The sequence below is a fragment of the Mesonia sp. K7 genome (assembly GCF_003233725.1).
In the GTDB taxonomy this organism is placed as follows: Bacteria; Bacteroidota; Bacteroidia; order Flavobacteriales; family Flavobacteriaceae; genus Mesonia.
In genome coordinates this window covers 1-115343 of sequence record NZ_QKQV01000001.1, presented here as the reverse complement: position 1 = coordinate 115343, position 115343 = coordinate 1, and the positions used below count along the sequence as shown (strand labels likewise).

The 115343-nt window shown below is 36.4% G+C and carries 107 protein-coding genes (1 of these 107 running past the window's edge); 48 read left to right on the top strand and 59 right to left on the bottom strand.

From position 1 onward, the window contains the following. Positions 1-193, bottom strand: partial view of a methylmalonyl Co-A mutase-associated GTPase MeaB gene (meaB, locus tag DNG35_RS00535; RefSeq protein ID WP_111125793.1) — the beginning only. The gene continues 893 nt to the left of window position 1, outside the view; the window shows 193 of its 1086 coding nt (coding positions 1-193); it begins with the start codon at positions 191-193; its stop codon lies beyond the left edge, outside the window. A gap of 88 nt (positions 194-281) precedes the next feature. Here meaB and DNG35_RS00530 point away from each other — a divergent pair, with 88 nt between their 5' ends. Next, positions 282-707 carry an Ohr family peroxiredoxin gene (locus DNG35_RS00530; RefSeq protein WP_111125792.1) on the top strand — a complete coding sequence of 142 codons (426 nt, stop codon included), beginning with the start codon at positions 282-284 and terminating at the stop codon, positions 705-707. Positions 708-883: 176 nt separating this feature from the next. Here the strand turns inward: DNG35_RS00530 and DNG35_RS00525 are convergent, their stop codons facing one another. Continuing rightward, positions 884-1447 carry a DUF2911 domain-containing protein gene (locus DNG35_RS00525; protein WP_111125791.1) on the bottom strand — a complete coding sequence of 188 codons (564 nt, stop codon included), beginning with the start codon at positions 1445-1447 and terminating at the stop codon, positions 884-886. Positions 1448-1534: 87 nt separating this feature from the next. On the opposite strand from DNG35_RS00525, the gene DNG35_RS00520 reads away from it, so the two are divergent. From DNG35_RS00520 to DNG35_RS00510, 3 genes are read left to right on the top strand one after another with little or no spacing between them, the layout of a single operon-like run. Beyond that, complete coding sequence (locus DNG35_RS00520) at positions 1535-2080, top strand: RNA polymerase sigma factor (protein ID WP_233494424.1); 546 nt, start codon at positions 1535-1537, stop codon at positions 2078-2080. Continuing rightward, complete coding sequence (locus DNG35_RS00515; protein WP_111125790.1) at positions 2064-2660, top strand: hypothetical protein; 597 nt, start codon at positions 2064-2066, stop codon at positions 2658-2660. Before DNG35_RS00520 ends, DNG35_RS00515 begins: the two co-directional genes overlap by 17 nt. Positions 2661-2671: 11 nt before the next feature. Then, on the top strand, positions 2672-4102 hold the full coding sequence (locus DNG35_RS00510) for a hypothetical protein (RefSeq protein ID WP_111125789.1): 1431 nt from the start codon (positions 2672-2674) through the stop codon (positions 4100-4102). A gap of 78 nt (positions 4103-4180) precedes the next feature. On the opposite strand, the gene DNG35_RS00505 is transcribed toward DNG35_RS00510, so the two are convergent. The 15 genes from DNG35_RS00505 to DNG35_RS00435 form a co-directional block, all read right to left on the bottom strand. Beyond that, entirely contained in the window at positions 4181-4660 is a 480-nt protein-coding gene (locus DNG35_RS00505; RefSeq protein WP_111125788.1) for a DUF4199 domain-containing protein, read from the bottom strand. Between the two features lie 84 nt (positions 4661-4744). Next, positions 4745-4942 carry a gliding motility protein GldL gene (locus tag DNG35_RS00500; RefSeq protein WP_111125787.1) on the bottom strand — a complete coding sequence of 66 codons (198 nt, stop codon included), beginning with the start codon at positions 4940-4942 and terminating at the stop codon, positions 4745-4747. Positions 4943-5025: 83 nt separating this feature from the next. Further along, the gene (gene secA / locus DNG35_RS00495; protein ID WP_111125786.1) at positions 5026-8385 is read right to left on the bottom strand and encodes a preprotein translocase subunit SecA; all 3360 of its coding nucleotides are present in this window, start codon (positions 8383-8385) and stop codon (positions 5026-5028) included. A gap of 76 nt (positions 8386-8461) precedes the next feature. Then, the gene (locus DNG35_RS00490) at positions 8462-8683 is read right to left on the bottom strand and encodes a DUF2795 domain-containing protein (protein ID WP_006989959.1); all 222 of its coding nucleotides are present in this window, start codon (positions 8681-8683) and stop codon (positions 8462-8464) included. A gap of 124 nt (positions 8684-8807) precedes the next feature. After that, the gene (locus tag DNG35_RS00485; RefSeq protein ID WP_111125785.1) at positions 8808-9392 is read right to left on the bottom strand and encodes a cob(I)yrinic acid a,c-diamide adenosyltransferase; all 585 of its coding nucleotides are present in this window, start codon (positions 9390-9392) and stop codon (positions 8808-8810) included. A gap of 44 nt (positions 9393-9436) precedes the next feature. Then, on the bottom strand, positions 9437-9616 hold the full coding sequence (locus tag DNG35_RS00480; protein WP_111125784.1) for a hypothetical protein: 180 nt from the start codon (positions 9614-9616) through the stop codon (positions 9437-9439). Beyond that, the gene (locus DNG35_RS00475) at positions 9609-10307 is read right to left on the bottom strand and encodes an ABC transporter ATP-binding protein (RefSeq protein ID WP_111125783.1); all 699 of its coding nucleotides are present in this window, start codon (positions 10305-10307) and stop codon (positions 9609-9611) included. The genes DNG35_RS00480 and DNG35_RS00475 overlap by 8 nt, the downstream gene beginning before the upstream one ends. Before the next feature lie 42 nt (positions 10308-10349). After that, complete coding sequence (locus DNG35_RS00470; protein WP_111125782.1) at positions 10350-11051, bottom strand: hypothetical protein; 702 nt, start codon at positions 11049-11051, stop codon at positions 10350-10352. After that, positions 11048-11539 carry a hypothetical protein gene (locus DNG35_RS00465; protein ID WP_146228812.1) on the bottom strand — a complete coding sequence of 164 codons (492 nt, stop codon included), beginning with the start codon at positions 11537-11539 and terminating at the stop codon, positions 11048-11050. Before DNG35_RS00465 ends, DNG35_RS00470 begins: the two co-directional genes overlap by 4 nt. Before the next feature lie 23 nt (positions 11540-11562). Further along, positions 11563-13419, bottom strand: a complete 1857-nt coding sequence (locus tag DNG35_RS00460) for an ABC-F family ATP-binding cassette domain-containing protein (protein WP_111125780.1) — start codon at positions 13417-13419, stop codon at positions 11563-11565. Between the two features lie 55 nt (positions 13420-13474). Next, positions 13475-13912 carry a DUF4870 domain-containing protein gene (locus DNG35_RS00455; RefSeq protein WP_111125779.1) on the bottom strand — a complete coding sequence of 146 codons (438 nt, stop codon included), beginning with the start codon at positions 13910-13912 and terminating at the stop codon, positions 13475-13477. Beyond that, the gene (locus tag DNG35_RS00450; protein ID WP_158524860.1) at positions 13909-14280 is read right to left on the bottom strand and encodes a DUF2752 domain-containing protein; all 372 of its coding nucleotides are present in this window, start codon (positions 14278-14280) and stop codon (positions 13909-13911) included. The genes DNG35_RS00455 and DNG35_RS00450 overlap by 4 nt, the downstream gene beginning before the upstream one ends. Positions 14281-14320: 40 nt before the next feature. Then, positions 14321-14659: a TM2 domain-containing protein gene (locus DNG35_RS00445; RefSeq protein WP_111125777.1), complete on the bottom strand. Its 339-nt coding sequence runs from the start codon at positions 14657-14659 to the stop codon at positions 14321-14323. A 14-nt stretch (positions 14660-14673) separates the two neighbouring features. Next, positions 14674-16269, bottom strand: a complete 1596-nt coding sequence (gene lnt, locus DNG35_RS00440) for an apolipoprotein N-acyltransferase (protein ID WP_111125776.1) — start codon at positions 16267-16269, stop codon at positions 14674-14676. A gap of 277 nt (positions 16270-16546) precedes the next feature. After that, entirely contained in the window at positions 16547-17608 is a 1062-nt protein-coding gene (locus DNG35_RS00435; RefSeq protein WP_111125970.1) for a PorV/PorQ family protein, read from the bottom strand. 496 nt (positions 17609-18104) lie between these two features. Between DNG35_RS00435 and DNG35_RS00430 the strand changes: the two genes are divergently transcribed. Beyond that, on the top strand, positions 18105-18860 hold the full coding sequence (locus DNG35_RS00430; RefSeq protein WP_369907994.1) for a phosphatidylcholine/phosphatidylserine synthase: 756 nt from the start codon (positions 18105-18107) through the stop codon (positions 18858-18860). Between the two features lie 234 nt (positions 18861-19094). Here DNG35_RS00430 and lptB read toward each other — a convergent pair whose 3' ends face one another. The 3 genes from lptB to DNG35_RS00415 all read right to left on the bottom strand — a co-directional run bounded on the left by lptB (position 19095) and on the right by DNG35_RS00415 (position 21718). After that, positions 19095-19835: an LPS export ABC transporter ATP-binding protein gene (gene lptB, locus DNG35_RS00425; RefSeq protein ID WP_111125775.1), complete on the bottom strand. Its 741-nt coding sequence runs from the start codon at positions 19833-19835 to the stop codon at positions 19095-19097. Between the two features lie 86 nt (positions 19836-19921). Continuing rightward, a complete protein-coding gene (gene tatC / locus DNG35_RS00420; RefSeq protein WP_111125774.1) occupies positions 19922-20755 on the bottom strand; it encodes a twin-arginine translocase subunit TatC in 834 nt (277 codons plus the stop codon). Next, positions 20756-21718, bottom strand: a complete 963-nt coding sequence (locus tag DNG35_RS00415) for an SIS domain-containing protein (protein WP_111125773.1) — start codon at positions 21716-21718, stop codon at positions 20756-20758. 81 nt (positions 21719-21799) lie between these two features. Here DNG35_RS00415 and recQ point away from each other — a divergent pair, with 81 nt between their 5' ends. From recQ to DNG35_RS00395, 4 genes are all read left to right on the top strand, one after another. Continuing rightward, on the top strand, positions 21800-24004 hold the full coding sequence (gene recQ / locus DNG35_RS00410) for a DNA helicase RecQ (RefSeq protein WP_111125772.1): 2205 nt from the start codon (positions 21800-21802) through the stop codon (positions 24002-24004). A gap of 12 nt (positions 24005-24016) precedes the next feature. Then, on the top strand, positions 24017-24553 hold the full coding sequence (locus tag DNG35_RS00405) for a hypothetical protein (RefSeq protein WP_146228810.1): 537 nt from the start codon (positions 24017-24019) through the stop codon (positions 24551-24553). A 3-nt stretch (positions 24554-24556) separates the two neighbouring features. Further along, positions 24557-25186, top strand: coding sequence for a trans-aconitate 2-methyltransferase (locus DNG35_RS00400; protein ID WP_111125770.1), 630 nt, complete (start codon positions 24557-24559; stop codon positions 25184-25186). Positions 25187-25257: 71 nt separating this feature from the next. Further along, complete coding sequence (locus tag DNG35_RS00395; RefSeq protein WP_111125769.1) at positions 25258-26187, top strand: peptidylprolyl isomerase; 930 nt, start codon at positions 25258-25260, stop codon at positions 26185-26187. Between the two features lie 197 nt (positions 26188-26384). Here DNG35_RS00395 and DNG35_RS00390 read toward each other — a convergent pair whose 3' ends face one another. Next, positions 26385-26939, bottom strand: a complete 555-nt coding sequence (locus DNG35_RS00390) for a thioredoxin family protein (RefSeq protein WP_111125768.1) — start codon at positions 26937-26939, stop codon at positions 26385-26387. Between the two features lie 51 nt (positions 26940-26990). On the opposite strand from DNG35_RS00390, the gene DNG35_RS00385 reads away from it, so the two are divergent. After that, on the top strand, positions 26991-27326 hold the full coding sequence (locus DNG35_RS00385) for a tRNA-binding protein (RefSeq protein ID WP_111125767.1): 336 nt from the start codon (positions 26991-26993) through the stop codon (positions 27324-27326). Between the two features lie 50 nt (positions 27327-27376). On the opposite strand, the gene DNG35_RS00380 is transcribed toward DNG35_RS00385, so the two are convergent. Beyond that, entirely contained in the window at positions 27377-27736 is a 360-nt protein-coding gene (locus tag DNG35_RS00380) for a PUR family DNA/RNA-binding protein (RefSeq protein WP_111125968.1), read from the bottom strand. 71 nt (positions 27737-27807) lie between these two features. After that, positions 27808-29565, bottom strand: a complete 1758-nt coding sequence (locus DNG35_RS00375; RefSeq protein ID WP_111125766.1) for an ABC transporter ATP-binding protein — start codon at positions 29563-29565, stop codon at positions 27808-27810. Between the two features lie 123 nt (positions 29566-29688). On the opposite strand from DNG35_RS00375, the gene DNG35_RS00370 reads away from it, so the two are divergent. From DNG35_RS00370 to yajC, 4 genes are all read left to right on the top strand, one after another. Next, a complete protein-coding gene (locus DNG35_RS00370; protein WP_111125765.1) occupies positions 29689-30792 on the top strand; it encodes a Glu/Leu/Phe/Val dehydrogenase in 1104 nt (367 codons plus the stop codon). 98 nt (positions 30793-30890) lie between these two features. Then, positions 30891-31829: a transcription antitermination factor NusB gene (gene nusB / locus DNG35_RS00365; protein WP_111125764.1), complete on the top strand. Its 939-nt coding sequence runs from the start codon at positions 30891-30893 to the stop codon at positions 31827-31829. Positions 31830-31889: 60 nt separating this feature from the next. After that, complete coding sequence (locus tag DNG35_RS00360) at positions 31890-32411, top strand: DUF1573 domain-containing protein (protein ID WP_111125763.1); 522 nt, start codon at positions 31890-31892, stop codon at positions 32409-32411. 12 nt (positions 32412-32423) lie between these two features. Next, a complete protein-coding gene (gene yajC, locus DNG35_RS00355; protein ID WP_111125762.1) occupies positions 32424-32708 on the top strand; it encodes a preprotein translocase subunit YajC in 285 nt (94 codons plus the stop codon). Between the two features lie 134 nt (positions 32709-32842). On the opposite strand, the gene DNG35_RS00350 is transcribed toward yajC, so the two are convergent. Next, complete coding sequence (locus DNG35_RS00350; RefSeq protein WP_111125761.1) at positions 32843-33439, bottom strand: YdeI family protein; 597 nt, start codon at positions 33437-33439, stop codon at positions 32843-32845. Between the two features lie 4 nt (positions 33440-33443). Next, a complete protein-coding gene (pepT, locus tag DNG35_RS00345; RefSeq protein ID WP_111125967.1) occupies positions 33444-34679 on the bottom strand; it encodes a peptidase T in 1236 nt (411 codons plus the stop codon). Between the two features lie 108 nt (positions 34680-34787). On the opposite strand from pepT, the gene DNG35_RS00340 reads away from it, so the two are divergent. From DNG35_RS00340 to DNG35_RS00305, 8 genes are all read left to right on the top strand, one after another. Further along, a complete protein-coding gene (locus tag DNG35_RS00340) occupies positions 34788-35807 on the top strand; it encodes a quinone-dependent dihydroorotate dehydrogenase (protein ID WP_111125760.1) in 1020 nt (339 codons plus the stop codon). Further along, positions 35808-36425 carry a LysE family translocator gene (locus DNG35_RS00335; RefSeq protein WP_111125759.1) on the top strand — a complete coding sequence of 206 codons (618 nt, stop codon included), beginning with the start codon at positions 35808-35810 and terminating at the stop codon, positions 36423-36425. It abuts the gene before it with no gap. 4 nt (positions 36426-36429) lie between these two features. Further along, the gene (locus DNG35_RS00330; protein WP_146228809.1) at positions 36430-37188 is read left to right on the top strand and encodes a hypothetical protein; all 759 of its coding nucleotides are present in this window, start codon (positions 36430-36432) and stop codon (positions 37186-37188) included. Between the two features lie 54 nt (positions 37189-37242). Next, complete coding sequence (locus DNG35_RS00325; protein ID WP_111125757.1) at positions 37243-38106, top strand: hydroxymethylglutaryl-CoA lyase; 864 nt, start codon at positions 37243-37245, stop codon at positions 38104-38106. A gap of 158 nt (positions 38107-38264) precedes the next feature. After that, positions 38265-39494 (top strand): DUF4856 domain-containing protein, encoded by a 1230-nt coding sequence (locus DNG35_RS00320; RefSeq protein WP_111125756.1) that lies wholly within the window; start codon positions 38265-38267, stop codon positions 39492-39494. A gap of 20 nt (positions 39495-39514) precedes the next feature. Next, positions 39515-40624: an imelysin family protein gene (locus DNG35_RS00315; protein ID WP_111125755.1), complete on the top strand. Its 1110-nt coding sequence runs from the start codon at positions 39515-39517 to the stop codon at positions 40622-40624. A gap of 10 nt (positions 40625-40634) precedes the next feature. Continuing rightward, positions 40635-41999, top strand: a complete 1365-nt coding sequence (locus DNG35_RS00310; protein WP_111125754.1) for an HTTM domain-containing protein — start codon at positions 40635-40637, stop codon at positions 41997-41999. Next, on the top strand, positions 41980-44457 hold the full coding sequence (locus DNG35_RS00305; protein ID WP_111125966.1) for a TonB-dependent receptor domain-containing protein: 2478 nt from the start codon (positions 41980-41982) through the stop codon (positions 44455-44457). Before DNG35_RS00310 ends, DNG35_RS00305 begins: the two co-directional genes overlap by 20 nt. A gap of 54 nt (positions 44458-44511) precedes the next feature. Here the strand turns inward: DNG35_RS00305 and DNG35_RS00300 are convergent, their stop codons facing one another. From DNG35_RS00300 to DNG35_RS00285, 4 genes are all read right to left on the bottom strand, one after another. Continuing rightward, positions 44512-44754 (bottom strand): hypothetical protein, encoded by a 243-nt coding sequence (locus tag DNG35_RS00300; protein ID WP_111125753.1) that lies wholly within the window; start codon positions 44752-44754, stop codon positions 44512-44514. Positions 44755-44903: 149 nt separating this feature from the next. Continuing rightward, positions 44904-46145: a T9SS type A sorting domain-containing protein gene (locus tag DNG35_RS00295; RefSeq protein WP_111125752.1), complete on the bottom strand. Its 1242-nt coding sequence runs from the start codon at positions 46143-46145 to the stop codon at positions 44904-44906. 31 nt (positions 46146-46176) lie between these two features. Further along, the gene (locus DNG35_RS00290) at positions 46177-47586 is read right to left on the bottom strand and encodes an HmuY family protein (RefSeq protein ID WP_111125751.1); all 1410 of its coding nucleotides are present in this window, start codon (positions 47584-47586) and stop codon (positions 46177-46179) included. Between the two features lie 3 nt (positions 47587-47589). Next, entirely contained in the window at positions 47590-49734 is a 2145-nt protein-coding gene (locus tag DNG35_RS00285) for a TonB-dependent siderophore receptor (protein WP_111125750.1), read from the bottom strand. Between the two features lie 124 nt (positions 49735-49858). Between DNG35_RS00285 and DNG35_RS00280 the strand changes: the two genes are divergently transcribed. Genes DNG35_RS00280 through guaB form a run of 4 tightly spaced genes read left to right on the top strand, consistent with a single transcriptional unit; the run spans position 49859 to position 53301 of the window. Further along, positions 49859-50752 (top strand): DUF6607 family protein, encoded by an 894-nt coding sequence (locus DNG35_RS00280; RefSeq protein ID WP_111125749.1) that lies wholly within the window; start codon positions 49859-49861, stop codon positions 50750-50752. Between the two features lie 4 nt (positions 50753-50756). After that, complete coding sequence (locus DNG35_RS00275; RefSeq protein WP_111125748.1) at positions 50757-51278, top strand: FMN-binding protein; 522 nt, start codon at positions 50757-50759, stop codon at positions 51276-51278. Further along, positions 51278-51772, top strand: coding sequence for a hypothetical protein (locus tag DNG35_RS00270; RefSeq protein WP_111125747.1), 495 nt, complete (start codon positions 51278-51280; stop codon positions 51770-51772). The genes DNG35_RS00275 and DNG35_RS00270 overlap by 1 nt, the downstream gene beginning before the upstream one ends. A 56-nt stretch (positions 51773-51828) precedes the next feature. Continuing rightward, positions 51829-53301 (top strand): IMP dehydrogenase, encoded by a 1473-nt coding sequence (gene guaB, locus DNG35_RS00265; protein WP_111125746.1) that lies wholly within the window; start codon positions 51829-51831, stop codon positions 53299-53301. Between the two features lie 52 nt (positions 53302-53353). On the opposite strand, the gene DNG35_RS00260 is transcribed toward guaB, so the two are convergent. After that, positions 53354-54748, bottom strand: coding sequence for a S41 family peptidase (locus tag DNG35_RS00260; RefSeq protein WP_233494423.1), 1395 nt, complete (start codon positions 54746-54748; stop codon positions 53354-53356). A 106-nt stretch (positions 54749-54854) separates the two neighbouring features. Between DNG35_RS00260 and DNG35_RS00255 the strand changes: the two genes are divergently transcribed. Genes DNG35_RS00255 through DNG35_RS00235 form a run of 5 tightly spaced genes read left to right on the top strand, consistent with a single transcriptional unit; the run spans position 54855 to position 57638 of the window. Further along, positions 54855-55367: an RNA polymerase sigma factor gene (locus DNG35_RS00255; RefSeq protein ID WP_111125744.1), complete on the top strand. Its 513-nt coding sequence runs from the start codon at positions 54855-54857 to the stop codon at positions 55365-55367. Then, positions 55354-55785, top strand: coding sequence for a hypothetical protein (locus DNG35_RS00250; RefSeq protein ID WP_111125743.1), 432 nt, complete (start codon positions 55354-55356; stop codon positions 55783-55785). The genes DNG35_RS00255 and DNG35_RS00250 overlap by 14 nt, the downstream gene beginning before the upstream one ends. Before the next feature lie 6 nt (positions 55786-55791). Then, positions 55792-56298, top strand: a complete 507-nt coding sequence (locus DNG35_RS00245; protein WP_111125742.1) for a DUF4252 domain-containing protein — start codon at positions 55792-55794, stop codon at positions 56296-56298. A 1-nt stretch (position 56299) separates the two neighbouring features. Next, positions 56300-56884 (top strand): DUF4252 domain-containing protein, encoded by a 585-nt coding sequence (locus DNG35_RS00240; RefSeq protein WP_111125741.1) that lies wholly within the window; start codon positions 56300-56302, stop codon positions 56882-56884. A 25-nt stretch (positions 56885-56909) separates the two neighbouring features. Then, entirely contained in the window at positions 56910-57638 is a 729-nt protein-coding gene (locus tag DNG35_RS00235; protein WP_111125740.1) for a head GIN domain-containing protein, read from the top strand. Between the two features lie 53 nt (positions 57639-57691). Here the strand turns inward: DNG35_RS00235 and lon are convergent, their stop codons facing one another. Beyond that, complete coding sequence (gene lon, locus DNG35_RS00230; protein ID WP_111125739.1) at positions 57692-60142, bottom strand: endopeptidase La; 2451 nt, start codon at positions 60140-60142, stop codon at positions 57692-57694. 297 nt (positions 60143-60439) lie between these two features. Between lon and DNG35_RS00225 the strand changes: the two genes are divergently transcribed. From DNG35_RS00225 to DNG35_RS00205, 5 genes are all read left to right on the top strand, one after another. Then, positions 60440-60880 (top strand): response regulator transcription factor, encoded by a 441-nt coding sequence (locus DNG35_RS00225; protein WP_233494422.1) that lies wholly within the window; start codon positions 60440-60442, stop codon positions 60878-60880. A 4-nt stretch (positions 60881-60884) separates the two neighbouring features. After that, complete coding sequence (locus tag DNG35_RS00220) at positions 60885-61991, top strand: HEAT repeat domain-containing protein (RefSeq protein WP_111125738.1); 1107 nt, start codon at positions 60885-60887, stop codon at positions 61989-61991. Then, complete coding sequence (locus tag DNG35_RS00215) at positions 61988-63436, top strand: glycosyltransferase (protein WP_111125737.1); 1449 nt, start codon at positions 61988-61990, stop codon at positions 63434-63436. The genes DNG35_RS00220 and DNG35_RS00215 overlap by 4 nt, the downstream gene beginning before the upstream one ends. A gap of 78 nt (positions 63437-63514) precedes the next feature. Further along, the gene (locus DNG35_RS00210; RefSeq protein WP_111125736.1) at positions 63515-64765 is read left to right on the top strand and encodes a YaiO family outer membrane beta-barrel protein; all 1251 of its coding nucleotides are present in this window, start codon (positions 63515-63517) and stop codon (positions 64763-64765) included. Between the two features lie 243 nt (positions 64766-65008). Then, on the top strand, positions 65009-65503 hold the full coding sequence (locus DNG35_RS00205; RefSeq protein WP_111125735.1) for a hypothetical protein: 495 nt from the start codon (positions 65009-65011) through the stop codon (positions 65501-65503). 24 nt (positions 65504-65527) lie between these two features. Here DNG35_RS00205 and DNG35_RS00200 read toward each other — a convergent pair whose 3' ends face one another. The 13 genes from DNG35_RS00200 to DNG35_RS00140 form a co-directional block, all read right to left on the bottom strand. Next, positions 65528-67486 (bottom strand): DUF349 domain-containing protein, encoded by a 1959-nt coding sequence (locus DNG35_RS00200; RefSeq protein ID WP_111125734.1) that lies wholly within the window; start codon positions 67484-67486, stop codon positions 65528-65530. A gap of 94 nt (positions 67487-67580) precedes the next feature. Next, on the bottom strand, positions 67581-68309 hold the full coding sequence (locus DNG35_RS00195; protein ID WP_111125733.1) for a shikimate dehydrogenase: 729 nt from the start codon (positions 68307-68309) through the stop codon (positions 67581-67583). After that, positions 68306-69337, bottom strand: coding sequence for a DUF368 domain-containing protein (locus tag DNG35_RS00190; RefSeq protein ID WP_111125732.1), 1032 nt, complete (start codon positions 69335-69337; stop codon positions 68306-68308). The genes DNG35_RS00195 and DNG35_RS00190 overlap by 4 nt, the downstream gene beginning before the upstream one ends. Continuing rightward, positions 69324-70256, bottom strand: a complete 933-nt coding sequence (locus DNG35_RS00185; protein ID WP_111125731.1) for a DUF368 domain-containing protein — start codon at positions 70254-70256, stop codon at positions 69324-69326. Before DNG35_RS00185 ends, DNG35_RS00190 begins: the two co-directional genes overlap by 14 nt. Before the next feature lie 83 nt (positions 70257-70339). Beyond that, the gene (locus DNG35_RS00180; RefSeq protein ID WP_111125730.1) at positions 70340-71734 is read right to left on the bottom strand and encodes a tetratricopeptide repeat protein; all 1395 of its coding nucleotides are present in this window, start codon (positions 71732-71734) and stop codon (positions 70340-70342) included. A gap of 86 nt (positions 71735-71820) precedes the next feature. Continuing rightward, positions 71821-73011 (bottom strand): aspartate aminotransferase family protein, encoded by a 1191-nt coding sequence (locus DNG35_RS00175; protein WP_111125729.1) that lies wholly within the window; start codon positions 73009-73011, stop codon positions 71821-71823. After that, on the bottom strand, positions 73004-74725 hold the full coding sequence (locus DNG35_RS00170; RefSeq protein ID WP_369907990.1) for an OstA-like protein: 1722 nt from the start codon (positions 74723-74725) through the stop codon (positions 73004-73006). The genes DNG35_RS00175 and DNG35_RS00170 overlap by 8 nt, the downstream gene beginning before the upstream one ends. A gap of 85 nt (positions 74726-74810) precedes the next feature. After that, a complete protein-coding gene (locus tag DNG35_RS00165) occupies positions 74811-76082 on the bottom strand; it encodes an adenylosuccinate synthase (protein WP_111125728.1) in 1272 nt (423 codons plus the stop codon). A gap of 15 nt (positions 76083-76097) precedes the next feature. Then, positions 76098-76550 (bottom strand): Fur family transcriptional regulator, encoded by a 453-nt coding sequence (locus DNG35_RS00160; RefSeq protein WP_111125727.1) that lies wholly within the window; start codon positions 76548-76550, stop codon positions 76098-76100. Between the two features lie 21 nt (positions 76551-76571). Beyond that, on the bottom strand, positions 76572-78782 hold the full coding sequence (locus tag DNG35_RS00155; protein WP_369907988.1) for a bifunctional (p)ppGpp synthetase/guanosine-3',5'-bis(diphosphate) 3'-pyrophosphohydrolase: 2211 nt from the start codon (positions 78780-78782) through the stop codon (positions 76572-76574). Positions 78783-78806: 24 nt separating this feature from the next. Beyond that, positions 78807-80039 (bottom strand): M48 family metallopeptidase, encoded by a 1233-nt coding sequence (locus DNG35_RS00150; RefSeq protein WP_111125726.1) that lies wholly within the window; start codon positions 80037-80039, stop codon positions 78807-78809. 64 nt (positions 80040-80103) lie between these two features. Next, complete coding sequence (locus DNG35_RS00145; protein WP_111125725.1) at positions 80104-80895, bottom strand: RNA methyltransferase; 792 nt, start codon at positions 80893-80895, stop codon at positions 80104-80106. Then, positions 80895-81950: a DUF3810 domain-containing protein gene (locus DNG35_RS00140; protein WP_111125724.1), complete on the bottom strand. Its 1056-nt coding sequence runs from the start codon at positions 81948-81950 to the stop codon at positions 80895-80897. The genes DNG35_RS00145 and DNG35_RS00140 overlap by 1 nt, the downstream gene beginning before the upstream one ends. A gap of 90 nt (positions 81951-82040) precedes the next feature. Between DNG35_RS00140 and DNG35_RS00135 the strand changes: the two genes are divergently transcribed. Further along, positions 82041-83498 carry an aminoacyl-histidine dipeptidase gene (locus DNG35_RS00135; protein ID WP_111125723.1) on the top strand — a complete coding sequence of 486 codons (1458 nt, stop codon included), beginning with the start codon at positions 82041-82043 and terminating at the stop codon, positions 83496-83498. Positions 83499-83575: 77 nt separating this feature from the next. On the opposite strand, the gene DNG35_RS00130 is transcribed toward DNG35_RS00135, so the two are convergent. Then, entirely contained in the window at positions 83576-84529 is a 954-nt protein-coding gene (locus DNG35_RS00130) for an aldo/keto reductase (protein WP_111125722.1), read from the bottom strand. 71 nt (positions 84530-84600) lie between these two features. Continuing rightward, entirely contained in the window at positions 84601-85506 is a 906-nt protein-coding gene (gene xerD / locus DNG35_RS00125) for a site-specific tyrosine recombinase XerD (RefSeq protein ID WP_111125721.1), read from the bottom strand. 110 nt (positions 85507-85616) lie between these two features. On the opposite strand from xerD, the gene DNG35_RS00120 reads away from it, so the two are divergent. The 5 genes from DNG35_RS00120 (at position 85617) to DNG35_RS00100 (ending at position 89419) form a co-directional block, all read left to right on the top strand. After that, on the top strand, positions 85617-86222 hold the full coding sequence (locus tag DNG35_RS00120; protein ID WP_111125962.1) for a porin family protein: 606 nt from the start codon (positions 85617-85619) through the stop codon (positions 86220-86222). Positions 86223-86384: 162 nt separating this feature from the next. After that, a complete protein-coding gene (locus DNG35_RS00115; RefSeq protein ID WP_111125720.1) occupies positions 86385-86918 on the top strand; it encodes a porin family protein in 534 nt (177 codons plus the stop codon). 166 nt (positions 86919-87084) lie between these two features. Next, positions 87085-87702 (top strand): outer membrane beta-barrel protein, encoded by a 618-nt coding sequence (locus tag DNG35_RS00110; RefSeq protein ID WP_111125719.1) that lies wholly within the window; start codon positions 87085-87087, stop codon positions 87700-87702. Positions 87703-87774: 72 nt separating this feature from the next. After that, the gene (aroQ, locus tag DNG35_RS00105; protein ID WP_111125718.1) at positions 87775-88185 is read left to right on the top strand and encodes a type II 3-dehydroquinate dehydratase; all 411 of its coding nucleotides are present in this window, start codon (positions 87775-87777) and stop codon (positions 88183-88185) included. An 82-nt stretch (positions 88186-88267) separates the two neighbouring features. Further along, positions 88268-89419, top strand: coding sequence for a carboxypeptidase-like regulatory domain-containing protein (locus DNG35_RS00100; protein WP_111125717.1), 1152 nt, complete (start codon positions 88268-88270; stop codon positions 89417-89419). 84 nt (positions 89420-89503) lie between these two features. On the opposite strand, the gene lpdA is transcribed toward DNG35_RS00100, so the two are convergent. Then, the gene (gene lpdA, locus DNG35_RS00095) at positions 89504-90892 is read right to left on the bottom strand and encodes a dihydrolipoyl dehydrogenase (RefSeq protein WP_111125716.1); all 1389 of its coding nucleotides are present in this window, start codon (positions 90890-90892) and stop codon (positions 89504-89506) included. Between the two features lie 123 nt (positions 90893-91015). Beyond that, entirely contained in the window at positions 91016-91546 is a 531-nt protein-coding gene (locus DNG35_RS00090; protein WP_111125715.1) for a collagen-like protein, read from the bottom strand. Between the two features lie 145 nt (positions 91547-91691). Between DNG35_RS00090 and DNG35_RS00085 the strand changes: the two genes are divergently transcribed. Next, positions 91692-92522 (top strand): M48 family metallopeptidase, encoded by an 831-nt coding sequence (locus DNG35_RS00085; RefSeq protein WP_111125961.1) that lies wholly within the window; start codon positions 91692-91694, stop codon positions 92520-92522. A gap of 49 nt (positions 92523-92571) precedes the next feature. Here DNG35_RS00085 and DNG35_RS00080 read toward each other — a convergent pair whose 3' ends face one another. Next, positions 92572-92799 (bottom strand): DUF2007 domain-containing protein, encoded by a 228-nt coding sequence (locus tag DNG35_RS00080; protein ID WP_146228808.1) that lies wholly within the window; start codon positions 92797-92799, stop codon positions 92572-92574. Between the two features lie 19 nt (positions 92800-92818). Further along, entirely contained in the window at positions 92819-94024 is a 1206-nt protein-coding gene (gene lysA, locus DNG35_RS00075; RefSeq protein ID WP_111125713.1) for a diaminopimelate decarboxylase, read from the bottom strand. A gap of 164 nt (positions 94025-94188) precedes the next feature. Here lysA and DNG35_RS00070 point away from each other — a divergent pair, with 164 nt between their 5' ends. Further along, complete coding sequence (locus DNG35_RS00070) at positions 94189-94743, top strand: fasciclin domain-containing protein (RefSeq protein WP_111125960.1); 555 nt, start codon at positions 94189-94191, stop codon at positions 94741-94743. Between the two features lie 52 nt (positions 94744-94795). Here the strand turns inward: DNG35_RS00070 and pheT are convergent, their stop codons facing one another. The 3 genes from pheT to DNG35_RS00055 all read right to left on the bottom strand — a co-directional run bounded on the left by pheT (position 94796) and on the right by DNG35_RS00055 (position 99898). Then, positions 94796-97216, bottom strand: a complete 2421-nt coding sequence (gene pheT, locus DNG35_RS00065) for a phenylalanine--tRNA ligase subunit beta (protein WP_111125712.1) — start codon at positions 97214-97216, stop codon at positions 94796-94798. 82 nt (positions 97217-97298) lie between these two features. After that, a complete protein-coding gene (gene recG, locus DNG35_RS00060) occupies positions 97299-99404 on the bottom strand; it encodes an ATP-dependent DNA helicase RecG (RefSeq protein WP_111125711.1) in 2106 nt (701 codons plus the stop codon). 62 nt (positions 99405-99466) lie between these two features. Beyond that, positions 99467-99898, bottom strand: a complete 432-nt coding sequence (locus tag DNG35_RS00055) for a hypothetical protein (RefSeq protein WP_111125710.1) — start codon at positions 99896-99898, stop codon at positions 99467-99469. Positions 99899-100010: 112 nt separating this feature from the next. Between DNG35_RS00055 and DNG35_RS00050 the strand changes: the two genes are divergently transcribed. Further along, complete coding sequence (locus DNG35_RS00050) at positions 100011-102080, top strand: M1 family metallopeptidase (RefSeq protein WP_111125959.1); 2070 nt, start codon at positions 100011-100013, stop codon at positions 102078-102080. Between the two features lie 205 nt (positions 102081-102285). Here DNG35_RS00050 and DNG35_RS00045 read toward each other — a convergent pair whose 3' ends face one another. Next, a complete protein-coding gene (locus DNG35_RS00045; RefSeq protein WP_111125709.1) occupies positions 102286-102807 on the bottom strand; it encodes a hypothetical protein in 522 nt (173 codons plus the stop codon). Between the two features lie 21 nt (positions 102808-102828). Further along, positions 102829-104433, bottom strand: coding sequence for an FMN-binding glutamate synthase family protein (locus tag DNG35_RS00040; protein ID WP_111125958.1), 1605 nt, complete (start codon positions 104431-104433; stop codon positions 102829-102831). Between the two features lie 138 nt (positions 104434-104571). Here DNG35_RS00040 and DNG35_RS00035 point away from each other — a divergent pair, with 138 nt between their 5' ends. Beyond that, positions 104572-106896, top strand: coding sequence for an ATP-dependent helicase (locus DNG35_RS00035; protein WP_111125957.1), 2325 nt, complete (start codon positions 104572-104574; stop codon positions 106894-106896). Between the two features lie 78 nt (positions 106897-106974). Here the strand turns inward: DNG35_RS00035 and DNG35_RS00030 are convergent, their stop codons facing one another. Then, a complete protein-coding gene (locus DNG35_RS00030) occupies positions 106975-107331 on the bottom strand; it encodes a hypothetical protein (protein WP_111125708.1) in 357 nt (118 codons plus the stop codon). A gap of 140 nt (positions 107332-107471) precedes the next feature. Here DNG35_RS00030 and DNG35_RS00025 point away from each other — a divergent pair, with 140 nt between their 5' ends. Next, positions 107472-107798 carry a single-stranded DNA-binding protein gene (locus DNG35_RS00025; protein WP_111125707.1) on the top strand — a complete coding sequence of 109 codons (327 nt, stop codon included), beginning with the start codon at positions 107472-107474 and terminating at the stop codon, positions 107796-107798. Between the two features lie 220 nt (positions 107799-108018). Here DNG35_RS00025 and yidC read toward each other — a convergent pair whose 3' ends face one another. The 3 genes from yidC to DNG35_RS00010 all read right to left on the bottom strand — a co-directional run bounded on the left by yidC (position 108019) and on the right by DNG35_RS00010 (position 111904). Then, complete coding sequence (gene yidC, locus DNG35_RS00020; protein ID WP_111125706.1) at positions 108019-109863, bottom strand: membrane protein insertase YidC; 1845 nt, start codon at positions 109861-109863, stop codon at positions 108019-108021. A 79-nt stretch (positions 109864-109942) separates the two neighbouring features. Continuing rightward, positions 109943-111562: a CTP synthase gene (locus DNG35_RS00015; RefSeq protein WP_111125705.1), complete on the bottom strand. Its 1620-nt coding sequence runs from the start codon at positions 111560-111562 to the stop codon at positions 109943-109945. A 111-nt stretch (positions 111563-111673) separates the two neighbouring features. Beyond that, on the bottom strand, positions 111674-111904 hold the full coding sequence (locus DNG35_RS00010; protein WP_111125704.1) for a DUF3820 family protein: 231 nt from the start codon (positions 111902-111904) through the stop codon (positions 111674-111676). A 143-nt stretch (positions 111905-112047) separates the two neighbouring features. On the opposite strand from DNG35_RS00010, the gene DNG35_RS00005 reads away from it, so the two are divergent. Further along, positions 112048-115343, top strand: a 3296-nt coding sequence (locus DNG35_RS00005; protein ID WP_146228807.1) for a PKD domain-containing protein, incomplete at its 3' end; no start/stop codon positions are given.

Genomic DNA, 115343 nt, shown 5'->3' with positions numbered 1-115343 from the left:
CTACCAAAGTAATCGCACGACTCAACGCGGTGTGGTTTCCTTTTAAAATTTCATCGATAAGCGACTGGGTATCAATTTTTTTTCGGCGTAAAGCCTTAATTTTATCCGCGGCATTCTTCCCAATGTTAGCAGAAGAGTTGGGATTATTGGTTTCGCTTAAAGCGGATTTTTTATCGTGATCTTTTGATTTCAATAGAAAACATTTAGCACAAATTTAAGAATTCATTTTTGAAAAGCATTCATTAACTTTCTATCTTCAAAAAAATATTAAACTTATAACCATGAAAAAATTATATACAGCAAAGGCAACTGCCACTGGTGGAAGAGAAGGAAGTGTAAGCACCGAAGATGGTGTGATCGATTTTAACTTGAGTGTCCCAAAAGGTATGGGCGGAAAAGGAGGCGATGGTGCCAACCCTGAGCAATTTTTTGCCTCAGCTTATGCTGCTTGTTTTGGCGGTGCGTTGCAAGCCATTGCCGGAAAGAAAAAGCAAGATTTAGGTGATTTTTCGGTGAGTGCTTCGATCTCATTTTGCGAAGACCCTGAAGGTGGCTTTATGCTTCATGCAGTCATCGATAGTTATTTACCGACCTTAAATGTAGAGCAAGGAGAGGATTTAATCAATCAGGCTCACGAAATCTGTCCGTTTTCTAAAGCGACAAGAGATAATATTGATGTGACGCTTAACTTGATGTTGGACGAATAGAAGATTTTCCATATATAAAAGCTTTCTAAAAAGTAAATAATAATACGTCATTCTGAACCTGCCTGTCGTCAGACAGGTTTATTTCAGAATCTTATCATATTTTACATGTAAGTTGAGAACCTGAAACTCCCGAAGTTTCGGGACAGGTTGACGAAAAGACTTTTTAGAAAGCTTTTTTAATTAGCGGTTTTGATGGGAATCGCAATGAGGGTTTTGTCCCAAGACAAAAACATGTGATGTAAATCATTTTTGTTATCGAAGTGAATGGTAAATTGCTCGGTCACACTTAAGGAATTCATGACGGGTAGCTCAAGCACGAGGGCGTCAAACGCTTCGTCACGTGCTGCTTTTTGCGTGTTGAGGTCGATACCCCAAGCATACATTTTTTTATTGAAAATGACTTTCCAAGATTTTTCATTGGGGATCGTCCACAGCGTATACTTTCCTGCTTCGAGTAAAGAACCATCAATCAGCACATCTTGATTAACCTCAAAAGTAGTGGCCTCGTTAGCTCCTGTACGCCAAACTTCCCCGAAAGGGACAAGTTCGCCAAAAATCACCCTATCTTTTTTATAAGGTCGGTTATAAAAGACATTTATCTTTAGACTCTCATGACGATAAGTGATAAATTCTTCTGGACTGTACGATTTGGTATTGTTTTTTAAAATAAAAAATACCAAAATACTGCCTAAAATAAGCACTATTAAAGCTGTAATCGCATATCTGGGTTTTCTACTCATAAAACTTTGGTTAAATTTAAAAATAAATTTGCAACATCACGAATATTGTTTCGTCTTTATTATAAAACCACAACTAACCATAACAAATTGTTACAAACCAAACTCATAGAAGCTTGTCGTAACAACGACAGAAAAGCTCAAATGCAGCTCTACAACAAGTATTGTGATGCCATGTATTTTATTGCTTTGAGGTTTCTAAAAAATGAGCACGATGCAGAAGAAGCGATGCAAGAGAGTTTTATCCAAGCGTTTTTAAAGCTGCACCAGTTTACGGGAGAAGTAACTTTTGGAGCGTGGTTAAAGCGAATCGTAATCAATAAAAGTATAGATATGCTCAAGGCGAAAAAACTCGATTTTATTGCGATAAACGAACAGACTTTGGGTAAAGTAGAAGACGATAATAATTGGGAAGTAGAAGATGAAGTGACGGTTGAGGTCATCAAAAAAGAAATAGAAAGTTTACCGGAAAAATACAAATACCCGATGATGTTGTTTTTGATAGAAGGTTATGATCACGAAGAGATCTCAGAAATTTTAGGCATTACCTCAATTTCGTCACGAACGCTAGTACATCGCGGGAAAAAGAAATTACAACAGAAATTAAAACATTTATACCATGGCACAGGATCTTAGAGAATTACTGAAGCATGACAGAAAGAACACAGTTCAGGGTAAAAAAATGTTACCCAATCACCAAGAACGATTTTTAGCTCGTTTAGAAAAAGAATTGCCACCACAGAAAAAAGAAAGCAACCACTTTTATTGGATGAAAATTGCCGCTATTCTTATAGTCGTAGCTGTTTCTGCGGTGTTTATAAAAAACCAGTTTTTTAATTCCACTTCAAGTGAAATACCCATGATGGTAAACGAGCATAATACGCTGTCAACCACACCCGTTTTATTGAGCGATGTTTCACCAGAATTTAAAAAAGTAGAAGATTTTTATTTGGCAAACATCAACACCGAATTGGCAAAACTCACCATAACCGACGAAAATAAAGAGCTTATCGATTCTTTTATGATGCAGTTGGAAGAATTGGACCAAGAATATATTCGCCTGAATAAAGAACTCAAAGAAACGAGTGTTAACGAAGAATCTATCAATCTTTTGATTAATAATTTACAACTGCGGTTAGACTTGTTATCGAAACTTAAATCGAAACTTTACGAAATCAAAAACATCGACAATTCAACTTTAGGAACAACAATTTAATAGCCATAACGATGAACACAATAATCCAAAAAACAGCTTTTCTTACCGCTTTTACGCTGGTCACTACGCTTAGCTTTGCGCAGCAAAAAATAGAAAAGTTATCTGAATCTTTTAAGGTAGATGACCATGCTACTTTAGAATTTGATGCCAAAAATACCGTCATTTATATCGAAACCTGGAACAAAGATGCCATCGATATTTCGGCAACGCTAGAAAGCGAAAAGCTTTCTAAAGAAGAATTAGAAGCTTACGCGGAAAATTGGAACATTGAAGCTTTTGGTAACTCCCAAGGTGTCAGTATTTCTTCGCAAGTTCACCACCAAAACGCCAATGATTTTGTGCAAGTGATGCGAAGCGACGACTTTATCGAACCGATGGTTTCTGCTTTTGTGATGCCTGTGATAGAAAATCCGAGTCCGGCAAATCTTAGTTTTTACCACAACATGAGTGATTTAAAATTCGATTATCAAGCATATGAACAAAGAGGAGAAGCTTATGTAAAGGAGTACCAAAAAATGGTAGAAGAGCGCATGGAGAAAGATATGCTCAAGTTTAAAGAGCAATTTGGAGGCGATTTTGAAAAGCGTATGAACGAATTCGCTCAACGCAACGAAGAAGTTGTAAAAAACTGGGAAGAAAGCTTTAAACAGCGTATGGAACAAATGGAGCAAAATTTAAAAATGAGTTTTAGTCAAAACCCAAGTGTAGTGGTCGTCAACGGTCAGCCAAATGTAAATCACGAAGTAATTACGACCCCGAACGGAACCATGACCACTTATTCTTATAGTTACCAATCTTCTTCGCCAATTTCTGTAAAAAGAAAGCTAAAAACAGCTGAAGAAGTGGTGAGAAAGGTAAGTGTAAAGATTCCGAAAGATGCCAAAGTAGTTCTAAATACCAGATATGGAGCGCTTCACCTTCAAGATGAAATCAAAAATATAGATGTCATTGCCAATCATACACCTGTAAAAATAGCAAAAGTTTCTGGTGGAAACAACAGTGTAAATATTGCGTATGCACCTTTGACCATCGAAAATTGGGAAGACGGTAATGTCGTGATGAAATATGTCAAAGAAGGTAAAATCAATAACGCACAACGTATCAGGATCAACGCAAGGTCAAGTAATGTGACGCTCGGTAAAATTGAAGAGTCCGGCGAGATTATAGGTTCGTTTGGCAAATTGCAAGTAAATAGTTTAGGGAATAACTTTAATCAATTAGACATCAACCTGCACAACAGCGACTTGTTGATACAACTGCCACAAAATGCGTTTAACTTTTCGTATAACGGTTCGCTAAGCCAAATAAAAATGCCAGAAAACATCATCGCCAAAAAAATGGGTAACCGTAACAGTGAGTTGATCAACGGTTATTTTAAGTCACGCGATTCTGAAAGTACGATTTTGATTACGGCTAAATATAGTGATGTTACCATCAAATAGAGAATCTCTAAAAGTTTGTGTATTAGTTTAGAAATTTGGTTTTTGCTGAGATTCTTTTGGAAAAGTAGCTTGAAAAAGCTACTTTTTCTTATTTCTAACAAACAGGGCTACAATGGCCGAAGTGGTTATTCCCATCGCCAATGAACTAAAAACGGCTTGAATAATATAGGATTTTAAATTGAAATACATTTGAGCTGACTCTTTGCTCATCCCGCTTTCTATCGCATATGCAGTTGCATTGGCAAAATAATTGGGTGTGATGTAAGTAGAAGTAATGTATTGAGCCAAAGGCGCTAAAATCGCAATAATGATCGCCACCACACTTCCCGATAAAAAAGCTTGTTGCCAGGTGATGTTTCCGTTGTAGTCTTTGTATTTTTTTTCGCGTAAAGCAAAGTAAAACAAAATCACATAAGGTATAATAATAAGCATGGTGTACATCGCATGTTGGCTAATGAGTTCGTCGTGTAATCCCACACTTTTTTCCATCCACATCCATAAAAGTGTGAATAAGGTAAAGATAACAGCCCATTTGACTTCTGTACGAAAATTTTTCATCGGTTTTGGTTTTATGGTAGTGTAAAAATAAAAAATCCCAACGATAAATGTTGAGATTTATAGAATTTCGCTTAAAGCGGAAAATTAGTGATTTAAAAAACTTTTAGAATTTTTATTGATTGCTATTTTCCAAATGGCAACTAATCCAGCAATTACTTGCATACCCATTCCTAAAGTTAAAAGTATGTTGGCACTTGGCCAATGCATAATTTTAAACAGCGATCCAATGATGGCGCCAATAACACCCAATATAAAAATGATAAGAATATACTTGTTTTTCATAACTTGTTAAGTTTAATAGAAATAAATATACAAAAAAAATCCCAACAACATAGCTGGGATTTTCTTTTTCACTTCAAGTGGAATTATGAATGTTCTAAAATCCATTCGCCTTTATCTATCAGCGGGATGGCTTGTTTGTATTTCATCTCTTTGGTTTCGCCCGTTGCAATATTGCGAAGCTTCACCTTGTCGTTTCTACCTATTTTGGGTTGCTCACGTACAATGGTTTCGGTCACTTGTTGTTGCTGCGGACTCGCTCCAGCGCCAGCAGCCCTGTTTTGTGCTGCTCTCTCATCCATATTAGGGATTTCTTCTTTGCTGGTTTCCAAATTTTCTTTTGGGCGTTGTTCTCTCGCTTCTCTAATTTGGGTGTGTTGCTCTGGGATTTCTCCTTTAAATAAGAACGAAATCACATCTTTATTCACCTGGTCGAGCATGGCTTTAAACAGTTCAAAAGCTTCGAACTTATAAATCAATAACGGATCTTTTTGTTCGTGAACCGCCAATTGTACACTTTGTTTTAATTCGTCCATTTTTCGAAGGTGCGTTTTCCAAGCATCATCAATGATGGCAAGCGTAATGTTCTTCTCAAAATCGTTGACCAGTTGCTTTCCTTCGGTTTCGTAGGCTTTTTTCAAATTGGTAGCCACTTGCAAGGTTTTTTGACCGTCGGTAAAAGGAACACCAATGCGCTCAAAACGGTCGCCTTGTTGCTCATATACTTGCTGAATAACCGGGAAAACCTGCTCGGCGTTACGCTTCATCTTTTCTTGGTAATGTTCGTAAGCTTTTTTATACAGCTTTCCTGCTATTTCTTGTGGTCTTAGTTTGTCAAACTCTGCTTGGGTAATCGGAGAATCCATCGAGAAATAACGAATCAACTCAAACTCGAAGTTTTTAAAGTCGTTAGCGTTTTTGTTGGTTTCAGCAATGTTTTCTGCAATATCAAAAAGCATATTGGCAATATCTACTTGCAAACGTTCGCCAAACAAGGCATGGTACCTACGTTTGTAGATCACTTCACGTTGTGCGTTCATCACATCGTCATATTCGAGTAATCGCTTACGTACCCCAAAGTTGTTTTCCTCTACTTTTTTCTGTGCTCTTTCGATCGATTTCGAAATCATACTGTGCTGAATCACTTCACCTTCGTCCAGTCCCATTCTGTCCATTAACTTGGCAATGCGTTCACTACCAAAAAGGCGCATCAGATTGTCTTCCAATGAAACATAAAATTGTGAACTTCCGACATCACCTTGACGACCCGAACGACCTCTTAACTGTCGGTCTACACGACGCGAATCGTGTCTTTCGGTACCGATAATAGCCAAACCGCCTGCTTTCTTCACTTCGTCACTCAACTTGATATCCGTACCACGACCTGCCATATTGGTAGCAATGGTCACAATACCCGATTTACCAGCTTCTTCTACAATTTCTGCTTCTTTCTTGTGGAGCTTTGCGTTCAGTACGTTGTGCGGTACATTTCTCATTTTCAGCATACGGCTCAACAATTCCGAAATTTCCACGGAAGTGGTACCAATCAATACCGGTCTTCCTGCCTTTGAAAGCTTGGTCACTTCATCAATCACCGCGTTGTATTTTTCTCGCTTGGTTTTGTATACCAAATCTTGTCTGTCGTCACGGGCAATGGGTTTGTTGGTTGGGATTTCTACCACATCTAGTTCGTAGATTTCCCAAAACTCACCTGCTTCGGTTACAGCGGTACCTGTCATGCCTGACAGTTTGTTGTACATTCTAAAATAGTTCTGTAAGGTAATGGTCGCAAAAGTCTGGGTAGCGTCTTCAATCTTTACATTTTCTTTTGCTTCGATGGCTTGGTGAAGCCCATCGCTGTATCGACGACCGTCCATGATACGACCGGTTTGCTCATCGACAATTTTTACCTTGTTTTCCATGACCACATATTCGGTGTTTTTCTCGAATAGGGTATAGGCTTTTAGCAATTGTCTTAGGGTGTGAATTCGCTCACTTTTAACGCTAAATTCTCTAAAAAGGTCTTCTTTTTTCTCGGCTTCTTCTTCTTTTGAAAGTCCTAAGCTTTCGATTTTAGAAATCTCGATACCAATTTCTGGCATCACAAAGAAGTTAGGGTCGTCTTTACCCGAAAGGTACTCGACACCTTTATCGGTTAAATCGATTTGGTTACTCTTTTCTTCAATCACAAAATACAGTTCTTCATCTACCTTTGGCATTTCGCGATTGTTGTCCTGCATGTAGTGGTTTTCGGTTTTTTGCAATAATTGTTTGTTACCTTCTTCACTTAAAAACTTGATCAAAGCTTTGTTTTTGGGTAAACCACGATGAACTCGCAAGAGCAAGAAACCACCATCTTTGGTGTTTCCTTCGCGGATCAATTTTTTTGCTTCAGCAAGCACACCTACCAAATATTTGTTCTGGATATCTACCAATTTGGCGACTTGGGGTTTGAGTTCATCAAATTCGTGGATATCTCCTTTAGGTACAGGTCCTGAAATGATCAACGGTGTTCTGGCGTCATCTATCAATACCGAATCGACCTCATCGATGATTGCATAATTATGCTTGCGTTGTACCAAATCGTTAGGGGAGTGGCTCATGTTGTCCCGTAGGTAATCAAAACCAAATTCGTTGTTGGTTCCGTAGGTGATGTCCGCTTTATAGGCGTTTCTACGCGACTCTGAGTTAGGTCTGTGGTTGTCGATACAATCGACACTCATCCCGTGAAATTGAAAAATAGGAGCCATCCACGTGCTGTCACGTTTGGCGAGGTAATCGTTTACGGTCACCAAATGGACACCACGACCGGTTAAAGCATTGAGATACACCGGAAGCGTAGCCACTAAGGTTTTACCTTCCCCTGTTTGCATTTCGGCAATTTTACCTTGGTGCATTGCCACACCACCAATAAGCTGTACGTCGTAGTGAATCATATCCCACTGAACTTCCTTTCCAGCGGCATTCCAACGGTTGCTCCAAATGGCTTTGTTATCTTGTAGGGTGACGTAATCTTTACTCCCAGAAAGTTCTCTGTCATATTCCGAAGCTTCTACTTCGATTGCTGAATTGTGAAAAAAGCGTTTAGCCGTTTCTTTAACCGTCGCAAAGGCTTCCGGTAAAATTTCGTTAAGTACTTTTTCTGATTCTTCGTAAGCTTTTTCTTCTAACTTATCGATTTGGTTGTACAAGTCTTCCTTTTCGTTGACGTCTTCTGTGGTTTCAACCTTTTGGTTTAAAGCGGCAATTTCATCATTTACAGCTTGTGTTGCTGCCTTGATTTTAGTTTTAAACTCGATGGTTTTTTGACGAAGTTGGTCGTGTGAAAGTTTTTCGAATTCGGCTTCTAAAGCCTTGATTTTATTTACGATGGGCTGGATGTCTTTGACATCCTTTTTAGATTTATCACCCACAAATACTTTTAAGACAGAGTCTAAAAAACTCATAATTTGCTGTTTTTATAGTTAAAAAACAAAAAAAGCCTCATAATAGAGGCTTTTTATCGTTTTATTTATTTCATATTTAGTATTCATCCTCGTTCCAAAGGTAATCTTCGTCTGTAGGATAGTCTGGCCAGATTTCTTCGATAGAATCATAAGAATCTCCTTCGTCTTCTATCGATTGTAGGTTTTCTACAACTTCTAGCGGAGCACCTGTTCTAATTGCATAGTCAATTAACTCATCTTTTGTAGCCGGCCAAGGAGCATCACTTAAATACGATGCTAATTCTAATGTCCAATACATCTGTTATTAGGTTTAATTTTCTGCAAAAATAATTTTTTAATTGAAAAAGCCAAGAAAAAAAATTATTATTTCCACATTATTTATAAGAACTTGTTTTTTAATCGTTTAAGCCTAAGAATTTTTCTCAGGAATCCATTTGATTTCTTTCAGGAATCCATTTGATTTCTTCGGCTTGCAACTCATAAGTCAACTTTCGTGCCAGTACAAATAAATAGTCAGAAAGTCTATTGAGGTACTTTAAAATGTAAGGCTCAACAGGTTCATTTTCTTGTAAAGCGGTGGCAAGACGCTCGGCACGACGGCAAACGCATCTCGCTATATGACAATATGACACTGTGGTATGACCGCCCGGTAAAATAAAATGTGTCATTTCGGGAAGTTTGGTGTTCATTAGGTCCATTTCTTTTTCTAGGAAGTCAATTTCGTTTTCACGCACTTTTACAATGTCAAGTCGTTCCTTACCATTTTTTAAGGTGGCCTTTTCGGGGTCGGTGGCCAGTTCTGCCCCTAGCGTAAACAGTTGGTGTTGAATTTTAGCTAAACTATCTTGATGTTCCTGTTCTATTTTTTGATCTTTTATGAGGCCGATGTAGCTGTTGAGTTCATCCACCGTACCGTAACTTTCGATACGGATATGATGTTTGGGGACACGGGTACCGCCAAACAGTGCGGTGGTGCCTTTATCTCCGGTTTTGGTGTAGATTTTCATTTTTTAAAAATTTCCTTAAAAATAAAAGTTTCTACTGAAACAATTTAGTCTTTATCGTCTTTTTCCCGACGTTTTTCTTCGATACGTTTTTTAAAGCTTTTGGTACTGCGGTCGGAGAGTTTACCTTTGTTGCGTTTATTGTTTGCCACCACGGCTAAAAAAAGAATCGCAAGTCCAACAAAGACGAGGATAAGTTGGGTAAGCGGCGAGAGGTTATCAAACATGGGCCAATTCTTTGCGGGTGTCACTTTCGATGATGCCGTCGCGGAGTCGAATCACACGATGGGCGTGTTCGGCAATGTCTTCTTCGTGGGTGACCAAAATGACCGTGTTGCCATCGGCGTGAATCTGATCAAACAGGGTCATAATTTCCACGGAAGTTTTAGAGTCTAAGTTTCCCGTTGGCTCATCGGCCAAAATAATAGAGGGGTTGTTGACCAAAGCTCTGCCTACAGCCACACGCTGGCGCTGCCCGCCCGAAAGTTGGTTGGGCTTGTGGTCCATACGATCACCTAAACCTACGTTTCTTAAGACTTCTTCGGCTCTTTCTTTACGTTCTTGCTTCGATTTTCCAGCATAAATCATCGGTAAGGCCACGTTGTCTAAAGCAGTAGTTCTTGGGAGTAAATTGAAGGTCTGAAAGACAAAACCAATTTCTTTATTTCTAATTTCGGCAAGTTCGTCGTCGCTGAGTTGTGAGACATCTTTTCCGTTGAGAATATAAGTGCCTGAAGTGGGCGTATCCAGACAACCCAAAAGATTCATTAAGGTCGATTTTCCGGAACCTGAAGGTCCCATAAATGCCACATATTCGCCTTTTTCGATGACCAAATCGATACCTTTGAGTACTTTAACGACTTCTTGTCCGAGTTGAAAATCTCTCTTGATGTTTTTGATATCGATAACATTGTTCATAAGGCAAAGGATTTCTGATAAGACGAAAATCGCACAGTTTTGTTACAAATGCAACCGAATCCTAAAATTTTCTTTGGCTTGTTCTTCCCTAAAAAAGACAAAACCAAAGTAAAAGCTGTCGATAGTTACTTTTACTTTCGGATGATTTTTGATATACGACCACAGCTCCTGCATTTCGGCTGACAAATACAAATTATCGAAGATGACCAAGCTATCGTTGTGCAAGTGCGGTAAAATTTGTTCGAAATGGTTTTTACTGCGTTCGAATTGGTTTTCGGTGTGAATAAAGACTAAATCGTATTTTTCTTCGCTATTTCCGAGTTGTTTTTCTAAGGTTTGAATGGGATGCCACTCAATTTTTTGTTCCGCTTTGAGCTTTTCTTTTATGAATTCTGAGTATGTATTTACTTCCGTAAAAACTTGTAAGCGTTCGATTCCGCTTTGAGCAAAACTCTGGCTTTCCATTCCCAAGCTGTTCCCAATTTCCAGCGCATATTTGATATGGAAATAATGAGCAACTCGATTTAAAAAATAGGCTTGTGGAAGTGAAATAAGTGATTTTTTGGTTTGATGGTCGATGTTTTTAGAAGTGCTAAGATCCTGGTGAAACTGCTGGATTGGAGCTTGGTTTTCAACAGGGTTTTTATCGTAAAAACATTGGGTCACCAATTGGTACACAAAAGGCGAATGCACCCCGTGTTGGTTTTTACTTTTCCACCAAAATTTCGGATAAGCGAATTTCATTGCAAATTTTCTATGATAGGTTTTATTTCTTCTATTAAATGCTCCAATTGATTTATTGGCATTTTAACAACTGATTCAATTTGTGCTTCTTCTCCTTCAAAAATTAGAACTCCAGTGTTATCCTCTTGATATCCAACTTGTTCAATAGATAAAACCAAACCATTTAAGTTTATACTTTTTTTTCCGTCTTTAAACCAACCATAATTTGCTTCATACTCTATCCTTGACTTCAATAGTTTGATGGTTTCTTCACCATAGGTATTCCACAAAGAAGTTCTCAGCAAATAAAAACCGATAAGCCCAAATAAAAAAAGAAAAATAAAACTTCCCATATGAAAGCCTTTTCCCATCGCAATTCTTGTAATTATTCCAACTAGTGGTAAAGTAAACGAGAAAAACGAGAGTGAAAACATGACTCCTCTAACAAGTAATGGAGATTTCTTAACTTTTAATCTTATGGTTTTTTTGTCAATGACATACTGTTTCATCCTTTTGCTTAGCTCATAACCAATTACTCTTCTAACATCGCCGAAAGCTCAAACCAACGTTCGGTTTTTTGCTCGATTTGATCGATGATTTGTTGTAAAGCTAAGGATTTTTCTTGTATTTGTTCTTCGGTGAGTTCTTGTAAAAACTCTTTTTCAAGGTTGGTTTTGTCCCGTTCTAACTGTGCAATATCACGTTCCAATCGTTTGTATTCTTTCTGTTCGTTGTAACTCAGTTTGTTTTGCTGGTTATCGTTTTTCCAGTTTTTAGGGCTTTCTTCTTTGGTCTTTTCCACTGGCGGCTGACTGTCTTCGTATATCCTGTAATCGTTATAATTTCCAGGAAAATCCTGTACTTTGCCTTTGCCTTTAAAGACCAATAAGTGATCGACAATCTTATCCATAAAATAACGGTCGTGCGAAACTACAATCAAGCATCCAGGATAATCCAATAAGAAATTTTCCAAGACATTGAGCGTGACAATATCGAGATCGTTGGTAGGCTCATCGAGAATTAAGAAGTTCGGGTTTTGAATGAGTACCGTACAGAGATACAAGCGTTTTTTTTCGCCACCACTTAGTTTTTCGACAAAATCGTATTGCTTTTTTCGGTCGAATAAAAAGCGCTCTAAGAGTTGTTGTGCTGAGATCTGCCTCCCTTTTTTTAAAGGAATGTAATCGCCAAACTCCCGAATCACATCAATGACTTTTTGCCCTTCTTTTGGGGTAATACCCTTTTGCGTGTAGTAACCAAATTTGATGGTTTCTCCAATAATGATTTTCCCGGCATCTGGTTGTTGTTTTCCTGTGATGATATTCAGAAAGGTAGATTTTCCGGTGCCGTTTTTGCCAATAATACCCACACGTTCCCCTGGCTGAAAGTTATAACTGAACTGATTTAGCAAGACTTTCTCGCCATAGCTTTTAGAAACTTTATGAATTTCGACAATTTTATTGCCTAGACGTTCCATATTAATTTCCAGTTGCACTTCGTGTTCTTTTCGACGTTGGTGGGCTTTTGCTTTGATTTCAAAAAAATCGTCGATACGTGATTTCGATTTGGTCGTTCGCGCTTTGGGTTGGCGTCGTATCCAGTCCAATTCCTTTTTATACAACTGTTTTGCCTTGTCGGTATTGGTGTTTTCGAGTTCGACCCGTGCTTCTTTTTTGTCGAGGTAGTAACTGTAATTTCCTTTGTAGGTATAGAGTTGCTGGTTCTCGAGCTCCAAAATTTCGTTGCAAACCCTTTCGAGGAAATAACGATCGTGGGTCACCATAAACAAGGTGAGGTTGGATTTGTTCAGGAACTCTTCCAGCCACTCGATCATTTCGAGGTCGAGATGGTTGGTAGGTTCGTCGAGAATCAACAAATCGGGTTCGTCGAGCAACAGAATGGCCAACGCCAAACGTTTTTTTTGTCCGCCCGAAAGCATGCTTATTTTTTGGTCGATATCATCGAGTTTTAGTTTCGATAAAATCTGTTTGTATTGCGTCTCAAAATCCCAAGCTTGTGCCGCCTCCATCTGATCAAAAGCTTTTTGGTAGCTTTCGGTATCGTCCATGTTTTTAAGCGCTTTTTCGTACTGGGCAATAATTCTTAATTTGTCATTATTGGTATTCAGAATAGCTTCTTCAATGGTAAAATTGGGATTGAGTTTGGGTTCTTGCGATAGGAACGAAACTTTAATGCCTTTTCGGTAATTCACTTCGCCGCTGTCGGGCAATTCACTTTTGGAAAGGATATTGAGCAAGGAGGTTTTGCCTGTTCCGTTTTTGGCCAGTAAAGCGATTTTTTGTCCTTGGTTGATGCCAAAAGAAATGTTAGGGAAAAGTATATTTTCTCCGTAGGCTTTGGCTATATTTTCTACAGATACGTAGTTCATTTTTTAATTAAGTCTTTGTTTTCTTTATGTAATAAATAGAGTTCTAGAAATATATTTATGTGTTTGATTTACACATGCGATCAACAACATTTCCATAAATAATCCATTTGATATGTTTCCCTTTTCTCGTCTGAATAGCTGTATATATGGTAGCGATAAATTCTATTAAATTAAAAAAGATTACAATTCCCATATAAATAAGGTAGGCATTATTTATCTCTAAGTCTATATAAACAACACGAATTGTCCACCAAAACGCAATGCTATTTATAGGTAATAAAGAAATTTGAGATAAAAGAGCTTGCGTACAATGCCAACGTATAAAATAAGTCTTGTTTTTATTGGCGAGATAGAAAATAAATGTGGCAAGCAAGTTTATAATAGGTAATGGCAAACCAACCATAATTCCTATTAAAGACATAATATAGCTATTTGAAGCTGTTTCTGCTTCATATTCTTTTTGAAAAAAAGGACTACTTGCTAAAGGGGTCATAAATTTTTAGCGATATTCCATATCCAATTAGTAATAATTAATAAAATTAAAATTATTGCGATAGGAGTTTTTTTAATGTTTTTTTCTAATCTTAAAAATACCAAATATAATGTATGTTTTTTCTGTAAAACATCAAATAACAGCCATAAAGGTATAATAATTAAAACTGCAAAACCAAGAAAACCTAAAGGATTAATATATAAAGCTTCCAAAAAATTTCCTTTTAAAATTTCAAGAATTGATCTTGTAGAACCGCAAGAAGGACAAGGTATGTCTGTTATATTTTTGAACAAACAGACGGAGTTTGTTTTTAAATTTTCAGCGATAAAAAATTGTGAAATTAGCCAAGTATAGCCTAATAAACTCATCACTATTAAAAGTATGTAGAGCCTATTTCTTGTCATAAATTTAGTATATGACCTGCTGTAATTTTGCCATGTTTTTTTCTTTTGTAGCTCCCATAATTAAGAATAAATCTACAATAGCCCATATTCCAAAACCTCCACAAGTTAAGAGTTTTCCAATACCTAAACCTGTATCACCAATCATAAAACGATCTATTCCTAATGTGCCAACAAGCAACGATACAATAAGTAATGTTGTTGGATCTTGAAACTGCAAGGTTTGAATCATACCCCATTTAGAATTGTCTAATTTTAGTAATTGTTCTCTTATTTGTGGCAGATGATGACTTTCAAAATATTTACTGTTACTTATAATAAACAAATCTGTTTTTTGTGAATCCATTAAAATAGTTTAATTTAAAGTTGATTTCTTCTTCGAGTTAAGGAAAATAAAAAGGTAAATAAAGCCAAAAAAATTGAAATTCTAGCTATATAATCACCATATTTTGTATAAAAAGTCACTTCTTCAAATAAGGGTACATTTGCAGCAATACTGCCTTGTTTTTCGTAACCTAATGCTTCGATAATTTCACCATTGTTTAAAATCACTGCCGAAATTCCCGTATTAGCACTTCTAACGATGGTTCTATTGTTTTCGATGGCTCGGAGTCTCGCGTAACTCAAGTGTTGTTGGTGCCCTTGTGTATTGTCCCACCAAGCATCATTGGTGATAATAGTCAATAAGTTGGCTTGGTTGTCTCTGCTGTAACCTGTGACAAATTCCCCGAAAACAGATTCGTAACAAATAATCGGGCCTACTTTGGCATCGTTTTCCATTTCAAAAACAGCACGATTTTCTTGGGTAGTTTTCATGGCTACCGTTCCGCCAAGGTCAACCATAACATTACCAAAAATAGGTTCTAAAACTCCCTTGTAAGGAAAACTTTCGACACCAGCAACTAATTTTGATTTATGGTAAAATACATAGTTTTTTTTATTGGAAACCATAAAAGCCGAATTAAAGTCATTATACCATAAACCTTCTCTAAAAAAGTTGGTTTGTGGTGTCAGTTTGGTTTCATCGGTGATTTTTTCATGCATCGAAATTCCACCAAGGAAATGCAACTTTGGATGTTTGAATACTAAACTTTCAATTTTGTTTTTAGCGGTAGAGAAATCCCAGTTTTTAAGCTCGGTACCATCGGCAAATACCGTTTCTGGTGCTACGACCAAATCGGTAGAATCAGTGATTTTTTCTTGTGTAAGCTTTAACAGTAAATCGCCCACTCTGGTATCGGTTGTATGGTATTTTTCGGTATACGGATTGATATTGGGTTGTAAAATAACTACGTTGAGGTTTTTCTCAGAAGAGGTTTCTTTATTGAAATAGAGTAAATAGGATATTCCAATCGGAACTCCGATGAGTAAAACGAGTTTTACCGCTAAGCTTTTTAAGATGGCACTTTCCCTATATTTTTGATAGAGTAAAACACTTCTAAAAATAAAGATGTTGGTTGTCCATACCCAAAGTGTCCCGCCAAAAGTTCCCGTAAAGCTATACCATTGAATCCATGGGTAATATTCAGAAAAGACATTGCCCAAATTTAGCCACGGCCAAGTGAGTTGCCACGAAAGGTGTAGTTTTTCGAAGCAAATCCATAAGGAAACAAGAAACACACTACTCACCGTAAAATTGGCTTTTTTGGCTATCCAATGATAAAAAAGCAACACCAAACTCATCATGGTGGTGTTGAGTAATACAGCGACTACCATTCCGAACGCAGTGGAGTAGTACAGCCAAAAGGTCGTGATAATGTTAAAAATAAAAAACGCTATAAAACTGTAACCAAAGAACCTTCCGCCAGTTCTTTTTTTATTTCCATTGATGAATTGTTGGCTAAGAAACAAGAGCGGTACAAAGCCAACAAAAATGAGCAACGGAAAACCATACGTTGGCCACGAAAGTGCCAACAGCAATCCAGAAAAAAGAGCAAGTCCTATTTTTTTAAGCATTTTCTACTAAAAGTTGTAAAAATAAGATAAATAAAAATGAATATCAGTTATCAAGCATAAAATTGCTCGTCGTTGTAGATTGGGGATTTAATGTCTCATCATACGTAGCTGTGCAAGTGAAATGAGGAGGATGTCTAAAAAGTATTGAAAAACGTCATTCTGAATTTATTTCAGAATCTCACCATTTTGATTTACAAATCAGAATGAGAGCCTGAATCAAGTTCAAGTTGACGGAAATAGACTTTTTAGATGACTTTGATAAAAATAAATAAAATGCCTATCTAAACAGACTCCAGTCTATTTTTAGGGAGAAAACATTGGAATACAACGCAGCGCTTTGGTCACCAATATCGGTAAAGGCATAGTCGATATGAATGCCTTTGTATTTAAACCCTACACCAAAGCCTGGTTGGAAACCAAGCGATTCGGTACCGTCTAATTGACGAGTGTTCTGGAAATTTCCCATTCCGCCGCGAAGGTAAATCATATCGATATAGCCTACTTCAAAGCCAACAGCTGGGGTGATACTCACCGCAGAAGTGGAGATGATGTCATTGGTTTGAGTAAAGCGGGTAAACAAATCGACTTCGGTTTTTATTTTCCAATCGTAATGGATTTCAAACATCTTGGCGAAACCGAGTTGCAGTTTAGGGAGTGTAATCTCAGTCGTTTCGGGCAATTCTTGGTTTTGCCCTTCTACAGCGCCTTGCACTTTGGCATATTCTTCTTCGTTGATCGCCCAAGCGTTGTAAGTGGTTGTAATATCACGAGCCATGGCTCCGAACTTCCAATTGTTTTCGGTCTGAAACTGCACACCGAGATCAAAACCAAATCCCCATGAATTGGCAAATTCACCGATCACCCGACGAATCACTTTGGCATTGGCTCCGTAGGAAAATCCCTGTAAAGGCATTTTCCGGGCATACGAAAAGGTAAAAGCATAATCTGCGGCAGAAAACAAACTAATACGGTTGTAATCGATGTTTCCCTGTTCGTCGATAAGCTGAGTCGTATTCAAAATATCGTCGACCCCAAATCGAATCATATGCAAAGCGACCGTACTTCTGTCGTCCAGTGGCATCGCTCCGCCAATGTAATCATAATTGGCAATATTGGCAAAGTAATTTGCGTGCATCAGGGCGATTTCGTTGTCTTCGAGGTTTACCAAACCAGCAGGATTCCAATAAGCCGCATTGACATCATCGGTGGTTGCCACAACGGCATTTGCCATACCAAAAGCAGCGGCATCGACACCAATGTTTAGAAATTCGTTGGAATATTTTCTTACACTCTGGCTATGGGCTAAAGCAGTGATGAAGAAAAAAAGTAGAAATCGAATGTTCACGAGGGTTTAAAATTTTTGCAAATATCTTATTTATAATTTAACCTATTGTGCATTTTGCGTAATTATGTTTGTGAAAACCGTCAGTTCGAGTTTTTCCTGAAAGAAAAGTATCGAGAACAAGGTTTTTACCTCATAAATTCTCATTCTCGATTTTTTTTTTTCTAAAACAAGTTTCAGAAAAACACTCGAATTGACGAATTTATTTCAACATTCACACAGATGATATTAATATTAAAACTTTATTTGTGCTTACTTATTGTACAGAGGTGTGTTATTAGAGAATAATTTTGAAACCCTTGAATAATCTTATATAAAACTCAAGTGTTCGATCATAGCCCCCAAACTATGAGCGACTTTTTCGTTATCATAAATTTTAATTCCTCACAACCAGTAGGTTGCTGTGGATAAAAATTTATTTTGGCCTTAAATTCATCACATATTTTGGGTTATTCAAGGGCTTCTTGTATTTTTATTAAAATTTTTCAAATTGATGATCAAAAAACACATTCCCAACCTGATTACCTTACTCAACTTACTTTGCGGAAGCATAGCTGTCGTGCTGACATTTCAAAACGAATTGGTCATGGCTACTGCTTTTGTTTTTCTAGGCATTTTTCTCGACTTTTTTGACGGTATTGCGGCTCGGGTGTTAGACGCTCGAAGCGAATTGGGTTTACAGCTCGACTCCTTGGCAGATTTGGTGACTTCGGGATTGGTGCCGAGTTTGGTTGTTTTTCAATTGATTAACCATACTTTTTTTGAAAACAATGCCAATGACCATACTGAATGGAATCAACATTTTTTAGATTTCAACTTTGATTTTTCACCTTATGCTCTTTTTGCCTTTCTCATTGTGATGGGCTCGGCTTATCGCTTGGCAAATTTTAATGTTGATGATCGGCAAACCACCAGCTTTCGCGGAATTCCCACACCTGCAAACGCTATGATGATTATGAGTTTACCACTGATTTTAGAGTTTCAATCGACGGCTGCGGTACGGGATTTTATCTTGAATCCTACTTTTTTGATTGTACTGAGTATTTTTAGCTGTTGGTTGCTCAATTCGGGGATTCCTATTTTTGCATTTAAGTTTAAAAACCTGAATTGGAAAGAAAACTGGTTCCGGTTTGTGTTTGTAATCATAGCGGCTTTAGCGCTTATCTTTTTAAAGTTTATCGCATTACCGTTTATTATTTTGGCTTATGTGTGTTTTTCGTTGTTGATGCGAAAGGAATTAATTGAGTAACTACTGAGATAAACTTTTTCTGTTCATTTTTCCATTGATTAGGAAAAGAATAAAAAATATTGTCTTTTTTTGTCACTCTGAACTTGTTTCAGGGTCTCATCATAAAATATTGATTTATAAATAAAATGAGATACTGAAACAAGTTCAGTATGACGAGCAATTTTATGATTGATAGCTGATTTATAAATGTTTAGACATATAAAATGATGATACAAGAAGAAAAATTAGATGATTTTAATCAAACAACTTCTTCTTACGTAATTCAAAGTTTTGTCCGAGGTAAACTTTACGTACCATTTGGTCTTCGGCGAGTTCTTCGGGAATACCGTGTTTTAGGATACTTCCTTCAAACATCAGGTATGTTCTATCGGTAATGGCAAGGGTTTCCTGTACGTTGTGATCGGTAATCAAAATCCCGATGTTTTTGTTTTTTAGTTGCGCGACAATCCGTTGAATGTCTTCTACCGCAACAGGGTCGACACCTGCAAAAGGTTCGTCCAACAAGATAAATTTAGGGTCGGTTGCCAAGGCACGCGCAATTTCCGTACGACGACGTTCACCCCCCGAAAGTAAATCGCCACGACTTTTACGGATATGCCCCAAACTGAATTCCTCGATGAGGCTTTCCATACGATGTTCCCGTTCTTTTTTGGATAGATCGGTGAGTTCGAGCACGCTCATGATATTGTCTTCGATGCTTAGTTTTCTAAATACCGACGCTTCTTGGGCGAGGTAACCAATACCATTTTGTGCCCGTTTGTACATCGGAAATTTGGTAATATCGGTTTTATCGAGGTAAATATGACCGCTATTGGGTTTAATCAAACCTACAATCATATAAAACGAAGTGGTTTTTCCGGCACCATTGGGTCCGAGCAGTCCAACAATTTCACCTTGCTCTACTTGTACCGAAACACCTTTAACAACTTTTCTCCCTTTATAAGATTTGACTAGTTCGTCTGCTCGTAAGATCATTTTTTATAGTTTCTTTTTGAAAAATTCGCTTCCGCGGAAGCAAAACAAATCTACCAATAAAAATGCCAAGACCCACAAATTGATTTTTATTTTGTGGTCACGGTTTGGGTTTGTTTTTCTTTTTTCAATACAAATTTAGACAAGTAAATGCTTATTTCGTATAAAATCATCACCGGAATCGCTACAATCACCTGACTCGCAATATCTGGAGGTGTAATAATAGCCGAAACAATAAGAATACCCACAATGGCAAATTTTCGGTATTTTCTTAAAATGTCTGGAGTGACCAATCCCATTTTGGTAAGCAGGAAAATAAGAATAGGTAATTCAAAAACCACTCCACAAGCCAAGGCAGAAGCTCTAATCAGCCCAAAATAACTGCTCAAATCGATATCGTTAAATACTTCTTCGCTTACTTGATAGGTTCCCAAAAAGTTGATGGAAAGTGGAGAAATCACATAATACCCAAACAAAACGCCTACAAAAAATAGGATAGAAGCTGCAAAAATAAATCCGCGGGAAGCTTTTCGTTCATTCGGGTTTAAAGCTGGAGAGATAAATCGCCAGAACTCATACAGTACATAAGGGAAAGCGATGATAAACCCTGCGGTGATCGCTGTCCAAATATGTGCACTGAACTGCCCCGCCATTTGTCTACTTTGTATTCTAAAAGGGATTTCAGTAAAACAAAAACTCTCATCGAGGTTAAGCGATGTTGCTGCCTCACAAAGTATTTGATATGTGATAAAACTCGGATCTTTGGGCGCAAATAAAATTCCGAAAATAAAATCTTTGGCAATAAAAGCGATAGTTGCGGCGACAAGTATAGCTCCTGTGGAGCGAATAAGGTGCCACCTGAGTTCTTCCAGATGGTCTAAAAACGACATATCGTCGGCAGACTTTTTTACTTTTTTTGCCATTTATATAATTCCTTCTTTGATGAGGTTGTGTATATGTACGATGCCAGCGTAAGTTGAGTTTTCTACAGCTATCAATTGTGAAATGCCATGCTTTTCCAATATTTCCTTGGCATCGACCGCCATGGCCGTATTGTCGATGGTTTTAGGATTGCTGCCCATCACATCTTTCGCTTTTAGCGAAGTAAAATCTTTGTTCTTGGCAATCATTCTTCGGATATCACCATCGGTAATGATTCCCACCACATGGTTGTTTTCAATGACTGCCGTGGTTCCCAACATTTTCTCTGAAATTTCTACAATTACATCGGTCATGGAAGTTTCAGGAGTTACTTGAGGTTTCATATTTTGAGCAGTGATATCACTAATTCTCAAATATAGTTTTTTACCTAAAGTTCCACCAGGATGGTATTTGGCAAAATCTTGACTGGAGAAACCTCTTAATTTTAACAAAGCCACTGCCAGGGAATCGCCCATCACCAATTGCGCTGTCGTGCTGGTGGTGGGCGCCAAATTGTTCGGGCAAGCTTCTTCTTCGATGTAGGCATTCAAGACAAAGTCGGCTTGTTGCCCAAGAAAAGAATCGGTGTTCCCAGTAATGGCAATTATCTTATTGTCAAAATTTTTGATAAGCGGAACCAAAACTTTTATCTCAGGCGTGTTTCCGCTTTTAGAAATGCAAATGACGACATCGTCTTTTAGAATATTTCCCAAATCTCCGTGAATCGCATCTGCCGCGTGCATAAAAATAGCAGGAGTTCCCGTACTGTTTAAGGTCGCCACAATTTTTTGGGCAATAATGGCACTTTTTCCAATACCTGTAATAATTACCCTACCTTTGGAGTTATATATGTATTGTACAGCTTCAGCAAAATCTTGATTAATAAGAGAAATTAAATGCTCGATAGCTTGTGCTTCATTACGAATAGTGCTTTTAGCTATTTGGAGAATTTCTGATGCTTGCATTAAAATTTTAATTTGAGTTTGTCATAACTAAAGAAAACTGTATCTTTAGTTGTGCAAAGGTATGTAAAAATGAAACATTAAATGAGTAGTAACTTGAAAGAAATCGATTTACACCAAGAATTAAAAAAATATTTCGGATTCAGTAAGTTTAAAGGCTTGCAAGAGCGTGTGATCCAGAGTATTATCAGTAACCAACACACGTTTGTGATTATGCCAACAGGTGGCGGAAAGTCACTCTGTTACCAACTTCCAGCCTTGATCAAAGAAGGTACGGCAATTGTGGTTTCGCCACTTATTGCTTTGATGAAAAACCAGGTGGACGCTATCCGCGGAATCTCTTCCGATAAGGGTGTTGCACACGTACTCAATTCTTCGCTCAACAAAACCGAAGTTAAACAAGTGAAGTCTGATATTTCCAACGGAATTACCAAGTTACTTTATGTTGCACCAGAATCCTTGACCAAAGAAGATTATATCGATTTCCTGAAAAACGAAAACATCTCTTTTCTTGCGGTAGATGAAGCGCACTGTATTAGTGAATGGGGTCACGACTTTAGGCCCGAATACAGAAATTTACGTCAGATCATCAAAAAGATAGGAGACGACATCCCGATTATTGCCCTTACGGCAACGGCCACACCCAAAGTGCAAGAAGATATCCTTAAAAACTTAGGCATCACACAGGCCAATACCTTTAAAGCGTCTTTTAACCGCCCCAACTTATTTTACGAAGTACGTCCAAAAACGGCCAATGTCGATGTCGATATCATCAAGTTTGTACGTCAAAACCAAGGCAAGAGTGGTATTATTTATTGTTTGAGCCGTAAGAAAGTAGAAGAGTTGTCACAAACCCTGCAAGTGAATGGGATCAATGCGATTCCTTACCACGCAGGTTTAGATTCCAAGACTAGAGCCAAACACCAGGACATGTTTTTGATGGAAGACGCCGATGTAGTAGTGGCCACGATTGCCTTCGGGATGGGAATCGATAAGCCCGACGTACGCTTTGTGATTCATCACGATATTCCCAAAAGCATTGAGAGCTATTACCAAGAGACTGGTCGTGCTGGCCGCGATGGAGGCGAAGGTCATTGTTTGGCGTTTTATGCCTATAAAGACATCGAGAAGCTCGAGAAATTTATGAGCGGTAAACCTATTGCCGAGCAAGAGATTGGCCAGGCTTTGTTGCAAGAAGTAGTCGCTTACGCGGAAACTTCGATGTCACGACGTAAATTTATCTTACATTATTTCGGAGAAGAGTTTGATACTGAAACCGGTGAAGGTGGCGATATGGATGACAATGTTCGAAATCCGAAAAAGCAAATAGAAGCGACCGAAGAAGCCGTTTTGGTCATCAAAGCGGTAAAAGAAACCAACCAATTATTCAAATCCAAGGACATTGTAAATACCTTATTAGGAAAAGTAAATGCCTTGGTGAAATCGCACAAAGCGGATACGTTACCAATTTTCGGACAAGGGAAACACCATGATAAAAACTATTGGATGGCATTGTTACGCCAACTTATTGTAGCAGGTTACCTTAAAAAGGACATCGAGACTTACGGGGTTGTAAAAGTAACTCAAGCAGGTAAAGACTTTTTGAGCTCGCCAAGCGAGTTTAAAATGACCGAAGATCACGTTTACGACGACGAAAAAGACAATAGTATTGTCGGTATAGCCAAATCTGGAGCCGCAGCAGACGAAGTCTTGATGAAAATGCTGAAAGATTTGCGTAAGCAAGTGGCCAAAAAGAAAGATGTGCCGCCGTATATTGTTTTTCAAGACCCGTCTTTAGAAGATATGGCCACCAAATATCCGATTAGCATGACTGAGTTAGGCAATATTCATGGCGTTGGAGATGGAAAAGCCAAAAAATATGGAAAACCATTTATTGAATTGATTGAACGTTATGTAGAAGAAAACGATATTGTTCGTCCAGAAGATATGGTGGTAAAATCTACAGGTGCCAATAGCGGTATCAAGTTATACATCATCCAGAATGTGGACCGAAAGCTACCCTTGCCGGATATTGCTTCCTCAAAGGGAATGGATATGCAGGATTTTATCAAAGAAGTCGAAGCCATTGTTTATAGCGGAACTAAGCTTGATATTTCGTATTGGATTGATGAAATTCTTGACGAAGACCAACAAGAAGAACTGCACGAATATTTCCTAGATTCCGAAACCGATAATATCGATGCAGCCATGGATGAATTTGACGGCGATTACGAAGACGAAGAACTTCGTTTGTATCGTATCAAGTTTATCAGCGAGGTGGCGAATTAAAAACTTTTGATGTTGAAACTAACGGAAAAGGAAGTATCAGAAAGATTAATTCAAAACTCTAGGCTTGATGATTTTTTAGATAAATCTTCTAGAGAATTATCAAAAAGTCTAAAGTTTTTAATATCTCGCGAGGATGTATTTGTTGCAATATTTTTATTGTATAAAGAAAAAGAAAAGCTAGAAGTTCCATCAGAGTTATGGGTTACAAAGTTAGATTTTAATGAGGTCCGCAATGGTTTAGAGAATTTTGATTTTAAAATAATTCATAATAGAATACTTACTAATACTATAATTGACAAAGATTTTCTTGTGAATTATAAAGTACGAATTAAGAAGAAAGGTTTGATATGGCTCATTCATAAATACGACCCAGATCCATTTCCTTCTAAACCTCATGCGCATTTGATTGATGATAATATTAAATTAGATCTTTCCAATGGAAAATTATACAAAAAGGGAAAAGTTATAGATACGCTCAATAAGAAACACTTGTTAGAAATTAGAAAAGAAGCTAATAAAAACTTTATACTTCCAAAGCTAAGTATATAATTAATGGACAAATACCAAGAAACTTTTCTGACATGGGATCAGGTCGCTCTGGCTTACCAAGAAAAGTTTATGGACTTGTCCTTATACAACCATACCTACGATGCGTTTATCCGTTTTCTTCCACAAAAAGCTAGTGTTCTCGATGTTGGTTGTGGTCCGGGAAATATTACCAGGTACCTCTTAGAAAAGAATCCAAATCATCAACTTTTAGGTATCGATGTTTCTCCCAAAATGGTTGCATTAGCGGCAAAAAACAATCCTACTGCTGATTTTGAGGTGATGGATTGTCGTGATATCAGTCTTTTGTCGCAAAAGTTTGAAGGTATCATAGCGGGTTTTTGTATTCCGTATTTATCAAAAACAGATTGCCAACATTTTTTTAAAGCTTGTGCAGATTTACTTCAACCAAAAGGCGTTTTCTACCTCAGTTTTGTACCCGGAAATCCTAAAAATTCTGGTTTTATTTCGAACAAGCAAGGGAGTCGTGTGTATTTTAATTACCATACCTTAGCTTTTATAAAAGAGGAAATGGAAAATAGAGGCTTGGAAATTAAAAAAAGTGATTATATCAACTACGATAAGGGAAATCAAACCTCCGAAACCCATGTGGTTTTGATGGCTCAGAAAATCTAGTTTTTTCTAAAAATTGAATTTTCGAAAGCTCTAAAAATTATCTACCTTTGCCGTTCAATAAAAATCAAGAAATGGAAAACGGATTATACGCAAGAATCAACACTACCAAAGGTGACATTTTAATCAAACTTACCCACGATAAAACACCAGGAACGGTAGGGAATTTTGTCGGTCTTGCCGAAGGAAAAATAAAAAACGATGCTAAAAAGGAAGGTGAACCTTATTATAACGGATTGAAATTTCACCGGGTTATTGAGAATTTTATGATTCAAGGAGGTGACCCCAACGGAACTGGTGCTGGTGGACCAGGTTATAAATTTGACGATGAATTTCACCAAGATTTAAAGCATAACAAACCAGGCATTTTGTCGATGGCCAATGCAGGTCCGGGAACCAATGGAAGTCAATTTTTTATCACGCATGAGCCAACTCCTTGGTTAGACAATAAGCATACGGTGTTTGGTGAAGTAGTCGAAGGTCAAGATGTGGTAGATGCCATTGAGCAAGGTGACGAAATGAAAAGGGTAACCATCGAAAGAACAGGAGAAGCTGCAAAAGCCTTTGATGCAGTAGAGGCTTTTAAAAGTTTTAACCAAGATAAAACCAAACGCCAAGAGGAGGAAAAAAAGAAACAAGAAGAAATTCTAAAAGAAGCTACCAAAGGAATGCAAAAAACCGATAGTGGCTTGTATTATAAAATCACTCAAGAAGGTAATGGCCCAAAACCTAAAAAAGGGAATACGGTATCGGTACATTACAAAGGGATGTTGTTAGACGGAACTGTTTTTGATTCTTCTTATAAAAGAAACCAACCCTTACAATTCCCAGTAGGTGTAGGGCAAGTAATTGCAGGATGGGACGAAGGCATTATGCTTTTAAGCCAAGGCGATAAAGCAAAATTTGTGATTCCTTCGCACTTGGCTTATGGAGAAGCTGGTGCAGGTGGTGTCATTCCTCCAAACGCTAGTTTGATTTTTGAAGTAGAGTTGATAAAAGCTTAAAGCAAATTTCGCACTTGCCTGCCGATGGCAAGGCTTAATGCGGAATCTCACTGACGTCAATACGAGGAATTCAACTTGTTGAATGACGAAGTATTCTCGGTATAGAGACTGCTTCTTCCGATTACTCGGAAGAAGCAGTGACGGTGAGCATTTAAAAATATAATGAGTAAGATTCCTGCCTACGCAGGAATTTTTTTTTATTCCTTCCATTTGATGCTACAACCCATACTTGGTTTCTGGATTTTAGGCAAAGGCTTGCTGTAATACAAGGCATCAAGCACTTCGCGAACACTTCTTCCGTTAACGGCAACACCATTTTGTGGGCGGGAATCGTCTAATTGTCCGTGGTAAACCAATTTGTCATCAGGGTCATAAATGTATAAATCTGGGGTGCAAGCGGCGTTGTAGGCTTTGGCAATTTCTTGGGTTTCGTCATAGAGGTAAGGAAAAGACATATTGCGTTTTCTGGCAAATTGCCACATTTCGTACGGACCGTCTTGTGGGTATTTTTCTATATCGTTGCTCGAGATAGCCACAAACCCAAAACCTAACACCCGGTAATCGTTAGCCACTCTTACCAATTCGTCGATCACGTGAATCACAAACGGGCAATGGTTGCAGATAAACATCACCATGGTTCCTCGTTCGCCTTTGATGTTGTTGTAAGTTAGCGTGTCTTTGGTCACGGTATCTACCAAGGTAAAATCGGGTGCTTTACTGCCTAGCTCAATTTGATGTGATTCTTGTTTCATGTTTTTTTCAACGAATTTTATTTCCTAAATTGCTTACCAAACAAATATAAGATGAACGATCTCAGTTGGCAAGATTTTTTAAAAGTAGATATGCGTGTAGGAACGATTGTGGAGGTAAATGATTTTCCGGAAGCGAGGAAACCTGCGTATCAACTCAAAATAGATTTCGGAGCAGCAATAGGGATGCGTAAAACTTCAGCGCAAGTGACGCATCGCTATCAAAAAGAAGATTTGTTGGGGAAACAAGTGGTTGCGGTAGTGAATTTTCCGAAAAAGCAGATTGCCACTTTTATGAGTGAATGCTTGTTGTTGGGGGCTGTCAATGGGGAAGATATTATTATCATTCAGCCTGAGGCTAAAATTGAAAATGGTTTACGGATAGGATAAAAAAAATCGCTTTGAGAAAAGCGATTTTTAATTTTTTTTATATCAAGATGTTATATATCATCAAAACTCACATCGGTAAACGAATCGGTTTCTGATGAGGTTTCATACTCTTTTTTGTAGTCTTTTTGGTGACGTTCACTAATGACTTCTTCGCCTTTTTCGTTGACGATGTAATCGGTCATTTCTTTTAAAATCTCCTGAAAACCATCAAAATCCTCTTTGTATAAATAGATTTTGTGTTTTTTGTAGTGAAAAGAACCATCATCGTTGGTAAACTTCTTACTTTCGGTAATGGTTAAGTAATAATCGTCTGCTTTGGTAGATCTAACATCAAAGAAATAGGTTCTTCTTCCTGCTCTTAATACTTTAGAAAATATTTCTTCTTTCTGCATCGTTCCGTTATCGCTCATGATAATATTATTAAAATTAAAATTTGTTCCTGTCAAAAGTCATAAAAAAATTAACAAATACAAAAAATAAATCAATTTTCTTTTTCACTAAGTTGTTTTAGATAGAGTTCTTGATAGTAGCCTTTTTGCTTAATGAGTTGCTGGTGTGTGCCTTGCTGTATGATTTTTCCGTTATCGAGCACCAAGATTTTATCGGCATTTTTTACCGACGAAACCCGATGTCCGACAATAATCGTGGTTTTGTGTTGTGTAATTTTTTTGAGGTTATTTAAAATTTCTTCTTCGGTTTCGGTATCTACTGCAGAGAGACTATCGTCGAGCAACAAAATCTCAGGATTTTTAATCATCGCTCTAGCGATGGAAACGCGCTGTTTTTGTCCGCCAGAAAGCGTGATGCCTCGTTCGCCTAAAATGGTATCATAACCTTTACTGAAACCTTCAATATTTCTATGGACTACCGCATTTTTTGCCGCAGCTATTACTTCTTCGTCGGTAGCTTCCTGCGACCCAAATTTGATGTTGTTTTTGATGCTGTCGCTAAATAAAAACGCATCTTGTGGTACGTAGCCAATCGCATCCCTTAGATTTTCGAGGTGATGCTTTTTGATAGGAATATCATTAATGAGAATCTCCCCATGATCGATATCGTACAAACGGCTGATGAGTTCTAGAATGGTCGATTTTCCTGAGCCTGTTTTTCCGAGAATAGCTAAGGTTTCTCCGTTATTGATGCGAAAAGAAACTCCTTTTAACGCTTCAATTCCAGTATCATCATACGTAAACGAAACATTTTTAAACTCGATTTCTCCGTTTACCCTTGTCGGTACTTCCACCTTATTTTGTATTTCAGGTTCAAGTGCTAAAAATTCATTGATGCGTTTTTGCGAAGCCTCGGCACGTTGTACCATATTGGCTACCCAACCAACAACGGCAACGGGCCATGTGAGCATATTCACATACAATAAAAATTCGACAATGGTACCAAACTCTTCTATGGTGCCGTTCATGTATTGTCTGCCACCTACGTAAATCACAATAATATTGCTGATTCCAATAAGCAACATCATCAGCGGAAAAAAGAAAGCTTGTACTTTTACCAAATCGATGTTTTTATCGCGATTGTCATTGGAAAGGGTGGTAAATTCGCTATTCATTTGTTTTTCCAATCCGTAGGATTTGATGACGGTAATTCCGCTAAAGTTTTCTTGGGTAAACGTATTGAGTCGTGATAAATACTCTTGTACGATGGTACTTTTATGGTTGATGACCTGACTTAATTTATAAATTGCGACCGAGAGAATCGGTAAGGGAATCACCGTGTATAAGGTCAATAAGGGAGCGGTGATAAGCATATATGCCAAAGCGACAACAAAAAGTGTAATCGTCGTCACACTATACATCAATGCCGGACCGGCATACATTCTCACTTTCGAGACATCGTCGCTAATGCGGTTCATCAAATCACCAGTTCTATTTTTTTTATAGAAATTAAGGCTTAAACGTTGGTATTGTTCGTAAACATCATTTTTTAAATCGAATTCGATATAACGCGAGACCACAATAAAGGTCTGCCGCATAATAAAGGTAAGAAAAGCCGAAAACAGGGTAGCGCCAATCAATAGTAGGATATTATTTAAAAGATTTTTCTTTAGCAGGGCTTCGTCGGTCATTTCTTGGTTGACGTAAGCAGCAATATCATTGGTGATATCTCCCACAAATTGCGGAACCAACATCGCAAAAACACGTGCAGCAATGGTGATAAAAAGCCCTAAAAGTAGCCTTCCTTTGTATTTGGCGAAGTATTTATTGAGAAATTTTAATTCTTTCATTTACAAATAGAAAAATATTTTCATTGAAAAGTTTTCAATTTAACAACCGAATAGGTCTGTATTTTTAAACTATTCTTATTTTTGCAAAATAAAATTAAAAAATAATTTAATTCACAGAGCTAGATGAATGCTGAAATTTTAAACCCAAACGAATTAAAAAAAGTTGCTCCTGTTTTTGGGCAACTATCTTTTGATAATCACGAACAAATCGTTTTTTGCAACGACAAAGATACAGGATTAAAAGCAATAATTGGTATCCATAACACGGTTTTAGGCCCTGCACTTGGTGGAACAAGAATGTGGGCATACAACAACGAATGGGAAGCTCTAAACGATGTTTTGAGGCTTTCTCGAGGGATGACTTTTAAAAGTGCTGTGACCGGATTGAATCTTGGAGGAGGGAAAGCCGTTATTATTGGCGATGCTAAAACCCAAAAGACACCGGAACTGATGCGTAAGTTTGGTGAGTTTGTAGATTCGCTTAGCGGAAAATACATCACTGCAGAAGACGTGGGAATGACTACAGCAGATATGGATACGGTAAGAGAAGTGACGAAGCATGTTACTGGTATTTCAGAGCGTTTAGGAGGTTCAGGAAATCCTTCTCCTGTCACCGCTTATGGCGTTTATATGGGAATGAAAGCTGCTGCGAAATATAAATATGGCAATGACACTTTACAGGGTAAAAAAGTATTGGTACAAGGTATTGGTCACGTAGGTGAAACCTTAGTAGAGTATGTGGCGAAAGAAGGAGCAGAAGTATTTATTGCCGACATCAACCAAGCTCGTTTAGAAGAAGTGAGAGATAAATACGGTGCAATTATTTATGGAGGTGAAGATCTTTATACTGCTGATATCGATATTTATGCTCCTTGTGCTTTAGGAGCAACCTTAAACGATGTAACGATTAGTAAATTAAATGCAGCTATCGTTGCTGGTGCGGCTAACAATCAGTTAGAAAACGAGCAAATACACGGAAGAATGATTAGAGAAAAAGGGATTGTTTATGCGCCGGATTTCTTGATTAATGCAGGAGGAATCATTAATGTGTATGCAGAGATCGAGGGTTACGATAAAGCAGAAACCATGAAAAAGACCGAAAATATTTACAATACTACTTTAGAAATTTTGAATACTGCTGACCGTGACGAGATCACCACACACCAGGCAGCATTGAAAGTAGCTCAGGAACGTATTGAAAAAAGAAGAAAAGAAAATAACCAATAAGAGCGGTTTTTTTCTCACTTCTATAGAAAAATTATATTTTTGTATGGCGAAAGTTTGAGCTTTCGCCATTTTTAATTGACTCAAGTTCTTAAAAATCTATGTTAACAAGAAGACATATTAGAGTAAAAGTAATGCAAAGCATTTATGCTTTTCACCAATCCTCGAGTGATAATTTACCGAGTTATGAAAAATTTCTTCAGAAAAGTATCGAGGAGATGTACCATTTATACCTTTTACAATTCGATATTTTTATTCAATTAAAACATCAGGCCATTTCTTATTTCGAAATTCTTCGCAAGAAAAAATTGGCCACACAAGAAGAGAAAAATCCAAACCTAAAGTTTATCAATAATCTTGTTCTGGAAGCGATTGATGCTTCCGACAAGTTGCGAAACGAGTTGGAGGATAAAAAACTGTTTAACTGGAAAAAAGATGATGAGTATGTTAGGATTTTGTGGGATGAGATTTTAAAAAGTGACCTTTATAAGGAGTATATTTCAACTGAAAAACAAAGTTTTGAAGAAGATAAATCTTTTATCATCGCTATCTTTAAAGAGATAATTGCTCCCAACGAAAGTTTGTACGATTACATAGAAGACCAAAAACTCACTTGGTTAGATGATTTACCTATCATTAATACTGCAATTTTAAAGGATATTAAAAAGCTAAGTGAAGAAGAAAGTCTTAAGGTTTCGAAACTTTTTAAAAATCAAGATGATCAGGTTTTCTCTAAAGAATTGTTACAGAAAACTTTACTCAATCAAGAGGAATATAGCAAAACCGTTCAGGAGAAAACCCCAAATTGGGATAAAGACAGAATTGCAGAAATCGATGGCATTTTGATGAAAATGGCCATCTGTGAGTTTTTGAAGTTTCCTTCTATTCCTATAAAAGTAACTATCAACGAGTATGTAGAAATCGCCAAAGAATATAGCACACCCAAGAGTAGTATTTTTATCAACGGTATTTTAGATAAAATATCAAAAGAATACCTTGCCGACAAAAAAATAAAGAAAATAGGTCGAGGTTTGATGTAATCGTAAATTTTTATTACTTTTAGCGACCAAAATAATTAATTACTAAAAAATAGATTAACTATGAAAAAAGGAATTTTAATGTTAGCTGCTGTTGCAGCGATTGCATTTACCTCTTGTAAGGAAAACGCAGCAGACAAAGTAAACGAAGAAAACGAAAAAGAAGTTGCAGAACGTGATGCTAACGCAGAAGGTACTCCAGTAATGACTTTTACTGAAGACATGCACGATTTCGGTACGATCAACGAAGGTGATGTGGTAGAGCACACTTTTGAGTTCACCAACACGGGTGACGCTCCACTTGTGGTAACTGATGCTAAAGGTAGCTGTGGATGTACAGTTCCTACTTGGTCTAAAGATCCTATCGCTCCAGGTGAAAAAGGAGAAATGGTAGTGAAGTTTAACTCAAATGGTAAGCCGAACAACCAAATGAAGACCGTAAGAATTACGGCTAACACAGAGGCTGGTCAAGAGAGCATCAAAATCAAAGCTTTTGTAACTCCTAAAGCGGGTGGTGCAACTGCAACTGGAAACCCAGTACAAGTAAATGCTGCTGAGCCAGGTCACGAAGGTCACAATCACTAATCTTTTTAATTGATGGGAGAACTAACTAGCTTTTTACCTTTTATTGCCATTATTGCTATATTTTATCTGTTTATGATAAGACCGCAGCAAAAGAAAATGAAAGAAGAAAAACAATTTGCTTCTGAATTAAAAAGAGGCGATAAAGTGGTCACCAAAAGTGGAATGCACGGCAAAATTGTAGATTTTAGCGATAGCAACCATACCGTTGTCATCGAAACCGGAGCAGGAAAAATCACTTTTGATAAAGCTTCAATCTCGTTAGATTTAACCAAAAGATTAAATCAACCTTCAAAATAAGATTAATACTTATTAGTAATAAAAAAAGGACTTCAAAATTTTGAAGTCCTTTTTGTTTTTATCCGTCAATCTGAACTTGTTTCAGATTCTCATTTAGTTTTATAAGGAGATTCCGTGTCAAGCACGGAATGAATTTAACAATTCTTATACTTATCGTGTAAACCTTTGCCGTCTACAATCATCGGGATTATTTTCTCTAAACGGGAGATCTTGGTTTGTTCTCGCTTTGCTGATGCAATATGCTCACAATATTCTCGTTGTTTTCCTGGTGTTAACTTATGAAAAGCCTGCTCAAAAGCAAGGTTGTTTTCAAAAGCTTCTTTCATTTCCACTGGGATTTCAATTGGTTTTGTGTTTCGTTTTGGTTTGAGTTCTTTTCCTGCTTTTTGGCATTCAATAGCCTCCTCTACATACTTTTTTAGCTCATTAAGGTTTAATGGATCACCTTCTTCAAACCTAATTTGGCGTAGGGCTTTGGTTTTTCCTTCTTGAGCATTCACCAAAAGCTTGGTGTTTTTCTGTAAAAAACTTCCGTTGAAAAACCAAAGGCCATAATGATTTTTAAAGGCACCAATACCAATCACATTTTTACCATTCCATGTGTAAGTTGGTCCGCCCCATTTGATGGTTTCGTCCAATTTGGCATCCAACAGTAACTTTCTGAGTTGCTTCAGTTCATTTTCCCATTTTGAGTGTTTGGCGATGTATTCTTCAACAGTTTTTACAGCCATAATTTTATCTTTTTGCCGTGAGTTCGGCGATTTTTACAATTACCTCTGTGGCTTTGATCATACTTTCTACCGGCACATATTCATACCTTCCGTGAAAATTATGGCCGCCCGCAAAAATATTGGGGCAAGGTAAACCTTTAAATGAAAGTTGTGAGCCGTCTGTTCCGCCACGTATAGGCTTGATGAGCGGCTTGATACCCAACTCTTTCATAGCTTGCTCAGCAATTTCTACTATATGCATCACAGGCTCAATCTTTTCGCGCATGTTGTAGTATTGGTCTTTGATTTCAATCTGTACGACTTCTTTGTCGTGTTGCGAATTGATTTCCTGCGCCAAATCTTCCATCATTTGCTTGCGTGCCTCAAAATGTTCTTTATCGTGGTCTCTAATGATATACTCTAAATGCGTTTTGTCTACTTTTCCATCAACCTTAGTGAGGTGAAAAAAACCTTGTCTGTCTTCGGTATGTTCTGGGGTTTCTAAGCGCGGTAACGAATTGATAAAATCTTGTGCGATATACATACTGTTTACCATTTTGTCTTTGGCATAACCGGGGTGTACAATTTTCCCTTTGATTTTTATTTTCGCACCAGCCGCATTAAAATTTTCGTACTCTAACTCCCCAATTTGGCTTCCGTCCATGGTGTAAGCCCAATCTGCACCAAATTTTTCGACATCAAATTTATGCGCACCGCGACCAATTTCTTCATCGGGCGTGAAACAAATCCTTATCTTTCCGTGTTTGATTTCAGGGTGTTCAATTAAATATTTCATTGCCGAAACAATTTCGGTAATCCCTGCTTTATCATCCGCGCCAAGCAAAGTGGTGCCATCGGTGGTGATTAAAGTTTGTCCTTTATATAAAAGTAAATCTTCAAAATAATCTGGCGACAGTATGATGTTTTCTTTTTCGTTTAAAACGATGTCTTTCCCGTCATAATCTTTCACAATTTGCGGTTTCACATTTGCTCCTGTAAAATCTGGTGAAGTGTCGAAATGCGAAACAAACCCAATAGTCGGAACTTCTTTATCGATATTGCTGGGTAAAGTTGCCATTACATACGCATTGTCGTCTATGGTGACTTCACTCATACCAATTTCTTTTAGCTCATTGACTAATAAGTTGGCAAGATTCCATTGTTTTTTGGTACTCGGCGTAGTTTCGCTATTGGGGTCGCTTTCCGTATCTATCGTTACATAGCTTATAAAGCGTTTGGTTATTTCTTCAGGATTGATCATCATTTATTTTTTTTGTAAAAATAATTAATCGGTTAGCGACAACAAAGCTAATAAACCACCTTTTTCTGATGAAAATAAAGTATTTTTGTCGAAATTTTATGCTTCGCTATGTACAAATCTTTTATCCGACCTCTTTTATTTCAGTTTGACGCAGAAAAAGTGCATTATTTTACGTTTTCGGCCATTAGAAATAGTTTTAAAATTCCTTTTATCGGAAAGTTAGCTTCGAAGATATATGAAGTAAAGGATATGAGATTAGAACGGGAAGTTTTCGGGTTAAAATTTAAAAATCCAGTGGGTTTGGCTGCAGGTTTTGATAAAAATGCGGTGTTGTATAACGAGTTGGCGCAATTTGGATTTGGGTTTGTAGAAATAGGTACAGTCACGCCAAAACCTCAAGAGGGAAATCCTAAAAGGCGTTTGTTTCGCTTAAAAGCGGATCAAGCTATCATCAACCGGATGGGTTTTAACAACGATGGGGTAGAAGCTGTAGTGAAACGCTTAAAAGAAAACCAGCCTCAAATTATCATTGGTGGAAATATTGGGAAAAATAAAGTAACGCCTAACGAACAAGCTGTTGATGATTACAAAATCAATTTTGAAACTTTGTTTGCCTATGTCGATTATTTTGTGGTCAATGTGAGTTCGCCAAACACACCTAATTTACGCGCATTACAAGAAAAAGAACCTTTAAAGCAGTTGCTGAATGAGTTACAAAAATTAAATCAGCAAAGGCCTATACAAAAACCTATTTTACTGAAAATTGCTCCCGATCTAACCGACGAACAATTGCTGGATATTATCGAAATTGTAGCAGAAACCAAAATTGATGGCGTGATTGCGACCAATACTACGATAAGTCGTGATAACTTGCATTCGGAAAACCAAAAAGAAATGGGTGGCTTAAGCGGAAAGCCCTTGACCAATCGTTCCACGGAAGTGATAAAGTTTTTAAGTGAAAATAGTAACCGTGCCTTCCCAATCATTGGTGTTGGCGGAATTCACTCGGAAAAAGATGCCTTAGAAAAATTAGAAGCTGGAGCAAGTTTGGTACAATTATATACGGGCTTTATCTACGAAGGTCCAAATTTGATCAAAGCAATCAACCAAGCTATTTTACGAACCTAATTGAATGTTGAAATCTTAATATCGTTTGTGGTTTCGGTGTTGGCGTTGGCAATTTCACCGGGACCCGACAATATTTTTGTACTTGTACAGAGCCTTTCTTACGGAAAAAAGTACGGACTAGCTGTGGTTTTTGGTTTGATGACGGGTTGTTTGGTGCATACTTCGTTGGTGGCTTTTGGAGTTTCGTACCTCATTGTCGAAAACGAAACACTCTTTACTTTGCTCAAAGTTTTTGGAGCAATTTATTTACTCTACCTTGCTTATAAAGTGTATAGTTCTGATGCCAATATTTCTATTGAAAAGAAGTCAGAAAAACCGAAATCACTTTCGGCATTATTCCAACAAGGTTTTTTGATGAATGTATTGAACCCTAAAGTATCGCTCTTCTTTTTAGCGCTGTTTCCCGGATTTTTATTTAGTAAAAGCTTATCTGAAACCTACCAATTTTTTATCCTTGGTTTCTTGTTTATTGCAGTTTCGTTCTTGGTTTTTGGCTCCATTGCTCTTTTTTCAGGCTATTTTTCCAGTTTTATTTTTAAAAATAAAAATGCAGGAAAAGTATTGAAATGGTTACAGGTAATTGTTTTTGTGGCGATTGCGATTTTTATTGTAATTTAGAAGAATGCTAACTTTCAATTTTAGATTGAAATTCTTCTTTATTATAGTAACAACTTTTATGTTGTTTACGGTCATCGGCACATTACTACACGAACTAGGTCATATTGCTGTCGCGAAATATTTTGGTTATGATACCTATTTATATTATGGGAGTATGAGTAGTAAAGGGAATAATAATTTCACTGAGGAGGAATTGTGTGTATGGGAGAATTTTATCGAGATAAATAGTGAGGTATTAGAAAACAACTCAAAAGAAGAGAATCTAAAACTTATTGAAAAAGAACATAAACCTTTATTAGAAAAATTTGAATTACAAAATAAAAGTTTTTTTTGGATAAGGATTGGCGGACCAGCACAAACGATCTTAACAGGGTTTCTTGGTTTGTTGATTTTATACCTAAGAAAGTCAGTGCACAAAGTAGGTTTTAAATTTTTAGATTGGTTGGGTGTTTTTCTTTCTCTTTTTGTTTTACGTGAAGCATTTAATACGATTACAGGTTTATTAGATATTTTGTTTTTTGGAAATAAAAGTTTTGGTGGAGACGAATTTATTATTTCTAGGTATTTAGGTTATAATCAATGGCTTGTTCCTGTGATTACCATGATACTTGCCCTTATAATTGCTTTTTATATTGTTTTTAAAGTGATTCCACTTAGATATAGACTTACTTTTATAATTGCTGGTTTGGTAGGAGGTTTACTTGGGTATTACCTTTGGTTTTCTCATATAGGACCAAAATACTTTCCTGTCATAGAAATATAATTTTTCTCAATTTAAATTTCTTTAAAATTCTATGCTTATTGGTATATTTGGGCTATGAATAAGATAAAGCTTATTGAGTGTCCGCGGGATGCGATGCAAGGCATAAAGGATTTTATCCCTACTGAAAAGAAGGTGCAATACATCCAATCCTTATTGCGTTGTGATTTTGACACGATTGATTTCGGTAGTTTTGTTTCGCCTCGAGCGATACCGCAAATGGCAGACACCAAAGAAGTTTTATCGCAATTAGACTTGTCGCAAACTACCTCTAAACTTTTGGCAATAGTCGCCAATCTACGTGGAGCAGAAGACGCAGTTCAGTACCCAGAGATCGATTATTTGGGTTATCCCTTTTCGATTTCTGAAAATTTCCAGATGCGCAATACCCATAAAACCATTGCTGAATCAATTGAAGTTTTAAAAGAAATTTTAGCACTAGCATCAAGACACAATAAAAAGGTAGTGGCTTATTTATCGATGGGTTTTGGAAATCCGTATGGTGACCCTTGGAATGTAGAAATTGTAGCCGATTGGACAGAAAAACTCTCTAAAATGGGCGTACATATTCTTTCGTTGTCGGATACTGTTGGTACTTCAAACCCAGAAACCATTGATTATTTGTTTTCTAATCTCATACCACAATACCCAAAAATAGAATTTGGAGCACATTTACATACGACCCCAACAAGTTGGCACGAAAAGGTTGACGCCGCTTATAAAGCCGGTTGCCATCGTTTTGACGGAGCGATACAAGGTTTTGGTGGTTGCCCGATGGCAAAAGATGAGCTCACCGGAAATATGCCAACAGAAAAAATGGTTTCTTATTTTAATACGGTAAAAGCCGATACATCTGTAAAAATGAGCAGTTTTGAGTCATCGTATAACGAAGCGACAAAAATATTTACAGCTTACCATTAATATTTATTTTTTACTTATTGCTTTTCATTGGGTTGGGTTTTTTATCCGCATTATTTTTATTTAAAATTAATACAAATAAATTTTGTCTATTTCATTATAGACAATTATTTTTGCGCGAGTAAAATAAAACTATTTATATAAAGTCTAAATAAATTAAAATGAAAAAACTAATTATTCCAAGTTTCCTTTTTGTAAGTTTATTGATTACCAGTTGTTCTGATAATGACGATTTAGATGTTGATATTCCAGATAATCAAATTGATGTTCCTGAAACCTACACTTTCGAGAGAAATGGTGTTTCTACAGTAGATTATAATGGTCAAACAACTAGAATAGAAATGGCAAACGAGTTGACTAGCTTATTTACGGATTTCGAAAATGTAAGCGATGCTAACTCTTTCGAAACCAAAATGCTAAATATGTTTTCTAATGAAAACAGTCCTTTTGCAAATGCTGATTTTAACGCTTCAGATAAAAGCATTAAGAGTAAAGTTGCCGCTTCTAAAGATTATTTTTCTATCGCTGCGGTAGAGTCTGCAGAAATAAAAGATGCTTTTGAAAGCTGGATGATTGGTCAAGCGCAAGAAGTATACGTAAGTAGAAATACCTTAGCTTCTGCTGGTGTTGCTGGGCAGATTGCTCAAGGAACAAGAACAAGATATGTAAACGGTAAAGGTTTAGAATACAACCAAATGTTTGCCAAAAGTTTAATGGGCGCCTTATTGGCCGATCAGATGTTAAATAATTATTTGTCTGTTGATGTTTTAGACGAAGGAAACAACAGAGAAAACAACGATAATGATGTGGTTGAAACAGACAAGTCTTATACGACTATGGAGCATAAATGGGATGAAGCCTATGGTTATTTATTTGGTGATGCTTCTGTGCCTCAAGCAGATCCTTTGTCAAGTGAAGAAGTTCACGAAGATAGATTATTGTTCAATTATTTATTTCAGGTAGATGAAGATGATGATTTTGCAGGAATTGCAACAACTATTTTCGATGCTTTCAAAAAAGGAAGAGCAGCGATTACTCAGAAAAATTACGAAGTAAGAGATCAACAAATTGCAATTATCAAAGAGAATGTATCGATGCTGTTTGCTGTGAGAGCAATTCATTATTTCCAAGCGGGAAAAACATCTTTAGCAAATAACGAGATGGGAGCTGCTTTCCACGAGTTATCAGAAGGTTTAGGGTTTTTCTATAGCATTCGTTTTTCACAAAACCCAGAAACTAACGAGCCTTACCTTTCAAATACGGCAATCTACAACTATATCGACCAATTAATGGAAAATGATGGGTTCTGGAGTGTTGATGCAACTTTATTAGATGAAATTTCTCAAGAAATTGCTTCTGATTATGGTATCACAGTAGAAATGGTTGACTAATAAAAACAGTACCTATTTTTATGAAGAAGATAATTCTAATTTTAAGTGTATTGTTTTTGGCTGCTTGTACAGATGATGAATCTTCTGGCAGTTCTTCAGACAATTACGATAGAAGTGTTCTGTTGACCAATTGGGCAGACAATATTATTTTGCCTTCTTATGCTAACTACGTAGAAAAGATAGAGGTGTTAGCAACAGCTTCAGCTCAGTTTGTAACAGAAGCGAGTTTAGCAAATCTAAATGCGTTAAGACAGGCCTATCAGGATGCTTATATTGCTTTTCAACAAATAAGTATGTTTGAAATTGGCCCAGCAGAAAGTTTAGATTTTAGAAGTTACACCAATACTTATCCAACCAATGCAACTGCTATCGATGGAATTGTCAAAGCACATGAATATCCTAATTTAGAATTACCATCTACGCGCGATAAACAAGGTTTTCCGGCTTTAGATTTTTTACTTTACGGAATTGAAACCAGCGACCAAGCTATTGTAAATGCTTACGCTACAGGTGAATTCAAAGAAACTTATACCTATTATCTAAATGCTGTTGTTGAAAGAATACAAACTTTAGGTAACGAAGTGAACAACCAATGGAACAATAGCTTTAGAGATGAGTTTGTAAACAATACAAGCTCGTCGAGTACAGGTGCTGTAGATAAGATGGCAAACGATTTTATCATTCATTATGAGAAGTTTGTACGTAGTGGGAAAGTAGGTATTCCTGCAGGTGTTTTTTCAGGAAATATTGAGCCGCAAACCGTAGAATCTTATTACAACCCGGAGTTTTCAAAAACTTTGTTGCTTACAGCTTTAACTGCTAGTAAAGATTTTTTTGAAGGAAAGCACACGCTTCATAACATGCAAGGCGAAAGTTTTAAATCATACTTAGATTTTTTAAACACTATTAAAGAAGGAGAAGATTTATCAGCGCTTATTGTTAACCAGTACCAAGAGTCGTTGCAATTGGCAAATCAATTAAATGACAATTTGGTATTTGAAGTTGAAAATAACAATTCAAAAATGCTCGAAACTTATGAAAGCATGCAAAAAAATGTAGTCTTTCTAAAATTAGATATGTTACAAGCCCTTTCGATAAGTGTAGATTATGTAGATACAGACGGCGACTAAAACCGCAAATATGTCTTTAGTAAGTCATAAATATTTTCAAGAAAGTACGGATGCAGCACCATTAGCTGCATTTCGTGTTTTTTTTGGTTTCATGATGATGCTGAGCTTACTGCGATTTACGCTTAACGGTTGGATAGACAAACTTTACCTACAACCGAAATTTCATTTTTCATATATCGGGTTTGAATGGATAAAGCCACTCGGGAATTATACTTATGTGGTTTTTGCCATTTGCTTTATCGCTGCTTTATTGGTCATGTTGGGTTATAAATACAGGATAGCAATCGTGCTATTTTTTTTAAGTTTTACCTACATCGAACTGATGGACAAAACTACCTATCTCAATCATTATTACTTCATCAGTATTTTAAGTTTTCTGATGATTTTTTTACCCGCTTCAGCTTTTTTTTCGCTCGATGCGAAATTAAACCCTAGTAAATCTTATCAGCAAATTCCAAAATGGACGATAGATAGCATCAAACTGCTCATTTGCATCGTCTATTTTTATGCAGGACTAGCAAAGCTCAATTCCGATTGGTTATTAGAGGCAATGCCTTTGAAGATTTGGTTGCCTTCTAAATACGATATTCCATTTTTAGGAGATTTTTTTCAACAAACCTGGACACATTATGTCTTTAGTTGGTTGGGAATGTTATATGACTTATGCATCCCTTTTTTATTATTGTACCAACCAACCCGAAAAATAGCTTTTGTTTTAGTTGTTGTTTTTCACGTCTTAACACGGGTGCTTTTCCCTATTGGGATGTTTCCTTACATTATGATTGTTTCAGTAACAATTTTTTTTGGAAGTGGTTTTCATCATCAAGTTTTACAAAGAATCAGTAAATTTTTTAAAATCAACTATCAAGTTTTTATGAATGAAAAACAGTTGGTTTTCAATAAAATATATTTACGCATAACAAAACCCATTCTCATAGTATTTTTTGCAATTCAATTTCTTTTTCCTTGGCGTTATTTGCTTTACCCTGGCGAATTATTTTGGACAGAAGAAGGTTATCGCTTTTCATGGCGCGTGATGTTGATGGAAAAAGCAGGTTATGCACATTTTAAAATTGTAAACACCAATACGGGAAAAAACTTTTATGTTGATAATAGCCAGTTTCTCACGACATTTCAGGAAAAACAAATGGCTTTTCAGCCGGATTTTATGGTTGAATATGCACATTATTTAGCAGATCATTTCCAAAAAAAAGAAAAAGGCATAATTGAAGTTTATGTAGAAAGTTACGTTGCCCTTAACGGAAGAAAAAGCCAACCCTATATCAATCCTAATCTAAATTTATTGCATTATAAAAATGATTTTCAACCAAGATCATATATTTTACCTTTTAACGATGAAATCAAAGGCTTATAGTATTATTGTTTTTCTTTTATTGACTCAATTTTCGTGGGCACAATTTACCCTTTCGGGAAAAGTGATCAATAGTGAAAATAACTTACCTGTAAACGAAGCCGAAGTTTATCTCGAAACTTCCGGTAAAATGGAAGTAACCAATAAAAAGGGGGAGTTTACCTTTACCGATTTAGAAGAAGGAGATTATGCAATTCTTATTTACAGTCACGAGCATGAGATTTTGGAAACTCAAATTTTTGTCAATCAAAATACAACACAGATATATAGGCTCTTACCATTATCAGATCAACTTTCTGAAGTCGTGATTTCACTAAGAAGAGATAAAATTTTCTCTTTAAGAAGACTTAAACCTGTAGAAGGAACAGCCATTTACGCAGGAAAAAAGACCGAAGTTGTATTGTTGGATAAAGTAGTAGGAAATATTGCTTCGAACAACGCTAGGCAGATTTATAGTAAAGTCGTAGGGTTAAATATTTATGAAGATGCAGCAGCGGGTCTACAGCTCAATCTAGGAGGAAGAGGTTTAGACCCGAATCGTTCTCAAAACTTTAATACCCGACAAAACGGCTATGATATTTCAGCCGATGTTATTGGTTACCCCGAAAGTTACTATACACCACCGCCAGAGGCTTTAGAAGAAATTCAAGTACTTCGAGGAGCTGCTTCACTACAATATGGGCCACAATTTGGAGGATTGATCAACTTTAAGTTTAAAGAACCCAATTCAAAAAAGAAAATCGAGCTCATTTCTAGACTGGGCTTAGGTTCTTTTAATAAATTCTCTAGTTTTAATAGCCTTAGTGGAACTGTAGGGAAGTTGAGTTATTATACGTTTTACAACTATAAAGGAGGAAAAGCTTACCGACCAAATAGTGAATATGATTCTCATAACGCTTTCGGACATTTAGGTTATGAAATTTCGGATAAAACGAAGTTAAGTTTCGAATACACATTTTTAGATTATTTAGCTCAACAGCCAGGCGGCTTATCTGATAAGCAGTTTTACGATGACCCAAAATTCAGTAATAGAGAGCGCAACTGGTTTGCCGTAAACTGGAATTTGTTTTCGGCTAAACTCAAGCATCAATTCTCTCACCATACCGATTTTAGTTTTCAGGTGTTTGGTTTAAAAGCTTCCCGTAAGGCTTTGGGTTTTAGAGAAAACAGGGTTTCTATTGTAGATGATGAAGAACTTCCACGAGAATTGTTGGTAGATGAATTTCAGAATTGGGGAATAGAAACGAGAGTTTTACAGCATTATGACCTTTTTAAAATTTTATCTATAGGTTTGTTGGGAGTGAAATATTACCAAGCCAAAAATTTTCAACAACAAGGAGCTGGACCAAACGGGAAAGAAGCAGATTTTTCCTTTTCTAACGAAGAATTTTCGTCTTATCCAAGGCAATCTACCTTTGAGTTTCCCAATAAAAACCTCGCTATATTTGGGGAAAACATCATCAATTTCACTGATAAACTAAGTGTTACTCCTGGTTTTAGAGCAGAATTTATCAATACACAAGCGATTGGAGAATATAAAAATATTGTGACCGATTTGGCAGGAAATGTGCTTCTTAATGAAACCGTTCCTGAACGTAGAGAATTTGATCGTAGTTTTCTGTTACTCGGTCTCGGAACAAACTATAAAATCAACGCAAAGAATGAATTGTATGCTAACTTTTCAGAAAATTACCGATCGGTAACCTTCAATGATATTCGGGTGGTCAATCCGTCTTTTCAAGTTGATCCAAATATTACCGATGAAAGTGGTTTTACGGCAGATTTTGGTGTCAAAGGTGAGTTGAACCATAAGATCTCTTACGATGTGAATGTTTTCGGATTGGATTATAGTAACCGTATTGGTGAAATTTTACAAGAAGAAAAACGTGTAAATGCAAGTGGTGAGTTAGAAGAAACAGGTAAATTAATACGCTTTCGCGGAAATGTAGGCGATGCGTTTATCTATGGTTTAGAGACTTTTGCTGAATTCGATTTGAAACAACTATTTTCATTCCCATATGAAAATACAACTTGGACCTTTTTTATCAATAATGCACTCACTTCTTCTTCATATACTGCAACAAAATCAGAATTAGATAACATCCAAGGAAATAGAGTAGAGTTTATCCCAAGCATTAACCTCAAAACAGGAACAAGTTTTGGTTACAAAAACTTTGCAGTGGGATTACAATACACCTATTTGTCTTCGCAATATACCGATGCGACCAATGCAGAACAAGATAAAACAGATGTAAATAGTGGTATCACAGGAGAAATTCCAGCTTACGGAATTGTTGACTTGTCCTTCTCTTATGTGTACAAAAGATTTCGTCTCGAAACAGGAATCAACAATTTACTTAATGAAAGTTATTTTACCAGAAGAGCAACGGGTTATCCAGGACCAGGTATTATACCATCAGAACCTGTATCTTGGTATGCAACACTTCAGATAAAAATTTAATACATAAAAAAGCACACTTTTTAAAGTGTGCTTTTACCTCTGTTAATCATAAAACTAAGCTTGTACTTGTGGAGCCCAATGCGAGCAAAGCATATGCGGAGCCGCTTTTTTAGGGTTAGCACAAGTTGGGTTCATATACCTTGCACAAGTCGTGCAATTCTCTTTGTCTTTTAATTTTGTGATCATCGCAAAACTATCACAGGTATGTCTATCGCTTACCGAAGTATCATGCTTCGTACAATATTCGTTGTCATACTTTTTACAATTTACGCAACTGTTTCCTAATCTTATACTCATAGCTTTTCTTTTTATTGATTTCTATAAAATTACAGCCTATGTAAGATAGAAACAATATAAATAGCTGATTTTTAACAGTTTGTAATTAGATTGATTAAAAACAAAAGCCATCCGAAGATGGCTTTACAAACTATTTAATCATACATAAATTATTGAATGATTAATTTTTTGGTGGTTTGTTGTTTTCCAGAAACAAATTGTATGAGATAGGTTCCTGTGTTTAATTGTGAAATATCTAGTGCTTGGTTATAGAATCCATTGTTTTTGAGTTGTTTTTCGATAACACTTTGGCCTAATTGGTTGTAAATATTCACCTTGATATCGTTTGCTTGAGCGGTCTCATAAACGAGGTTAATTTCGCCTTGAGCTGGATTTGGGTAAAAACCAAAACTATTTCCGTTTTCAAAAGAAGTAATGTTCAATTGGCTGGTTACATCTTCTGTAGTAAAGATTATGTTACCGTTAGTATTTCCACTATAATCTGTAAAATGCACTCTGTAAATCGAACCGTTAGGGTATTTTACGTAATAAAATAAATCTGGGTTTACACTGTAAGCAGTTCCGCTAAAACTTTTCCAATCATAACCAATGATATCTATTTCTGACTCGTAGGTTAGGTTAGAAGTGTCGCCTTGGCCATTGGGTTCAATATTTTCAGCCACTACTAATTCTGGATGTTGTAAAACACCGGTTAGAGTATACTTTATTGTAGTTCCGTTATAAGGATAATCGGCGGTGTATTTTCTAAATACAAAATCCCAGTCTGTTGAAGCTGGCTCGGCAATGACTTCGCTGTCTGTGGCTAAACTGTAATAGTTAAAGATTTGATTGGGATTGCTCGCATTTGCCACTGTGTGCGTTTCATCTGCCGTCCAAACCGAGTTAGTGGCATCCCAAGTAGCATATTTAAAGGTGTAACCTCCGTAATAATCATCAATAAATAATTTACGGTAGGTACCATCGGAATATTTTAATACAAAAATGATAGTTCCTGAAACATGGTGGTTTGCTGGATTGTATTCGCCCCAACCATAAGTTGCCGTACCTGTATCAAAAGCACCAATGTTCCAGTCTTTACAATCGTTGTACAACTCTGTCCAATTGGCTTCATTACTAATATCTATAGTTGCCCAATCGTTAATATCTGCAGACGCTTCAAAAACTTTGATACCAACTCCGTCGTTTACACGAATGGCCATATTCATTGCGCTTGTTCTTAAAAAAGCAAGATCCCAATCGGCTGCTGTAAAATTTTGAGTTATATCTGTAGAGATTTTATAATATACTTCGTCTGTAGAGTCTGCAGCCATTGATACATTAACTGTCGTTTCTTGTGCTTTTGCGAAAAAGCAAAAGATAAAAGCATTGATGAAGAATAATTTTGTTTTCATAATATAATAAGGAATTTGTTAAGGTAAATGATTATTGATTTAATAGTTGATATTCAAATTCTGGGTAACCACGAATACCGTTTTCGTTTACTAAAGCGATAAATCGTAGTTTATAAATGTTGCCATCGGCATCTTCGATGATGTAGAATAAAGTTGTGTCAACGCTTCCGCTGAAAACATCACGCCAGTTGGCACCAATGGTACGTTGATCGATTTCAAAATTTGTTGTATTTACATCCGCGAAAGCGAAATTTTGATAAGAAAAATCTTCAGTAGAAACAGGGTAAACTTTCGCTTGCGCCAATACATTGGTCGCTACATAATCTGAAAAGCCGTAAGCTGTTTTTCCACCATCGGGATAATCGAGCACTTCAGTAAAAACAGTAAAATTTAGGTCCCATTTGGTTTGTTCTGGCTCCACATTTACGACACTTTGTGTGGTCATACTGTAGAAAGTAAAATGATAGCCAGTGGTTTTGCTAATGCCTATTTCTTGGTGCGAAGTAGCTTCTAAATTGGCATACTCTAAAATATAGTTTCCGTTTTCTCTATAAACCCTTATTTTTTTCCAACCACGCGCATCTCCAGCCACAGCAACACTTCCAGGTTCTGGCGTGTTGGTGCCAATCTCGTTGCCCATATGAATCAGGTAAACTTTATTCTCTTCTAGATGGGTAGAAATCTCATCGATAGCCGTTCCTGTAATAACTCCGCTTGGGTCGTCTACATAGATTTCTGAACCTTGCTGTAACAACTGCATTTGGCTTTGTAAACTCTCTACATCTACAGACTGAACTTCATCGATATTAGTGGTGTTTAATTTTGCTGCCATCATAAAGACTGAGTTATTGAGCTTCACGCGGAATTCTTCTCCGCTGTAAAATGCCAAATCCCATTTGTCTCTTTTAACAAGGGTTTCTTTTTCTGTACTTAAATCGATGTAAACTTGATTAGGTTGGTTTGGACCTCCAACACTAGGCTTCAAACTTCCGCCAAGCGAGGCACTCTCCGAAAAATTGACTTGTAAAGTGGTGTTGCCTTGTGTGATGCCGTTGCTTACTTCAGAAATCGTAAATTCTATGCTTTTTACAGCTTCACCTTCGGTAGGATTCTCAGAAAGTTTATGAAAAGTAAATGAAGTTTCGCTACTTCCAGCAGTAATAGGAATTTGTAGAACTCCGTTCTCGATAGCAGGATTGGTGGTGTAATCTTCGCCGTAAACCAAATTATTTTCCGTGGCAGCAATAGAAATAGTGCCATCACCTTCTGCAGTTTCAGAAAAAACAATCTTTACTGGAACCGCTGTATCATTATTGGTTAAATTGAGCGATAGTTTTTCGAATGCCGCCACAAATTCTGTTGTAATTGTGGTATCATCACTCGAACAACTTGTTGCTAAGGCGACAAAAATTAAACTGAAATAAACTAAAATTTTTCTCATAGATTAAAAATTAAGGTTGTATAAGAGTTTGATGAAGTAAGATCTACCATAACCCAAAAGTTGAGAACCTGCTCCTGAAGCGTGAGCTCCACCTTGAGAATTGCTCAAATTGATACGCGTAACATCTGCGATGTTTCGAGCTCCAACGGTTACTTCTAAATCTTTAAAAATTATTTTTCTAACGGAGGCATTCAACCAAGCATAGCCTTCGAGTTTTTGACGTTCAAAAATAGTTTCGTCTTGTTCGTTGGTGGTCGTATAAAACTGATATTCTGGACCGTTGTATTTTAAGAAAGTCGAAAAAGTAGTATTCCATTTAGGGACTTTGTAGGCTAGATTGAAATTAGCTTGAAAACCATAAAGAAAATCATCGTTGTAATTTTCTTCTGCATTTAAGATTTTTGATTGCCCAGAAATGCCAAGTCCTAAAATACTTGACCAATTTTTATACTTAAAAGTATTTCTAAAAGTAACTCCCCAGTTCTTGTATTGGTCGATATTCATATACTGAAAAGCCAGTGGAGTAGGGGTAACAACAATTAAATCTATTTTGTCTTTTACATCTAAGTACCACAATGAAAGCTTAGGAGTGTATTTAGATTCATAATCTTTCGACCAAAAAGTTTTTTTGAAATGTAAAAAAACAGATTTACCGCTTTCTGGGTTGAGGTTTTCATTACCCTGAACATTATGGTTAGAATCTACCAAGTAGTAAAATAATTGCTCAAAAGTGGGTAGTTTTGGCGCTGTTCCTGCAATAACACGCAATTGATAACCTTTATTGAAATTATATTTAGCACTTAGTGATACTGGAAATTTTACATCGAACATAGACGAAGTAATGACTCTTGCTCCAGGTCTAAACGAAAGTTTTTCGTTGGCTTTTATTTCCGCGGAAGCGAAAAGGCTATACGTATCAAAACGATTTTCTCGGGTACGAATGCTGATGTCTTGCTCAGAAAGATTACTTGAAGTTCCTTTGTCTAGATTGACTTCATATCCAATTTCGGTCTGTACTTTTTGGCTGTTAAAAAAATTACTGAAAGTACCACGTGAGAAAAAACCTTCTCTCGTGTTATAATCGTACTGATTTTGTAAAATTTCTTCTTCGGTATATAAGTAATAGGTAAACTGCTTATAATTAATCACTTGCTCTTGGTAGGAAGCAGAAAGGTTATAGTTGACTTTTTCCTTTATTTTTCCTGTGACATTTAGATGATGGTAAAATCGCTTAGAGCGGAATATTTCGTCGTTTGCTGTAGGATTAAAGGTTTCTGTAGAAGTGTTTTCATTTAAAAAAACATTGTTGGCGTACCTTTCTGTTTTTTCTGTAAAGTATTCGAACTTATAAAAAGCCCTAAAGTTTTTATTAGTATAATTGAGTAACGATTTGATACTATTTTGCTCTTTAGGTAACCATTCATAACCTCGTAAACCATCATTTCCGTTTTCTGTGTTAAAATAATGAACGCCTTGTTTATCGTTTAAAAATCCTTGAAAATCGTTTCTAGTGTAAAATACATTGGCATACCATTTATCTGAAAAATTATGTCCCAATTTTAAAGACTGTATATGTCTGCCTTCATCAAACCAACTGTATTCGTTTCCCACCGTTTCTTCTTGAACGTAAGGAACAATCTCCCACTTATTTTGAGAAGATTTTTTGGTAATGATATTGACTACCCCGGTTACGGCATTGGCACCATATTGCACGCCCATCGAACCTTCGATAATTTCTATTCGCTCGATATCGTCAAGGTTTATTTGGGAAACATCAATGGCATTTCCGAAGCCCAAATCGCCAATTAGCGGGACATTATCGACTAGTATTTTTACGTAATCAGAACCGAAACCAAATTGCTGAATACCAGTTTTACCACCATTGGCATTAGGTACAACATTCATATTTAAGGTTTGGGTAAGCACATCGGCTAGGTTATTTCCTGCCAATAATTGAATATCTTGTTGGGTTAAGACTTCTACTTCAAAAACAGACTTGTTGACCGATTGTGGGTTGTATTGTCCTGTCAGTACAACTTCTTCTAACGTATTGGTTTTTAAGCTGTCTTTTTCTACTTTTTTATTGTTTTGAGCCGCTGCGAGTTGAGCTACTAGTATAAGAGGAATAAAAAATAGAAGTTTTTTCATTATTTGTAATTAATCTTAATTAACTTTGCGAGGCAAATATATCAAAGTTATTTTAAATAAATCTAAATAAATTTTATATTTTTGTTGAAAATTTTAAAAACTACAATTCAATAAAATCAAGAACATGAAAAAACTAATTTCAACCGCCTTGTTAAGCCTAACTTTAGCGGGAACTTTTGCACAAAGTTCTTTAGAAGAAGACCGTAAAGCAATCAAAGATATGTGTGGCTGTTACGAAGTAACTTTTAAATACACGGAGACTTTTGCTCCAGAAATAGATTACGAAAAGAAGTTTGACTATAATGCAGTTGCTTTAGAATGGGCAGAACTCATCAAAGATGAAAAAGATGAGATTTCTATTCAGCATTTATTGGTTTTAAACGATACCATGGTCATCAAACATTGGCGTCAAGATTGGCTGTACGAAAATACCAAGCGTTATGATTATAACCACGACAACCAATGGACGTTTGTAGAAATGCCTCAAAAAGAAGTAAAAGGGCAGTGGACACAAAATGTGTATCAAGTAGATGATAGTCCGCGTTATTCTGGTTCTGCGACTTGGATTCACGCAGACGGAAGACATTATTGGGAAGATGTGGCGAGCTCGCCGCTTCCGCGAAGAGAATATTCTAAACGTAGTGATTACAACGTAATGATGCGAGGCAATCACGTAGAGATTACTGATGAAGGGTGGTTACACGAGCAAGATAACGAAAAAGTTATTCGTGAAAACGGAAAAGAAGATGTACTTTTAGTACAAGAAAAAGGCTACAATGTTTACCGAAAAGTAGCTGACGAAAAGTGTAAAGCTGCTATCAACTGGTGGAAATCCAATCAAGATTTTTGGAGTCGTGTAAGAAGCAAGTGGGCAAGTGTTTACGGTAGAGATAAAGATTTAGCTTTAGAGCAAAAGGTAAGCGGTCAGGCTTTGTTTATGCAACTTTTCCCGATGGATACTTCTACAAAACAAGATAAAATCGACGAAACCATCGAAGCTTACGTGATTAAAAAGTAAAAATATGTTTAAGAAATTAATTTTCTTTTTTGTAATCGTTGCATGTTTTTCTTTTGCAGTCAATGAACTGGAAGAAAAATTCCACAATGCCATCAAGACTACTTTTAATGTCGAAAAGTTTGAGGTAAAAGAGATTGTTGCTTCCGCGGAAGTCAATAAAAAACTTCCTGCCAAAACGGGAGACAAAAACCTTTACCAAATTTTTTCTGAAGAAAAATCTATAGGTTACGGTTATTTGGGACAAGCGCCGAGTATGAAAAACGTGTTTGACTATGTGGTTTTGTTCGACAATGATTTTGTCATCAAAAAATCTAAAGTTTTGATTTACCGCGAAAATTACGGACAGCAAATTGGGACACAGCGTTGGTTGAAACAGTTTATCGGGATGACACCAACTTCAGAAGTAAAATATGGCGAAAATGTGGTTGCCATTAGTGGTGCAACCATTTCGGCTTCATCTATGGCAAGAGCGGTAAACGATGTCTTAAAAACCGTAAAAATCCTTCAAACAGAAAATATTTTATAATGACTTTTAACGGTCGGATATCAGAGCTTCCTAAAGAAGTAAAACTATTAATCGGCGCTTTTCTCATCGTGTTAAGCGTCGGTTATTTTACAGGATTAACTTTTGTGGGCGAAACGACTGAAAATTCACTGAAAGGCATCGAAGAAAACTACCTTGGTAACGAAGAAGATATAGCTGTTGAGGTGATGAAATTTAAAAAACCCGAACGGGAAATGCTTACGATTATTCATACGCATATTCTCTCGATGTCGGTTATTTTCTTTTTATTGGGTGCTTTGGTCAGTCTTACCAGCATAAAACCTTGGGTTAAAAAATTTTTAATGATTGAGCCGTTGGCTTCGGTTTTGCTCACCTTTGGTGGAATTTACTTGATGTGGTCGGGTTTGCTCTGGATGAAATATGTGGTAATGCTTTCCGGTTTATTGATGACACTTTCCTACACCATTTCTGTCATGGTGGTTTTCTTTCAGTTATTTAAAAATAAAAGTTCTTAAAAAAGTAATTCTCAATTAAAAGCCGTACATTTGCGTGCAATTAAAAATTAATTGCGATGACTGCACATAACCACAAAATTGTTGGCGAAGGTCTTACTTACGACGATGTACTTTTAGTACCAGCTTTTTCAGAAGTTCTTCCTAGAGAAGTTAGTATTCAATCAAAATTTACCAAAAACATAAGCCTTAACGTACCTATTGTTTCGGCTGCAATGGATACGGTTACCGAATCGAGCATGGCTATTGCAATGGCTCGCGAAGGCGGAATCGGGGTGTTGCACAAAAACATGACGATTGAACAACAAGCGCTTAAAGTAAGAAAGGTAAAACGTGCAGAAAGCGGAATGATTATCGATCCGGTTACTTTGCCAATTTCCGCAAAGGTAAAACAAGCCAAAGAGCAAATGCGAGAGCACAGTATTGGCGGAATACCAATCGTGGAAGAAGACGGAACCCTTATTGGTATTGTGACCAATCGCGATTTACGTTTTGAGCGAAATAACGATAGACCTATAGATGAAGTAATGACTTCAGAGAATTTGGTCACGGTTTCCGAAGGAACCTCTCTCGAAGATGCTGAATTGATTTTACAGGCCAACAAAATCGAGAAATTACCGGTCATTAATAACGACAATAAATTAGTCGGTCTGATCACTTTTAGAGACATCACTAAGCTTACCCAAAAACCAATTGCCAATAAAGATAAATTCGGAAGGCTAAAAGTAGCTGCTGCGATTGGCGTTACAGGAGATGCCGTGGATAGAGCAGAAGCCTTGGTAAATGCAGGGGTCGATGCAATTGTAATTGATACTGCTCACGGTCATACCAAAGGTGTGGTACAAGTTTTAAAAGATATCAAGTCTAAATTTACGGAATTAGATGTAGTCGTTGGAAATATCGCTACTGCGGAAGCGGCTAAATATCTGGCTGATGCAGGTGCAGATGCTGTAAAAGTAGGAATCGGGCCAGGTTCTATTTGTACGACCCGTGTCGTAGCAGGTGTAGGTTTTCCTCAGTTTTCTGCAGTATTAGAAGTTGCCAATGCCTTAAAAGGAACAGGAGTTCCGGTCATTGCCGATGGTGGAATTCGTTATACCGGAGATATTCCTAAAGCTTTGGCAGCAGGAGCTGATTGTGTGATGTTAGGCTCACTTTTGGCGGGAACCAAAGAATCTCCAGGAGAAACCATTATTTATGAAGGTAGAAAGTTTAAGTCTTACCGCGGAATGGGTTCTGTAGAAGCCATGCAAAAAGGTTCTAAAGACCGTTATTTTCAAGATGTAGAAGACGATATCAAAAAATTGGTTCCTGAGGGTATTGTAGGTAGAGTACCTTACAAAGGAGAGTTGTTTGAAAGTATGAACCAATTTATCGGTGGTTTACGCGCCGGAATGGGTTATTGTGGTGCTAAAGACATCGAAGCTTTAAAAAATAATGCGCAATTCGTAAAAATCACGAGTGCAGGTATTCACGAAAGTCATCCGCATAATGTGACGATTACGAAAGAGGCTCCAAACTATTCAAGGTAGATTACAGATATTATAGAAATAAAAAAAATCCGCTTTAAGCGGATTTTTTGTTTTACTCCTTAACATACATTCTTTTGTAAGTAGGTTGTTTAGCTTTGCTTTCAAATAATAGTTCTGTTATTATTTCTGACGATGCTGGTCTTGGAGAAGTGTTTCCGGTAATGTCATTAATTACAGTATTTAGTAATGGCTCGTTGATATCTCCTAAAACGCCTAAATTTTCAAAATCTTCAGCTTGCTCGATGTCTGGCGGTAAACCATTTACATAATCAGTAAAACCTTGGGCATTTACCGTTTTAAGAATTAAAGGTTGCATTGCATAGTGGTGTCCTAAGTTAAAATTGCTGCCGTTTCTCGTAAAATCATTAGAATCGTAAAGTGTGATGGAGCCTTCAAATTTACCCGTGGTTGTTGTGCCTACTTGTACGGTTTCTATATAGGGCATCAAGCTACTTAACAAAAGTTCACTGGCGGAAGCCGTACTTCGGGTGGTAATCACATATAGCTTATTGAGGTTGAGACTGTTGATGTTTCGACCTGTGCTTATGGTGTTGTTAAATAAACGTGGCTGATCATCAAAATTATCATTGTAAACCTGGGTGGTAAATAATTGCCCTTCAAATTGACCGGTGACCATACTGGCGAGATCGTTAGAAGTTTCGATGCTTCCGCCACCATTGTAGCGTAAATCGATGACTATATCTTGAACTCCTGCTGATTTAAAATCCGCGAAAGCGCTGTTGAGTTCACCGTCAAAACTTGAAGTAAAAGCATTGTACATTAAGTAACCAATTTTATGACCTTCTACTTCAAAAGTTTTGGCAATGTAAACTGGATTTTCTTGGTATTCTTGTTTGGTTAAAGTGATTTCTTCTTCGGTTGGTGTTAACACTCCGCTCTGAAAAGTGGCTAAACCAATCGTGTAGGTTTGTGGAGTTAGCAATTGCTGGTAATTACTCTCGGTAAACTCTTGTCCGTCGATACGGTTAAAAATCATCCCTCTTTCGATATTATTTTCTGAAGCAGAGGTGTTCGGCAAAACATAGCGAACGTAACCAAAGATTTCACCCGTAGATTGTATTTCTACTAAACCAAACTCCATTCCGTTATGCAGGCTTTGGCCATTTAAAGCACTTTCTAAAACCCGATAATCTGATACTAAAAAACTAAACCGGTCCTGGTCTGCAAGCAAATGCTCAAAAAGTGCTTCGGGAGAGCTATAAGAGTTTAGGAAATTGGTGTATTCTTGAGTGTTTCCCTCATTTAAATTTGCTTCTAAATCGGGACTATCGGCTTTATATAAATAGAAAATATTTAAACCTTTGTAAATAAAATCATTGATTTCAGTAAGCGAGGCTTCACCGATTTCATCATCTAAATCTTTAAAACAACCTGTTAGACAGGTAAGCGTTAAAAAAAAAAGTAGGGCTATTTTTAATTTTTTCATTTTCATTATTTTTAATAAAGATAGTATTTCTGTTTTTTTTCAGAAAAAAGATTGTAACAAAAAATATACTTATTCGTCATCCTTATAAACCAACCAATTAAAAGTTGTGAATAAAAAAGCATTTTTAGATTTTTTAAAACCTATCGAAAATAAGATTTATAGGTTATCGCTGAGGTTTTTGGTCTCTAAAGATGCGGCAGAAGATGCGACACAAGATATTATTTTAAAGTTGTGGAAGAATAAGAACAAACTTTCTACTTATGATAGTCCAGAAGCATTTGCGATGACGATGACCAAAAATCATTGTATAGACGAGCTTAAGCGAAAGCGGAATAACAACCTGCGAATTGTTCATAACAATTATGAAGATGACAAAAAATCGTCTTTACAAAAGCAAATTGAAGTTAGAGATGAGTTTGAATTGGTAAAAAGAGCAATTAAAAATTTAAACGAACAAGAACAACTCATTATTCAACTGAGAGATATTGAAGAATTAGAATATGACGAAATAGAAAAAATAAGCGGATTAAAACCCGTAAACATTAGAGTAATCTTGTCGAGAGCTCGTAAAAAGTTACGACAAGAGCTCATCAAAAAGCATAATTATGGAACTGCATAAAATAAAGAGTTTAATAGAAAAATACCTTGAAGGGGAAACTACGCTACAGGAAGAGAAAGCACTAAAAGCCTATTTTCGTTCAGGCGATGTAGACGAATCGTTAGCAACATATAAAGTATTGTTTACTTTCTATGAAAAAGAAAAACAAATCACCTATGAAAAACCCACTTTTAAAGCAAAAAAGAAGTTCAATTATTTAGCTGTTGCGTCTGTAGCTATCATTTTGCTTATTGTTGCGACATTACAGTTTGGTCGACAAACAACTGAAAGCCAAGCTTATATTGCAGGCAATAAAGAATTAGCAAAAGAAAATACCGAAGCACTTTTGGCGATGGTCACTAACGTTGTGACAGACGGAGCAAAAAAACTTCAACCCATTAAAGAATTACCTAAAACAACAAACAAAATTTTAAAATAAAAAAAGATGAAAAAGTTAATTTTAATTGTAGCGATTTGTATCGCACCGATGATGAGCCAAGCACAATCTTTTGATAAATACGCTAACATGCGTGATGTAAGTTCGATGATTGTGACTAGTAATATGTTTAAACTATTGGCAGAAATAGATGTAGATAGCGATGATCCTGAAACGCAGGCTTATGTGCAACTTATCGAAAACTTAAAAGACATCAAAGTCTTGTCTACCGATAATCTAGAAATTGCTAAACAAATGCAAGCCGATTTCAAAAGTTATATTTCTTCTAGCAGTCTTCAAACCTTAATGACCGTAAAAGACGATGGTAAACTGGTAGAGTTTTATTCCAAACCTGGAAGTAAAAAAAGCCACGTGAGTGAATTGATGATGCTCGTAAACGGAGACAAGCAAACGGTGGTACTTTCCCTGACAGGAGATATCGATTTAAAAACCGTTTCAAAACTTGCTAAGGATCTGGATGTTCCTGGAGCAGAAGAACTTAAAAAAGTAGAATAACATGAAAAAATTATTAGTAGCCATCTTTATTTCTTTAGGATTTGTAGCGTGTAAAAACGAGCCTACTTTGCAGAAATATTATGTGGAAAACCAAAATAACGAGAACTTTTCTATCATTGATGTGCCGAGAAGTTTAGTCATCAACGATTATACAAAACTTTCTGCAGAAGATAGAAAAGTGATGGAAAGTATCGATAAAGCAGTAGTTTTATTACTTCCGTTAAACGGAGAAAACAAAACGATGTACGAAAAAGAAAAAAATAAAGTAGAGAAAATTCTTCAAAATGACGATTACCATTTATTGATGCAAATGGGCAGCGGAAGAAGTGGTGTAAAAGTCTCTTATCTTGGTGATGCCGACGCGATAGATGAAGTCGTCGTTTTCGGAAAAGACGACGAAAAAGGTTTCGCTTTAGCTAGAATTTTAGGTGACGATATGAATGTGAGCGCGATTCTAGGAATGATGAAATCGATAGGAGAAAAGGAAATAGATTTTGATGAAAGTGGTATCGAAGCAATTTTTAAATCATTTGATAAAGGTCCAGCAACAATAAGAGATAGTATTGTAATAGACACGATCAATTAATATAACCAAGCAAAAATTAAACATTATGAAAAAAATCATCAACAAACTTTTAGTTTTAAGTTTAATTTCGCTTACGCTGACTTCATGTAATTTTGAAAACTTTACCGGAGTAGAAGGCAAGGGCGAAGTTGTAAAAAAAGAGATTGTCCTTAGCGAAAATTTCCATAAAGTAGATGTCGAAAGAGGTTGGAATGTCTTACTCGTCAAATCTTCTGAAAATAAAGTTACTGTAGAAGCTAACGAAAATTTGATAGAGCTTATTCAAACCAATATTACCGAAAATGAATTAGAAGTTACTTCAGAAAAAAATATTGGTCAAGCCGATAAAAAAATGGTCACCATCTATTACACACAAGATTTAACAGAGATTGAAGCCTCAGCGGGAAGTATGCTTAATAGTCAAGATGTCTTAAAAGCAAACTCTCTAGAAATCTCTTGTAGCTCTGGTGCTTTAGTAGAATTAAAAGTAGAAAATCAGACGACCAATGTCGAAACTTCTAGTGGTGCAAACTTTACGGTAACCGGAAACACCAAAACTTTAAGTGTCGACGCTAGTAGCGGAAGTTCTTTTGACGCCCAGCAACTAAAAGCTGAAAACGTAACTGCCGAAGCGAGTTCTGGAGCTAGTGTAAATGTGTATGCTTCGAAGCAAATTACCGCAGAAGCTTCTTCGGGAGGAAATATCGATTATTGGGGAAACCCTGAAAATAAAAATATAGAAGACAGTGTTTCTGGAAGTGTTTCAGAAAAATAATCTAGTTTTATTAATTATTTGGATAAAAAAAGAGGCAAATTAGCCTCTTTTTTTTACAACTTCTTTGCATTCTTTACTTTCTGATTAGTCAACGCGTGTTTAATCACGTCTTTCATATCAGAAACATAATGGAAGGTCAAACCTTTGAGGTAATCTTCTTTTATTTCTTCGATATCCTTTCGGTTTTCTTCACAAAGAACAATCTCTTTTATTTTTGCGCGTTTAGCGGCCAAAATCTTTTCTTTTATTCCGCCAACAGGAAGCACTTTTCCACGTAAAGTGATTTCACCAGTCATGGCAATACTTTTCTTTACTTTTCTTTGTGTAAAAAGTGAAACCAAAGAAGTGAGCATCGTGATTCCGGCACTTGGGCCATCTTTTGGTGTGGCACCTTCCGGAACGTGAATATGAACATTATAATTGTTGAAAACGGTTGGGATAATACCAAATTCTTCTGCATTGGCTTTGATGTATTCCATCGCAATGGTTGCCGATTCTTTCATCACCTTTCCTAAATTACCTGTAATGCTCAAGTTTCCTTTACCTTTCGATAAAATCGATTCGATGAAAAGGATATCACCACCAACACGCGTCCAAGCCAAGCCAGTTACCACACCAGCAACATCATTATTTTCGTATTTATCGCGTTCTAACTTTGCAGGACCTAAAATATCTACAATATCATTATCGGTAAGTTTGATGTTGTAGGTTTCTTCTAGCGCAATACTTTTGGCGACATAACGAATCACTTTTGCAATTTCCTTTTCGAGGCCTCTTACACCAGATTCTCTTGTGTAACCTTCGACAATTTTAGTGATTTGGGATTTTCCTAATTTTACTTGATCTGCAGTCAAACCGTGTTCTTTTATTTGTTTAGGAAGCAAATGTCTTTTGGCAATTTGTACTTTCTCTTCAATGGTGTAACCCGTCATATTGATGATTTCCATACGATCGCGTAAAGCAGGCTGAATACTACCCAAACTGTTTGAGGTTGCTACGAAAAGTACTTTAGAAAGGTCATAACCCAATTCCAAGAAATTGTCATAAAATTCTTGATTCTGTTCTGGGTCAAGCACTTCTAACAAGGCCGAAGAAGGATCACCTTGATGACTGTTGGAAAGCTTATCGATTTCATCTAAGACAAAAACCGGATTGCTTGTTCCTGCTTTCTTTAAGTTTTGGATAATTCTACCGGGCATCGCACCAATATAGGTTTTACGATGACCACGAATTTCTGCTTCGTCACGTAAACCGCCCAAAGACATACGCACATATTCTCTGCCTAATGCTTCGGCAATAGATTTACCAAGTGAAGTTTTACCAACTCCTGGAGGTCCGTAAAAACAAAGAATAGGAGATTTCATATCGTTTCTGAGTTTTAGCACTGCCAAAAACTCAATGATCCTACGTTTTACTTCTTCAAGACCATAATGATCGCGGTCTAATATTTTTTGAGCTCTTTTTAGGTCGAATTTATCTTTACTGAATTCTTCCCAAGGTAATTCTAAAATGAGTTCCAAATAATTTCGCTGAATGGAATATTCTGCTACTTGCGGGTTCATTCGCTGTAGTTTTTGCAATTCTTTTGCGAAATGTTCTTTTACTTTTTTATTCCATTTCTTTTTCTTGCCTTTTAAGCGCATTTCTTCTATTTCTGTTTCTGAAGAAACGCCACCTAATTCTTCTTGAATGGTTTTCATTTGTTGGTGCAAGAAATATTCACGCTGCTGCTGGTTCATGTCACTTTGTACCTTTAGCTGAATATCGTTTTTCAGTTCGAGTTTCTGAAATTCGGTATTCATATATTTTAAGGTAGCTAGCGCTCTTTCTTTCAAATCGTTTATCTCTAGTAAACTTTGTTTTTCTTCCACCGAAAGGTTCATATTAGAAGACACAAAATTGACTAAAAACGAAGGGCTTTCGATGTTTTTTATGGCAAAAGAAGCTTCAGATGGTATGTTTGGACTATCTTTGATAATACGTAAAGACAAGTCTTTTATAGATTCTATAATTGCATTGAACTCTTGATTATCTAATGCGGGTTTTTCTTCTTTCACAGAAGTGACCGTAGCCTTTAGGTAGGGTTCTGAACTTACAATCTCTTTGATTTGAAAACGTTTTTTACCCTGGATAATAACAGTTGTATTACCATCGGGCATTTTGAGTACTCTTAAAATTTTTGCCACCACACCTAATTGATGAATATCATTTAAGCTCGGATTTTCGACATCTTCTTTCTTCTGAGCAACAACACCAATGGTTTTGTTTCCTTTATTCGCTTCGTTGATTAAGGTAATCGATTTGTCTCTTCCTGCAGTAATCGGAATTACTACACCAGGAAACAAAACGGTATTTTTTAAAGGTAAAATAGGAAGCACTTCGGGGAGTTCTTCTCGATCTATTTCTTCCTCATCTTCGGGAGTCATTAAAGGAATAAGCTCTGCTTCTTCGTGGATGTCATGAGGTGACAAATTGTCTAAACTAAATATATTTCTTTTTGACATAGTATTATTTTGGTCAAACTGTCAGAAAAAGACAGGTTTCGCGTGTGCAATATGACTTTTAATTAATGGTCTATAAATAAGTCAATAGTTATGCCAATGTTATGATGCAGTTTTTTCCGACGAAAGAAAATGAAGTATTAAAGTTTGTTAGAAAACATTTTAAAAAAAGTTAATTAAAATAAACTTCATAATAATTGCTTATATTTTTAAAGTATTCAAAATAGACATTTATTTTATGTGTGACTTTTATATGATGTATGTTTCTAATTTAATGTAATATTTAGATAAAAAGCACAAATGGGATATAGAATTGATTTAAAGAATGAAGAGAAGACAGCCCCTATGAAAGAAGAAAAAGTAAACTCAAAAGCTTATAAAATATTACTGGTTGAAGACAATAACTTAACAAATAAGTTAATCACAAATATTCTCGAGAAAAATAACTATAAAGTAGTTGTTGCTGTAGATGGTCTGCAAGCTATCGATATGGTAGAAACAGAAAACCCCGATGTGGTGCTTACCGATATTTTGTTACCCATGAAAAACGGTCTTGAGATCATAGACTTTGTCAACAAAAACAAGCCTGATATACCGCTTATAGCAATCTCTGGTTATGGTGAAGAAGAAAATACTGTCGTGGAGGCTTTTAAATTAGGTGCTGATGATTTTATTGGCAAACCTTTTAGTCCTAATGAGCTTCTAGCAAGAATAGAGCGTCTATTAAAAGACAGAGAATAATTTTATGGAACACGTAGAAGAAATTACAAGATTTTATGTGGTGCCAATACTTTTATTTTTCTTTTTTGGTTTTTTTGTCCTACTCATTTTAGCACGTTTTTTTTATAATGTTAGAAAAAAAAGAATTGAGAATGCAGAAAATAAAATTATAGCTTTTTTAATTGATAATTTTACTTCGGGTTATTCTATCGAAGAAATTATTGCTAATTCCAAAACGTTTATAAAAACAATTCCTTTTAGAAGAAGTTGGTGTAAAGATGCCTTTATAAAAGAGCTTATTATTCTAAAAAATGACCTTACTAACGTTGATAATGAAGTATTGCAGCTTTATAAAGCCTTAGAACTTCATAAAAGAAGTATCAAATTAATCAATTATTATAATGTATATAACAAAAGATTAGGTTTTTTTCATTTTCAAGAATTAGAATATCATGAAGGCTTGAAATATGTCACACCTTACTTAAAAACAGGAAAAATGAGGCTTTCCTCCAATCGTAGAAAACAAAAAATTATTTCTAACGCTTATATCACTTATCTTTCTTTAACTAATAAGCCTATTGATTTTTTTGTAAATTTCCCTTTTAAAGTTTTAGAAGCAGATGTACATAAAATTATAGATGTTTTACACCACAACAAGACCAAAATACCTCGGAATATTGAAGAATGGTTAAAATCTAAAAATGATTCTATTGTGCGGATAGGGCTAAAGATTATGGTTTACCATAACTACAATGCATCTCCAAAACTTATTATTAATTTATTTAATGCTGAAAATAAAATGGTAAGATTAGAAGCTATCAATTCTGTTGCCGAACTTTATATGGTTGAAGCAGAAGAACCGCTTTTAGAATTATTTACTAAAGAAACCAGTAATAGAAATAAAAAAGGAATAAGTAGAGCGTTAGCTATAATAGGCTCAGAGAAAACAGTAAACCAATTTGCCGAAATCATAACCCTAGATAAAACACTCAATAAAGAATTAAAGCTTTATATGATTAAAACTATTGAAGAAATTGATGATAACTATTTTAGCTTAAATCAAGAAGTATTCGATAGTGAAATAATTTTGATGCGTAAGCATATACAAACTCACAACGCACTTAGTATATGAATGAGTTTTTATATCAGTTTTATCGCATTTTTGAAATTTTTATAGCTGTTTACTACGGAACTTACATCGTTTTCTATTTTATTCTTGCAATTTTATCGGTTTATGCCATAAAAAAATTTATAGACAACGTAAATTTTTTACCAGAAAAAGTCTTGACCAACACCAAATATACTGTGGGTGTCTCTGTAATTGCACCCGCTTTCAATGAGGAGACAACTATTATTGATAACGTAAATTCTTTGCTTTCGCTTAATTATCCTAATTTCGAAGTGATTATCATTAATGACGGAAGTACAGATGGTACACTTGAAGCACTCATAAAAGAGTTTAATCTAGAAAAGATAGACTTTTTTTATCAAGAAAAAATTATAACACAACGTATTAGAGCTCATTATAAATCTAAAGATTCTGTTTATACAAAACTATTGGTAGTTGATAAAGTAAACGGAAAAAGCAAAGCAGATGCTTCAAATGCTGGAATCAACTCTTCAAAATTTCCTTATTTTATTTGTACCGACGTAGATTGCATTTTAAGAAAAGACACCATCACCCAACTCATCAAACCTTTTATAGAAGAAACCGATAAAAGAACTATTGCCACTGGCGGAACCTTGAGAATGTCTAACTCTTCTGAAGTTAAAAGAGGTTATCTTATAAAAATGCATTTTCCAGAAAATTGGTACCCCAGGTTTCAAGAGTTGGAATATACCCGTTCATTTCTTTTCGGAAGAATGGCTTGGAGCCAACTCAACAGTCTTTTACTTGTTTCTGGAGGTTTAGGTATGTTTGATAAAGAAATAGCGGTAAAGGCAGGTGGGTACTGGCATAAATCGATGGGTGAAGACATGGAACTCGTTACCAGAATGCGTAAAGTAATGCACCAGCGCAAAGAAAAGTTTCAGATAAAGTATATTCCTGAAACACTTTGTTGGACAGAAGGACCATCAAATAGAAGAACATTTGTAAAACAAAGAACCCGTTGGGGAAGAGGTTTAATACAAACCTTATTCACCCATAAAAATATCTTTTTCAATCCTAAGTACGGAAAAACAGGTTTTTTAATTTTCCCATATTATTTTTTATACGAATTTCTCACTCCAATTATAGAACTCATGGGGGTAATTGTTTTCTTTTTTGTGATTCCTTTTTTAGATATAGGAGTTGATTATTCTTTCCTATTATGGATTTCAATAGCGTGTTATTTGTTCTATATTAGTATTACAATGTTATCTATCGTGATTGATGAAATTTTGTATAGAACCTATGACGATACCAAAGAAATATTAACTTTAATGATGATTGCCATTGTCGAACCATTTTTCTATCATCCCGTAAATGTATATTCCTATTTAAAAGGTTATTTTTTATTTTTAAAAGGCGGAGAACACAAATGGGGAAATATGGAAAGACAGGGTTTTAACAATAAAGAAACAAAGAACAATTAATATTCATTTATGTGAATTTCTGAATGTGCGGAAATTTTTAGTTTCTTCATTTTCAGTAAACAATAAAATTTCAAACAGATGAAAAAAGCAATTTTTGCCATATTATTTTTAGTTGGAAATATCGTTTTTAGTCAAATAAACACAGATAGTTTACTTATCAAATCTTTAGAAGACTACAAAGAAGAAAAATATGAGCTTGTTATTAAACAATCACATACGGCTATAAAAGTAGCTCCCGATTATTTAGATTTTTATCAGTTGTTGGGAAGAACTCACCAAAGTCTAAAACAAACCGATAGCGCTCGATATTATTATAAATATGTCATCGATAGAAATACGGCATATCAAGCTTCATTTACGTATCTAGCTAACCTAGAAATTGCAGAAGAAAATTATGAAGAAGCACATTTGGTTTTAGATAAAGCAATCGAAACTCATCCAGAAGAAAAAGACTTTCAGTATAAGAAATATGCACTTTATCAAATTGAAAGCAATTATGAACAAGCCTACGAATACGGAAAAGAACTTTCACAAAGAAACCCGCAAGACCAAGACCTTACACAAGAACTTATTTGGATTGAAAGCAAGTTTAAAACCGATAGAATCGGACTTAATTACAGTCTAACGCTCATCGATAGAGAAAATGTTGGTCCTTGGCACTTACCAAGCATACAATACATTAGAGAACGTTCTTGGGGTTCTTTAATTGGGCGTGTGAGTTATGCCAATAGGTTTTTTGACGGAGCATCCATTATAGATGGTTTTCAGTACGAACTGGAGTCTTATGTGTTTATGGGGAAAGAAAAAAAGAATTATTCTTACGGCCAAGTAAGTTATAGTCCAGACATTGTTTTTCCAGAATGGCAATTGGGATACTCTTATTACCATAATTTTAATAAAGGGTGGGAAACCGAATTGGGAATTCGCTACCGAAAAATAAAAACTCCTGACGATTCGTTTGTAGCAGGTGTTGCAGGTTTAGGAAAATATATAGGTTCCTATTGGGTTAACCTTCGAGGTTATTTCCTCAATTACGACAGTAAAGTTTATCCGGCCATCACACTCACCACAAGATGTTATATGAACACCCGATACGATTATGCGACAATAATTTTAGGTTACGGTAGCTCACCTGACGAAAGATCTATACAAGGTCTCATCAATCAAAGGCTTTCGGCGAGCTCTTATAGAGCAGGTTTAGGTTATTTTAGACTTCTTGGCGAACATTATGTCATAGGCATTCAAGGTGTGTATAACAATCAAGAATACATAGAAGGCGAAACTCAAAATGAATTGGAGTTATTTACGACCTTGCAGTATAAATTTTAGTTCGCTTTCGCGGAATGAAAAACGAGGCAAATAGCCTCGTTTTCTATTTTTAGGCTATAAAAAATGGTCGAGCTATATTTTCCTACCTACCTACTAACCACTTCATAAAGTAGAAGAACTCAGCACCTTGTTGTTGGCAAAAAAGATGAATAAAATAAAATGATTATTTAAGTGATGATTAATCTAGTATAGATAATATGAAATCTGTGTGTTATTCTTTTTAAGTTTTTTATTATTTAAACCATGAACAAAGCACTTACTTTATTTAGTATTTTTTTTCTTTTGTTTGGATGTATAAATAAAAAATTCAACAAAAATGAATCTAATGTTGTTTATTCAGAAAAAGAAAATGATTCCATAATAAATATTTTAAATAATTTATGTGGTCATTGGGACATAAAAGATAAATTAAAACAAAAACACTTCGTACAAGGCATTTCTTTTGGAGTGACTCAAATAGAATGTGTTTATAATATTGAAAACGAAAAATACAAGTTAATTAATCAAATCTCAATTACAGAACCATTTGTTATAAATAGGGAGGATTCTATTTTCCCTAATTCAATAGATAGTCTTTTTCTTGCTACGTCTGATTCAGTTAAAATATCAAAAAAAGAAGATCATTTCGGTTTTGAATATTATAATAAAAAATATACTAGATTTATTCCAATAGAAGTTTTAAACGATACTGTTCTAGAATTAGTTGACGGAAGAGAATATTTTAAGGTAAAAAACTGATTATTTTCTTATCTATCTTTTTTATTATAGTTGTCGCAATTTTCGCAGTTTTGCTTTCCAGGTTTCGAGTTGGGTTTTATGACGCTCGATATTTTTGAGCACTTCTTTGACCAACGGATTGCTTTCATCTACATTAGAAAAAAACTGTAAGTTGTTTTCTAACTGGCGAATTTCCGCTTTGGTTTCGTCTATCTTTTTAGATACAAAAAAAGCTTCTTTTTCTATTTTTCGATCATCGTTGGCTTCGTCTAAAGCTTGTAATTTATTCTCGTATTTCAGCATTTCTGCCTCTTTTTTACTAATGTCTAAATCACTGAAAAACTTATCTAAAGCTTTATTGAATTTCCCTTCGATATAGCGCATTTTGTAAGGCACACGACCAATTTGTTTCCACTCTGCAATTTTTGCTTTTACCAAATCGAGATTTTCTTGTGGGTTTTCGTTCATTTCCAACTCCTTTAAGCTGTCGAGCAACTGCTTTTTCTTCTCAAAAGCTTCCATCTCTTCTTTGTTCTCTTCGTCTTGTATAGCGTGAAGTCTTTCAAAATAAGCATTACAAGCTCCTTTAAAACGCTTCCAAATTTTGTCACTGTCCTTCCTGGGCACGTGGCCAATTTTTTTCCAGTCGGCTTGTATTTTTTTCATCAACGGAGTGGTCGCCTTAAAATCTTCACTGTCTTTGTTGTCTTCAGCAATTTTTACCAGCTCCATTTTTTTCTCTAAATTCTGGTATTGCTCTTTTTTTAGGTCCTTGTAGAAAGCATTTTTCTTACGGTTAAATTTTCTTACCGATTCTTTAAAGCTTTTCCAAGTAGGTTCGTTTGCCTCGCGCGGAACTTTTCCCGCTTTGAAAAAATCTTCTCGTAAAGCTTCTACTTTTTTGATGTTCTCTTGTACATTATGATGCGATGTGATTTCGCCTTGAGCGATGTCGTTTATCTTACTGATAATTTCATTTTTACGCTCCAGGTTTTTTTCTCTTCCTTTATCGAGTTCTTCGAAGTACGCCTGACGGTTTTCGTGAATTTTTTTGGTCGCTTCGCTAAACTTATCCCAAATTTCCTCACGGTATTCTCTTGCTACCGGCCCAACATCTTCTTTCCACATTTTGTGTAACATCTGTAACTCACGAAAAGCACGATTGATATTGGTTTCTTGTGCTAGCTCTTCGGCACGGGCAATCATCTTGAGTTTTTGTTCGAGGTTGTGTTTAAAATCGAGGTCTCTAAACTCACGATCGAGGTGCAAAAAGTCATAAAAACGCTCTACATGATGATGGTAATCATTCCAAACGGTATTGTAATTGTCTCGAGGAATTGGTCCCGCTTTTTTCCAACGTTCTTGTAATTCCTTAAAATCATTAAAATTAGATTGCATATCGGCTCCAGCGCCAATCATACCTTTTAGCTCCTCGATAATTGCTAAACGATTTTTAAGGTTTTCGTTAAGGTTTTTCTTAAGGTCTTTGAAGTGATTATTGCGTTTTTCTTTATAATCGAAATACAACGAGTCGAACTCATTTTTAAGCTTGGTTGCATAATGAAAATCAATTTCGTTGCCACCTTCTTCTATAAACTCCTCTTTTTTTTGCTCGTATTCTTCGTCGAATTTAGAATTGAACTCGTGTCTGATTTCTTGTACGTGTTCGCGTATGGCCTGAACCTTTTCGTTTTTTACCAAGTCTCTAATTTCTCGTATCAATTCTGCTTGGCTCATCGAGTGATAGTCTTTCAATTCGATATCGTGACGTTTGCTCACCTCTTCATCTTCGCTCTCTTCGGCAATCGCATCGTGCATCGCTTTGTGATGATTTTCAGCGGTATTTTCTACTTCTTCTTGAGGTAAATCATCCTCTTCTTGAACTTCCGCTTCTGCTTGATTTTCTATTGCTTCCTCTTGGTTTTCTTCTGTCGGATTTTCAGTGAAGTTGGCAGATTTGTTAGCTTCATCATCTTGATGCTTGATATTTTCGTTTTCAGACATTTGTTTCAATGTTTAGGTTCGTATAACTTTTGAAGTCTGAAATATAATAACAATGCCTTGTATCTACAAATAAAATAGGATAGAAAGCAGATTTTTAGGAGTTCCAGATTTCCCAAGCACGTTCGGCCTGGTATTCCAACATTTTTTGGCCGTTGGCAATTTTGCAGTTTTTTTGCTTGCCTAAGGCTAAAAAAGTAGTGATGGCAGGATTATAAACCAGATCGAAAAGCAAATGTTGTGAAGTAAGGTATTCGTAAGAAATTTCTGGATGTTGGTTGACGTTAGGGTAAGTTCCTAAAGGTGTACAATTGATAATGAGTTTGTGTGATTCAATAATTTCCTTGTTTACATCTGTGTAGGAAAAATCTTCTCCTTGCGGATTCCTACTTACGTAGGTGAAATCAATATCCATAGATTCTAAGACATGGGTAATTGCTTTAGAAGCACCACCTTTTCCTAGAATCAAGGCTTTTTGGTGTTGTTTTTCGAGTAACGGAAACAAAGCTTTCATAAATCCATAAGCATCTGTATTGTAACCCATAAGTTTTTGGTTGTCGAATTTGATGGTGTTGACTGCACCAATTTGTTGTGCTTGTTCGTCTATTTCATCCAAAAAGGGAATTACTTTTTCTTTATAAGGAATCGTAACGTTTAAGCCATTTAAGTTAGGGTTTTCGACCAAAATTTTTTTGAAATCGATGATGTTTTCGATATCGAAGTTTTGGTAATCGGCATCGATGTTTCCGTTTTTAAACTTTTCTTGAAAATATTTTCGTGAAAACGAATAAGCAATATTCTTACCGACTAATCCGTAAAGTTTCATGCTTTTATTTTTACAGGTTTACGATTGGCATTTCCGTAGCGTTCGAGCGCAAAAACGATAAGGATCCCGATAATTATAAAGACAATAGCGAAGTAAGTTTCTGGATTGCTCATATCGGGTAAATAACGGTCGTAATTGTCTAGAACTTTGTTTCCGTTACCGTCGAACAGAAGTTTACCTTGGGCGTTGGTTTTAAAAATCTTTTCTTTCCAGGGCCAAACCACTCCTAAAGAACCAGTAATAAAACCTAAAATAATAGCGTAGGTAATGTTCTTGTAATGTTTAATCACATAACCCAATAAATGTGAAAGTGTGACCAAACCAACTACAGAACCAAGTGTAAATGATGTAAGTACTTGCAACAGTCGCATGCGTTCTGGGTTTTCGGTAAACGAAAAATCTAAGGTGAAAATATCGGTAATGGTATCAAAAAGCGCATTGACCGAATCGACTAACAACAAGACATAATTTCCGATAAGGATAAGAATAAATGAGCCTGAAAGACCGGGTAAAGTCATTCCGGAAACACCAATAATACCACAAATAAATACAAACCAGAGATTGTCGTTCTCTACGGCAGGTTCGAGTAAACTTATGCCAACACCAACCAACATACCAACACCAATAAAAATAAGTGTTTTTGCCGAATTGAGCTTAAAATCTTTAGATATGTAATAAATAGATCCTATGATCATTCCAAAGAAAGTGGCCCAAACATAGAGTTCGTAGTATTTGATAAAAAAGTCCAATACTTTAGAAACGCTAAAATAGCTAAAGACCATTCCTAATACCAAGAGCGTTAAAAAGCGTCCGTTGATGTAGTAGTAAAAACTTTCGTACCGCTTATTGATAAGGAGTTTAAAAGCCTTAAGGTTAAATTTTTGTAGTGAATAAATAAATTCCTCATAAAAACCAGCAACAAAAGCTACGAGACCACCAGAAACGCCGGGAACTTTATTGGCAGCACCCATGGCAAGTCCTTTTAGAAAAAGGAAAAGTTTGTCTTTTGGCGATCTATTGTGGTGCATGTTCTGGTTTTTCTTCTGCTATTTTCTCTAAAATTACAATTAAAATAAATCCGACCAACATCAAAAGTATAGAAAATAAAAGTTGTGGTTCTCCATCAAAGTTCCAAGGTAAAACCGATTCTTCTTTCATTACAAATTCTTTGTCACCAATTGTTACTGTTTCTAAGGTGTGTTTCCATGGCCATATTTTGTTGAGTGAACCAGCAATAAAACCAGTAAGAATAGCCAAAGTTGAGTTTTTGTAGTTTTTAAAAAGCCATTTGAGAATTCTAGAAAATATGAGTAAGCCTGTAATTGCACCAAGACCAACAACAGCTATTTTTTTAAAATCGAAATTGTGTACAGCTTCAGTAATGTTTTTATAAGCACCTAACAATACCAAGATAAAAGCTCCGCTAATTCCGGGTAAAATCATCGCACAAATTGCAATAGAGCCAGCAAGAAACAAAAACCAACTATTGTCGTTAGAAACCAAAGGAGGTAAAAGGGTAATGTAAAAAGCCACGACCGAACCTAAAATCATTTGGATCACCAGATAGACATTCCATTTTTCGATTTGTTTGGCGACAAACCAAATACTTGACAAAACCAAACCAAAAAAGAACGACCAAATAAGGACGGGGTGATTTTCTAATAGGTAATTTGCCAGTCGCATGAAAGTAAAAATGCTAAAAAGAATACCTCCTAATAAAGCAATGATGAAGTTTCCGTTGAGTTTTTTCCAAAAAGCATTGAAACCTTCTTTTTTCCATACTCTAAGGAGGCTTAAATCGATATTGCTTATCGTGTAAATAAGTTCTTCGTAAATACCGGAAATAAACGCAATGGTACCACCAGAGACACCAGGAACGGTATCTGCTGCACCCATTGCTACACCTTTCAGGGAAATAACAAGGTAATCTTTTAGTGTTCTTTTCATGAATTGGCAAATTGAACAGCTAAAATACTAAAACAATTAAAAATTGCACCAATAAAAAGGAAGTTGCTAGATGCTGGAAAAAATTATTTATTGAGATACTTTCCGATAATGTGCTTTACACTATCTCTTTCAAAAATATCAGGGAAAAGTTCACTTACAATTACAGAGTATTCTGCATCTATTTTTACTGCATTTTTTAAATGATAATAGCCTTTATCACCTTCGTTAATTCTAAAGAATAAACCAGCAATGCGGTATTCTATTTCGGCATAGTCAGGATGAAACTCACATGCTTCAAACATCGTCTGTAAAGCCATATTGTATTCGCCTAGAATAATCAATAAATCGGCACGAGTAATGTAAGTTTCAAGCTCGTAATTTCCTAATTCTAAGCATTTTCTCAAACCTCGCTCAGCTTCTTCTAAGAAGGCAAGCTTTTGGTTGATGTAGGTGTATTTTTTCCAATACTTGATGTTTTCTTCATCAATTTGTAGGGCTTTATTGATGTAGTAAAGTGCTTTACGGAATTGCTTTTTACGGATATAAAAATTGGTAAACTCTATCCAAGCTTTGTCTAATAGAGGATCATCTTCAACTGCTTTATTGAAATAGTGTAACGCTAAATCTTCAACGCCCATTTTTTCATAACATTTTCCTATACGCAAGAAGGCAAACGCAGTGGGGTCGTCAAGTTCTAAAGTGATTTGATAATTTTCTATCGCTTCTTGAAAACGATTTAGTTTTTCCAGAACTTTTCCTTTTTCAAGGTAAGCACCAATAAAATATTCATCAGAAATAATCGCAAAATCGTATGCTTCTAAGGCTTTTTTGTATTCTTTTTTCTTATTGTAAAGTTTGCCAATTTGGTGCCAAGCCACTTCACAATATGGGTTGATGTCGATATATTTTCCAAGGTAAGCTATCGCTTGGTCTTCTTGGTCTAAATTTTCGTAACAGAAGATAAGGTTATACAAAGCACTGTAATCTTCATCATCAATATCTAGGCATGCCATTAAATTACCTTTGGCATTTTCATAGTCTTCCAGAAATAGGTATTCCATTGCCAAAAGCGAATAGACATCGGCAGCATCATCGGTAAGTTCTAGAGCTATTTGAAGCATTTCTATCGCTTTGTGGTGGCGATTCCTTTTGGAATAAACATTGGCTTTCTGAATGTAAATTTCTTCATTAGAAGGCTCGAGATGATCGATACTTGCTAAGATGTCTTCTGCCTCTTCGAGTTTGTTTTCGAAAATATAAATCTCAACTCTAAAAAGTAAAAGGTGAGTAGAAGTAGGGTGTTGCTCTAAGCCTAACTTTACAGCCTTTTTAGCAAGTGCTATTTTACCTGTTTCAAGATAATGGTAAATAATGGTTTCAAATTCGCTCGAATCGAAAAACAAAATATCATTTGTTTTGAGCATCGATTCAAATTTTGATAGCGAGAAATTAGGATCTTCGTTTTGACTTAAATGCATACACGAAATTTTTGTATTTCTACATTTTTAAAGTTAAAGAGTAATTACCTTGGTTTTGGTTAGCGAATGTGATTGTTGTTAACAAATTAATTAACAGTTGTCGTGATTTCGTCCAAAAGACTTAAAATGATTTCACAACCTTCTCTTATTTCTTCATGTTTAATCGTAAGTGGTGGTGTTATCCTTACAGCCTTTTTTTCAAACAATAGCCAAAATAGTACCAAACCTTCTTCTTTGGCTCGTAAAATGAGTTGGTTGGAAATATTTTCAGACTTGCAGATAAGTGCTAACATCAGTCCGCTTCCGCGAATTTCCTCGATTAGCGGATGCTGTAAGAGTTTCCTGAAAAGTTTTTCTTTTTCTAAAGTTTGGGCAATCAAATTGGTTTCGGTTACCTCTTTTAGAGTTGCCAAAGCAGCTGCCGCAATGACAGCATTTCCGCCAAAAGTCGTAATATGTCCCATTTTTGGGTTGTCACTCAGCGAATTGATAACTTTATTTTCGGCAACAAAAGCTCCTGCAGGCAAACCGCCAGCCATTCCTTTACCAATCACCAAAACATCAGGAACAACATTGTATTTCTGATAACCAAATAAAAACCCAGTTCTACCAAAACCTGGTTGTATTTCATCTAAAATCAATAATGCTCCAACTTTTTCGCACTTTTGTTTTACTTTTTGAAGAAAATTGTTTTTAGGTTCAATAAAACCAGCGCCACCTTGAATACTTTCTAAAATAACTCCCGCTGTTTTTTCGGTAATCAAATCTAAGGAAGCTTCGTTATTAAATTCCAAATGATTGATTTCCGGAATTAAAGGTTCAAAAGGAATTTTTTGTTCAGTTTTGGTCATCAAACTTAACGAACCCATCGTATTTCCGTGGTAAGCTGTTTTTGCGGCAATAATTTCTTTTCTGCCAGTATAACGACGCGCCAATTTTAAAGCACCTTCTATGGCTTCGGTTCCGCTGTTGACGAGATAAGTTGTCGCCTTTGGGACTTCGATATGTTGGGCAAGAAGTTTAGAAAAATCGATGGCCGGTTGTTGGGCAAACTCACCATAAACCATCACGTGCAAATATTTTTGTGCCTGTTCTGTAATCGCTGCTACTACTTTGGGGTGACAGTGACCCAAACTACAGGCTGAAACTCCAGCCACAAAATCGAGGTATTTCTTTCCGCTTTTAGCGTAAATATAACTTCCTTTGGCATATTCTACCTCAATCCCGAGCGGGTTCGGAGTGGTTTGTGCTTGGTATTTTAGAAAATCCTTAATCACTTTTTTTACGCTTCAGCGGAATTAGTTTTGGTTTTTCGAGCTCTAAACTGTCTCTCTCGTGGTGTTGAAGTATCTCTGGCGTTAGACGCGAATTTTTATTGATAATTTCTTCTGCCTTTTCTTCAATTTCTTTATCAAAAAAGTCTTTTTCTTCCTCTGGTAATGGGATTCCTCTAATTTTGGTAAGTTCTAACGGCGGATCATCTTTAAACAAATCTGCTTTAGTTAGAATTTGCTCGTCACCTCGCCAATTAAAACCTCGCAACTTCCGAGCGTTTTTAGGGAAGTTTTCTTCTTTCATCAAATTGCTGTTTACATCGGTGAGATAACGAATACCAATAATTTCCTGATTTTCGAAGGTGATTTGAATACTAGACGATTCGGTTTTATCGATACCAATAAGTTCGCCTGCTTCGTTTCTGGAGTAAAAAATAGTCTCGGTATTTTTAATGAAATTGGCTTCGGTAATTTCGTTGTTTTCAAATAAGCCGTACATTTCTTTACCTTTTACTTGATTAAAACCTTCGATACTATCTTGCTGAATCATAAAAGCATTGTAAAATACCTTTAAACTGTCAAGTTTTTCTGTTTTTACATTGTTCAGAAGAAAAATAGTGTCACCTGTCATTTGGTTTTCTCCTGACCAAAAAATAGGTTTCCCCAGCATTTTGGTAATTCCTCGGTTTTCTATCATTACCACAGAATCACATTTTCCGCTAAGGTCAGATTTATAGAGTCGCGTATTACGATAGCCTCTAATCACTCTGTTTTTGGTTTTTCCGGTAATCATTAAGGTATCGCTATGAATGTGGATTGAATCTTTGTCTTGTTGCATCGAAGCCAAAGCTCGTTTGGTAATAAATACAGAATCCCGATCGCGGTAAACTTCTGCATAATGACCTTTAATGATCGATTTATTTGCGGTATCGGTTACTTTGATATTGTTGGTTGCCGAAGCGAAATTTTTTGTTCGATTGAAATATATACTATCGCCTTCAAGTTTTCTGTTTTCGTAATAAACCGTAGAATTTTTCACGAAATAACCTTTGTCAGTTCGAGTGTCGTAAAAACCACGCTCACAATAGATTTCGCTTGTTTTTCCTTTGATAGTGGAAGGTCCGTAAAGGTATGCGTGGCCTGTTTCCGTATAAAAATCGAGTTGTTGCGAATTGATTTTATATTCTGGATTAGTGACTACTACGTTTCTTTTAAATGAAACTTTCTCTTGATCTAAAAAATAATGCCCAATTCTACTAGTGATGGTACTTGCGGTGTCTCTTACTGTCCCACCACTGCGGTAAAAAGCTTGTTGTTTGTTGCGATCAAAAAATAAAGTATCCGTAGTTAAACGATTATCAGGTGTTTTTAAGTTGACGTTATTACTCGCAAAAGCAAATTTGGTTTTTCCGTTGTATTCGGCATAACTACTCGTCATGGTTATCGTATCACCTTGAATCATTTTTACGTTTCCGAAGGCTTTAAAAAAATCGTCTTCTTCGTAAAAAATAGCTTGATCACACCAAACTTCTATACCTTCGTGGTTAAAATACACCTGCTCGGTTACTTTACTTAACAGAAAAGCACCAGGATATTTCTCTTCGTCTTTGATAGATCTTTCGCTGGTATAGTCTATCCTCTTGGTTTTGGTAGAATCTTGCGCATAACCAAAAACGGAAGTCAATAAAAAAAGAAATAATAAAAACTTAAAATTCAAGCGAAATAATTTTATATCAAAAGTAAGGATAATACTTTTTCTGATAATCAAAAAACGCTCCAATTTTTTGGAGCGTTCTCTGTATTTACCTTAAGATAGTTTGTTTTCTGTCGGGCCCTACCGAAACTACTTTTATCGGAACTCCAATAAAATCTTCGATGTATTTGATGTATTTTTTTAAATTTTCAGGAAACTGATCTTCACTTGTCATTTTAGTTAAATCTTCTTCCCAACCTTCTACTTCGTCGTAAATAGGGGTAACATTTTCTTCTTCGATACTAAATGGAAGATAATCTATTTCTTTGCCTTTATAGTTGTATTTTGTACAAACCTTAAGTTTATCAAAACCACTTAAAACATCACCTTTCATCATCATCAGTTGCGTGACACCATTTATTTGTACGGCATATTTTAAAACCACTAAATCTAACCAACCACAACGCCTTGGTCTTCCTGTAGTTGCTCCAAATTCGTTACCGATTTTTGCCATTCTCTCACCAGTTTCGTCAAATAGTTCTGTAGGGAAAGGGCCACTTCCAACACGTGTGGTGTAAGCCTTGAAAATCCCAAAAACTTCTTTGATTTTATTTGGTGCAACTCCCAAGCCAGTACAAGCTCCAGCAGCAGTGGTATTGCTGGAAGTTACAAAAGGATATGTTCCGAAATCGATATCGAGTAGCGAACCCTGAGCACCTTCGGCCAAAATGCTTTTACCATCGTTTTGTGCTTGTTGTAGGTATTCTTCAGAATCAATAAAAGTGAGGCTTTTTAATACTTTAATCGCTTCAAAAAACTCTTTTTCTAATTCTGGTAAATCATATTGTATATCGACATTATAGAAAGCGATCATCGACTCGTGCTTGTTGGCGAGATTTCTATACTTTTCTTTCCAATTGTCGAGTTCTAAATCGCCAATCCGCAAACCGTTTCTGCCGGTTTTATCCATATAGGTTGGGCCAATTCCCTTTAAGGTAGAACCAATTTTTGCTTTTCCTTTTGCTGTTTCTGAAGCGGCATCTAAAATTCTGTGTGTTGGCAAAATAATATGCGCTTTACGCGAAATAAGAAGTTTTGATTGGTAATCGATGTTGTATTTATCGAGATTGTCCAGTTCTTTTTTAAAGATTACAGGATCAATCACTACGCCATTTCCTACTACATTGATGGCGTTTTTATGAAAAATACCTGAAGGAATCGTGTGTAAAACGTGTTTGATGCCATCGAATTCTAAAGTGTGTCCTGCATTTGGTCCGCCTTGAAAACGTGCAATAATATCGTATTTTGAGGTAAGCACGTCAACAATTTTTCCTTTGCCTTCGTCTCCCCATTGTAATCCTAGTAGCAAATTTACTGCCATATGAAAGTTGTATTTTTATTTGGAATTTTTTCTGTTTCCGTAAAAGTAAAGCGAGTGGTTAGTGATTTCGATGTCAAAAACTTCTTCGATGGTTTTTTTGATCGACTGAATTCTTGGGTCACAAAATTCGATGACTTCACCGGTGTCGGTTAATATTACGTGGTCGTGTTGTCTGTCAAAGTAAGATTTTTCGTACTGTGCTTGGTTTTTTCCAAACTGGTGTTTTCTAACCAAACCGCATTCTAACAAAAGTTCTATCGTGTTGTAAAGTGTTGCTCTACTCACACGGTAGTTTTTGTTTTTCATCAATATGTATAGAGATTCGATATCAAAATGCTCATCGCTTTCGTAAATCTCTTGAAGAATAGCATATCGCTCTGGTGTCTTGCGATGTTTGTTCTCTTCGAGGTACTTTGTAAAAACATTTTTTACAATCTCTTGGTTTTTATTCTCTTGCTTTGTTTCCATAATCGGTTACAAATTTAAAATTTATTCACGGGTTACTTTATCAATTCCGTTTATTTTTTTTAAGCGGGTTATTAACTTTTTAAGAATGGTATTGTTTTTTACCACCACGGTAATTTTTCCTGAAAAAATACCGTCGTTACTTTCAAAAGAAATATTACGCATATTTACGTGTAAGTTGGTCGAAATTACTTTTGTAATCTGACTCACCAAACCTAAATTGTCGATTCCGGTAAGTTGTAAAACGGCTTTAAACTCTTCTTGGCTCGAGTCTTTCCATTTAGCAGGCATAATGCGATAAGCATAGTTGCTCTGTAGCTGAATGGCATTAGGACAATCTTTTTTATGTACTTTGATACCCTCATTTACGGTTATAAAACCAAAAACGCTATCGCCAGGAATGGGATTACAACAATTTGCCAAGGTATAATCTAAAGTTTGCTCGTCTTTTCCAAAAACCAATAAATCTAAGTTGTGTGTGATCTCATCTTTATCGATCTCATCTGCAACTTTTGGTTTTCTAATTTTGTTTTTAAAGAAAGATACAAACGCATTGCTTCTAGAGGCTGCATAATCTTTAAGGGCTTGGTTGTCAATAGTTCCGTAACCAACTCTAAAGAAAAGATCTAAACTGGTTTTAAGCTTAAAAAACTTGATAAGTTCAGTTATGGTTTGGTTGTTAAAAGGAATTTTTAGCGATTTGAGTTTACGTATCAAAATGGCTTTTCCTTCTTCGGCAACTAGCTTGTGCTCTTCTTTTAAGGAAGATTTTATTTTTGATTTTGCCCTTCCGGTAATCACAAAATCCAACCAGTTGTTGGTTGGTCTTACATTTTCTGAGGTAATAATTTCGACTTGATCCCCACTTTTAAGTTCGTGGCTTAACGGCACCAACTTTCCGTTTACTTTGGCGCCACGCGTTTTTACCCCAACTTCGGTGTGAATAGCAAAAGCAAAATCGAGTGGAGTAGCACCTTTTGGTAATGATTTTAAATCACCTTTTGGCGTAAAGACAAAAATCTCTTTCGAATAGAGGTTGAGTTTAAATTGACGTACAAAATCTACCGCATTAGCTTCGCTATTTTCTAAGGCATCTTGTAATTTATTGAGCCATTGTTCTAAAATCTCATCGTCTTGCTTAGCTCCGTGTTTGTATTTGTAGTGTGCTGCATAACCTTTTTCAGCAATTTCGTTCATTCGTTTACTGCGAATTTGCACTTCTACCCAACGTCCTTTAGGGCCAACAACGGTAATATGCAAAGCTTCATAACCCGTAGATTTAGGGGAAGAAATCCAATCTCTTAACCGAATGGGATTCGGGCGAAAATGATCGGTTACAATCGAATAGATTTTCCAGGCGAGAAATTTTTCTTCTTCTGGTTTACTTTTGTAGATAATTCTAATGGCAAACTTGTCGTAGACTTCGTCGTAAGTAATATTTTGCTTCTGAATTTTCTTTCGGATAGAAAAAATAGACTTCGGTCGGCCTTTAATTTCGTAATTGATATTTTCTTTATCCAAAGATTCCGAAATAATTTTATTGAACTGGTTGATATATTCATCCTGCTCTTCTTTACTCTCCTTTACTTTATTGAGAATGTCGTTATATACTTCAGGTTCGGTGTATTTTAAACTTAAATCTTCGAGTTCGGTTTTGATGTTGTACAAACCAATTCTATGAGCCAAAGGCGCATAAATATATAAAGTTTCAGAAGCGATTTTTACTTGTTTGTCGGCTCGCATGGCATCCATCGTTTGCATGTTATGTAAACGATCGGCAATCTTGATGATAATCACACGCACATCATCATTCAGCGTAAGCAACATTTTTCTAAAGTTTTCGGCTTGAAGCGAAACATCTGTTCCGTGTTCAAAATGGCTTATCTTGGTAAGCCCATCTACAATTTTGGCAATGATTTCGCCAAACATATCTTCGATATCTTTGAGAGTGTATGGCGTGTCCTCTACCACATCGTGAAGTAATGCTGCTGCAATAGAAGTTGCGTCGAGACCAATTTCTGAGGCCACAATCTTTGCCACCGCAATCGGATGAAAAATATAAGCTTCTCCAGACTTGCGACGTTGTTCTTTATGAGCATCAACAGCCGTTTCAAAAGCTTTTCTAATGAGTATTTTATCTTCATCGGAAAGCGTACGATAGCTTATACGCAAAAGATCTTTGTACTCTTGTGCTATTTTTTTGTTTTCTTCTTCTAAGTATTCTTCCGTCAACATAAATTCTAAGATATAAAATCTTTATTAGTTTTCTAAATTTTTAATGCGTTGTAGCAAAGTAGGGTGGGAATAATGAAAAAATACATACCAAGCATGTGGTGTGAGGTTACTAAAGCTATTGCTTGATAATTTTTTTAAACTCGAAATGAGCATATCTTTTTGGTGGGTTTTTTTAGCATAGTCGTCTGCTTGGTATTCAAACTTTCGGCTAAGAAGGTTAGAAAACAAACCTGTAATTTCTGAAATAGGAGAATATAAAATCCCGAAGACAATCAAGCCGATATGAAAACTGGGTTGGGTGACATTTAAAGCTTCCGCGAAAATAGGATTGTTAATGAACAACGAAAGCAGCCAAAGTGTAAAACCGGTAAGTATAACAGAAGTTGCAAGATTGTAAATGATATGCCTTTTTTTGTAATGACCTACTTCATGGGCCAAGACAGCAACAATCTCTTCCTCTTCTAAATCATTAACCAAAGTATCGAAAAGTGTGATACGCTTTTGTTTACCAAAACCAGAAAAATAAGCATTGGCTTTGGTGCTTCTTTTCGAGCCATCAATGATAAAAATATTTTCTAATTTAAAACCAATTTTAGAAGCGTAAGTTTCAATTTTATCTCGTAAGCTTCCATCTTCTAAAGGAGTTTGTTTGTTGAAAAGCGGTACAATGAGTTTGCTGTAAAACATATTGATAAATACCGAAAATACAGTAATAATCAACCAAGCATAAATCCAGAAATTTTCGCCCGTAGTTTGGTAAAACCAAATGATAACTGCGAGAATTAACCCACCAAGAACAGCGCCAAGCAACCAGCCTTTGATTTTATCCAAAAAGAATGTTTTTCGGATAGTTTTATTAAAACCGTATTTTTCTTCAATCACAAAAGTGTTGTAGTAAGCAAATGGTGTGGTGAGTATATCACTCGCCAACATAATCATTCCGAAAAAGAGTAGGGCGACTATAATTTCATTTTCCGAAAAATTTCGAGCAAGTTCATCGACAAAAGCAAAACCGTCAAAAAAGAAAAATGCTACCGTTAGGATTAAAGAGAAAGTGGAAGATAATAATCCAAATCTGAACTTCTCTTTTTTGTAAGCCTGAGATTTTTCATAGGCTTCTTTTTCATATACATCTTGCAATTGGGCAGGAAGTTTGTCTCCAAAGCGTTTTGCATTGAGCACATCCAAGAAAGTATCCCAAATAAAATTGAAGATGATGATTGAAATGAGAATGTAAAATAGGATTTCTGGCGTCATTATTTTGTTATATGTTAATTGTCATTGAGTTATTTGTAAAACTTGAAACCTGAAAACTTTTAACTTAAGAATTTCGCTGTCTTTTCGCCTCAAAAATCAAAATGGCTGCAGCAACAGAAACGTTGAGCGAATCTATTTTTCCTTCCATTGGAATGATAATATTCTGTGTGGCATTCGCTCGCCAATTTTGACTCAAACCTTCATCTTCAGTTCCTACCACAATTGCAGAAGCATCTCGGTAATTTTCTTTTTCGTAGGAGTTTGAATTTTGTAAGGTTGCACAGTAAATATGGATGTTTTCCTTTTTTAGAAAATCGATAATTTCTTGTGTACTTCCTGTAAATACATTTGTCGTAAATAAACAACCTACGCTCGAACGGATGATATTTGGGTTGTATAAATCGGTTTTAGGGTTGGCAATAATTACTGCATCGAGATGGGCAGCATCGGCAGTTCGCAACAAAGCACCTATGTTTCCAGGTTTTTCGGGAGCTTCGGCAACTAAGATTAATGGTTTTTTGTGTTTAAGCTTTAAATTTTTGAGGGTATGGTTTTTACTATTTACAATCGCGATAACTCCTTCGGTACTGTTTCGGTAAGCAACTTTTTGATAAACATCCATTGAAATTTCTATCATTTCTTTCACCACATTTTGATAATCTTTCAATTCATTTTCCGAAATAAAATCTGAACAGAAAAGCAAGGTTTCGAATTGGTATTTCGCGTCAAGCGCAAGTGAAATCTCTCTTTTTCCTTCGATGACAAACAAATTTTCTTTGCGTCGTAATTTTGATTTGGCCTGCAATTGCAACAAATGTTTGATGGTTTTGTTTTGTAGGCTTTCTATTTTTTTCATTAGCCTTTCAGGTTTTTATTGACCAACAAAGCTACCACATAATTGTAACTTTGCATACCTTGGGGTTGGTTGTTTACTTTTAAATATTGGCCGTAAAAGAGTTTGAAAAAGGGTTCTAACGGATTTTCATGTTCCAACCAAAACTGATGGATTTGTTGGTATTCTTTGATAATTCCAGGGTTGATACTCGCATAAAGATTTTCCGAAAGACAAACATCTCTCTTGCTCACTTCACCCAAACAATAGCTTAAAGCGAAAGTATAACCAGCATATTTCATGTATTCGTTAGGATGACTCATCGTGACCAAACACGCCATATAATTGGCTTCGTTTTCTTTGGCGAACCCCAATTGATGTCCAATTTCGTGACTTGTGGTTGTTGGTAATTTAAACAACGGAATTTTGGTGTTGATTTGTGCTTCGTTAGTAATCGGGTTAAGATAACCGTTAAAGCCCATTATGGTTAGAAAATATCGAAATAGAGAAGGTTTTACACTTGCGTTATTATAGGTGAGTTCAGGATATTGTTGCTGTATATGATGGTAACCCTCTACCGAAAGTCTGAAAACCTCTTTCTTATCGAATGGGAAATTAACCGTGACCGAATCACTTTTAGCCAAACGATGATGTAATTCGTTGCTTTTTTGGATGAGATATGTTGTATACTTTACTAGACTTTCTGTATCATAATCGGCTTCAATTTCGAGACTTTGATGAAGCGGTAAACGGTAATAATTGAGTCCCCAATTTATGTGAAATAAGAAAAATAAGATAGAAACTTTCGCGAAAGCAGCAATCACCCACTTTTGTGGATTTTTAAAGCGAGAGATGATTCTTTTCCGTAACCAAACAATAAAAAAGAAAACAAGCAAAGCATAAAAAACATCACCGATAGAAAAAGGAAAATAGCCTAAAAACTTCCTTAAAATATTAGAAATATATATGTATATACCGTTGCTGTAAAACTCTTCTACCCAGGCTGGATTTCGCTTTAAAATAAAAATCACCAGCATTTGTAGTGGTAGCAGTAAAGCAAGAATTAGGTTTCGACTCATTTTCACGGGCTAAAAATACAAACAAATTCACCGCTGTCAAATTTTAAATTTGCATTTGAAACCTATATTTTTGCATCAAAACAAACAAAAATGAACGAAGAAATTAGAAATATAGAACCTAAAAATGTTTGGAACAATTTTGCCGATTTGAACGCTGTACCGCGAGCTTCCAAAAAAGAAGAGCAAGTCATACAATTTATGCTTGATTTTGGTAAGAAATTAGGTTTAGAAACCATAAAAGATAAGATAGGTAATGTCATCATCAAAAAGCCTGCAACATCAGGTTACGAAGATCGACAAACCATTGTGATGCAATCACACCTAGATATGGTTCATCAAAAAAATAATGACACTCAGTTTGATTTTGCCACACAAGGAATTGAGATGTATATCGATGGCGATTGGGTAAGAGCCAAAGACACAACGCTAGGAGCAGACAATGGTTTGGGCGTTGCAACAATTATGGCGATTTTAGAAAGTGATACCATCGAGCATTCAGCAATAGAAGCTCTATTTACGATTGATGAAGAAACGGGAATGACAGGTGCAAAGCAGCTCGACAACAGCATTCTTAAAGGCAGTATTTTATTAAATTTAGACACCGAAGAAGATGATGAAATTGGCATTGGTTGTGCTGGCGGTGTCGATATTACGGCTTCTCACGCTTACGCGGAAGAAGACACTCCATCAGATCATACAGGTTTTAAAATCTCAGTAAAAGGCTTAAATGGCGGGCATTCTGGGATGGATATCATCAAAGGTTTAGGAAATGCCAATAAGTTGATGAATCGTGTGCTTTTTGCCATTCAAGAAAGTGGTTTGCGTATCGCCGAAATAAATGGCGGAGGTTTACGCAATGCCATACCAAGAGAAAGCAATGCTATAGTTGCTGTTTCAGATAAAGAAATTATTGACTTTAAGACGAGTTTTGGAGAAATTTCTAAAGCTATAAAAGAAGAATACAAAACGTTAGAAGAAGATCTGTCAATTACTTTTGAAGAAATTGATACACCAAAAAAAGTAATGCCATTAAGCGTTCAAACTGCTTTTTTACAATCAATATTTGCGGTTCATAATGGCGTTTTTAGAATGAGCCCTGCTATAAAAGATTTAGTAGAAACTTCAAATAATGTAGCTAGAATCACGGCTGAAAATGGCAAAATAGAAGTACTATGTTTAACACGTTCTTCGGTAGAATCAAGTAAAGAAAATTTGGTAAATACGATTAAATCGGCTTTTGAGTTGGGTGGTTTTGAAGTGGAGCTGAGCGGCGATTATCCTGGTTGGTCTCCCAATCCAGATTCTGAAATTGTAAAAACACTTGCCAAAATTTATAAACAACAAAATGGCGAAGAAGCTCACGTTGCGGCTTGTCACGCTGGTTTAGAATGTGGTATTATTGGTAGTCATTACCCAAATTTAGATATGGTTTCTTTTGGTCCGACCATACGAGGAGCACATTCACCAGATGAAAGAGCGAGCATCAGTTCTATGCAAAAGTTTTGGAAGTTTACTCTGGAAGTTTTAAAGAATATTCCAAAAAAATAAAACATCATTTTAAAAAATGAAGTCACACAAAAAAAAAGTCCTCAATTGAGGACTTTTTTTTAAAATTTCCTTGAAAATTAAGCTTCATCATAAATATCATCATAAGGATTTCCTTTAGTTATAAAGAAACTACCATCTACAAAACGATGGTGTAAATCTAATTTGGCAATTTGTTTAAAATCGTCTTCATCAAGATTAATACCTGTACTTTGTATGTTTTGCACAATTCGTTCTTCATTGGTTGACTTAGGGATGACTGCGGTACCACGAGTTTCTGCCCATTTTATAGCTACTTGAGCTGGCGAAGCACCGTGTTTTTTAGCAATATGATTAATGACTTTATTGTCTAATAGAGCTTCTTTTTCTTCATTATTAATTTGAGGTTTTATACTTGCTCTGCCTAAGGGCGAATATGCTGTAAGTAAAATTTCGTTTTTACTGCAAAATTCAATTAAATTGTTTTGCTGTAAATAGGGATGGAGCTCAACTTGATTCATTTCAGGAATTTCTGAAGTAGCTTTCATTAATCCTTCTAGTTTTTTTGGACTGAAATTAGATACACCAATATGTTTAGTTAAACCTTTTTGCTTGGCATTTATCATTCCTTCCCAAGTTTCTTCTAACGGAATTTCATCTAACGAAGCATAATCATCGTCATTTTTAGGGAAACTTTTTATACCAGGTTTAAAAGCTACTGGCCAGTGAACTAAATATAAATCAAGGTAATCAAGTTGTAAGTCTTTAAGCGTGTTTTGTAATGCAGGTAAGACATCTTCTTTCTTATGGGCGTTATTCCACAGTTTTGAGGTTATAAAAAGGTCTTCTCTTTTTACAACACCTTCATTAAATAATTCCGCGAAAGCTTCACCAACTTCTTTTTCATTGCCATAAACCGCAGCACAGTCAATATGTCTATAACCATTTTTGATAGCGTGTTTTACAGCATTTTTCACTTTTTCAGGTTCAGATTGCCAAGTTCCCAAGCCAATCGCAGGCATTTTATCGCCGTTTTTAAATTTTAATTCTTTCATGCTCTATTTTTTCTTTTAATATAGGAAGTATGATGTTTTACACGAAATCATTTTGAAGGTTTAATATAAGTTTATGATTTATTGCTTCGCGGATGATATTTTTCTAAAACATCAAAGAGTTTTTTATTGTCGATATGCATATAAATTTCAGTAGTAGCAATACTTTCGTGGCCAAGCATTTGCTGTATACTGCTCAAATCGGCTCCGTTTTCTAACAAATGCGTGGCAAAAGAATGCCTAAAGGTATGCGGACTTATATTTTTGTTGAGGTTTGCTTTTTCAGCCAAGTCTTTTACAATGGTAAAAATCATAGCTCGAGTAAGCTGATTTCCTCTTCGGTTTAGAAATAAAATATCTTCTTTTCCTTTTTTTGGAGTTTGATGAATTCTTATTTCGTTTTTATACAATAAGATATATTTTTTTGTAACTGGACTTACAGGAACAAAACGTTGTTTATCACCTTTTCCTGTTACTTTTATAAAGTTTTCTTCAAAAAAAAGATCGGATATTTTTAGGTTGATGAGTTCAGAAACACGAAGGCCACAACTGTAAAGTGTTTCTATTATAGCTCTGTTTCTTTCACCTTGCGGATGAGAAAGATCAACAGTTCTGATGAGTAAATCGATTTCCTCTAAATTTAGCGTATCGGGTAGCTTTCTACCAATTTTTGGAGCTTCTACAAGTTCAAGAGGATTTTTGTCTCGGTAGTTTTCAAAAACCAAATAATCAAAAAAACTGCGTAAGCCAGAGATAATACGAGCTTGACTTGTGGTATTCATCGTTTTGGCTACTTCGTAAATAAATTCCTGAATTTGATTTTCATCAATTTTTATAGGAGAAACGGAAATTTTATTTTTTTCTAAAAAAGTGATAAGTTTTTGAATATCATAAGAATAACTTACAATAGAATTATCAGAAAGACCTCTTTCTAATTTGAGGTAATAATTAAAATCGTTGAGCGCATCTTTCCAATTCATAAGCTAAAAATAGAGGTTATTTAAGAGATTTTAAGGGGTTTTTGTGTTTTATTTAAGACTTGTTTAAGACTTAGACTCTTAATTTTGGTCAAAACTTAAAAACAACAATGATGAGAAAATTAATTTTAGCAGTAACTTTTGTAACTGCATCAATTTTTACCGCAAATGCACAAGCCGATTCAGACTTAGTACAAATTGGTTTAAAAGGGGGTGTAAACCTTGCCACAGTTACCAGTGATGAAGATAGCTTTGATGAACCGAAATCAAGAACTAGTTTTAACTTGGGGTTTGTGGCAGAAGTACCCTACTCAAATCGTTTTTCTTTACAAGGAGAGGTGTTATATTCGGGGCAAGGTTTTGAAATCGAGGAAATCAACGTAGAAGGAGAAAATGCTGAATATCAGTTAGGCTATATTCAGATTCCAGTTTTAGCCAAACTCTACTTAATAGAAGGATTGAATATATATGCTGGTCCGCAAATTGGTTTTCAAGTAAGCGAAAAAATAAAAATTGGTGATGATGAAATAGATGTGGAGGATAATCCTTTTTTAGAAGAATCTGAAGATATCGATTTTGGGGCGGCTGTTGGTGCAGGCTACAAATTTGATAACGGTTTCTTTTTAGATGCGAGATACAACCGTGGGTTTTCAGAATTATTTGAAAGTTCAGATGCTCGTAACTCTGTTATAAGTCTAGGAGTTGGTTTTATGTTCTAAAATGAAATTTTAAGAGGATAAAAGAGCGTTTTTAGCGCTCTTTTTTTTTGTTCCATTGTTGATAACAATGTTAATAAGGCAATTGACTTATTTTTAAAAGCACTTGCTACCATTTAAAAAAATACTATATATTTGGATAAATAACTAAAAATTCAAATTATTATGAAAAAATTATTTTTAACTGCTATCGTGGCAGTATTTGGTTTAACAGTAGCACAAGCACAAGAAACTTCTTTTGGGGTTATGGGTGGTCTGACTATGGCTTCAGTATCACTTGGTGATGCTGATTCTGAATCAGAAACAGGATTTCATATCGGTCTGTTAGCAGATTTAGGTATTACTGAAAGCTTTTCAATTCAGCCAGAAGCTACTTATTCAATGGTGGATGAATTATCCGTAATTAATCTTAATGTTATCGGTAAGTATTATGTCACTGAGGGACTTAACATTCAATTGGGTCCACAAATTGGTCTTTTAGGAGGAGATGCTGCCGATGCTTGGGAAGCCCTTATAGGAGAAGATGACTTCACTAAATTAAACTTGCAACTTGCAGCTGGTTTAGGCTATGATTTTACTGAGAACTTTTTTGCTCAAGCTCGTTATGGCTTTCAATTAAATGATCACTATACAGGTGATGTAGATGGAGCTGATCTTAAGTTAAATACTTTTAACTTAAGCGTAGGTTATAAGTTCTAATGGCTAAAATTTCATTATACTAAACAAAGCGAAAACCTAGGTTTTCGCTTTTTTTTTGCTAATTAGCAAGCTAAAAAGTGAGAAGTGTTAAAGAAAAGCAAAATTACTTGCCACTGAAGTTTGGGACTCTATTTTTGCGCTGTTAAATTTTAAAAATTAATTAATCGTGAAAAAGACTTTGCTTATCGTTGCTTTCGCAGTATTCGGAATGACAGTAACAAACGCTCAGGAAGCTCAAGATGTACAATCTTTCGGCTTTACCGAAGGTGATATTCTTTTAGAAGGTAATCTCGGATTTAGCTCAACCAATGATAAAAATACCGAGACTAAATCAAGCTCATTTACCATTAATCCTAAAGTAGGTTATTTTTTATCTGATGATTTGGCTATTGGGTTAGACTTAGGCTACATGTCTAATAAAGAAGAAATTGCAGACACAGAAACAGATAAAAACTCTGAATTGATGTTAGGTGCTTTTGGTCGTTACTATTTTCTTGACTTAGGAGCTAGATTTAAAACTTATGCAGAATTAGGACTTGGCTATACTTCAGGAAAAGTAGGTGTGGGTGAGTTTGAATATTCAGGATTTGGAATTGGTGCAGGTTTGGGTATCAATTATTTTGTGACGCAGAATATTGCAATTAACTTTGCTTTAACTGATGTATTGTCATATTCTACTGCAAAGTTTGATGAAGGAGAGTCCGTATCTGAATTCAACGGAAATATCAATGTATTCAATAACTTCTTTGAAACTGCACAATTTGGTTTATCTTATAGATTTTAATCAATAAAGAATAATTAAATTTGAAAAAGCGAAAACTTAAGTTTTCGCTTTTTTTATTTGTATTTTTGAGGTATGAAAGTTTTAATCATTAATGGGCCAAATCTCAATCTACTTGGTAAAAGAGAGCCAGAAATTTATGGGAATATCTCTTTTGAAGGTTATCTTGAAGAGTTAAAGACCAATTTCGAGCAACACCAACTTAGTTATTACCAAAGTAATCATGAAGGAGATTTAGTAGATGCCTTACAAAATGCAGATAAAAACTTCGATTATATTCTTCTAAATGCTGCGGCTTACACCCATACTTCTGTTGCCATTGCAGATACCGTTAGTGCTATTAAAACTCCAGTGATCGAAGTGCACATTTCTAATATTTATTCCCGAGAAGAATTCCGACGAAAGTCTTTTATCTCTCCTTACGCCAAAGCTGTAATCGCAGGGTTTGGACTCAAAAGTTATGATTTAGCGCTGCTAAGTTTATAATTTTTAAGGGTTTATAGGTAGGAGTTTTTTGGTTGAAGGTGTTCTATAGGCATAACACTTTAATCAACTAAATTTTTATCTTATGAAATCACTTTATCTTTTTTTAGCTTTAATACTCTTGTTTTCTTGTCAGAGTGATGATGCTGTCACCACTCCAGATGAAGTAGGAGCATATAGTATTACAGGGAAATTTTTAGCCCCTAATTCTCAAGATCCTATTCATCAAGCAAAAGCGGAATTATTTGAGAATGATGAAAAAATTGCTGAAACTCTTACCGACGAAGCAGGAGTTTTTACCTTTTCAGATTTATTTACAGGTGAGTATGACGTTTTACTTTCTAAAGGAAATTTCTCTCATACAACCTCGATAACAGTTACTGAAAGTGAAAACACCACTCAAAGTATGGGTAATTTGGTTGTTACAACTATTCCTAAAATAGGAGTGGTAACTGGTCATTACGATTATATAGAAAGTATTTTGTATGGTATTGGTTTGGTAGATCCGCTTACTGGTGACCCGCTTTTCGATATTATCGATGGTAGTTACGGAAGTCCGAAACCTTCTGAAGCAAGCATTGTTCATGGAAATCATCATAAACCTGGAGCTAATTCTTCCAATCCTAATTTAAGTCCGAATGTAAGTTTTGATCTTGACGATTTGCTTACTGATCCCAGTAAATTAGCCCAATACGATATTTTGTTTTTCAATTGTGGTCTAGATACGACAAACGCTTCTGCGAATTCAAATGTGTATGATTATGTCAATAATGGTGGAATTTTATATGCAACCGATTGGGCATTTCCTTATTTAGAGCATATCAGCACATTAAGTGGAAACAATTATTTGACGTATTATACGCCTATCAAAAGCGGAGAATCTTTATCGACCAATGCTACTATTCTCAATCCTAATCTTGCGGCATGGTTACAAACTAATTTTGGCATAGGAACAAACGGTGTAGTCACGATTGATGAGTTTTTGGGAAGTTGGCAAGTAGTTGATTCGCATGATGTCAATAATGTGATTCCTTGGTTAAATGGAAGTGTCACTTATTATGATGCCAGTAATACCAGTATTACTGCTAATAAAGATTTGGCATTTACGTATTTAGTAGGAAACGGCGGCATTTTTTATTCTTCTTTTCATACCGAAAATCATGAGGAAGACTTTAGTACCGTAGATAGAATTATAGAGTATATGGTTTTCGAGCTATCAACATTTAACCAACCTTAAGTTTAAATAAAATGCAAAAAGAAAAAGTCCTGAATGCTCTTCAGGACTTTTTTGTTTTAAATTATAATGTCTAATATGCTAATCTTATAAGTGAATCACTTCATCATAAGCAGCGGCAGTAGCTTCCATTACGGCTTCACTCATGGTTGGGTGAGGATGTACCGCTTTTAAAACTTCGTGACCTGTTGTTTCCAGTTTTCTACCTAAAACCGCTTCAGCAATCATATCGGTTACACCAGCGCCAATCATATGGCAACCTAACCATTCACCGTATTTAGCATCAAAAATTACTTTTACAAAGCCTTCTTTTTTGCCAGAAGCGCTTGCTTTACCAGATGCTGAGAAAGGAAATTTTCCTACTTTTATTTCGTAACCAGCTTCCTTAGCTTGTTTCTCGGTCATTCCCACGCTTGCAATTTCTGGAGTAGCGTAGGTACAACCTGGTATGTTTCCGTAGTCTAAAGCTTCTACATGCATTCCTTTTATTTTTTCCACACAAAGAATTCCTTCCGCGGAAGCAACATGAGCCAAAGCCGCACCAGGAGTAACATCACCAATGGCATAATAACCGGGTACGTTGGTTTGGTAATATTCGTTAACGATAATTTTGTCTTTATCGGTTTTGATGCCTAAATCTTCTAAGCCAATGTTCTCAATATTGGTTTTGATACCCACAGCAGAGAGAACCACATCGGCTTCAAGAGCTTCTTCACCTTTTTTGGTTTTTACTTTTGCTTTTACTCCACTTCCTGATGTATCAACACTTTCTACAGAAGAATTGGTCATCACTTTGATGCCCGCTTTTTTAAACGATTTTTCAAACTCTTTTGAAACATCTTCATCTTCTAACGGAACTAAGTTTGGTAAAAATTCTACGATCGTAACTTCGGTACCCATTGCATTATAAAAATGAGCAAACTCAACACCAATCGCTCCAGAACCAACTACAATCATTTTTTTAGGCTGTTTGTCTAAGCTCATGGCTTCGCGATAACCAATTACTTTTTTACCATCTTGTTTTAAGTTGGGTAATTCGCGTGAGCGAGCTCCAGTAGCAATAATAATATGATCAGCTTGATAATCGGTTGTTTTGCCATCGGCTTCCACACTTACTTTCTTACCAGCTTTTACTTTTCCGAAACCATTGATAACGTCAATTTTGTTCTTCTTCATCAAAAACTGAACGCCTTTACTCATTCCTTCAGCAACATTCCGGCTTCTTTTTACTACCGCTCCAAAATCTTTATCGGCTTCTTTTACGGTAAGACCGTAATCTTCTGCATGTTTTAAGTAATTAAAAACTTCGGCACTTTTTAGTAAAGCTTTGGTAGGAATACAACCCCAATTTAGACAAACACCACCTAAATTTTCTTTTTCTACAATAGCGGTTTTAAAACCTAATTGTGACGCACGAATAGCAGTTACATAACCACCAGGACCACTTCCTAAAACGATAATATCATACTTGCTCATATTGTTTTGTTTTATGCTAAATAAATGAGTTGCGAATTTAAAGAATAAAACCCATAACCAAAAGCGAACTAAAAATTAAATTCGGCAATTAGCTATGGGTTTTTAATTCGCTTTCGCGGAATGTTATAAGCTACCTAACTCAAAACCTTGCTGGTCGATGCTAGTTTGTAATGCGTTATAGGTTTCAAAATTGAAATTTGGGTCTTGTAGATAATCTGATGGCAATACCACAAACCGAAATACTTGATCTTGTGTAAATCCAGTATCAAGATTAGACAAATCGAAATTTCCGTCGATGAGTAATTCTACATCAATATCGGTATGGTTGTAGACATATTGTATTGTTCCTTGGTTTACAAAAAAGTTTTGCGGAATCAAACTCCAAGTATCAATAGGTCCGTTCGTACCTTGTGCAATTTCTAAACGGTAAACCAAAACAGCGTCAGAAGGAAATACATCGATAGATGTCGGTATGTCAACTAATGTCGAATATAAATTAGGTTGTGGTTCGTAGATAAAATCTACCGTTGCTTCAAAAGTGGTTCCTAAAAGTCCAGGTTCTCCTTGTGGCCCTTGAGGCCCAATTGGCCCTGGGTCACCTTCACAAGCCCATAAACCAGTTGCAATAAATAAGAGAATAAAAATATTTTTCATAATAAATGTATATGTTGTTAAACAATTTTTTAATGTAAAAACAAAAATCTTGCCGCAATTTAAACCTTATTTTGTTAAAGCAATAATAAACTTTGGTTTGGTTTCTGTAATACTTTGTACTTTAGAGATGCAAAAATCAAATATTATGAGACTAAATTTTAAAATCATTACGGCATTTGCACTGGTATTTATTGTAGCTTGTGCAACCAATCCTTTTACTGGTGAGAAAACTTTGGCTTTGGTACCTAACTCTCAGATTTTCCCACTTTCTTTTCAGCAATACAACCAAGTTTTAAGTGAAAGTAAGGTAGTTACCGGAACTCCAGAAGCGAGAATGGTTACGACTGTGGGGCAAAAAATTGCCACCGCTTCAGAGCGCTGGTTAAATGCTAATGGATACCAAGGCTATCTAAACGGGTATCAATGGGAGTATACTTTAATTCAAGATGATCAAGTAAATGCTTGGTGTATGCCTGGCGGAAAAATAGCGGTTTACACAGGCTTATTACCTATTTCCCAGAGTGAAGCAGGTTTAGCAGTGGTGATGGGACACGAAGTAGCTCATGCTTTAGCTAATCACGGTCAGCAGCGTATGAGCGCTGGGCAATTGCAACAATTGGGTGCCGTAGCAACTGCTGTAGGAACTTCTGCAGCTGGCGTAAGTCAAGAGAATCAAGCTTTGTTTAATCAAGTTTATGGTTTAGGATCTACAGTAGGAGTAATGTTGCCTTTTAGCAGAAATCACGAAACAGAGGCCGATAGAATAGGTCTTACCATTATGGCGATTGCAGGTTACGACCCTGCAGAAGCAGCAGCATTATGGAGAAGAATGAAAGCACAAAGTGGAGGGCAAGCACCACCAGAGTTTTTAAGTACACACCCTTCTAACGATACACGTATCAATAATCTGGAAGCTTGGGCAGCAGATGCTAGAGCAGAAGCTCAAAAGTTTGGGGTTACCACTTTTAAAAGATAAGGCTTTAGCTTAAAGCGAAATAAAAACGCCTGAAATTTCAGGCGTTTTTTTATGAAGATAAATTCTCTTGTATAATCTTTTCGGCAGCTACTTTTTGGGTTTCATCAACCAAAATCTGAACGGAGTTGAATTCACCACCATGAAAACCAGAAATCACACCCGATTTGTAAGGGTTTTTCACAATACTTCTAATGTTATTTTCGTCAAATAATGTCAACAAGAAGTTGACACTTACTTCTGAACCTGTATAAACATGGGTGTAATTGATTTCTTTCATATCGTTTTTTTTCAGTATTTTATAAAGAAATTTCAACTTGATTTTTGATTAAATCCTCGAAAATTTCTCGTTCTCTAATGAGTTGTGCTTGGTTGTTATGCCATAGAATTTCGGCTGGGCGATATCTAGAATTATAATTGCTCGCCATCGAAAAGCAATAAGCTCCCGCATTTTTAAAAGCCAAAATATCACCTTCGGTAATTTCGGCAATGCGCTTGTTGTTGGCAAACGTATCGGTTTCGCAAATGTAACCTACAACCGTATAAAAACGCTTGTGTTTTTTAGTGTGCGAGATATTGATAATCTCATGCTGCGCACCGTAAAACATAGGTCTTATCAAATGATTAAAACCAGAATCTACATGTGCAAAAACCGTTGAAGTGGTCTGTTTGATAGAATTTACTTTTACTAAAAAATATCCGGATTCGCTCACAATATATTTACCTGGCTCAAAAGCGAGCGTAAGTTCTTTCCCGTATTCTTTGCAAAAGGCATTGAACTTCTTACTTAATTTTTTTCCTAATTCTTCGATATTGGTTTCGATGTCATTCTCGTGGTAAGGAACTTTAAAACCGCTACCGAAATCTAAAAACTCTAAGTCTTTAAAGTTTTCGGCAACATCAAATAAAATTTGTGAAGCATGTAAGAAAACTTCGATATCTAAAATATCACTTCCCGTATGCATATGAATACCATTGACATTGATATTGGTGTTTTCTACAATACGTAACAAATGTGGAAGTTGATGGATCGAAATACCAAATTTAGAATCGATATGGCCTACAGAAATATTGGCATTTCCACCAGCCATCACATGGGGGTTGATACGAATACAAACAGGAACATTTGGATGAACTGTACCAAATTTCTCTAATACCGATAGATTATCAATATTTATTTGAACTCCAATTTTTACCGCCTCTTCCAATTCTTCCATCGAAACACCGTTGGGAGTAAAAATAATATCTTCTGGAGCAACTCCAGCTTGTAAACCTAGTTTGATTTCTTGTATAGAAACGGTGTCTAAACAACTCCCGTTTTGGTTGAGTAGTTTTAGAATATTGATGTTAGACAAGGCTTTTACCGCATAATTGATGCGTAACTTTTTTACTTCCTTAAAAGCATTTTTTAGGCGGTTGTATTGCGAAATAATTTTCTGACTATCGTAAACATAAACCGGACTTCCGAAGTCTTCGGCAATTTTAAGTAAATCGGTGTTTTTCAAATTTTGGGTTTTGGGTTAAGAACTTTTCAAGCCTCAAATGTATAAAAATTATACGAAGGATTTTTAAAGTCTAAAATGTTAAGAATATGATAAATAAATTTTTTTCAAAATCTGTAAAGTTCAAATATTCGTTAAGTATGATAAATCCTAAAACTTTAAACATTATGAAAAACAAGATTTCAAACTTAAAAAAATTGAGCTTTATTTTGGTATTGGCAGTTGGCTTTACAGCCTGTGCTCAAACAAAAATGGTTGGAGGGGCAGAAATGTATCCGTCTAAGAACATTGTAGAAAATGCAGTCAATTCAAAAGATCATACTACTTTGGTAGCTGCTGTAAAGGCTGCCGATTTGGTAGAGACACTTCAAAGCGAAGGTCCGTTTACGGTTTTCGCACCGACGAACGCTGCTTTCGAAAAACTACCTGAAGGGACGGTTGAAACGCTATTGAAAAAGGAAAATAAAGCACAATTACAAGCTGTTTTAACTTACCATGTAGTGGCCGGAAAATGGTCTGCTAAAGATTTAATGAAAATGATAAAAGATGCTGGTGGAAAAAAACAAATCAAGACCGTAAATGGCGAAATCATAACTGCTTGGATGGAAGGAAAAAATGTGATGATTAGTGATAATGCAGGAAATTCTGCCACAGTTACTATTGCTGATGTCAATCAGTCTAACGGTGTGATTCATGTTATTGATACCGTATTATTACCCTAATTTTTATTTTTTGGTTGAAACGAAAAAGCAGTTGAATTTCAACTGCTTTTTTTTATCGTAAGGTGGCTCCAAGCTTTTCTTCAAACTCCTTTTGAAGCTTAGCCATGATTTTATCTACTTGCTTATCGGTAAGTGTTTTGTGGTTATCTCTAAAAGTAAAACTTACGGCATAGCTCTTTTTGCCTTCAGGAAGGTTTTTCCCTTCGTAAACATCAAAAAGATCTACTGCTATTAGCAGCTTTTTCTCAGCAGCTGTAGCCAAATGATATATTTCGCTAAAACTTACATTTTGATCTAGTAATAATGCAAAGTCTCTCCGGCTTGATGGGTACTTAGGGATATCTTGATATTTTATTTTCTGCTTTTTCACGAAAGTAGCGATTTCACTCCAATTGAAGTTGGCGTGTAAAACTTCTTCATCAATATCAAAAGTTTTAGCAATTTTCTTTTTGAGGATACCAAAGCTACCAATCTTTTTATTGTTGGCGATTACATCCAAACCTTCAGAAAAGTTAGCTTTCGTCTGGAGCGGAAGAAAATCTAAGGTCAAGCCTAAACGAGTGAAAATTCCATTGATGATTCCTTTTAGAAAGAAAAAATCTGATTTTTGAGTGGTGTGATTCCAGCGTTCAACAGTTCTATCTCCTACAACTGTGATGCTCAAGTTTTTTTGTTCTTGATAGTTGTTTTCTTTACGGTAGGTTTTTCCATATTCAAAGAACTTGATGATATGGTTGTTGCGGTTAAGATTGTAAATTACCGCTTCTAAAGCACTAGGTAATAGTGATTGTCGCATCACTTGCAAGTCGCCACTCAATGGGTTGAGCATCGTCACATTTTTAGAAGCATCGATATTTTCGAAAGTACTCGAATAATCTTTGGTAAGCGAATTGGCCATCATTTCGTTAAAGCCATTGTTTACCAAAAACTGAGCGACAATATTTTCAATTTTATAATTTTCAAAACGAGTAGTATTTGCTATCGAAGCGTTGAGTTTGGTACCTGTTTTTATCTGGTTGTATCCATAAACTCTTAAAATTTCTTCAATTACATCTACTTCGCGTGTCACATCTACACGATAAGAAGGAATAGTGAGTCCTAAACCCGATTCTGTGACATTATTTACCTTGATGTCAAGCGAAGTCAAAATAGATTTGATAGTTTCTCTTTCGATTTCTTGCCCTAATATTTTGTAGATTTTGTCGAAAGTTAAGACCACTTGAAAATCTTCAATTTTTTTAGGATACAGATCAGTAATGTCGCTAGAAATTATTCCTCCAGCAATTTCTTTAATCAACAAAGCAGCTCTCTTCAAAACATATTTTGTCATATCCGGATCGATGCCTCGTTCAAAACGAAAAGAAGCATCGCTGTTTATGGCGTGTCTTTTGGCTGTTTTTCTAATGCTTACCGGGTTAAAATAAGCACTTTCTAAAAAAATGTTTTTGGTGTTTTCGCTTACCGCGGAATTTTTACCGCCAAGAACACCGGCGATACATAAAGGTTTTTCGGTATCGCAAATCATCAAATCTTCATTGCTCAGCTTTCTTTCTACATCATCGAGCGTGGTGAATTTAGTATTTTCAGAGAGTGTTTTTACGATGATGGTTTCTCCTGCAATTTTATCTGCATCGAAAGCGTGTAGTGGTTGACCAAGTTCGTGCATTACATAATTTGTCGCATCTACAATATTGTTTTTTGGTGTCAGACCAATTGCTTTCAGTTTATTCTTCAACCAATTTGGTGAAGGTTTTACTTCGATTCCAGAAATAGTAAGCCCGCAATAGCGTGGCGCTAAATCTATATTTTCAACTTCTATTTTTATTTTTTTACTTCGGTTTTCGGTGTGAAAACTACTTACTGAAGGCGTGTGAATATTTGTACTTTTTCCTTGTTGAATCAAACCTGCTCGCAAATCTCTTGCTACCCCATAATGACTCATGGCATCGGCTCTGTTTGGCGTAAGACCAATTTCAAAAACAGCATCATTTTCTACCTCAAAAACATCTTTAAGTAAAGTTCCTGGTTGTAATTTTTCGTCTAAAACCAAAATACCCTCATGGCTTTTTCCAAGACCAAGTTCATCTTCGGCACAAATCATTCCGTGGCTTTCTTCACCTCTTATTTTCCCTTTTTTGATTTTCCAAGCTTCGCCTTTATCGGTATAAAGCGTGGTGCCAATTGTGGCCACGGGCACTTTTTGCCCTGCAGCTACATTGGGCGCACCACAAACAATTTGTAGTGGTTGATCATCGCCAATATTTACAGTAGTTACTTTGAGCCTATCAGCATTTTGGTGTGGTTCACAGGTTAAGACTTCTCCTACAACAATTCCTTCTAAACCACCTTTTACCGACTCAAATTTATCGATGCCCTCAACTTCAAGACCTAAATCGGTGAGTAAAATTTCGGTTTGTTCGGGGGTCCATTCTAAATTGATAAAATCTTTTAACCAGTTGTATGAGATTTTCATGAAAAATGCTGTTTTTTTAGGTCGACAAAGATAAATTTATTTTTTCAAAACCTAGATAAAATAGGAGGTAAGTTGTATTGCTTTAGCTAATATATTGCCACTTTTTTTTGTCTTTGGTGAGTAGGATATAATTTCTTTTTAAAATCTGGTTTTTAGGCAATTCCAATTTTGAATCTTCGCTTAAGATATTTTTAGCGAAAGCTCTCGCAGCTTGTAAAAGCTGATTATCTTTTAGAATATCGGCAATTCGTAAATTGAGAATTCCACTTTGTTGTGTTCCCATCAAATCGCCTGGCCCGCGCAGTTTTAAGTCAACTTCAGCAATCTCAAAACCATCGCTGGTAGAAGTCATGGTTTGTATTCTCGTGATACTATCTTCCGAAAGTTTGTATCCTGTCATCAAAATACAATAACTTTGTTCGGCACCACGACCAACACGTCCTCGCAATTGGTGCAATTGAGACAAACCAAATCGTTCGGCACTTTCGATAATCATCACCGATGCGTTGGGTACATTTACACCTACTTCAATCACGGTAGTTGCGACCATAATTTGAGTCTCTCCTTTTACAAAACGATTCATTTCATAGTCTTTATCGGCAGCTTTCATCTTGCCGTGCACAATAGAAATCTGATATTCTGGAGTGGGAAATTCACGTGCAATACTTTCGTAACCGTCCATCAAATCTTTGTAATCGAGTTTTTCACTTTCTTGAATGAGTGGATAAACTATATATACTTGTCTGCCTTTTTTGATTTCGTCTTTTATAAATCGAAACACTTTCAAACGATTGCCATCCCTGCGATGTACCGTTTTCACGGATTTTCTTCCGGGTGGTAATTCGTCGATTACCGAAATATCGAGATCACCGTACAAGCTCATTGCCAAGGTTCTTGGGATGGGTGTTGCGGTCATTACCAAAATATGCGGCGGAATAGCATTTTTCTTCCATAATTTGGCACGTTGAGCCACACCAAAACGATGCTGCTCATCGATAATGGCCAAGCCAAGATTTTTGAATTGTACTTTATCTTCTAATACCGCATGCGTTCCGACAAGAATGTCTAAACTTCCGTTTTCTAAACTTTCGTGAATTTCTTTACGTTCTTTGGTTTTGGTAGAACCTGTTAACAGTGCAATTTTTAAATTGAGTTTTTCCGCGAAAGCGTATAAACTATTGTAATGTTGCGTAGCCAAGATTTCGGTAGGAGCCATGATACAGGTTTGCATTTGGTTGTCTAAAGCCAAAAGGCAAGTCATAAAAGCCACAATGGTTTTTCCCGAACCTACATCGCCCTGTAAAAGCCGATTCATTTGAGCGCCATTTCCCAAATCATTCCGAATTTCTTTAAGTACTTTTTTTTGCGCATTGGTCAAATCAAACGGAAGTACTTCGTTGTAAAATTTGTGAGTATAATCACCCACATTTTCAAAAACATAACCTTTTATTTTTTGTTTACGGATTTGATTTTTTAGAAGTAACTGTAACTGAATGTAAAACAATTCTTCAAACTTTAAGCGGAATTCTGCTAATGCTAATTTGTTGGCACTTTGCGGAAAATGAATTTGAAATAAGGCCTCATTTTTGGAAATGAGCTTGTAATGTTCAAGAATATAATTGGGTAATGTTTCCGCGACAGCTATTTTCTGTTCGACAAACAATTGACTCATCATATTTACCATTACCTTGTTGGTGATGCCTTTTTTGGAAAGCATTTCGGTAGATGGATAAATAGGTTGCATAGCTACTTTTAGGCTTTTCTCGTGTAGGGTGAGCAATTCCATATCGGGGTGAGCAATAGAGATATTTTGACCATACCAATTGGCTTTTCCGAAAATGACGTAAGGCACATTTATCTTGAGTGACTCCCTAAAATATTTTTGCCCTCTAAACCAAACCAATTCTATTTTTCCCGTATCATCTACAAAATCAGCGACCAATCGTTTCCCACGACTTTCGCCAACCGTTTTTAGATGTGTGATTTTTCCAATTATCTGAATATCCGAACTGTTGGGTTGTATTTGGTTGATTTTGTAATATTGGGTTTTATCAATATACCGATGCGGAAAATGATAAAGTAAATCTTGATAAGTATGAATGTTTAACTCTTTTCGTAAGACTTCACCACGATTAGAACCAACGCCTTTTAGGTATTCTATGGGAGTTTGCAAAGAGGTAGTATTCATAAACACGAAGATAGGAAATCTTGCAAAATCCTATCTTCAAAATTTGAAATTAGCCTATTCTTTTAATCAATCCATTCCTGATTTTTGGCATGGTTAGAAAGCCAAATGCAAAAACCAGCTACTACAATGACCAAAATAGGCATCATGTAAGTTGTTTTACCATAAACTTCTACCGCGCTGGTCATAAATAGATGATGCCCCATTTGTATAATAATCGCAATAAAAGAAATCACAAAAAGACTTATTGCCATTTTTTTCTGATCAAAAAGTAAAATATTACCTAAAAATGCAGTGATGGTTGCAATGGCAAAAATAAGGTGTGACCACATCGGGTATTGACCATATAAAATTCGTTCTTTTTCAGGAAGTGCCTCAATGGCTTCTTCAGACATCATAAAAGTATGGTAAATAAACGAGCCTAAGCCCACCATATGCCATAGCAGTAAGATACCTGAAATTACCCAAAACCAGTTTGGGATTCTTGCAGTATTCATTTTTTTGTTTTTTGGTTGAGTGGCCTAAAGATAAAAAAAATCTGTTAAGTTTTATTTTTGACAATAAAAATGTAACAGGTTTTGTATTTTCGAAATGTATTATCCTTTTTTTATGAAAAATTTTGTGCTGTTTCTTTTTTTAATGTTTTCCCTTTCGGGGAATGCTCAACAGTTAGACAAACTGGATGTTAGACAAATTGAGGGGAACATTCGTTTTTCGCCCCAAGAAGAAATGGTTTTTGGAAATCTAATGGTACAGTTTAAAATCAAAAAAGCAACCGATTCAATCTATCTCGACGCACACCATTTTGAATTACTTCCGCAGAAAAATCCTTCCATAAAGATTTCCGCTACTTCAGATAAAATCTGGTTGGTGGGAAACTTTAAACCTCAAAAAGAATATTCCGTAAGGTTAGAATACGAAGCAAAACCTAAACAAACGCTCTATTTTGTAGGTTGGAATAATGAAGGCAGTAATCAAATTTGGACACAAGGACAGGGAAAATACACTTCACATTGGTTGCCAAGTATCGATGATGTGAACGATAAAATTGAATTCGATCTGAATTATACCGTACCTAAAGACTACCAAGTCATTGCCAATGGGAAGTTAGAGAAAATTGAAAAACAAAAAGAAAACCACACCTACTTTTTCGATATGCAAAACCCCATGAGTAGTTATTTGGTTGCTGTTATTGTTGGGAAATACGAAGTACATAAAAAGACTTCTGCTTCCGGAAAAGAATTGTTTCTGTATATCGAACCTCAAGACGCTGAGCACCTAACATCAACTTATCGTTATTCTAAACGCATGTTCGATTTTTTGGAAAACGAAATTGGCGTACCGTTTCCGTGGCAGAATTATAAGCAAGTTCCTGTGCGTGATTTTTTATATGCCGGTATGGAAAATACGACTGCAACCGTTTTTTCTAATCAGTTTGTAGTGGATGAAATTGGCTTTACCGACAAAAACTACATCAATGTAAATGCGCACGAATTGGCTCACCAATGGTTTGGCGATTTAGTAACTGAAACTTCTAGTGAACATCATTGGTTGCAAGAAGGTTTTGCTACCTATTATGCACTTTTGGTAGAAAAAGAAATTTTTGGAGAAGATTATTATTACCATAAACTGTATCAAACCGCCGAACAACTAAAAGCCTTGAGCGATTCTGGTAAAGGAGAAGCTTTATTGAACCCAAAAGCGAGTTCGCTTACCTTCTACCAAAAAGGAGCTTGGGCGTTACATATTTTAAACGAAAAAATTGGTCGAGAGAATTTTCGAAAAGGGGTGAAGAATTACTTGGAAAAATACGCCTACCAAAATGTTTCTACTGACGATTTCTTAGCAGAAATGGAAAAAGTAACTCAACAAGATTTATCAGATTTTAAAAGAGATTGGTTACAACAATCGGCTTTTCAGACGGAAGATGTCTACAATTCCTTTAAAAACTCAAGTTTTATGATGGAACTGTTGCACATTAAATCCTTGGCTAAGCTGTCTTTTTCTGACAAAAAAGAAGCTTTGTCACAAGCATTAGATTTTCCGGTAAACGATTATATAGGCCAAGAAGCAGTTTTCCAATTGGCGAGTGAAAATATAGATGAAACTTACCCTTTATACCAAAAAGCATTTGAAAGCAATAATATTTACGTAAGGCAAGCGATTGCAGCATCGGTGCGTAAAATTCCGCGAAAGCTCAAAACAAATTATGAAACTTTGTTGGAAGATGATTCTTACTTGACCAAAGAATATGCCTTGTACAATTTGTGGATGAATTTTGAAGAAGATCGAATTTCATACCTTGAAAAAACACAAGGAATAGAAGGTTTTTCAGACAAAAATATAGAGTTGTTGCACCTCACGCTTTCTTTGGTAACCCCTAATTATAAAAATACTGAAAAGCCAAAATTGTTTGAGAAATTGTCTAGTTATACGCAAACGCAGTACGATTACTCTATTCGGCAAAAAGCTTTTGAATATTTATATCAGCTCAATCAATTTTCACCACAGAATTATAAAGATTTGCTAGAGGCGAGCGCACACTCGGTTTGGCGTTTTAGAAGTTTTGCCCGACAAATGCTCGATGAACTCTGGAAAGATGCTCAACATCAACAAGCCTTCAAAAATCTATTGGGCGAAGTAGAAGAGGAGCATCAGAATTATGTGAGGAGGAAGTAGATCTATGATTGTGTTTCACGAATTTTCTTCCATAAGAAAACCATAATAACATTAAACATAAAAACCCCATCAAACTAGCTATAATTCTCCACATTTCTTGATTTCCTATATTTCCTATAGAGGTATTTATAAGAATAATTAAAGAAATAAAAGTGATGATTAGAGCAAAAATGAAAGGAACAAGTTTCTTTTTCATAACATAAATCTACCAAATATCACTTGCCTCGCGGCGTACAAAAGCCAAGCCGGTTTGGCTAGGCGAAGCTTTATCCATCAGCTCAGAGATAATTTCTTCCCGCAATTTGTCAGATGTAGAAACATGTTGATGCATACTCGCTTTTCTAATGAGTGCAATTGTTGCATTTTTGGTGGCTCTTATGGCATTCCAGCATTCGTTGGAAACATAAATTTGCTGTGCGATGTTGTGTTCGTATTCTTTTTCGATGTTTTGCACCAGTAGGTTTTCGTAATCATTTTTGTTGTCGTTGTAGGGTTTTACGCGTAAAAGTAAACTTCCTGGATCGATGCGCTCCAAAAACAACGTCAATCTTTCTAACGCCTGAAACCTTAGCGGTAAGGTGTGCTTGCGATTTTTAGCTCTTATCGAATACATTCTCTTTTGCTCTTGTTCTTTAAAATACGAACTGATAAAATAAAACGCTAAAAAACCTACCACAATGGCAGGTAAAAGGTAAAAAAGGAGTTGTAAATAGTTGATGTTATCCATAAAATTTGAGGTTTTCTAAGTTTAGTAACGTACTTCTTCTTTATTTATTTGTTTGGCGGCTTTTTTTCTTTTGTAATTTCCGCCAAGGTAAGGACATTTTTGTATGGCTTTCATACTTTCAAAAGGAACTTTTACTTTGTGATATTCGTAAGAATCTGCCAAAGATTTTACAAAATCTTGATCGCTCAAGTTTACCGAAACATCATCCATCGAATATAGGCAAGGATGTTCATAACCACTTGCGTGTGAAAGTTCGACGAGTTCTTTTCTAAAGTTTTTGAAATAAAAATCAGCTCTTTTCGATTTGTCTTTGATATTGATACCCGCTTGTAACCATTTATTTTGGGTAGCAATACCCGTAGGGCAAGTGTTGTTGTGACAAGCTTGCGCCTGAATACAACCAATGCTCATCATCGCTTCGCGTGCCACGTTGATGCAATCTGCTCCCATCGCAAACGCCATGGCAGCAGACGAAGGAAAACCGAGTTTTCCGCTGGCGATAAAAACCACGCGTTCGCAAAGATCATATTCCTTAAAAAGTTTATACACATTTTTAAAGGCATAAACCCACGGCAAAGAAACGTGACCTGCAAAACTTGGAGGTGCTGCTCCAGTTCCGCCTTCACCGCCATCGATAGCAATAAAATCGGGTCCTTTATCTTGTTCTTTCATGATTTTAACGAGCTCTTTCCATTCATCCATTTTACCTACAGCAGCTTTTATACCCACAGGTAAACCAGTAACTTCTGCCATTTGCTCGATGAGATCTACCATTTCTTGCACACTATTGAAAGCTGTATGATAAGCAGGCGAAATCACATCTTTTCCTAAAGGAACATGTCTAATTTCTGCAATCTCTTTGGTGATTTTAGAAGCGGGTAGAATTCCTCCTTTTCCTGGTTTGGCGCCTTGTGAAAGTTTGAGTTCTATGGCTCGTAAAGTCGGGGTGTTTTCAGCTAAGGTTTTTAATTTATCTAACGAAAATTTTCCGTTTTCGTCACGAACACCAAAATAGCCTGTTCCAATTTGAAAAACCAAGTCGCCTCCTTTTTTATGGTAAGGAGAAATACCGCCTTCTCCTGTGTTGTGAAAAGCATTGGCCATTTGCACACCAATATTTAACGATTCTATGGCTCTCGCAGAAAGACTTCCGAAACTCATCGCAGAAACATTGATCACCGAAGCGGGCCGGTAAGGATGCTTTCTTTTATGGTAAAGCCCCATTACTTTGGCACACGGCAAAAAGTAAGGGTCTTTGATGTTGGGGTGTTTTTCGGGCAATTTAAAAGGGGTCATCGCATTGTGGATGAAATTATAGTTGGTTTCGTAAATATCCCTGTCAGTACCAAAACCTTTATAATTGTTTTGGTTTTTTGCAGAAGCGTATATCCAACTCCGCTCAATACGATCAAATGGTAATTCTTCCCGATTGTTGGCAACAATATATTGCCGTAATTCTGGACCAATACTTTCAAGCATATACCTAAAATGTCCCACGACAGGAAAATTTTTGGTAATGATGTGCTTTTTGTTGAAAAATATATCTCTGATGGCGATGATGACAACAACTACGATTAACCATTGCCACCACAAAATATCCTTGATAAACTCCCAAATATTCTCCATAAATGAAGCGATTTTAATTCTGCCACTAATATATTTAATAAAATAATAATTTTTGAGGCTTTGTTTATAAATAATAGCGTTATAGCCTTTAAGTTTGCTCAAAATTTTGGTAATTTCACGTCGATTAAAACAAATGCTGTGGAGAATTTTTTAAATGAATTGAATGAGGCGCAAAGAGCTCCGGTAGAACACAAAGATGGTCCGCTTATTGTCATTGCTGGTGCAGGTTCAGGAAAAACAAGAGTGCTTACTTACCGCATTGCATACCTAATGCATCAAGGTGTCGATCCGTTTCATATTCTTGCTTTGACTTTTACCAACAAAGCCGCTCGCGAAATGAAACACCGTATTTCTAAAATCGTTGGACAGAGCGAAGCCAAAAACCTTTGGATGGGTACTTTTCACTCTATTTTTGCAAAAATTCTTCGTATTGAAGCCGATAAATTAGGTTACCCTTCTAATTTTACGATCTATGACACCCAAGATTCACAGCGACTGATATCGAGCATCATTAAAGAAATGAATCTTGATAAAGACATTTATAAGTACAAACAGATTTACAGCCGTATTTCTTCATTAAAAAATAGCTTAATTACCGTAAAAGCTTATTACAATAATGGCGAACTGCAAGAAGCTGATGCCATGGCCAAACGACCACGCTTTGGCGAAATCTATAAAAATTATGTCGATCGTTGTTTTAAAGCAGGAGCGATGGATTTCGATGATTTGTTGTTGAAAACCAACGAATTGTTAAATCGTTTTCCAGATGTGTTGGCAAAATACCAAAACCGTTTCAAGTATATTTTGGTAGATGAGTACCAAGACACCAATCACTCACAATACCTCATTGTAAGAGCTTTGAGTGATAAGTTTCAAAATATTTGTGTAGTAGGTGATGATGCGCAGAGTATTTACGCTTTTCGCGGAGCCAATATCAATAACATTCTCAACTTCCAACGAGATTATGAAGATGTACAAATGTATCGTTTGGAACAAAATTACCGTTCGACCAAAAATATTGTAAACGCAGCGAATTCAATCATCGATAAAAACCAAACCAAATTAGAAAAAGTAGTTTGGACCAATAATGAAGATGGCGAAAAGATATTTGTTAATCGGTTACTGACCGATGCGGAAGAAGGCAGGTTTGTGGCGAGTTCGATTTTTGAAAACCAGATGCAAAAGCAAATGCACTACAACGAGTTTGCTGTTTTGTATCGAACAAATGCTCAAAGTAGAGCGATAGAAGATGCTTTGCGGAAGCGTGACATTCCTTACAGAATTTACGGCGGTTTGTCGTTCTACCAACGTAAAGAAATAAAAGACGTTTTGGCTTATCTGCGTCTTATTGTCAACCCAAACGACGAAGAATCGCTAAAAAGGGTTATCAATTATCCTGCAAGAGGAATTGGTACCACTACGTTAGACAGACTCATCATTGCAGCAAATCAGTACAATCGTTCGATTTTTGAAGTGATGGAAAATATTGCTCGTATTGAAATAAAAATCAATTCGTCAACCAAAAATAAATTGACACGCTTTGTAGAAATGATTAGAAGTTTTCAGGTGCAAAAGCAACATCTCAATGCTTTTGAAATGACCGAAGTGGTTACGAAGTCTACGGGTTTGATTCAGGAACTTAAAAAAGACGGAACCCCGGAAGGCATCGCTCGTATCGAGAATATGGAAGAACTTTTAAACGGGATTAAAGATTTTGTGGAAGGACAAAAAGAGATTGATGAAGCCACAGGTTCGTTAGACGAATTTTTAGAAGATGTCGCTTTGGTAACCGATCTTGATACAGACAATGACGACGAACCCAGAGTAGCTTTGATGACGATACATTTGGCGAAAGGTTTAGAATTTCCCATAGTTTATATTGTTGGTTTGGAAGAAGACTTATTTCCTTCGGCTATGAGCATGAACACCCGTTCTGAACTCGAAGAAGAACGTCGACTTTTTTATGTGGCGTTAACACGTGCCGAAAAACAAGCTTACCTCACCTATACACAGTCGCGTTACCGTTGGGGAAAATTGATAGACGCCGAACCAAGCCGATTTATCGATGAGATAAATGAAGAATATGTGAATTACCTGATCCCGAAAGACAATTATAAATACAAACCTTTGGTGAGTACCGATATTTTTGGGGATGTTGACAAGAGTAAACTCCGTCAAAACAAACCAAAAAACGGAACACCGCCAAGCATCAACCAACCAAGCGAACAGCAATTACGACGTTTGCGAAAACTAAAACCCGAAGGCTCAAATGTTACAGCTAAGATTTCGAAAGAAATGTCGGGATTACAAGCAGGACAAAAAGTAGAACACAATCGTTTTGGTGTGGGTAAAATTCTAAATATAGAAGGAGTTGGACAAGACAAAAAAGCAGAAATCGATTTTAATAACGGAGGAATCAAAAAGATTTTGCTGCGTTTTTCGAAATTGAAAGTTTTAGAATAGGAATGTGTTAAAAAGTTTGAGTTTTAAGTTTTAATATTTGAATCTACTATCTCACGTCTCACGTCTAAAATCTACAGTCTAATTGTCTTCTTCAAACTTTTTTACCAACAGATAGCTGTCTTTTTCATCATCATAATAATATCCATAATCATAGCAAAACCGATATTCCCTTCCGTTTTTTGTGGTGTAGATATTGGTGAAATATTCCAAATCGAACCCTGCTTTTAATAAAATCTCACTCGGAACCACAATTTTTCCTTCCGGATTGAGGCGTTTTAAAATCATCCGGTTTTTCTTGAGTGTTTTATTGATGTCAATCACGGCTTTTTGTTCGCGTCGATAACGCTCGTTGTTATATTCGTTGCGGCATTCCGGGGAACAAAATTTCTTGTCTGAACGTCCAAAAGTTTCTTTTTCGCATTGTAAGCATTTCATTATATAAGTGTTTGAAATTACTTATTGTCGGTTATAAACGACAGTAATTGTTTATATAAATATACGACATTTTTTTGTTTTGATATTTGCTCCAGAATCAATCGAGAAACGGTTGAAGGTTTAATTAAAAATTTTAAATTATGAACACGCTAAGAAATCAAGTACAGTTAATCGGAAGATTAGGACAAGACATTGAAGTAAATGGAGCCAACAACGGAAACAAGTTTGCGAAGTTGAGTATTGCAACTAACGAGTATTACAAAAACAAGCAAGGTGAGAAAATAGAAAATACCACTTGGCACAATTGTGTGGCTTGGGGTAAAACCGCTGAGCTGATGGATAAAATATGTGAGAAAGGAAATAAAATTGCCTTACGCGGAAAATTGACCAATCATTCTTATGAAGACAAAGAAGGGATCAAACGTTTTGTGACCGAAGTACAAATTGAAGAGTTTGAGTTGATGTAAAAACATCGAGGCAATCTAAAAAGTCTATTTCCGTCAACCTGAACTTGTTTCAGGTTCTCATTCTGATTTGTAAATCAACTTGATGAGATTCCTTCACTACGTTTGGAATGACATTCATGTAATAAAAAACGGCTGGAAATCTGCAGCCGTTTTTTCTATAAATTCTCTTGTCTGTAACTAAGACTTATGATCTCAAATCTAAAATCTCACCTCTCAAAGACTACTTTTTCGCTTTTTTCTGCTTTTCTGCTTCCTCCATCATCTCTTGCATTTTTTTGGCAAAGCGGTTTTGCTTACGAGGTTTTTTCTTATTCTGTTCGATCTTTGCCAAGACTTTATTTTCGTCGATGATAAAGTTTTTGATGACCAACATAATTCCGATCGTAATCAAGTTGGAGGTAAAATAATACAGCGATAAACCACTTGCGTAGTTGTTGAAGAAGAACAACATAAACAAAGGCGAAATGTACATGATGAACTTCATATTTGGCATTCCGGGTTGACTTGGTTGCATATTTTGCCCTGTAGTCATCATCATATAAATAAAGATGGCAATAGAGGCCAAAATAGGAAACAAGCTCACGTGATCACCATAAAAAGGAATGGTAAAAGGCAATTCTGCGATGACATCATAACTCGATAAATCGTCTGCCCATAGAAAACTTTTTTGGCGAATGTCAAACGCACTCGGGAAAAAGTTGAACAAAGCATAAAAAACCGGTATTTGCAACAACGAAGGAATACAACCACTCATCGGACTCGCGCCAGCTTTGTTGTATAACTTCATCGTTTCTTGTTGGCGTTTCATCGCATTGTCTTTATGCTTCTCGTTGATTTCCTCAATCTCTGGTCGTAAAACCTTCATTTTGGCTTGAGAAACATACTGTTTGTATTGTACAGGTGACAATAATATTTTGATTGCAATTGTCAAGAAAATAATTGCAATTCCTGCAGGTAAAAACCCACTTAATACATTATAAAAAGGAATGATAAGGTATTTATTGATCCATCCAAAGATTCCCCAACCCAACGGGATAACTTCGTCTAAATTTCTATCGTATTCATTTAAGATTTTATAGTCAGAAGGACCGTAATAAAAATCGAGGCTTTCATTAAATTCTCCTGCTTTTAGTGCTAACGGTAATGTAGCTGTAAAATCTTTGGTGTAAACGGTATCGATGTCTTCATCATCGACCAAATTTTTAGAGATAAATTTCCCTTCCGAAAAAGCTTGATCTGTCAGTAAAATAGACGTGAAGAAATGCTGTTTGAAAGCTACCCAAGTGATGTCTTGGTCACTGTCTTCCTCTAAACTTCCTTGTCCAGAGTAATCGTCGCTTCCACCTTCATATTCCCATAAAATCTCGGTGTAACGGTTTTCGTAGCTAATACTTTTTGCGTGGCGATAGGTTTTTATTTTCCAATCTAATGTGACGTCTTTATTTTGTACCACACTGCTCAAACCTTGTGATTTGATGTCAAAATCAAACATATAATCGTTGGGTTTCAAAGCGTAGTAAAACTCCAAATAATCATTTTCACTTACTTTGAGTTTCATCGAAAGAGTTTGATTATCTATCAATTTTGGCTCAAAAACCATATCCTCGGTTGAGATCGTTCTGTTGTCGGAAGTTTTAAAAGTGACATTAAAACTAGCATTTCCGTTTTTGATGAGGTAAACTGGAATCGAGTCGTAGGTCTTAAACTGTTTAAGTTTGGCTTCTACAATTTGCCCACCTTTGTTACTTATTTTTAGTTGTAACACTTCATTTTCTAATGTTGTAATTGCTTCCGCGGAAGCTTTGCCAGCACTATATCCAAAAACACCGTATTGTTTTTGCGCCTGTGCCAATGCAATACTGTCGTTGGTAGAAGTTGGAGTAGAAGTATTGTTGTTTTGTAGTTGATTTTCTGAAGTTTTTTCATCAACCACTTCTTCTTGTGTCGTCGTATTGGTGTCTTCTATGGGAGTTTCGCTTTGGTTATTGTATAACATCCATATAAGGACGGCTCCGATGAGTAAAAACCCAATCAGGGAATTGACATCAAATTTTTTTTCTTCCATATATTATAATAGGTTGTTTGTCTTTTATTTATTCAAAAAACTCGCCAATGCCTTTTTATTGACAAGTTGGCACTTTTTCTTATTTTTTCTGTTCTGAAAATTCTTTTGCAGCACGCACAAAATCGATAAATAAAGGATGCGGATTGGCAACAGTACTTTTATACTCTGGGTGGTATTGTACACCAACAAACCAAGGGTGGTTTTTGAGTTCTACTACTTCTACCAAACCAGTTTGTGGGTTGATACCCGAACTTACCAAACCAGCGTTTTCTAATTGTTCTTTATACGCATTATTATATTCAAAACGATGTCTGTGGCGCTCACTTATTTTTTTTCTATCATAGATTTTATGAATGAGTGTGTCTTCTTGTAACTCACAATCCCAAGCGCCAAGTCGCATTGTTCCGCCTTTATAGATGATGTCTTTTTGGTCTTCCATAATGGCAATGACCGGATTAGGCGTATTTTCATCCATTTCGGTACTGTTGGCTTTGGTGAGGTTTAGTACGTTTCTAGCGTATTCTATCACAGCCATTTGCATTCCGAGGCAAATACCAAAGAAAGGTAGCTTGTTTTCGCGAGCGTAGCGAACCGCTTCTATTTTTCCTTCGATACCACGTTCTCCAAAACCTGGAGCAACTAAAATTCCGTCGAGGCTCTCGATAAGCGAACTTTTTTTATTGATATCTAAAAATTCAGAATGAATACTTTTGATATTTACTTTTACTTCATTTTCCGCGCCAGCGTGAATAAAAGCTTCGAGAATGGATTTGTAAGAATCTTGCAACTCTACATATTTTCCAATCAACCCAATCGTGATTTCAGATTTTGGATTTTTATGACGTTGTAAAAATTGATTCCATTTGGTTAGGTTAGGGTCATTTTTACTTGCTAAATCTAACTTCTTTAACGTAATAGTATCTAAACCTTCCTCTAGCATCAAATTAGGTACGTCATAAATCGTAGAAGCGTCTATTGACTCAATCACGGCTTCGACACTAACGTTACAGAATTGGGCGAGTTTTTTCTTTAAATCGACATTTATTTTATGCTCGGTACGACAAACCAATACATCGGCACTAATTCCGCTTTCCATCAAGGTTTTTACGCTGTGCTGTGTAGGTTTGGTTTTGAGTTCTTTGGCTGCAGATAGATAAGGAATTAAGGTTAAGTGAATCACTAAAGAATTGTGTTCGCCTAAATCCCATTTGAGTTGTCTTACAGCTTCGATATAAGGTAAAGATTCGATATCACCAACGGTTCCACCAATTTCGGTAATCACGATATCGTAACCACCACTATTCCCTAGAATCTGGATGCGTTCTTTGATTTCGTTGGTAATGTGCGGAACTACTTGCACGGTTTTTCCTAAAAATTCGCCGCGACGTTCTTTTTCGATGACACTTTGGTAAATTCTACCTGTGGTAACGTTGTTGGCTTGTGAAGTATTGACATTTAAAAAACGCTCGTAGTGGCCCAAATCCAAATCGGTTTCTGCACCATCTTCGGTCACAAAACATTCACCGTGCTCATACGGATTTAAAGTTCCTGGATCTACATTGATGTATGGATCTAATTTTTGAATAGTTGTGCGGTAACCTCTTGCTTGGAGCAATTTGGCAAGTGAAGCTGCGATAATTCCTTTCCCGAGAGACGAAGAAACACCACCGGTAACAAAAATGTACTTGGTTTGTGCCATTTTTTAGGGTTGTTTGATTAATGTCTATACGGAGTGCAAAAGTACAACTTTTATGCGAACGGCATAGCCTATTTTTTAGTTTTTACCGATAAATATTTAAGCAATTAGTTGTTAAGGTTTTGGGTATTTGTTACGTAATTCCTTTAAAAGAAATTCAAGTCCGTTAAGTTTGAGTTCGTAGATTTCCTGCATTTGTTTCCCTAAATTATTTTGAGGAAATCCTTTTTGTTGAAACCAAACATAATAGGCTTCAGGAATATCAGAAAGGTACCAATCTTTGTATTTTCCGAAGGGCATTTTGGTGTAAGCTAATTTTAGGAGGTACTGGGAGTTGGGTAGCATTTTGTATTTATTAGGTTTTATAACAACACTTATATAATTTAATACGTTTATATTGTTATTTTTGCTTTTTTGAATGTCATTTAATTGAAACTGAAAATGAATTCAACTAAAACTAAGCATATTTTTTGATTAAAAATTTTAAAATGTTAAAAAGAATATATTTTATCTTTCTTGTTTTTATTTCCTTTAGTATAAATACCTTTGCTCAGGGTATAGATTGTGATAATGCAGATCCTTTTTGTGCGGGGGGAGCTGGTTTAGTATTTCCAAATTCTGTTGGTGTTCCCGATTCTGGTCCAATTTCTTGTTTAAGTACTTCTCCTAATCCAGCTTGGTTTTATTTAGAGATTGATCAAGCAGGGGATTTAACTTTTACAATTCAACAAAGCACAGGAGGTTTTGACGCTTCTGGAAATCCTATAGGTGTAGGGTTAGATGTAGATTTTGTTGCTTGGGGGCCTTTTTCGACGCCAGCTTCTTGTGGATTATTACAAGATTGTGCTCCTAATTGTGGCAGTAATACTTCAGATCCCAATTATCCTTACGGCAATGTTGTAGATTGTAGTTATGACCCATCCTTTGTTGAGAATATGACAATCTTAAATGCTTCTGTTGGAGATGTATATCTGGTTTTGATAACTAACTTTTCAGGAGTGCCAGGGTATATTTCTTTAACCCAAACAAATGAAGGTCAACCTGGAGCAGGAGCAACAGATTGTTCTATCGTAATACAAAATCAAGCTTGTCAAGGAGAAACATTAACACTTGATGCAACAACTCAAAACGCAACCAATTATCAATGGTTTTTTGATGATGGAACAGGTCCTGTTCAGATATTAAACGGAAACTTTCCAACTATAAATGCAACTTCTACAGGGACTTATAACGTTACGATTACCCTATCGAATGGAACTACAGACAGTTATACAGAATTCCACGTTTTAATACATCCAAATCCTGATATTCCCCCAGTTCCAGATATAGAGCTATGTGATGATAATGCTGATGGTCAAATGTTTTTTGATTTAACTCAAAATGAGGCTATTATTACTCAAAATGAACCAAATCCTAATCAATATATCATAGACTATTATGCATCGGCTACTGACTTGACTGCTGATAACCCTATTTTGAATCCAGGGAATTATCAAAATACTATCATAGGTCAACAGACCATTTTTGTTCTTGCAACTGATGCTGATACAGGCTGTGAAACAGAAACCCAGTTTGACATTATAGTCAACCCCGATCCGGACGTACCTGCAACGATATCCGATCTGGAGCTTTGTGACGATGACACCGATGGCATAGCGACCTTTGACCTGACCGATAGGGAGGGTGATATTATGGTTAACCAACCTACAGGTACGACGTATGATGTCAGCTATTATGCCAGTGCATCAGATAGAACCAATGGTGTGCCGATAACTAGTGAGACCGCTTACCCAAGTACTTCCGCTACGATCTATGTATTGGTAGAGGACACGGCAACAAGCTGTACGACCGATGCACAGTTCGATATAGTGGTCAACCCATTGCCGAACGTAGCTGCCCCGGTCCCATCGATAGAGGAGTGCGATGATGACAGTGATGGTCTGATGTTTTTTGATCTGACGGAGAATGAGCCTTTCCTGACACAGAACGCACCCACGGGCACGACCTATACGGTCACCTATTATTCCGATGCGGGCCATACAACGGCAATTACCACCCCGACAAACCACCAAAATAACCCTGCTAACCAACAAACGATTTACGTACTGGTAAGCGATGCGGCAACAGGATGTGAGACATCGGCGGAGTTTGAAATTATAGTGAATGCGCAATTACCGACCACGGCACCGGCACCGTATGAGCTTTGTGACGGCGATGGCGATGGCCAGGCGACCTTCGATTTAACGACACTGGACAACCAGATATCGACCGATCCTACCTATAGCTACAGCTATCACGCAACCCAGGCCGATGCCCAGGCGGGCACCCCAACGGTAGCCAACAACTATACTACGGGCAGTACGACCATTTATGTACGTGTGGAGTCCAGCGCTGTAGCGGACTGTTACAATGTGGTTCCCGCCCAGTTAGTGGTGGTTCCCGATCCGGTGGTTCCTACGGTTCCGGACCTGGAACTGTGCGACGACAACACCGATGGTCAAGAGACCTTCGACCTGACGCAGAACGAACCTACGATCGTACAGAACGAACCTGCCCCGGGCGACTACACAGTGACCTATTATGCGAGCCAGAATGATCTGAACAACGGCAACGCGATCACCACGCCAACGGCCTATACCAACACGACCCCGGACCAACAGACGATCTATGTCGTGGTCGAGGACAGCAATACGGCCTGTACGAGCCAGGCACAGTTCGATATCATCGTGAACCCGATCCCGGCCTACAATGCACCGGCCCCACTGATTATCTGTGACGATGGCGGCGGCACGGGCATGGCAGAGTTCGACCTGACCGATGCGACCACGCAGATCACGGGCAATGCCCCGAACCTTAACGTCAGTTACTTTGAGACCCAATTGGGCGCGGAGAACAACGACCCGAACGACGAGATCGGCCCATTGTACACCAATACCACCCCTTACAACCAAACGGTCTGGGTAAGGGTATACGATATCAACACGGGCTGCTATGCAGTGGACAGTATGGACCTGCAGGTTAACGATGCCCCGATCGCCAACACGCCACCACCGTTCATCTATTGTGATGACGACAACGATGGTGTGGGACAGTTCATCCTGACGGACCTGGACGATGACATCAACAACGATCCGAACGTGACCATTACCTACCACCAGACGCAGGCCAATGCCGACAACGATGTGATCCCGCTTTCGAGCCCGTTCACCAATACGGTGAACACGACCCAGACCATCTATGTAAGGGTAGAGGCGCCAGGGATAAGCTGTTACACGACCATTGCCATTACCCTACAGGTAGAGGACAGTCCACAGCCGGTACTGGCACAGGACCTGGAACCTTTGGAGGCCTGTGATGCCAATGGCAACGGCAGTGAGGTGTTCGACCTTACGCTGATGGAAGCGGATATCCTTGCCAATGAGACCAACCCTTCGGACTTTACGGTAAGGTATTATACAGATGCTGCTTACACGCAGGAAATTACCGTACCCACGGCCTATACCAGCAATGGTATGAACCAGACGATCTATGTGGTGGTTGAAGGCCTGAACGGCTGTACCGGGGAGACCAGCTTTGAGCTGATCGTGCATCCCATGCCAAGTTACCAGCACCCACAACCGCTGGAGCTATGTGATGTGAACAACCCGGGCGATGAGATGGAGGCCTTTACCTTGGAGGACGCGACCCTTGACATTACCAATGGCGACAACAGCTTAGAGGTGACCTATTACGCAACCCAGGCAGACGCCGATGCAGGAACCAACCCGCTAACAAGTCCGTATAC

Excerpts from the sequence above, each read along its gene's own strand:
- DNG35_RS00530 (WP_111125792.1), top strand. The coding sequence starts at position 282 with ATGAAAAAATTATATACAGCAAAGGCAACTGCCACTGGTGGAAGAGAA.
- DNG35_RS00525 (WP_111125791.1), bottom strand. The coding sequence starts at position 1,447 with ATGAGTAGAAAACCCAGATATGCGATTACAGCTTTAATAGTGCTTATT.
- DNG35_RS00515 (WP_111125790.1), top strand. The coding sequence starts at position 2,064 with ATGGCACAGGATCTTAGAGAATTACTGAAGCATGACAGAAAGAACACA.
- DNG35_RS00510 (WP_111125789.1), top strand. The coding sequence starts at position 2,672 with ATGAACACAATAATCCAAAAAACAGCTTTTCTTACCGCTTTTACGCTG.
- DNG35_RS00505 (WP_111125788.1), bottom strand. The coding sequence starts at position 4,660 with ATGAAAAATTTTCGTACAGAAGTCAAATGGGCTGTTATCTTTACCTTA.
- DNG35_RS00500 (WP_111125787.1), bottom strand. The coding sequence starts at position 4,942 with ATGAAAAACAAGTATATTCTTATCATTTTTATATTGGGTGTTATTGGC.
- secA (WP_111125786.1), bottom strand. The coding sequence starts at position 8,385 with ATGAGTTTTTTAGACTCTGTCTTAAAAGTATTTGTGGGTGATAAATCT.
- DNG35_RS00490 (WP_006989959.1), bottom strand. The coding sequence starts at position 8,683 with ATGTATTGGACATTAGAATTAGCATCGTATTTAAGTGATGCTCCTTGG.
- DNG35_RS00485 (WP_111125785.1), bottom strand. The coding sequence starts at position 9,392 with ATGAAAATCTACACCAAAACCGGAGATAAAGGCACCACCGCACTGTTT.
- DNG35_RS00480 (WP_111125784.1), bottom strand. The coding sequence starts at position 9,616 with ATGTTTGATAACCTCTCGCCGCTTACCCAACTTATCCTCGTCTTTGTT.
- DNG35_RS00475 (WP_111125783.1), bottom strand. The coding sequence starts at position 10,307 with ATGAACAATGTTATCGATATCAAAAACATCAAGAGAGATTTTCAACTC.
- DNG35_RS00470 (WP_111125782.1), bottom strand. The coding sequence starts at position 11,051 with ATGAAATTCGCTTATCCGAAATTTTGGTGGAAAAGTAAAAACCAACAC.
- DNG35_RS00465 (WP_146228812.1), bottom strand. The coding sequence starts at position 11,539 with ATGAAACAGTATGTCATTGACAAAAAAACCATAAGATTAAAAGTTAAG.
- DNG35_RS00460 (WP_111125780.1), bottom strand. The coding sequence starts at position 13,419 with ATGAACTACGTATCTGTAGAAAATATAGCCAAAGCCTACGGAGAAAAT.
- DNG35_RS00455 (WP_111125779.1), bottom strand. The coding sequence starts at position 13,912 with ATGACCCCTTTAGCAAGTAGTCCTTTTTTTCAAAAAGAATATGAAGCA.
- DNG35_RS00450 (WP_158524860.1), bottom strand. The coding sequence starts at position 14,280 with ATGAGTTTATTAGGCTATACTTGGCTAATTTCACAATTTTTTATCGCT.
- DNG35_RS00445 (WP_111125777.1), bottom strand. The coding sequence starts at position 14,659 with ATGGATTCACAAAAAACAGATTTGTTTATTATAAGTAACAGTAAATAT.
- lnt (WP_111125776.1), bottom strand. The coding sequence starts at position 16,269 with ATGCTTAAAAAAATAGGACTTGCTCTTTTTTCTGGATTGCTGTTGGCA.
- DNG35_RS00430 (WP_369907994.1), top strand. The coding sequence starts at position 18,105 with ATGATCAAAAAACACATTCCCAACCTGATTACCTTACTCAACTTACTT.
- lptB (WP_111125775.1), bottom strand. The coding sequence starts at position 19,835 with ATGATCTTACGAGCAGACGAACTAGTCAAATCTTATAAAGGGAGAAAA.
- tatC (WP_111125774.1), bottom strand. The coding sequence starts at position 20,755 with ATGGCAAAAAAAGTAAAAAAGTCTGCCGACGATATGTCGTTTTTAGAC.
- DNG35_RS00415 (WP_111125773.1), bottom strand. The coding sequence starts at position 21,718 with ATGCAAGCATCAGAAATTCTCCAAATAGCTAAAAGCACTATTCGTAAT.
- recQ (WP_111125772.1), top strand. The coding sequence starts at position 21,800 with ATGAGTAGTAACTTGAAAGAAATCGATTTACACCAAGAATTAAAAAAA.
- DNG35_RS00400 (WP_111125770.1), top strand. The coding sequence starts at position 24,557 with ATGGACAAATACCAAGAAACTTTTCTGACATGGGATCAGGTCGCTCTG.
- DNG35_RS00395 (WP_111125769.1), top strand. The coding sequence starts at position 25,258 with ATGGAAAACGGATTATACGCAAGAATCAACACTACCAAAGGTGACATT.
- DNG35_RS00390 (WP_111125768.1), bottom strand. The coding sequence starts at position 26,939 with ATGAAACAAGAATCACATCAAATTGAGCTAGGCAGTAAAGCACCCGAT.
- DNG35_RS00385 (WP_111125767.1), top strand. The coding sequence starts at position 26,991 with ATGAACGATCTCAGTTGGCAAGATTTTTTAAAAGTAGATATGCGTGTA.
- DNG35_RS00380 (WP_111125968.1), bottom strand. The coding sequence starts at position 27,736 with ATGAGCGATAACGGAACGATGCAGAAAGAAGAAATATTTTCTAAAGTA.
- DNG35_RS00375 (WP_111125766.1), bottom strand. The coding sequence starts at position 29,565 with ATGAAAGAATTAAAATTTCTCAATAAATACTTCGCCAAATACAAAGGA.
- DNG35_RS00370 (WP_111125765.1), top strand. The coding sequence starts at position 29,689 with ATGAATGCTGAAATTTTAAACCCAAACGAATTAAAAAAAGTTGCTCCT.
- nusB (WP_111125764.1), top strand. The coding sequence starts at position 30,891 with ATGTTAACAAGAAGACATATTAGAGTAAAAGTAATGCAAAGCATTTAT.
- DNG35_RS00360 (WP_111125763.1), top strand. The coding sequence starts at position 31,890 with ATGAAAAAAGGAATTTTAATGTTAGCTGCTGTTGCAGCGATTGCATTT.
- yajC (WP_111125762.1), top strand. The coding sequence starts at position 32,424 with ATGGGAGAACTAACTAGCTTTTTACCTTTTATTGCCATTATTGCTATA.
- DNG35_RS00350 (WP_111125761.1), bottom strand. The coding sequence starts at position 33,439 with ATGGCTGTAAAAACTGTTGAAGAATACATCGCCAAACACTCAAAATGG.
- pepT (WP_111125967.1), bottom strand. The coding sequence starts at position 34,679 with ATGATCAATCCTGAAGAAATAACCAAACGCTTTATAAGCTATGTAACG.
- DNG35_RS00340 (WP_111125760.1), top strand. The coding sequence starts at position 34,788 with ATGTACAAATCTTTTATCCGACCTCTTTTATTTCAGTTTGACGCAGAA.
- DNG35_RS00330 (WP_146228809.1), top strand. The coding sequence starts at position 36,430 with ATGCTAACTTTCAATTTTAGATTGAAATTCTTCTTTATTATAGTAACA.
- DNG35_RS00325 (WP_111125757.1), top strand. The coding sequence starts at position 37,243 with ATGAATAAGATAAAGCTTATTGAGTGTCCGCGGGATGCGATGCAAGGC.
- DNG35_RS00320 (WP_111125756.1), top strand. The coding sequence starts at position 38,265 with ATGAAAAAACTAATTATTCCAAGTTTCCTTTTTGTAAGTTTATTGATT.
- DNG35_RS00315 (WP_111125755.1), top strand. The coding sequence starts at position 39,515 with ATGAAGAAGATAATTCTAATTTTAAGTGTATTGTTTTTGGCTGCTTGT.
- DNG35_RS00310 (WP_111125754.1), top strand. The coding sequence starts at position 40,635 with ATGTCTTTAGTAAGTCATAAATATTTTCAAGAAAGTACGGATGCAGCA.
- DNG35_RS00305 (WP_111125966.1), top strand. The coding sequence starts at position 41,980 with ATGAAATCAAAGGCTTATAGTATTATTGTTTTTCTTTTATTGACTCAA.
- DNG35_RS00300 (WP_111125753.1), bottom strand. The coding sequence starts at position 44,754 with ATGAGTATAAGATTAGGAAACAGTTGCGTAAATTGTAAAAAGTATGAC.
- DNG35_RS00295 (WP_111125752.1), bottom strand. The coding sequence starts at position 46,145 with ATGAAAACAAAATTATTCTTCATCAATGCTTTTATCTTTTGCTTTTTC.
- DNG35_RS00290 (WP_111125751.1), bottom strand. The coding sequence starts at position 47,586 with ATGAGAAAAATTTTAGTTTATTTCAGTTTAATTTTTGTCGCCTTAGCA.
- DNG35_RS00285 (WP_111125750.1), bottom strand. The coding sequence starts at position 49,734 with ATGAAAAAACTTCTATTTTTTATTCCTCTTATACTAGTAGCTCAACTC.
- DNG35_RS00280 (WP_111125749.1), top strand. The coding sequence starts at position 49,859 with ATGAAAAAACTAATTTCAACCGCCTTGTTAAGCCTAACTTTAGCGGGA.
- DNG35_RS00275 (WP_111125748.1), top strand. The coding sequence starts at position 50,757 with ATGTTTAAGAAATTAATTTTCTTTTTTGTAATCGTTGCATGTTTTTCT.
- DNG35_RS00270 (WP_111125747.1), top strand. The coding sequence starts at position 51,278 with ATGACTTTTAACGGTCGGATATCAGAGCTTCCTAAAGAAGTAAAACTA.
- guaB (WP_111125746.1), top strand. The coding sequence starts at position 51,829 with ATGACTGCACATAACCACAAAATTGTTGGCGAAGGTCTTACTTACGAC.
- DNG35_RS00260 (WP_233494423.1), bottom strand. The coding sequence starts at position 54,748 with ATGAAAAAATTAAAAATAGCCCTACTTTTTTTTTTAACGCTTACCTGT.
- DNG35_RS00250 (WP_111125743.1), top strand. The coding sequence starts at position 55,354 with ATGGAACTGCATAAAATAAAGAGTTTAATAGAAAAATACCTTGAAGGG.
- DNG35_RS00245 (WP_111125742.1), top strand. The coding sequence starts at position 55,792 with ATGAAAAAGTTAATTTTAATTGTAGCGATTTGTATCGCACCGATGATG.
- DNG35_RS00240 (WP_111125741.1), top strand. The coding sequence starts at position 56,300 with ATGAAAAAATTATTAGTAGCCATCTTTATTTCTTTAGGATTTGTAGCG.
- DNG35_RS00235 (WP_111125740.1), top strand. The coding sequence starts at position 56,910 with ATGAAAAAAATCATCAACAAACTTTTAGTTTTAAGTTTAATTTCGCTT.
- lon (WP_111125739.1), bottom strand. The coding sequence starts at position 60,142 with ATGTCAAAAAGAAATATATTTAGTTTAGACAATTTGTCACCTCATGAC.
- DNG35_RS00225 (WP_233494422.1), top strand. The coding sequence starts at position 60,440 with ATGGGATATAGAATTGATTTAAAGAATGAAGAGAAGACAGCCCCTATG.
- DNG35_RS00220 (WP_111125738.1), top strand. The coding sequence starts at position 60,885 with ATGGAACACGTAGAAGAAATTACAAGATTTTATGTGGTGCCAATACTT.
- DNG35_RS00215 (WP_111125737.1), top strand. The coding sequence starts at position 61,988 with ATGAATGAGTTTTTATATCAGTTTTATCGCATTTTTGAAATTTTTATA.
- DNG35_RS00210 (WP_111125736.1), top strand. The coding sequence starts at position 63,515 with ATGAAAAAAGCAATTTTTGCCATATTATTTTTAGTTGGAAATATCGTT.
- DNG35_RS00205 (WP_111125735.1), top strand. The coding sequence starts at position 65,009 with ATGAACAAAGCACTTACTTTATTTAGTATTTTTTTTCTTTTGTTTGGA.
- DNG35_RS00200 (WP_111125734.1), bottom strand. The coding sequence starts at position 67,486 with ATGTCTGAAAACGAAAATATCAAGCATCAAGATGATGAAGCTAACAAA.
- DNG35_RS00195 (WP_111125733.1), bottom strand. The coding sequence starts at position 68,309 with ATGAAACTTTACGGATTAGTCGGTAAGAATATTGCTTATTCGTTTTCA.
- DNG35_RS00190 (WP_111125732.1), bottom strand. The coding sequence starts at position 69,337 with ATGCACCACAATAGATCGCCAAAAGACAAACTTTTCCTTTTTCTAAAA.
- DNG35_RS00185 (WP_111125731.1), bottom strand. The coding sequence starts at position 70,256 with ATGAAAAGAACACTAAAAGATTACCTTGTTATTTCCCTGAAAGGTGTA.
- DNG35_RS00180 (WP_111125730.1), bottom strand. The coding sequence starts at position 71,734 with ATGCATTTAAGTCAAAACGAAGATCCTAATTTCTCGCTATCAAAATTT.
- DNG35_RS00165 (WP_111125728.1), bottom strand. The coding sequence starts at position 76,082 with ATGGCAGTAAATTTGCTACTAGGATTACAATGGGGAGACGAAGGCAAA.
- DNG35_RS00160 (WP_111125727.1), bottom strand. The coding sequence starts at position 76,550 with ATGGAAACAAAGCAAGAGAATAAAAACCAAGAGATTGTAAAAAATGTT.
- DNG35_RS00155 (WP_369907988.1), bottom strand. The coding sequence starts at position 78,782 with ATGTTGACGGAAGAATACTTAGAAGAAGAAAACAAAAAAATAGCACAA.
- DNG35_RS00150 (WP_111125726.1), bottom strand. The coding sequence starts at position 80,039 with ATGACGCCAGAAATCCTATTTTACATTCTCATTTCAATCATCATCTTC.
- DNG35_RS00145 (WP_111125725.1), bottom strand. The coding sequence starts at position 80,895 with ATGAAAAAAATAGAAAGCCTACAAAACAAAACCATCAAACATTTGTTG.
- DNG35_RS00140 (WP_111125724.1), bottom strand. The coding sequence starts at position 81,950 with ATGAGTCGAAACCTAATTCTTGCTTTACTGCTACCACTACAAATGCTG.
- DNG35_RS00135 (WP_111125723.1), top strand. The coding sequence starts at position 82,041 with ATGAACGAAGAAATTAGAAATATAGAACCTAAAAATGTTTGGAACAAT.
- DNG35_RS00130 (WP_111125722.1), bottom strand. The coding sequence starts at position 84,529 with ATGAAAGAATTAAAATTTAAAAACGGCGATAAAATGCCTGCGATTGGC.
- xerD (WP_111125721.1), bottom strand. The coding sequence starts at position 85,506 with ATGAATTGGAAAGATGCGCTCAACGATTTTAATTATTACCTCAAATTA.
- DNG35_RS00120 (WP_111125962.1), top strand. The coding sequence starts at position 85,617 with ATGAGAAAATTAATTTTAGCAGTAACTTTTGTAACTGCATCAATTTTT.
- DNG35_RS00115 (WP_111125720.1), top strand. The coding sequence starts at position 86,385 with ATGAAAAAATTATTTTTAACTGCTATCGTGGCAGTATTTGGTTTAACA.
- aroQ (WP_111125718.1), top strand. The coding sequence starts at position 87,775 with ATGAAAGTTTTAATCATTAATGGGCCAAATCTCAATCTACTTGGTAAA.
- DNG35_RS00100 (WP_111125717.1), top strand. The coding sequence starts at position 88,268 with ATGAAATCACTTTATCTTTTTTTAGCTTTAATACTCTTGTTTTCTTGT.
- lpdA (WP_111125716.1), bottom strand. The coding sequence starts at position 90,892 with ATGAGCAAGTATGATATTATCGTTTTAGGAAGTGGTCCTGGTGGTTAT.
- DNG35_RS00090 (WP_111125715.1), bottom strand. The coding sequence starts at position 91,546 with ATGAAAAATATTTTTATTCTCTTATTTATTGCAACTGGTTTATGGGCT.
- DNG35_RS00085 (WP_111125961.1), top strand. The coding sequence starts at position 91,692 with ATGAGACTAAATTTTAAAATCATTACGGCATTTGCACTGGTATTTATT.
- DNG35_RS00080 (WP_146228808.1), bottom strand. The coding sequence starts at position 92,799 with ATGAAAGAAATCAATTACACCCATGTTTATACAGGTTCAGAAGTAAGT.
- DNG35_RS00070 (WP_111125960.1), top strand. The coding sequence starts at position 94,189 with ATGAAAAACAAGATTTCAAACTTAAAAAAATTGAGCTTTATTTTGGTA.
- pheT (WP_111125712.1), bottom strand. The coding sequence starts at position 97,216 with ATGAAAATCTCATACAACTGGTTAAAAGATTTTATCAATTTAGAATGG.
- recG (WP_111125711.1), bottom strand. The coding sequence starts at position 99,404 with ATGAATACTACCTCTTTGCAAACTCCCATAGAATACCTAAAAGGCGTT.
- DNG35_RS00055 (WP_111125710.1), bottom strand. The coding sequence starts at position 99,898 with ATGAATACTGCAAGAATCCCAAACTGGTTTTGGGTAATTTCAGGTATC.
- DNG35_RS00050 (WP_111125959.1), top strand. The coding sequence starts at position 100,011 with ATGAAAAATTTTGTGCTGTTTCTTTTTTTAATGTTTTCCCTTTCGGGG.
- DNG35_RS00045 (WP_111125709.1), bottom strand. The coding sequence starts at position 102,807 with ATGGATAACATCAACTATTTACAACTCCTTTTTTACCTTTTACCTGCC.
- DNG35_RS00040 (WP_111125958.1), bottom strand. The coding sequence starts at position 104,433 with ATGGAGAATATTTGGGAGTTTATCAAGGATATTTTGTGGTGGCAATGG.
- DNG35_RS00030 (WP_111125708.1), bottom strand. The coding sequence starts at position 107,331 with ATGAAATGCTTACAATGCGAAAAAGAAACTTTTGGACGTTCAGACAAG.
- DNG35_RS00025 (WP_111125707.1), top strand. The coding sequence starts at position 107,472 with ATGAACACGCTAAGAAATCAAGTACAGTTAATCGGAAGATTAGGACAA.
- yidC (WP_111125706.1), bottom strand. The coding sequence starts at position 109,863 with ATGGAAGAAAAAAAATTTGATGTCAATTCCCTGATTGGGTTTTTACTC.
- DNG35_RS00015 (WP_111125705.1), bottom strand. The coding sequence starts at position 111,562 with ATGGCACAAACCAAGTACATTTTTGTTACCGGTGGTGTTTCTTCGTCT.
- DNG35_RS00010 (WP_111125704.1), bottom strand. The coding sequence starts at position 111,904 with ATGCTACCCAACTCCCAGTACCTCCTAAAATTAGCTTACACCAAAATG.